This is a genomic window from Paracoccus pantotrophus, assembly GCF_008824185.1.
GTDB lineage: Bacteria > Pseudomonadota > Alphaproteobacteria > Rhodobacterales > Rhodobacteraceae > Paracoccus > Paracoccus pantotrophus.
The window spans coordinates 164,578-278,886 of record NZ_CP044425.1 but is presented as its reverse complement, the minus strand read 5'-3'; the positions used below and the strand labels follow the sequence as shown (position 1 = coordinate 278,886).

General features: G+C 68.7%; 98 protein-coding genes and 10 pseudogenes (1 of these 108 only partly in view). 52 read left to right on the top strand and 56 right to left on the bottom strand.

Annotated elements, in window-relative coordinates; genetic code table 11:
- Positions 1-1,460, bottom strand: partial view of an N-methyl-L-proline N-demethylase HpbA gene (gene hpbA, locus ESD82_RS09230; protein ID WP_024844569.1) — the 5' portion only. It extends 577 nt beyond the left edge of the window; only the first 1,460 of its 2,037 coding nucleotides appear in the window; its start codon is at positions 1,458-1,460; its stop codon lies off the left edge, out of view.
- 148 nt (positions 1,461-1,608) lie between these two features.
- Between hpbA and ESD82_RS09225 the strand changes: the two genes are divergently transcribed.
- The 6 genes from ESD82_RS09225 (at position 1,609) to ESD82_RS09200 (ending at position 7,602) form a co-directional block, all read left to right on the top strand.
- The gene (locus ESD82_RS09225; RefSeq protein WP_024844568.1) at positions 1,609-2,250 is read left to right on the top strand and encodes a TetR/AcrR family transcriptional regulator; all 642 of its coding nucleotides are present in this window, start codon (positions 1,609-1,611) and stop codon (positions 2,248-2,250) included.
- A gap of 103 nt (positions 2,251-2,353) precedes the next feature.
- Positions 2,354-3,352, top strand: coding sequence for an ABC transporter substrate-binding protein (locus ESD82_RS09220; protein ID WP_024846223.1), 999 nt, complete (start codon positions 2,354-2,356; stop codon positions 3,350-3,352).
- A gap of 66 nt (positions 3,353-3,418) precedes the next feature.
- Positions 3,419-4,306 carry an ABC transporter permease gene (locus ESD82_RS09215; RefSeq protein ID WP_024844635.1) on the top strand — a complete coding sequence of 296 codons (888 nt, stop codon included), beginning with the start codon at positions 3,419-3,421 and terminating at the stop codon, positions 4,304-4,306.
- Positions 4,299-5,342 carry a quaternary amine ABC transporter ATP-binding protein gene (locus tag ESD82_RS09210; protein ID WP_024844634.1) on the top strand — a complete coding sequence of 348 codons (1,044 nt, stop codon included), beginning with the start codon at positions 4,299-4,301 and terminating at the stop codon, positions 5,340-5,342. Before ESD82_RS09215 ends, ESD82_RS09210 begins: the two co-directional genes overlap by 8 nt.
- Entirely contained in the window at positions 5,339-6,127 is a 789-nt protein-coding gene (locus ESD82_RS09205) for a pyrroline-5-carboxylate reductase family protein (protein ID WP_147429287.1), read from the top strand. Before ESD82_RS09210 ends, ESD82_RS09205 begins: the two co-directional genes overlap by 4 nt.
- Positions 6,124-7,602 (top strand): FAD-dependent oxidoreductase, encoded by a 1,479-nt coding sequence (locus tag ESD82_RS09200; RefSeq protein ID WP_147429288.1) that lies wholly within the window; start codon positions 6,124-6,126, stop codon positions 7,600-7,602. The genes ESD82_RS09205 and ESD82_RS09200 overlap by 4 nt, the downstream gene beginning before the upstream one ends.
- A gap of 6 nt (positions 7,603-7,608) precedes the next feature.
- Here the strand turns inward: ESD82_RS09200 and ESD82_RS09195 are convergent, their stop codons facing one another.
- A complete protein-coding gene (locus ESD82_RS09195; protein ID WP_147429289.1) occupies positions 7,609-8,484 on the bottom strand; it encodes a LysR substrate-binding domain-containing protein in 876 nt (291 codons plus the stop codon).
- Between the two features lie 128 nt (positions 8,485-8,612).
- Here ESD82_RS09195 and ESD82_RS09190 point away from each other — a divergent pair, with 128 nt between their 5' ends.
- The 4 genes from ESD82_RS09190 to fdhA all read left to right on the top strand — a co-directional run bounded on the left by ESD82_RS09190 (position 8,613) and on the right by fdhA (position 13,310).
- Positions 8,613-9,851 carry an aromatic ring-hydroxylating oxygenase subunit alpha gene (locus ESD82_RS09190; RefSeq protein ID WP_147429290.1) on the top strand — a complete coding sequence of 413 codons (1,239 nt, stop codon included), beginning with the start codon at positions 8,613-8,615 and terminating at the stop codon, positions 9,849-9,851.
- Between the two features lie 2 nt (positions 9,852-9,853).
- On the top strand, positions 9,854-10,921 hold the full coding sequence (locus ESD82_RS09185) for a hybrid-cluster NAD(P)-dependent oxidoreductase (protein WP_147429431.1): 1,068 nt from the start codon (positions 9,854-9,856) through the stop codon (positions 10,919-10,921).
- 63 nt (positions 10,922-10,984) lie between these two features.
- A complete protein-coding gene (gene hpbD, locus ESD82_RS09180; RefSeq protein ID WP_147429291.1) occupies positions 10,985-12,094 on the top strand; it encodes a 4-hydroxyproline betaine 2-epimerase in 1,110 nt (369 codons plus the stop codon).
- Between the two features lie 31 nt (positions 12,095-12,125).
- The gene (gene fdhA / locus ESD82_RS09175) at positions 12,126-13,310 is read left to right on the top strand and encodes a formaldehyde dehydrogenase, glutathione-independent (protein ID WP_147429292.1); all 1,185 of its coding nucleotides are present in this window, start codon (positions 12,126-12,128) and stop codon (positions 13,308-13,310) included.
- Between the two features lie 146 nt (positions 13,311-13,456).
- On the opposite strand, the gene ESD82_RS09170 is transcribed toward fdhA, so the two are convergent.
- Positions 13,457-14,407, bottom strand: coding sequence for an ornithine cyclodeaminase family protein (locus ESD82_RS09170; protein WP_024844626.1), 951 nt, complete (start codon positions 14,405-14,407; stop codon positions 13,457-13,459).
- A 17-nt stretch (positions 14,408-14,424) separates the two neighbouring features.
- Positions 14,425-15,453, bottom strand: a complete 1,029-nt coding sequence (locus tag ESD82_RS09165) for a trans-3-hydroxy-L-proline dehydratase (RefSeq protein ID WP_147429293.1) — start codon at positions 15,451-15,453, stop codon at positions 14,425-14,427.
- Between the two features lie 209 nt (positions 15,454-15,662).
- Here ESD82_RS09165 and ESD82_RS09160 point away from each other — a divergent pair, with 209 nt between their 5' ends.
- The 4 genes and pseudogenes from ESD82_RS09160 to ESD82_RS09145 form a co-directional block, all read left to right on the top strand.
- The gene (locus ESD82_RS09160) at positions 15,663-16,343 is read left to right on the top strand and encodes a GntR family transcriptional regulator (protein ID WP_147429294.1); all 681 of its coding nucleotides are present in this window, start codon (positions 15,663-15,665) and stop codon (positions 16,341-16,343) included.
- Positions 16,344-16,473: 130 nt separating this feature from the next.
- Positions 16,474-18,504, top strand: a complete 2,031-nt coding sequence (locus ESD82_RS09155) for a hydantoinase/oxoprolinase family protein (RefSeq protein ID WP_147429295.1) — start codon at positions 16,474-16,476, stop codon at positions 18,502-18,504.
- 14 nt (positions 18,505-18,518) lie between these two features.
- On the top strand, positions 18,519-19,232 hold the full coding sequence (locus ESD82_RS09150) for a hydantoinase B/oxoprolinase family protein (RefSeq protein WP_147429296.1): 714 nt from the start codon (positions 18,519-18,521) through the stop codon (positions 19,230-19,232).
- A pseudogene (locus ESD82_RS09145) lies at positions 19,175-19,315 on the top strand (aldehyde dehydrogenase family protein); the annotation flags it as partial. The gene ESD82_RS09150 and the pseudogene ESD82_RS09145, both read left to right, overlap by 58 nt.
- Before the next feature lie 134 nt (positions 19,316-19,449).
- Here ESD82_RS09145 and ESD82_RS09140 read toward each other — a convergent pair.
- From ESD82_RS09140 to ESD82_RS09120, 5 genes and pseudogenes are all read right to left on the bottom strand, one after another.
- A complete protein-coding gene (locus ESD82_RS09140; protein ID WP_147429297.1) occupies positions 19,450-19,722 on the bottom strand; it encodes a hypothetical protein in 273 nt (90 codons plus the stop codon).
- A gap of 32 nt (positions 19,723-19,754) precedes the next feature.
- Entirely contained in the window at positions 19,755-20,213 is a 459-nt protein-coding gene (locus tag ESD82_RS09135; protein WP_147429298.1) for a hypothetical protein, read from the bottom strand.
- Between the two features lie 38 nt (positions 20,214-20,251).
- Positions 20,252-20,545: an ABC transporter substrate-binding protein gene (locus ESD82_RS21770; protein ID WP_167521741.1), complete on the bottom strand. Its 294-nt coding sequence runs from the start codon at positions 20,543-20,545 to the stop codon at positions 20,252-20,254.
- 629 nt (positions 20,546-21,174) lie between these two features.
- Positions 21,175-22,090: pseudogene (locus ESD82_RS22165) on the bottom strand (polysaccharide deacetylase family protein); the annotation flags it as partial.
- A 46-nt stretch (positions 22,091-22,136) separates the two neighbouring features.
- A pseudogene (locus ESD82_RS09120) lies at positions 22,137-23,009 on the bottom strand (nitrilase-related carbon-nitrogen hydrolase).
- A 217-nt stretch (positions 23,010-23,226) separates the two neighbouring features.
- Between ESD82_RS09120 and ESD82_RS09115 the strand changes: the two are divergent.
- On the top strand, positions 23,227-23,631 hold the full coding sequence (locus ESD82_RS09115) for a GFA family protein (RefSeq protein WP_024844614.1): 405 nt from the start codon (positions 23,227-23,229) through the stop codon (positions 23,629-23,631).
- Between the two features lie 337 nt (positions 23,632-23,968).
- On the opposite strand, the gene lhpI is transcribed toward ESD82_RS09115, so the two are convergent.
- From lhpI to ESD82_RS09050, 13 genes and pseudogenes are all read right to left on the bottom strand, one after another.
- Positions 23,969-25,660: a cis-3-hydroxy-L-proline dehydratase gene (gene lhpI, locus ESD82_RS09110; protein WP_211331226.1), complete on the bottom strand. Its 1,692-nt coding sequence runs from the start codon at positions 25,658-25,660 to the stop codon at positions 23,969-23,971.
- A gap of 26 nt (positions 25,661-25,686) precedes the next feature.
- Complete coding sequence (locus ESD82_RS09105; protein ID WP_147429299.1) at positions 25,687-26,727, bottom strand: proline racemase family protein; 1,041 nt, start codon at positions 26,725-26,727, stop codon at positions 25,687-25,689.
- Between the two features lie 16 nt (positions 26,728-26,743).
- Positions 26,744-27,742, bottom strand: a complete 999-nt coding sequence (locus ESD82_RS09100) for an Ldh family oxidoreductase (RefSeq protein WP_244314525.1) — start codon at positions 27,740-27,742, stop codon at positions 26,744-26,746.
- 116 nt (positions 27,743-27,858) lie between these two features.
- On the bottom strand, positions 27,859-28,842 hold the full coding sequence (locus ESD82_RS09095) for a TRAP transporter substrate-binding protein (protein WP_167521751.1): 984 nt from the start codon (positions 28,840-28,842) through the stop codon (positions 27,859-27,861).
- A 29-nt stretch (positions 28,843-28,871) separates the two neighbouring features.
- The gene (locus ESD82_RS09090; protein ID WP_024844609.1) at positions 28,872-30,137 is read right to left on the bottom strand and encodes a TRAP transporter large permease; all 1,266 of its coding nucleotides are present in this window, start codon (positions 30,135-30,137) and stop codon (positions 28,872-28,874) included.
- Positions 30,137-30,754 carry a TRAP transporter small permease gene (locus ESD82_RS09085; RefSeq protein WP_147429302.1) on the bottom strand — a complete coding sequence of 206 codons (618 nt, stop codon included), beginning with the start codon at positions 30,752-30,754 and terminating at the stop codon, positions 30,137-30,139. Before ESD82_RS09085 ends, ESD82_RS09090 begins: the two co-directional genes overlap by 1 nt.
- Before the next feature lie 173 nt (positions 30,755-30,927).
- Positions 30,928-31,932 (bottom strand): 4-hydroxyproline epimerase, encoded by a 1,005-nt coding sequence (locus ESD82_RS09080; RefSeq protein ID WP_028710530.1) that lies wholly within the window; start codon positions 31,930-31,932, stop codon positions 30,928-30,930.
- Between the two features lie 7 nt (positions 31,933-31,939).
- Positions 31,940-33,159, bottom strand: a pseudogene (locus ESD82_RS09075) (NAD(P)/FAD-dependent oxidoreductase).
- A complete protein-coding gene (locus ESD82_RS09070) occupies positions 33,156-33,881 on the bottom strand; it encodes an amino acid ABC transporter ATP-binding protein (protein ID WP_147429304.1) in 726 nt (241 codons plus the stop codon). The pseudogene ESD82_RS09075 and the gene ESD82_RS09070 overlap by 4 nt, the downstream one beginning before the upstream one ends.
- Positions 33,874-34,527, bottom strand: coding sequence for an amino acid ABC transporter permease (locus ESD82_RS09065; RefSeq protein ID WP_024844604.1), 654 nt, complete (start codon positions 34,525-34,527; stop codon positions 33,874-33,876). The genes ESD82_RS09070 and ESD82_RS09065 overlap by 8 nt, the downstream gene beginning before the upstream one ends.
- 10 nt (positions 34,528-34,537) lie before the next feature.
- On the bottom strand, positions 34,538-35,203 hold the full coding sequence (locus tag ESD82_RS09060) for an amino acid ABC transporter permease (RefSeq protein WP_024844603.1): 666 nt from the start codon (positions 35,201-35,203) through the stop codon (positions 34,538-34,540).
- A 69-nt stretch (positions 35,204-35,272) separates the two neighbouring features.
- Positions 35,273-36,082 carry an ABC transporter substrate-binding protein gene (locus ESD82_RS09055; protein ID WP_024844602.1) on the bottom strand — a complete coding sequence of 270 codons (810 nt, stop codon included), beginning with the start codon at positions 36,080-36,082 and terminating at the stop codon, positions 35,273-35,275.
- 184 nt (positions 36,083-36,266) lie between these two features.
- Positions 36,267-37,781, bottom strand: a complete 1,515-nt coding sequence (locus ESD82_RS09050) for an aldehyde dehydrogenase (NADP(+)) (protein WP_147429305.1) — start codon at positions 37,779-37,781, stop codon at positions 36,267-36,269.
- A 133-nt stretch (positions 37,782-37,914) separates the two neighbouring features.
- Here ESD82_RS09050 and ESD82_RS09045 point away from each other — a divergent pair, with 133 nt between their 5' ends.
- Positions 37,915-38,946 (top strand): Ldh family oxidoreductase, encoded by a 1,032-nt coding sequence (locus tag ESD82_RS09045; RefSeq protein WP_147429306.1) that lies wholly within the window; start codon positions 37,915-37,917, stop codon positions 38,944-38,946.
- A 51-nt stretch (positions 38,947-38,997) separates the two neighbouring features.
- On the opposite strand, the gene ESD82_RS09040 is transcribed toward ESD82_RS09045, so the two are convergent.
- From ESD82_RS09040 to iolG, 13 genes are all read right to left on the bottom strand, one after another.
- Entirely contained in the window at positions 38,998-39,960 is a 963-nt protein-coding gene (locus ESD82_RS09040; RefSeq protein WP_024844599.1) for a dihydrodipicolinate synthase family protein, read from the bottom strand.
- A 102-nt stretch (positions 39,961-40,062) separates the two neighbouring features.
- Entirely contained in the window at positions 40,063-40,761 is a 699-nt protein-coding gene (locus ESD82_RS09035; protein ID WP_028710535.1) for a GntR family transcriptional regulator, read from the bottom strand.
- A gap of 533 nt (positions 40,762-41,294) precedes the next feature.
- Entirely contained in the window at positions 41,295-42,092 is a 798-nt protein-coding gene (iolB, locus tag ESD82_RS09030; RefSeq protein WP_028710536.1) for a 5-deoxy-glucuronate isomerase, read from the bottom strand.
- Entirely contained in the window at positions 42,089-42,274 is a 186-nt protein-coding gene (locus ESD82_RS09025) for a hypothetical protein (RefSeq protein WP_024844597.1), read from the bottom strand. Before ESD82_RS09025 ends, iolB begins: the two co-directional genes overlap by 4 nt.
- A 4-nt stretch (positions 42,275-42,278) precedes the next feature.
- Positions 42,279-43,181 carry a myo-inosose-2 dehydratase gene (gene iolE, locus ESD82_RS09020; protein WP_147429307.1) on the bottom strand — a complete coding sequence of 301 codons (903 nt, stop codon included), beginning with the start codon at positions 43,179-43,181 and terminating at the stop codon, positions 42,279-42,281.
- Between the two features lie 9 nt (positions 43,182-43,190).
- Positions 43,191-45,026: a 3D-(3,5/4)-trihydroxycyclohexane-1,2-dione acylhydrolase (decyclizing) gene (gene iolD, locus ESD82_RS09015; protein WP_147429308.1), complete on the bottom strand. Its 1,836-nt coding sequence runs from the start codon at positions 45,024-45,026 to the stop codon at positions 43,191-43,193.
- Between the two features lie 106 nt (positions 45,027-45,132).
- Complete coding sequence (locus ESD82_RS09010; RefSeq protein ID WP_147429309.1) at positions 45,133-47,049, bottom strand: bifunctional 5-dehydro-2-deoxygluconokinase/5-dehydro-2-deoxyphosphogluconate aldolase; 1,917 nt, start codon at positions 47,047-47,049, stop codon at positions 45,133-45,135.
- A complete protein-coding gene (locus ESD82_RS09005; RefSeq protein WP_147429310.1) occupies positions 47,036-48,163 on the bottom strand; it encodes a Gfo/Idh/MocA family protein in 1,128 nt (375 codons plus the stop codon). Before ESD82_RS09005 ends, ESD82_RS09010 begins: the two co-directional genes overlap by 14 nt.
- Entirely contained in the window at positions 48,163-48,942 is a 780-nt protein-coding gene (locus ESD82_RS09000) for an ATP-binding cassette domain-containing protein (protein ID WP_147429311.1), read from the bottom strand. The genes ESD82_RS09005 and ESD82_RS09000 overlap by 1 nt, the downstream gene beginning before the upstream one ends.
- A gap of 1 nt (position 48,943) precedes the next feature.
- Positions 48,944-50,050, bottom strand: a complete 1,107-nt coding sequence (locus ESD82_RS08995) for an ABC transporter permease (protein WP_147429312.1) — start codon at positions 50,048-50,050, stop codon at positions 48,944-48,946.
- A gap of 76 nt (positions 50,051-50,126) precedes the next feature.
- Positions 50,127-51,053 (bottom strand): sugar ABC transporter substrate-binding protein, encoded by a 927-nt coding sequence (locus tag ESD82_RS08990; RefSeq protein WP_024844590.1) that lies wholly within the window; start codon positions 51,051-51,053, stop codon positions 50,127-50,129.
- 74 nt (positions 51,054-51,127) lie between these two features.
- Positions 51,128-51,946, bottom strand: a complete 819-nt coding sequence (locus ESD82_RS08985; RefSeq protein WP_147429313.1) for a sugar phosphate isomerase/epimerase family protein — start codon at positions 51,944-51,946, stop codon at positions 51,128-51,130.
- Position 51,947: 1 nt separating this feature from the next.
- The gene (gene iolG, locus ESD82_RS08980; RefSeq protein ID WP_147429314.1) at positions 51,948-52,955 is read right to left on the bottom strand and encodes an inositol 2-dehydrogenase; all 1,008 of its coding nucleotides are present in this window, start codon (positions 52,953-52,955) and stop codon (positions 51,948-51,950) included.
- A 138-nt stretch (positions 52,956-53,093) separates the two neighbouring features.
- On the opposite strand from iolG, the gene ESD82_RS08975 reads away from it, so the two are divergent.
- The gene (locus ESD82_RS08975; RefSeq protein ID WP_081750505.1) at positions 53,094-54,113 is read left to right on the top strand and encodes a LacI family DNA-binding transcriptional regulator; all 1,020 of its coding nucleotides are present in this window, start codon (positions 53,094-53,096) and stop codon (positions 54,111-54,113) included.
- Positions 54,114-54,353: 240 nt separating this feature from the next.
- On the opposite strand, the gene ESD82_RS08970 is transcribed toward ESD82_RS08975, so the two are convergent.
- The 10 genes and pseudogenes from ESD82_RS08970 to ESD82_RS08925 form a co-directional block, all read right to left on the bottom strand.
- A complete protein-coding gene (locus ESD82_RS08970; RefSeq protein ID WP_147429315.1) occupies positions 54,354-54,686 on the bottom strand; it encodes a hypothetical protein in 333 nt (110 codons plus the stop codon).
- Positions 54,687-55,169: 483 nt separating this feature from the next.
- Entirely contained in the window at positions 55,170-55,691 is a 522-nt protein-coding gene (locus ESD82_RS08965; protein ID WP_147277962.1) for a hypothetical protein, read from the bottom strand.
- A 191-nt stretch (positions 55,692-55,882) separates the two neighbouring features.
- The gene (locus ESD82_RS08960) at positions 55,883-56,317 is read right to left on the bottom strand and encodes a class I SAM-dependent methyltransferase (RefSeq protein WP_147429316.1); all 435 of its coding nucleotides are present in this window, start codon (positions 56,315-56,317) and stop codon (positions 55,883-55,885) included.
- Between the two features lie 5 nt (positions 56,318-56,322).
- Positions 56,323-56,730, bottom strand: coding sequence for a VOC family protein (locus tag ESD82_RS08955; protein ID WP_147429317.1), 408 nt, complete (start codon positions 56,728-56,730; stop codon positions 56,323-56,325).
- A gap of 15 nt (positions 56,731-56,745) precedes the next feature.
- Positions 56,746-57,615, bottom strand: coding sequence for an aminoglycoside 3-N-acetyltransferase (gene aac(3) / locus ESD82_RS08950; RefSeq protein ID WP_147429318.1), 870 nt, complete (start codon positions 57,613-57,615; stop codon positions 56,746-56,748).
- Positions 57,616-57,619: 4 nt separating this feature from the next.
- Positions 57,620-58,027, bottom strand: a complete 408-nt coding sequence (locus ESD82_RS08945) for a cupin domain-containing protein (RefSeq protein WP_147429319.1) — start codon at positions 58,025-58,027, stop codon at positions 57,620-57,622.
- Between the two features lie 98 nt (positions 58,028-58,125).
- Positions 58,126-58,233, bottom strand: a pseudogene (locus ESD82_RS22160) (glutamine cyclotransferase); the annotation flags it as partial.
- Positions 58,234-58,256: 23 nt separating this feature from the next.
- Positions 58,257-58,745: a VOC family protein gene (locus ESD82_RS08935; RefSeq protein WP_147429320.1), complete on the bottom strand. Its 489-nt coding sequence runs from the start codon at positions 58,743-58,745 to the stop codon at positions 58,257-58,259.
- Positions 58,746-58,842: 97 nt separating this feature from the next.
- On the bottom strand, positions 58,843-59,286 hold the full coding sequence (locus ESD82_RS08930) for an SRPBCC family protein (RefSeq protein WP_024844579.1): 444 nt from the start codon (positions 59,284-59,286) through the stop codon (positions 58,843-58,845).
- A gap of 10 nt (positions 59,287-59,296) precedes the next feature.
- Positions 59,297-59,923 carry a TetR/AcrR family transcriptional regulator gene (locus tag ESD82_RS08925; protein ID WP_147429321.1) on the bottom strand — a complete coding sequence of 209 codons (627 nt, stop codon included), beginning with the start codon at positions 59,921-59,923 and terminating at the stop codon, positions 59,297-59,299.
- 826 nt (positions 59,924-60,749) lie between these two features.
- On the opposite strand from ESD82_RS08925, the gene ESD82_RS08920 reads away from it, so the two are divergent.
- The gene (locus tag ESD82_RS08920) at positions 60,750-62,405 is read left to right on the top strand and encodes an acyl-CoA synthetase (protein WP_147429322.1); all 1,656 of its coding nucleotides are present in this window, start codon (positions 60,750-60,752) and stop codon (positions 62,403-62,405) included.
- A 412-nt stretch (positions 62,406-62,817) separates the two neighbouring features.
- On the opposite strand, the gene ESD82_RS08915 is transcribed toward ESD82_RS08920, so the two are convergent.
- Genes ESD82_RS08915 through ESD82_RS08905 form a run of 3 tightly spaced genes read right to left on the bottom strand, consistent with a single transcriptional unit; the run spans position 62,818 to position 65,801 of the window.
- Positions 62,818-63,834, bottom strand: coding sequence for an Ldh family oxidoreductase (locus tag ESD82_RS08915; protein WP_143091240.1), 1,017 nt, complete (start codon positions 63,832-63,834; stop codon positions 62,818-62,820).
- 12 nt (positions 63,835-63,846) lie between these two features.
- On the bottom strand, positions 63,847-64,878 hold the full coding sequence (locus ESD82_RS08910) for a proline racemase family protein (RefSeq protein ID WP_147429323.1): 1,032 nt from the start codon (positions 64,876-64,878) through the stop codon (positions 63,847-63,849).
- A gap of 56 nt (positions 64,879-64,934) precedes the next feature.
- Positions 64,935-65,801, bottom strand: a complete 867-nt coding sequence (locus ESD82_RS08905; RefSeq protein ID WP_407672812.1) for an extracellular solute-binding protein — start codon at positions 65,799-65,801, stop codon at positions 64,935-64,937.
- Here ESD82_RS08905 and ESD82_RS22595 point away from each other — a divergent pair.
- From ESD82_RS22595 to ESD82_RS08760, 29 genes and pseudogenes are all read left to right on the top strand, one after another.
- Positions 65,733-66,332, top strand: coding sequence for an ABC transporter permease subunit (locus ESD82_RS22595; protein WP_407672811.1), 600 nt, complete (start codon positions 65,733-65,735; stop codon positions 66,330-66,332). The genes ESD82_RS08905 and ESD82_RS22595 overlap by 69 nt on opposite strands.
- Before the next feature lie 24 nt (positions 66,333-66,356).
- Positions 66,357-67,235 carry a 4-hydroxy-tetrahydrodipicolinate synthase gene (gene dapA / locus ESD82_RS08895; RefSeq protein WP_147429324.1) on the top strand — a complete coding sequence of 293 codons (879 nt, stop codon included), beginning with the start codon at positions 66,357-66,359 and terminating at the stop codon, positions 67,233-67,235.
- Between the two features lie 59 nt (positions 67,236-67,294).
- A complete protein-coding gene (locus ESD82_RS08890; RefSeq protein ID WP_147429325.1) occupies positions 67,295-68,527 on the top strand; it encodes an NAD(P)/FAD-dependent oxidoreductase in 1,233 nt (410 codons plus the stop codon).
- Between the two features lie 13 nt (positions 68,528-68,540).
- Positions 68,541-69,239, top strand: a complete 699-nt coding sequence (locus tag ESD82_RS08885) for an SDR family oxidoreductase (RefSeq protein WP_147429326.1) — start codon at positions 68,541-68,543, stop codon at positions 69,237-69,239.
- Between the two features lie 8 nt (positions 69,240-69,247).
- Positions 69,248-70,717: an aldehyde dehydrogenase family protein gene (locus ESD82_RS08880; RefSeq protein WP_147429327.1), complete on the top strand. Its 1,470-nt coding sequence runs from the start codon at positions 69,248-69,250 to the stop codon at positions 70,715-70,717.
- Positions 70,714-71,745 carry a proline racemase family protein gene (locus tag ESD82_RS08875; RefSeq protein ID WP_147429328.1) on the top strand — a complete coding sequence of 344 codons (1,032 nt, stop codon included), beginning with the start codon at positions 70,714-70,716 and terminating at the stop codon, positions 71,743-71,745. Before ESD82_RS08880 ends, ESD82_RS08875 begins: the two co-directional genes overlap by 4 nt.
- Positions 71,742-72,494 carry an SDR family NAD(P)-dependent oxidoreductase gene (locus tag ESD82_RS08870; RefSeq protein ID WP_147429329.1) on the top strand — a complete coding sequence of 251 codons (753 nt, stop codon included), beginning with the start codon at positions 71,742-71,744 and terminating at the stop codon, positions 72,492-72,494. The genes ESD82_RS08875 and ESD82_RS08870 overlap by 4 nt, the downstream gene beginning before the upstream one ends.
- A gap of 4 nt (positions 72,495-72,498) precedes the next feature.
- Entirely contained in the window at positions 72,499-73,251 is a 753-nt protein-coding gene (locus ESD82_RS08865; protein WP_074990465.1) for an SDR family NAD(P)-dependent oxidoreductase, read from the top strand.
- A gap of 651 nt (positions 73,252-73,902) precedes the next feature.
- Complete coding sequence (locus tag ESD82_RS08860) at positions 73,903-75,810, top strand: phage tail sheath family protein (RefSeq protein ID WP_147429330.1); 1,908 nt, start codon at positions 73,903-73,905, stop codon at positions 75,808-75,810.
- Positions 75,811-75,839: 29 nt separating this feature from the next.
- Positions 75,840-76,340, top strand: a complete 501-nt coding sequence (locus ESD82_RS08855) for a phage tail protein (RefSeq protein ID WP_074990468.1) — start codon at positions 75,840-75,842, stop codon at positions 76,338-76,340.
- A 53-nt stretch (positions 76,341-76,393) separates the two neighbouring features.
- A complete protein-coding gene (locus ESD82_RS08850) occupies positions 76,394-77,110 on the top strand; it encodes a hypothetical protein (RefSeq protein WP_143091241.1) in 717 nt (238 codons plus the stop codon).
- Positions 77,111-77,943: 833 nt separating this feature from the next.
- Complete coding sequence (locus ESD82_RS08845) at positions 77,944-78,165, top strand: hypothetical protein (protein WP_123130451.1); 222 nt, start codon at positions 77,944-77,946, stop codon at positions 78,163-78,165.
- A 1-nt stretch (position 78,166) separates the two neighbouring features.
- Entirely contained in the window at positions 78,167-79,324 is a 1,158-nt protein-coding gene (locus tag ESD82_RS08840) for a Pvc16 family protein (protein ID WP_074990474.1), read from the top strand.
- Entirely contained in the window at positions 79,321-81,222 is a 1,902-nt protein-coding gene (locus ESD82_RS08835) for an ATP-binding protein (RefSeq protein WP_147429331.1), read from the top strand. The genes ESD82_RS08840 and ESD82_RS08835 overlap by 4 nt, the downstream gene beginning before the upstream one ends.
- Complete coding sequence (locus ESD82_RS08830; protein WP_147429332.1) at positions 81,219-81,491, top strand: hypothetical protein; 273 nt, start codon at positions 81,219-81,221, stop codon at positions 81,489-81,491. Before ESD82_RS08835 ends, ESD82_RS08830 begins: the two co-directional genes overlap by 4 nt.
- Positions 81,488-82,168, top strand: coding sequence for a hypothetical protein (locus ESD82_RS08825; RefSeq protein ID WP_147429333.1), 681 nt, complete (start codon positions 81,488-81,490; stop codon positions 82,166-82,168). The genes ESD82_RS08830 and ESD82_RS08825 overlap by 4 nt, the downstream gene beginning before the upstream one ends.
- Positions 82,169-82,180: 12 nt before the next feature.
- Positions 82,181-82,459 carry a hypothetical protein gene (locus ESD82_RS08820; RefSeq protein WP_074990482.1) on the top strand — a complete coding sequence of 93 codons (279 nt, stop codon included), beginning with the start codon at positions 82,181-82,183 and terminating at the stop codon, positions 82,457-82,459.
- 7 nt (positions 82,460-82,466) lie between these two features.
- Entirely contained in the window at positions 82,467-83,612 is a 1,146-nt protein-coding gene (locus tag ESD82_RS08815; protein WP_147429334.1) for a hypothetical protein, read from the top strand.
- Positions 83,609-84,352, top strand: coding sequence for a phage baseplate assembly protein V (locus ESD82_RS08810; RefSeq protein WP_211331229.1), 744 nt, complete (start codon positions 83,609-83,611; stop codon positions 84,350-84,352). The genes ESD82_RS08815 and ESD82_RS08810 overlap by 4 nt, the downstream gene beginning before the upstream one ends.
- 3 nt (positions 84,353-84,355) lie before the next feature.
- Positions 84,356-84,832 carry a hypothetical protein gene (locus ESD82_RS08805; RefSeq protein ID WP_147429335.1) on the top strand — a complete coding sequence of 159 codons (477 nt, stop codon included), beginning with the start codon at positions 84,356-84,358 and terminating at the stop codon, positions 84,830-84,832.
- A 13-nt stretch (positions 84,833-84,845) separates the two neighbouring features.
- On the top strand, positions 84,846-85,244 hold the full coding sequence (locus ESD82_RS08800) for a GPW/gp25 family protein (protein ID WP_147429336.1): 399 nt from the start codon (positions 84,846-84,848) through the stop codon (positions 85,242-85,244).
- The gene (locus ESD82_RS08795) at positions 85,241-87,673 is read left to right on the top strand and encodes a baseplate J/gp47 family protein (protein ID WP_147429337.1); all 2,433 of its coding nucleotides are present in this window, start codon (positions 85,241-85,243) and stop codon (positions 87,671-87,673) included. Before ESD82_RS08800 ends, ESD82_RS08795 begins: the two co-directional genes overlap by 4 nt.
- 4 nt (positions 87,674-87,677) lie before the next feature.
- Positions 87,678-90,218 carry a baseplate J/gp47 family protein gene (locus ESD82_RS08790; RefSeq protein WP_147429338.1) on the top strand — a complete coding sequence of 847 codons (2,541 nt, stop codon included), beginning with the start codon at positions 87,678-87,680 and terminating at the stop codon, positions 90,216-90,218.
- A complete protein-coding gene (locus ESD82_RS08785) occupies positions 90,215-93,478 on the top strand; it encodes a phage tail protein (RefSeq protein WP_167521740.1) in 3,264 nt (1,087 codons plus the stop codon). Before ESD82_RS08790 ends, ESD82_RS08785 begins: the two co-directional genes overlap by 4 nt.
- A gap of 41 nt (positions 93,479-93,519) precedes the next feature.
- Positions 93,520-96,840: a hypothetical protein gene (locus ESD82_RS08780; RefSeq protein ID WP_147429340.1), complete on the top strand. Its 3,321-nt coding sequence runs from the start codon at positions 93,520-93,522 to the stop codon at positions 96,838-96,840.
- A gap of 184 nt (positions 96,841-97,024) precedes the next feature.
- On the top strand, positions 97,025-101,434 hold the full coding sequence (locus ESD82_RS08775; RefSeq protein WP_147429341.1) for an eCIS core domain-containing protein: 4,410 nt from the start codon (positions 97,025-97,027) through the stop codon (positions 101,432-101,434).
- Positions 101,431-102,039 (top strand): hypothetical protein, encoded by a 609-nt coding sequence (locus tag ESD82_RS08770; RefSeq protein WP_147429342.1) that lies wholly within the window; start codon positions 101,431-101,433, stop codon positions 102,037-102,039. The genes ESD82_RS08775 and ESD82_RS08770 overlap by 4 nt, the downstream gene beginning before the upstream one ends.
- A 232-nt stretch (positions 102,040-102,271) precedes the next feature.
- Positions 102,272-103,018: pseudogene (map, locus tag ESD82_RS08765) on the top strand (type I methionyl aminopeptidase); the annotation flags it as partial.
- A 656-nt stretch (positions 103,019-103,674) separates the two neighbouring features.
- A protein-coding gene (locus tag ESD82_RS08760) for an IS5-like element ISPso2 family transposase (protein ID WP_147427659.1) occupies positions 103,675-104,432 on the top strand; the annotation gives its coding sequence in 2 pieces (ribosomal slippage) (positions 103,675-103,999 and positions 103,999-104,432; 759 coding nt in all).
- 9 nt (positions 104,433-104,441) lie between these two features.
- On the opposite strand, the gene ESD82_RS08755 is transcribed toward ESD82_RS08760, so the two are convergent.
- From ESD82_RS08755 to ESD82_RS08740, 4 genes and pseudogenes are all read right to left on the bottom strand, one after another.
- Entirely contained in the window at positions 104,442-104,690 is a 249-nt protein-coding gene (locus tag ESD82_RS08755; protein ID WP_147429343.1) for a helix-turn-helix domain-containing protein, read from the bottom strand.
- 449 nt (positions 104,691-105,139) lie between these two features.
- Positions 105,140-105,514, bottom strand: a complete 375-nt coding sequence (locus ESD82_RS08750) for a hypothetical protein (RefSeq protein ID WP_147429344.1) — start codon at positions 105,512-105,514, stop codon at positions 105,140-105,142.
- A gap of 490 nt (positions 105,515-106,004) precedes the next feature.
- Positions 106,005-106,406: pseudogene (locus ESD82_RS08745) on the bottom strand (single-stranded DNA-binding protein).
- 711 nt (positions 106,407-107,117) lie between these two features.
- Positions 107,118-107,351 (bottom strand): annotated as a pseudogene (locus ESD82_RS08740) (hypothetical protein); the annotation flags it as partial.
- A gap of 48 nt (positions 107,352-107,399) precedes the next feature.
- Here ESD82_RS08740 and ESD82_RS08735 point away from each other — a divergent pair.
- Together ESD82_RS08735 and ESD82_RS08730 are read left to right on the top strand one after the other, a co-directional pair.
- Positions 107,400-107,684: a transposase gene (locus tag ESD82_RS08735; protein ID WP_249038345.1), complete on the top strand. Its 285-nt coding sequence runs from the start codon at positions 107,400-107,402 to the stop codon at positions 107,682-107,684.
- 143 nt (positions 107,685-107,827) lie between these two features.
- Positions 107,828-108,301 (top strand): annotated as a pseudogene (locus ESD82_RS08730) (hypothetical protein).
- A 600-nt stretch (positions 108,302-108,901) separates the two neighbouring features.
- Here the strand turns inward: ESD82_RS08730 and ESD82_RS08725 are convergent.
- Positions 108,902-110,070: pseudogene (locus ESD82_RS08725) on the bottom strand (solute carrier family 23 protein).
- Between ESD82_RS08725 and ESD82_RS22155 the strand changes: the two are divergent.
- From ESD82_RS22155 to ESD82_RS08715, 3 genes are all read left to right on the top strand, one after another.
- Positions 109,997-110,173 carry a hypothetical protein gene (locus ESD82_RS22155; protein ID WP_244314527.1) on the top strand — a complete coding sequence of 59 codons (177 nt, stop codon included), beginning with the start codon at positions 109,997-109,999 and terminating at the stop codon, positions 110,171-110,173. The pseudogene ESD82_RS08725 and the gene ESD82_RS22155 overlap by 74 nt on opposite strands.
- Positions 110,174-110,562: 389 nt before the next feature.
- Complete coding sequence (locus ESD82_RS08720; RefSeq protein ID WP_123130377.1) at positions 110,563-111,912, top strand: NAD(P)/FAD-dependent oxidoreductase; 1,350 nt, start codon at positions 110,563-110,565, stop codon at positions 111,910-111,912.
- Positions 111,913-111,925: 13 nt separating this feature from the next.
- Positions 111,926-112,288, top strand: a complete 363-nt coding sequence (locus ESD82_RS08715; protein ID WP_024845944.1) for a DUF5368 domain-containing protein — start codon at positions 111,926-111,928, stop codon at positions 112,286-112,288.
- 55 nt (positions 112,289-112,343) lie between these two features.
- On the opposite strand, the gene ESD82_RS08710 is transcribed toward ESD82_RS08715, so the two are convergent.
- The 3 genes from ESD82_RS08710 to ESD82_RS08700 form a co-directional block, all read right to left on the bottom strand.
- Positions 112,344-112,946 (bottom strand): LysE family translocator, encoded by a 603-nt coding sequence (locus tag ESD82_RS08710; RefSeq protein WP_074991081.1) that lies wholly within the window; start codon positions 112,944-112,946, stop codon positions 112,344-112,346.
- Positions 112,947-112,948: 2 nt separating this feature from the next.
- A complete protein-coding gene (locus tag ESD82_RS08705) occupies positions 112,949-113,350 on the bottom strand; it encodes a DUF2000 domain-containing protein (protein WP_024845946.1) in 402 nt (133 codons plus the stop codon).
- Positions 113,351-113,415: 65 nt separating this feature from the next.
- Entirely contained in the window at positions 113,416-114,222 is an 807-nt protein-coding gene (locus ESD82_RS08700) for an AraC family transcriptional regulator (RefSeq protein ID WP_074991079.1), read from the bottom strand.
- Between the last annotated feature and the right edge of the window lie 87 nt (positions 114,223-114,309).

Sequence of the window (114,309 nt, the reverse complement as noted above, 5' to 3'; positions counted from 1 at the left end):
TCCAGCACCTCGACATGCGGCAGCCCGCCGGTGGCGACGATCACCTCGTCGGGCTCGGTGGCCAGCACCTCGGCCGCATCGGCGAAGGTGTTGAAGCGGAACTTCACGCCATGCTTCTCGCATTGCGCCATGCGCCAGGCGATGATCGAGATCATCTCGCGGCGGCGCTCGTCCAGCGCGGTCAGGCGGATCTGGCCGCCGGGCTGGTCGGCGGCCTCGAAGACGGTGACGGCATGGCCGCGCTCGGCCGCGACGCGGGCGGCCTCCATGCCGGCGGGACCGGCGCCGACCACGGTGATGCGCTTCTTCGCCGGGGCGGGCGGGATGGTGTGCGGCATGGTCTGCTCGCGCCCGGTGGCGGCATTGTGCAGGCAGAAGGCCATGCCGCCCTGGTAGATGCGGTCGAGACAGTAATTGGCGCCGACGCAGGGGCGGATGTCGTCCTCGCGGCCTAGGGTCACCTTGCGGACCAGATGCGGGTCGGCCATATGCGCCCGCGTCATGCCGACCATGTCGAGAAGCCCCGCGGCGATGGCGTGGCGGGCGGTCGGCACGTCGGGGATCTTGGCGGCGTGGAAGGTCGGGAAGCCGGTGGCCTTGCGGATCTGCCCGGCGAAGTCCAGATGCGGGGCGTTGCGCATGCCCTGCACCGGGATCACGTCGGTCAGCCCGGCATCGGTGTCGATATGGCCCTTGACCACGTTCAGGAAGTCGACCAGCCCGCTGTCCTTGAGCTTTTGCGAGATCGCCAGCCCGTCCTCGGCGGTCAGCCCGCCCGGCAGGTCCTCGTCGCCGGTATAGCGCACGCCCAGGATGAAATCCTCGCCGCAGCGTGCGCGGATGCCGCGCAGCACGTCGAAGGTGAAGCGCAGCCGGTTGTCGAGGCTGCCGCCATAGGGGCCATCGAGGTCGTTGGTCAGCGGCGACCAGAACTGGTCCATCAGATGGCCGTAGGCCTGTATCTCAAGCCCGTCGAGCCCCGCGGCCTTCATGCGCTCGGCCGCATCGACATAGTCGCCGATGATGCGCTCGATGTCCCAGTCCTCCATCTTCTTCGGGAACGAGCGATGCGCCGCCTCGCGCTCAAAGCTGGGCGAGACGACGGGCAGCCAGTCGGCCTTGTCCCAGCGGGTGCGCCGGCCCAGATGGGTGAGCTGGATCATCACCGCGCAGCCGTGGTCGTGGCATTCGTCGGTCAGCTTCTTCATCCAGCCGACCACCTCGTCCTTCCAGGCCAGGATATTGTTGAACACCGGCGGGCTGTCGCGCGAGACCGAGGCCGAGCCGGCGGTCATGGTCAGCGCCACCCCGGCCTTGGCGCGCTCGACATGATAGGCGCGGTAGCGGTCCTTGGGCATGCCGTCCTCGGGATAGGCCGGCTCGTGGCTGGTGATCATGATGCGGTTGCGCAGCACCAGGTGCTTCAGCTGATAGGGCTGCAGAAGGGGATCGTTCGACATCGGCTCTGCCTGTGCGGGGTGGGGAGTCGCCGTTCAGGATCGGGGTAATGTTCATATGTGTCAATTAAAAAATCAATCATGCACACAACGGGATCATGACAGGACATTTTTTCTTGCGGCGAATCGAATACCGGGCTACTGCAAGGGCATGAGAAATCGTGCAGCAACCGCTGAAACCGGATGGCGTGGGTCGCGTGAGGGCTGGCTGGAGGCCGGCTACCAGGCGCTGATCGACGGCGGCATCGACGCGGTGAAGATCCAGCCCCTGGCCCGGCATCTGAACCTGTCGCGCACCAGCTTCTACTGGTTCTTCGAGGATCGCGAGGCGCTGCTGACCGCGCTGATCGACGGCTGGGAGGAGCGGACGACCGATCCCCTGGTCAAGGCGGCGCAAGAATATGCCGAGAGCCGGGCGGAGGCGATGCTGAACGTGCTGGCCTGCTTTCTGTCGGGGGTCTTCGACAGCAAGCTGGAATTCGCGGTGCGCAGCTGGGCCTTGCAGGACGACACGGTGGCCGTGCGCGTCGCGGCTGCGGACGAGACGCGGCTTTCGGCGCTGCGCGAGATGCTGGTGCGCTGGGGGCATGGCGAGCAGGAGGCCGACGTGCGGGCGCGCACCATCTATCTGACGCAGATCGGCTATATCTCGATGCGGGTGCAGGAGGAGCTGGAAACCCGGCTCGCGCGCATCCCGACCTATGTCGAGATCTATACCGGGCAGAGCGCCGAGCCGCGCGAGATCGCCCGCTTCAACGCCCGGGTGAAAACCGCCGCCAAGCCGCCACCGTAACAGCGCCCCGGCAGCGATATGGAGAGGCTGCTCTCCTTCCAGCCCCCCGGATAGTGCGACGATCCGGGCAACGAGAGCTTATGTCACGACAGGGAAAAAGACCATGAGACGACCCTATTTCCTCGGCACAGCAGCCCTGCCCTTCCTGGTGCTGGCCGGCACCGCCTCGGCCGATTGCGGCAGCCTGACCATTGCCAGCATGAACTGGCAAAGCGCCGAGGTCCTGGCCAGCCTCGATCAGTTCATCCTGAACGAAGGCTATGGCTGCGACGCCGAGATCACCATTGCCGATACCGTCCCGGCCATCACCTCGCTGGTCGAAAAGGGAAAACCCGAAGTGGTTCCCGAAGGCTGGGTCGGGCTGATGCCGGAACTGTTCGAGACCGGGCTTGCCGAGGGCAAGATCGTTTCGGTCGGCAGGGCGCTGTCGGATGGCGGTGTCCAGGGCTGGTTCATCCCCAAATATATCCAGGACGAACATCCCGAGATCCGGACCGCCGCGGATGTCCTTGCCCATCCCGAACTTTTCCCCGCGCCGGAAGAGCCGGGCAAGGGCGCCATCTACACGGGGCCTGCGGGCTGGGGCGGCAATATCGTCACCACGCAGCTTGCCAAGGCCTTCGGCGCCGAGGACAAGGGGTTCGTGCTTGTCGATCCCGGTTCGGCGGCGGGCCATGACGGCGCGGTTGCGCGGGCTTACGAGCGCAGGCAGGGCTGGGTCGGCTATTACTGGGCACCCACGGCTTTGCTCGGCAAATACGAGATGGTGCAGATCGACTTCGGCGCCCCCCTGGACATGGAGGAGTGGAAACGCTGCACGTCGGTCGCCGATTGTCCCGATCCGAAACCCAATTCCTGGCCTGTGGACGAGGTTCTCACGCTGGTGGCCAGGGAGTTCTCGGAAACGACCGACCCAGCCGTCATGGACTACCTGTCGAAGCGCAGCTGGAGCAACGATACCGTCAACGCGCTGATGGCCTGGATGACCGACAATCAGGCCACCGGCGAGGCGGGCGCCCAGGAATTCCTGCGCAATAACGAAGAAACATGGACGCAATGGGTGAGCCCGGATGCGGCCGAGAAGATCAGAGCCGCGCTCTAGGCAAAAGAAAGGGCGCGGCGTCGAAGCCGCGCCCCCCTTCCCCAGCAACAGGCGGACAACATCCTCATGACCTGGCTCACCACATTTCCCCAATTGAAAAGCACCTGGCTGCGCGATCTCCAGCGGCTGATTGACGACGGTTTCCGCAGCTTCACGCGCAGCTACGGCGACCTGATCGAAGGCTTCTTCAGCCCGCTGCAGAGCCTGCTGATCTGGTTCGAACGGCTGCTTCTGGGCACGCCCTGGCCGGTGATCCTGCTGGTCGTGGCCGGCCTGGCCTGGGGCGCCAGCCGCAGCCTGCGCGTGGTGATCGGCTCGGTCGCCACCCTGGTGCTGATCGGCCTCTTCGGCATGTGGGACGACACCATGAAGACCATCTCCATGGTGCTGGCCGCCACGCTTTTGTCGATCGCCGTCGGCCTGCCGCTGGGCATCCTGATGGCGCGCTCGCAGCGGGTGCAGCGGATCATCAGCCCGATCCTCGACATCATGCAGACCATGCCCAGCTTCGTCTACCTGATCCCGGTGGTGATGCTGCTGGGCATCGGCCGGGTGCCGGGGCTGATCGCGGTGGTGATCTATGCCATCCCGCCGATGATCCGGCTGACCAACCTGGGCATCCGCCAGGTCGATCCCGAGGTGCTGGAGGCGGCCGACGCCTTCGGCTCCTCGGCCTGGCAGAAGCTGGTCAAGGCGCAGCTGCCGCTGGCGCTGCCCACCATCATGGCCGGCATCAACCAGACCATCATGATGGCGCTGGCCATGGTGGTGATCGCCTCGATGATCGGGGTGCAGGGGCTGGGCCAGCCGGTGCTGCGCGCCATCAACAACCAGTATTTCACCATGGGCCTGTTCAACGGCTTCGCCATCGTCGGCATCGCCATCCTGTTCGACCGTATCAGCCAGGCCTGGGGCAAGCGGCTGCAGAAACACCATGAGGCCAGCCATGACTGATCCCATCGGCATCGAGATCAAGAACCTCTACAAGATCTTCGGCGCGGACCCCCAGGCCCATGTCGCGGCGGTGCGCGCCGGCATGACCAAGGCCGAGCTGCAGGCCCGCCACGGCCATGTGCTGGGGCTCAGCGACATCAACATCTCCATCGCGCCGGGCAGCATCCAGGTGATCATGGGCCTGTCGGGTTCCGGCAAGTCGACGCTGATCCGCCACATCAACCGGCTGATCGAGCCCACCGCCGGCGAGATCGTGATCGAGGGCCGCAACGTCGTCGGGATGTCCCGCGACGAGCTGCGCGCCTTCCGCCGCCACAAGACCGCGATGGTGTTCCAGAAATTCGGCCTGCTGCCGCATCGCACGGTGCTGGACAATGCCGCCTACGGGCTGGAGGTGCAGGGCATGGCGGAGGCCGAGCGCTATCGCACCGCCATGCGCTGGATCGAGCGGGTGGGCCTTGCCGGCTTCGAGAAGAGCTACCCGAGCCAGCTTTCGGGCGGCATGCAGCAGCGCGTGGGCCTGGCCCGCGCCCTGGCCAATGACGCGCCGATCCTCTTGATGGACGAGGCCTATTCGGCGCTGGACCCGCTGATCCGCTATGACATGCAGACGGTGCTGCTGGATTTGCAGCAGGAGGTGAAGAAGACCATCGTCTTCATCACCCACGACCTCGACGAGGCCTTGCGCATCGGCGACCGCATCGCGCTTTTGCGCGACGGCTCGGTGATCCAGCAGGGCACGGCGCAGGACATCGTGCTGCGCCCGGCCGACGATTACGTGGCCAATTTCGTCCAGCATGTCGACCGCGGCAAGGTGCTGAAGGTCGGCGCGGTGATGCTGGCCCAGCACGGTTTCGACGCCCTGCCCGAGGCCGCCATCGCCCCCGAGGCCAGCATCGCCGAGGCCCTCCAGCACATGGCCGCAAGCCGCCTGCAGGCCCTGCGCGTCCAGACCGCCGACGGAAGCACCATCGGCATCATACCCTTCCAGGAAGCCATCAACGCATATACCGGAAGTGCGGGGGCAGGCGCATGAGGATCGGTATCATCGGCGCCACCGGCTGGCTGGGCTCGGCGCTTGGCGCGGGGCTTTTGTCGCGCGGCATCGTCCAGCCGGGCGATCTGGCGCTCTTGAACCGCAGCGGGCCACGCCCCGATTATCACGGCCATGCCGATGTGGTCTGGGCGCGGGACGTGGCGGATCTCGTGGCGCAGAGCGACGTGATCGTGGTCTCGGTGCGGCCCGAGGACTGGCCGGAGCTGGCGCTGCGGGCCGAGGGGCGGCTGATCCTGTCCCTCATGGCCGGGGTGAATGCCCGCGAACTGGCCCGCTGCGGCGGCCGGATCGTGCGGGTCATGCCGAATGCCGCCGCCGAGATCGGCGCCTCCTATTCGCCCTTCTGGTCCGCCGAAGGGGTGACGGATACCGACCGTGACACTGTGCGGCACCTGCTCTCGGCCATCGGCACCACAGACGAGTTGTCGAGCGAGGCCGAAATCGACCTGATGACCGCCCTGCCCGGCTCGGGCGCCGCCTATCCGGCGCTGATGGCGGTGGCGATGGCCGGGTTCATGCGGGCGCAGGGCGTCGCGGACGCCATCGCCTGGCGCGCGGCCGAGGCGGCGGTGGTCGGCGGCGCGCGGCTGCTGGAGAGGCGGATCACCGAGGCCCCTGCCCTGGTCGCCGCCTATCGCGACTATCGCGGCACCACCGCCGCCGGCCTCGAGGCCGCCGAGGCGGCAGGCTTCAGCCGCGCCGTCGTCGCGGCGCTGGAGGCGGCGACCGAGAAGGCGCGGCGCATGGCGGAGGGTCCGGCGTGACCCGCCCTGCCCTTACCAGCCTCGACCAGACCGAATACGACGTGATCGTCATCGGCGCCGGCGCGGTCGGCTGCGCCAGCGCCCGGCAACTGGCGGGGCGCGGCTTTCGCACGCTGCTGGTCGACCGCGGCGATATCGGCGCCGGCACCTCGTCGCGCTCCAGCCGCATGCTCTATTCCGGGCTCGGCTATCTCGCCGCGCGCTATCCGCTGTGGCAGATGCCCTTTCGGCCCGCCGACATGATCCGGCGGCTGCTCTACACCCGCGACGTGATGCGCTGCCGGGCCGAACTGGTGCGCGACATGCCCGGGCACCTGACCAAGCACCGCTTCCATTATCCGTTCCGCCAGGGCGATCGCTATCCGCCATGGCTGGTCGATCTGGGCTTTCGGCTGGTCGAGGCGCTGGACGGATGGCAGGTGCCCTTGTCCTATCGCCGCCTCCCGCCTGCGAAAGCCGCCGGCGAAAGCGCCATGGCCGCGGCCCTGGGTGGCCCGCTGCGCGGCGTGGGCGTGTTCGAGGAATACATGTATGCCTGGCCCGAGCGCATCTGCGTCGATACCGCGCTGGATGCCGAGCGGCGCGGCGCCACTCTCCGCACCTATGCCGAGGTGACGGCCATCGCGCGCGAGGGCGAGGCTTGGCTGGTCACGCTGGACGAGCGCGCCCCCGATATGCAGGGCCGGGCGCAGATCCGCGCCCGCATCGTGGTGAACGCCGCCGGTCCCTGGATCGACCGGGTGCCGGGCGGCGGCTCGGGCAAGCGGCGGGTGATCGGCGTCAAGGGCGTCAATGTCATGCTGCGCCTGCCCGAGGCATTCCGCGGCCAGGGCCTGGAAGCCTTTTCCCGCAAGGGCGAGCCCTATTACGTCTTTCCCTGGCGCGATTTTCACTTCATCGGCCCGACCGAGACCGAGGTCACCGCCGATCCCGACGACATCCGCGTCGAGGACGCCGAGATCGACTATATCCTGGCCGAGGCCAACCACCTGTTCCCCGACCTGCAACTGACGCGCGCGGATGTGCTGCATTGCTGGTGCGGGGTGCGGCCGACCTCGACCCGCGACGGCCGGGTGACCAGCCTGCCGGTCGAGGTGGCCGAGGATCCCGCGATGCCCGGCCTGCTGGCGGTCACCGGCTCGACCATCATGCTGCATCGCCATGCAGCGCGGAAGGTGGCGCGCAGCGTCGAAAGACGCCTGGGAAGGCGGGGACCGGAGCCCGCCGGCGTCATTCCGGCGCCCGAAACCAAGGACCAAGGCATCGGCCAGATGGCGGCCTGCGAACATGTCGTGCGCCTTGCCGACCTGATCCGCCGCCGCCTGCCGGACGGGCTGGAGCCCGACCTGGGCCGGGGCCGGGCCGAGGCGCTGTCGCGCATCGCCGCTGCCAGCCTCGGCTGGTCCGAGGCCCGCCGGCAGGACGAGTTGCGCCATTTCGAGGAAGATACGGCACGGGTCTATCGCCAGCTCTGACGCGATTCAGCCCTCGGCCAGCCAATCCGCGAACAGCCGGGCTTTCGCCGAGGCGCGGGGGTGGATCGTCAGGTAGAAGCCGGCCGGAGAAGGGATGCTTTCCGGCACCAGCTGGACCAGCCGGCCCTGTTCCAGCAGGTTTCCAAGCAGCCCGTCCCAGCCCAGCACCGCGCCGACATCGTCCTCGGCCGCCTGCAGGGCGATCATGTGGTTGTTCACATGCAGGCTGCGCCCCCTTGGCACGGAAAGGCCCAGGGCGGCGAACCATTCCGTCCAGCCGGTCCAGTCGTTCTCCTCGCTGCGCATGTGGATCAGCGGGGCAGACATCAGGTCGGCGGCGCTGCGAATGCCGTGTTCTTGGCGAAAGCGCTCGGTTCCCAGGGCAAGGATCCGGTCATGGAACAGTGGCCGCCATTCCTCGCCGGTGTCCTGGGGAATGGCATAGCGGATGCTCAGGTCGTGCCGGCCGCCCGAGCCCGGCACGTCACTGATGATCTGCGAAACGGTGATGCCCGGATGATCCTTCCAGAACGCGCCGATCTTGGGGGTCAGCCACAGCGCGCTGACCGCGGTCGTGGCGCGGATGGTGACATCGACCGCCTCGGGGCTTGCGCGCAACTGCGTGACGCAATCCGAGATGGTCTCGAAGCCGCGCTGCAGGGCGACCAGCAGGAAGGCGCCCTTCTCGGTCAGTTCCACCCCGCGATGCCGGCGGATGAACAGCGCACAGCCCAGATCCTGCTCCAGCGCCTTGATCTGGTGGCTGATCGCGGCGGGGGTGACGTTAGTCTCCCTTGCGGCTTCCTTGAAGCTCATCTTGCGGGCCGCGGCCTCGAAACACATCAGGGCGGTGATCGAGGCAAGGTCGTAGGGTCTGCGCAACCAACTCGCTCCCGGTGGCTTTCAGGTTAGATCAGCTAAGCCAAGGTGAATTTTTATGCCGTTGTCAAGATGCCGCATGCAGCCGATTGTCGCAGGCAGGATTCACCCTCATCCCATGGAAGCCGAACATGTCCGCCACCAACACGAATCTGCATGACCTGCTTGCCCGCCGTGTGCCCGGACACGCGCTGGAACAGCCCTTCTATACCTCGCCCGAGATCTATCAGCAGGATCTGGAGCATATCTTCTACCGCGAATGGCTCTATGCCATCCCGGCCTGCCAGCTGGTCAAGCCCGGCAGCTACGCGACGCTGCGGATCGGCGCCTACAACATCGTCATCGTCAAGGGCCGCGACGGGGAAATCCGCGCCTTCCACAACTCCTGCCGGCATCGCGGCTCGATCGTCTGCAAGGCGCGCGAGGGCCAGGTGGCCAAGCTGGTCTGTCCCTATCACCAATGGACCTATGACCTGGACGGCAAGCTGATCTGGGCCAACAGCATGGGGCCCGACTTCGACCCGACGCAGCACGGGCTGCGCGGGGTGGCGCTGCGCAACCTCAAGGGGCTGATCTATATCTGCCTGTCGGACAACCCCCCGGATTTCGAGGATTTCGCCCGCCAGGCCGAGCCTTATCTGGCAGTCCATGACCTTCAGGACGCCAAGGTCGCCTACAGCTCCTCGATCATCGAGAAGGGCAACTGGAAGCTCGTCTGGGAAAACAACCGCGAATGCTATCATTGCAGCGGCAACCACCCGGCGCTGTGCCGGTCCTTCCCGCTGGACCCCGAGGTGGCGGGCGTGTCGGCCGACGGCTCGATCTCGGCCCGGTTGCAGGCGCATTTCGACGCCTGCGCCTCGGTGGGCGCCCCGGCGCAGTTCCTGCTGGGCGGCGACGGCCAGTTCCGGCTGGCGCGGATGCCGCTGCAGGAAACCGCCGTCAGCTACACGATGGACGGCAAGGCGGCGGTGGCGCGGCAGCTGGGTCGCGTGGCCAAGTCTGACGCCGGCTCGCTGCTGGTGTTCCACTATCCCTCGACCTGGAACCACTTCCTGCCCGACCATTCGCTGACCTTCCGCGTCACCCCGATCAGCCCGACCGAGACCGAGGTGACGACGACCTGGCTGGTGCACAAGGACGCGGTCGAGGGCGTGGATTACGACCTCAAGCGCTTGACCGAGGTCTGGATCGCCACCAATGACGAGGATCGCGAGATCGTCGAGACCAACCAGGAAGGTATCTTCTCGCCTGCCTATGTTCCCGGCCCCTATTCGCCCGACTGGGAAAGCGGCGTGATCCAGTTCATCGACTGGTATGCCGCATGGATGGAACGTAGCCTCGCCCCCAGCCGCATGGCGGCCGAGTGACCATGAACGCGCCGACGAAACCGACGCTGGCCTTCTGGACCGACGCCGAAGAGCTGGAATGCGTATCGTTCCTGCGCGAGGCGCCGGATGTGATGACCTTCTGCTTTCGCAGCCCATCCGGCGCGCTGTTCAGCTTCGAGCCGGGGCAGTTCCTGACCCTGGAGCTGCCCCTGCCCAGGGGGCCGCTGCATCGCACCTACACGATCTCGTCCTCGCCCTCGCGGCCGACCTCGCTGACGGTGACGGTCAAGGCGCAGAAGGCGTCCATCGGCACGCGCTGGATGTTCGACCACCTGCGGCCCGGCATGCGGATCAAGGCCAGGGGACCGGCGGGCAAGTTCTCGATGATGCAGGATCCGGCCGAGAAATACCTGTTCATCTCGGCCGGCTCGGGCATCACGCCGATGATGTCGATGACCACCTTCCTTTACGATTCCGGGCGCGACCCCGACATCGTCTTCGTCAACTGCGCCCGCCGCCCCTCCGAGATCATCTTCCGCGAGGGGCTGGAATACATGGCGACGCGCGTCGCCGGCATCGACCTGAAATGGATCGTCGAGGAACCCGACCCCTATCGGCCCTGGACTGGCTATCGCGGCATGTTCAACCAGCTGATGCTGGGCCTGATCGCGCCAGACTACCTGGAGCGCGACGTCTATTGCTGCGGCCCCGAGCCCTTCATGCAGGCGGTGCGCGATATCCTGCACGGGCTGGGCTACGACATGGCCCGCTATCACCAGGAAAGCTTCGGCGGCCCGCCGGCCGAGGCCGAGACGGTGCCCGAGGACGTGGTGCCGCAGGAGGATGCGCTGGCCGAGGTCCGCTTTTCCGCCTCGGGCAAGACCGCGCGGGCGGCCGAGACCGAGACCATCCTGGCCACGGCGCGGGCGGCGGGCATCCCCATCCCCTCGGGCTGCGGCATGGGCATCTGCGGCACCTGCCAGGTGCTCAAGCTCTCGGGCCAGGTCCACATGGTCCACAATGGCGGCATCACCGACGAGGATGTCGAGGCGGGCTATATCCTGGCCTGCTGCTCGCGGCCCATCGGCGATGTCACCATCGACCTGTGACGCTTTCAGGGGGCCGCCGGTCCCCGGAAACGCATCGCTCAAGCAATATGACAGGGACAGGCCATGAAGATTGCCGAAATACACGTCTATGCCCATGAGCTGCCGGTCGAGGACGGGCCCTATGCCATCGCCAGCTCGACGGTCTGGTCCTTGCAGACCACGCTGGTCAAGATCGTCGCCGACAGCGGCTTGGCGGGCTGGGGCGAAACCTGCCCGGTCGGCCCGACCTATGCGCCCAGCCATGCGCTTGGCGCCCGCGCGGCGCTGGCCGAGATGGCGCCGGGCCTGATCGGCGCGGACCCGTTGCAGCCGCTGGTCCTGCGCCGCCGGATGGACGGGCTGCTTTGCGGGCACAATTACGCCAAGGCGGCCATCGACATCGCCGCCCATGACCTGATGGGCAAGCATTACGGGGTGCGGGTGGCGGACCTCTTGGGCGGCGTCGCGGCCGAGCGCGTGCCCTCCTATTACGCCACCGGCATCGGCCAGCCGGACGAGATTGCCCGCATCGCCGCCGAAAAGGTCGCCGAGGGCTTCCCGCGCCTGCAGATCAAGATCGGCGGCCGGCCGGTAGAGATCGACATCGAGACCGTCCGCAAGGTCTGGGAGCGCATCCGCGGCACCGGCACGCGGCTGGCGGTGGACGGCAACCGCAGCCTGCCGGCCCGCGACGCGCTGCGACTAAGCCGCGAATGCCCCGAGATCCCCTTCGTGCTGGAACAGCCCTGCAACACGCTGGAGGAGATCGCCGCCATCCGCGGCCGCGTCCGGCACGGCATCTACCTGGACGAAAGCGGCGAGGATCTGTCCACCGTGATCCGCGCCGCCGGCCAGGGGCTCTGCGAGGGGTTCGGCATGAAGCTGACCCGAATCGGCGGCTTGCACCCCATGGCGGCGTTCCGCGACATCTGCGAGGCCCGCGCCCTGCCCCATAGCTGCGACGACGCCTGGGGCGGCGACATCATCGCCGCCGCCTGCACCCATATCGGCGCCACCGTCCAGCCGCGGCTGAACGAGGGCGTCTGGGTCGCCCAGCCCTATATCGCGCAACCCTATGACGAGGAGAACGGCATCCGCATCACGGGCGGCCATATCGGCCTGCCCAAGGGTCCGGGCCTCGGCGTCATTCCCGAAGAAAGCCTGTTCAGCCCGCCGGTTGCGTCGTTTTCCTGAAGCGGTTTCACTTGAAGGAGGAGCAAGTCCGATGAGCAGCAACAGAGGCGTGGTCTATATCGGCCCCGGCAAGGTCGAGGTGCAGGACATCGCCGACCCGAAGCTTCAGGCGCCGGACGAGCGCAAGATCGCGCATGGCGTGATCCTGAAGGTCGTCTCGACCAATATCTGCGGCTCGGACCAGCACATGGTGCGCGGCCGCACCACCGCCGAGCCCGGCCTGATCCTGGGCCATGAGATCACCGGCGAGGTGATCGAGAAGGGTGCCGATGTCGAGATGCTGGAGATCGGCGACATCGTCTCGGTGCCCTTCAACGTCGCCTGCGGCCGCTGCCGCTGCTGCCGCGAGGGCGATACCGGGGTCTGCCTGACGGTGAATCCGGCACGCGCCGGCGGTGCCTATGGCTATGTGGACATGGGCGGCTGGATCGGCGGGCAGGCGCGCTATGTCATGGTGCCCTATGCCGATTTCAACCTGCTGAAATTCCCCGACCGCGACCGGGCCATGGCGAAGATCCGCGACCTGACCATGCTGTCCGACATCCTGCCCACCGGCTTTCACGGCGCCTGGAAGGCGGGCGTGGGCGTCGGCTCGGTGGTCTATGTCGCGGGCGCCGGTCCCGTGGGTCTTGCCGCGGCGGCCTCGGCCCGCATCCTCGGCGCCGCGGTGGTGATGATCGGCGACTTCAACAAGGAGCGGCTGGAGCACGCCCGCAAGGTCGGCTTCGAGCCGGTGGACCTGTCGAAATCCGACCGGCTGGGCGACATGATCGCCGAGATCACCGGCACGCCCGAGGTCGATTCGGCCATCGACGCCGTGGGTTTCGAGGCGCGCGGCCATTCCGGCGGCGAGCAGCCGGCCATCGTGCTGAACCAGATGATGCAGATCACCCGCGCTGCCGGCCAGATCGGCATTCCCGGGCTATACGTGACCGAGGATCCGGGCGCGGTCGATGACGCCGCCAGGCATGGCAGCCTGTCGATGCGCTTCGGCCTGGGCTGGGCCAAGGCGCAGAGCTTCCATACCGGCCAGACCCCGGTGCTGAAATACAACCGCCAGCTGATGCAGGCCATCCTGCACGACCGTTTGCCCATCGCCGATATCGTCAATGCCACGGTCATCCCGCTGGATCAGGCGGTGCAGGGCTATGAAAGCTTCGACCAGGGCGCGGCGAAGAAATTCGTCCTCGATCCGCATGGCATGCTGGCGGCCTGAGCCGGCAGGTCCGCAACGCGGGAAGGCCGGCCAAGGATCTTGTCCGGCCTTTCGTTTCGATAAAGCCGAAACCTCATGGCCTGCCGGCTGATGGGGAGCGGATGGACCGCTCACCAGCGGGGAATGGCTGCTTCCCGGCCCGGCTCTCAGCCCGCCATGACCCGGGCGATCCAGGACGCGATCATCAGGTCCAGATGCGCACCGCCGCCGTTCTTGAACAGGGTGATCTCGTCATTCGCCTGCCGCCGGCGGGCGTCGGGGCGCACGAGATCGTAGAGATCGCCCAGCACGCTGTCTTCCGTGATCGCGCCCGAGGCGATGGGCAACATTAACTCGCCGATATGGCCGAGCGTGGTCTCGCGGCTGTCCACGAACAGCGCGGCCTTGCCCATCAGCGCATCGTCGGCCTCGCGCATGTCGGCCTTGAAGGCGCCGATCAGGTCGACATGGGTGCCGGGCCGCACCCAGTCGCCCAGGATCACCGGCTGCCGCGCCATGGTGGCCGAGGAGACGATGTCGGCCAGCCCGACCGCGTCCTGCAGATCCTCGACCGCCACCAGTTCGGCTTTGACGCCCGACATGCCGGCGACCAGTTCCCGCGCCTGTTCCGGGCGGCGCGACCAGACCGAGACCCGTTCGATTCCCGGCAGGACCGCGGTATAGGCCTTGACCAGGCTGGTCGCGACGGTCCCCGCGCCGACGATCAGCAGGTGCCGGCTGTCCGGGCGCGCCAGCAGGCTGGCGCCCAGCACGGAATCGGCGGCGGTCTTGATCTCGGTCACCAGCGGGCTGTCGACGATGGCTTGCAGCGAGCCGGTTTCGCCGTCAAAGACCAGCATCGCGCCCTGCACCGTCGGCAGGCCGCGCGCCGCGTTGCCGTCGAAGACGGTGAAGGTCTTGGCGCCGTAGCCCAGCCCCTCGATCCAGGCCGAGCGGCTCATCATCGTGCCGGTGGGCGGTCCCAGGAACACGTCGCGGATCTGGGCCCGGGGCAGCGCATGGCCCTGGCGCAGGGCCTCGACGGCGTCCGACCAGTCCAGCCGGCCGATCGCGGCCTCATAGGACAGGAATTGCGGAGCAGAGCCGTTGCTCGTCATGGATAAGCGATCCCCCCTTACAGATCCGCCGGCCAGGTATCCGACAGGCGATAGCCGCCCTGGAACGGGTCGGCCGGATCGACCATCAACTGTTTCGTCCCGATGATCCAGGCCCGGCCCGAGATGATCGGGCGGATGGCCGGTTTCCCGTTCAGGTCGACCTCATCGGCAATCGAACAATGGAACTCGGTGTCGAGGATCGAGCGGCCGACGAAGCGGTCCCCGAGTTTCATCTGTCCGCGCGCATGCAGCACCGCCATCCGTGCCGAGCAGCCCGTCCCGGTCGGAGAGCGGTCGATCTTGCCCGGACGGATCGCGACGGCATTCCTGCCGTAAAGCACCCCGTCCTTCTTGCTCAGGGGATCGGTGAACTGGCAGAACGAGATATGGTTCCAGTCGTTTGCCGGGTGGCGGAAGCCCAGCTGTTCGTTGGCGGCGCGGGTGATCCGCACCCCCATCTGGGCCAGGTCGCGCGCCTGATCGGGGGCGATGCGCATCCCGACCGAGGCCGCATCGACCAGCACGAAACTGTCGCCGCCATAGGCGGTGTCCACGGTGATCGTGCCCAGCCCCTCGACCTCGATCTGCGCATCCAGCCGGTCGGCGAAAGAGGGCACGTTGCGAACCCGGATGCGCTCGGCCTTGCCGCCCCGGCATTCGGCCTCGACCTCGATCAGGCCCCCCGGCGGCTCCAGCACCATGCGCGTCACCGGCTCCTGCATGGGAATGATGCCGGTATCGAGCAGCACCGTCGCCACGCAGATCGAGTTCGAGCCGGACATCGGCGGCGTATCTGCCGGCTCCATGATGATCCAGCCCATCTGGGCGCGCGGATCCTTGGGCGGCACCAGCAGGTTGACATGGCGGAACACGCCGCCGCGCGGCTCGTTCAGGACGAGGTTGCGCAGGGTCTCGTCTTCGGCGATCCAGCGCGACTGGTCCCAGACCGTCTCGCCCGGCGGCGGGGCGACGCCGCCGACGATGACATCGCCGACCTCGCCTTCGGCATGGCAGGACACGACATGCACGACCTTGGATGTGCGCATTTTTCCTCGCTCGGGTGTGGAAGCAGAGTAATCATATTCCGTATACGATATTATGATCACCCTGCCCGACCCATCTGGACCTGTCAAGCGGCATCGGCGGTGCCCGCAGGTCGACCGGCCTGCATCTCTGCAACCGGGAAACTGCCGTTCCTTGCGATAGGATATCGGCTACCATATCTTGCAAGCAGTTCAAGCGTGGAGCGAGCGGGATGCCATTCAAGGAAGCAGAGGTTCCCAACCTGGGGAAGGCCCCGACCGCCTCGGACATCATCCTGAAATTCATCCGCGATTCCATCGCCGACGGATCGCTGGACGAGGGTGAGCCGATCCGCCAGGACGATGTCGCGCGGATGTTCAACGTCAGCAAGATCCCGGTCCGCGAGGCGCTGAAACGGCTGGAGGCCGAGGGGCTGGTCGAGTTCCAGCGCAACAAGGGCGCCATCGTCACCTCGGTCTCCGAACCCGAGATCGCCCAGATCTTCGAGACCCGTGCCATCCTGGAATCGGCCGCCATCAAGCTGTCGGTGCCGCATATGACGCCGGAAACCTTTGTCGAGGCCGAGGCCCTTTGCGACGCCTTCGCCCGCGAAACCGATGTTGCGCAATGGTCGGCGCTGAACTGGCAGTTCCACAGCCGCCTGTATCTGGATGCGCAGCGGCCTTTCCTGGTCAGCACCATCCGCTCGGTCAATGATCGGCTGGAACGTTACCTGCGCATCCAGCTTGCCCTCTCGCATGGCCAGGGCACCGCGGATCGCGAACATCGCCAGATCCTCGCCGCCTGCCGCGCGGGCGATGCGGAAAAGGCGGGCAAGCTCGTCTACGATCATATCATGGCTGCCTGCTCATCCCTGCTGCACCATCTGCCGGCCAGCACGGGCAAGGGTTGAGGTCGCGCTGACCGGTATCCTGCGAAAGCACGAAACCCCTGCTGCGATTCCTGTTTTCGTATGATTGCCGAAAAGCCCCCGATGAGGAGATCCTCAGGCGAGCCTAAAACAGCACGCAAGGGAGGACGCCATGTGGAGGGTCGGAATCGACGTCGGCGGGACGTTTACGGACCTGTTTGCCTGGGAGGAGAAAACCGGCAGGCAGGTGACCGCAAAAGTCCTGACGACAAAGCAGGATCGCTCGATCGCCGTTCTGGAATCGATCGAAAAGGCCGGGATCGAGATTTCCGACATCTCGTATCTCATGCACGGCACGACCACGGCAACCAATGCCCTGATCGAGCGCAGCTACCCCGACGCCGCCTTCATCACCACCGAAGGCTTTCGCGACACCATCGAGATCGGCCGGCAGCACCGCCAGCATCTCTATGACCCCTATCAGACGAAGCCCAAGCCGATCATCAAGCGCCGCTATCGCTATACCGTGCCCGAGCGGACCAATGTCCGCGGCGAGACCGAGCGTCCGCTGGACGTCGCCGCCGCGCGCGCGGTGGCCGAGAGGATCAAGGCGGCGGGCATCCCCTCGGTCGCCATCGGCTTCATCAACTCCTATGCCAGCGGCCGGCACGAAGAGCAGATGCGCGACATCCTGCGCGAGACCTGCCCGGACATCCACATCGTGCTGTCCTCGGAAACCCGGCCGATCTTTCGCGAGCATGGCCGCTTCGTCACCACTGCCGTCCGCGCTGCCTGCATGCCGGTGATGGTGAAATACATGGACGACCTGGAGAACCGGCTGGCGCGCCACGGCTTTGCCGGCAAGCTCTTGATCCTGAAAAGCAGCGGCGGCGTCATGTCGGCCGAGGCGGCGCGCCAGCACCCCGAGGACATGCTGGAATCCGGCCCCGCCGGCGGCGTCGCCTATGCCGGCTACCTGACCGAGCAGAGCGGCTTCGATCGTATCCTGCACACCGATGTCGGCGGCACCAGCTTCGACGTGTCCATCGTCGAGCATGGCAAGGGGCTGATCACCCGCGACCACGAACTGGAATGGGAGGTGCCGATCGTCGTGCCGATGCTGGACATCCACAGCGTCGGCTCGGGCGGCGGCTCGATCGGCTGGGTCGATGCCGGCGGCTCGCTGCGCGTCGGGCCGAAAAGCGCGGGTTCCGAACCCGGCCCGGTCTGCTATGGCCGCGGCGGCACCCAGCCTACCATCACCGACGCCAACCTGCTCTTGGGCCGGCTGGACCCGACGCTGAACGGCAAGATCGACCTTGACGTCGATGCCGCCCGCAAGGCGATGGACAAGCTCGCCGCCGAGATCGGCCTGTCCCCGCTGGCCACCGCCGAGGGCATGATCCGCATCGGCTGCGAATACATGGCGCAGGCGGTCAAGAAGGTGCTGGTCGCCCGCGGCCGCGATCCGCGCGATTTCGTCTACGCGAGCTTCGGCGGCGCGGGTGCGCTGGCGGCCTGCTTCGTCGCCAGATCGATGAACATTCCCAAGGTCATCGTGCCGCCCCACGCGGGCGTCGCCTCGGCCTTCGGCGCGACGGTCATGGACTTGCGCCAGGACATCGAGCAGTTCTATTACGCGCCGGTCAAGGAGGCCGACCTGGACCGCGTGAACGCGATCCTGGACGACCTGGAGACCCGCGCCCGCAAGGAGCTGATCCAGCAGGGCTTTGCCGATGCGGCCGGGATCGAGATCATCCGCAGCGCGCAGATGCGCTATGTCGGCCAGTCCTACGAGGTCGACACGCCGCTGCCGAACGGCGTGCTGACCGCCGGCCACCTGCCCGGCATCGAGGAAGCGTTCCACGGCGTCCACCTGCAGGAATTCGGCGTCAGCTCGGACGATTTCGCCCCGGCCTTCGTCTCGTTCAGCGTCACCGCCATCGGCCGGATGGACGATCCGCCCCCGGTCGAGCTGTATTATTCCGAGGACGACAGGGCGGCCGTCAAGGGCCAGCGCGACGTCTATTTCGACGGCGAATGGACCCGGTGCGACGTCTATGAAGGCGAGGCGCTGACCACCCATCACCGGATCGAAGGCCCGGCGATCATCGAATACGATCACGCCTGCACCGTCCTGCCGCCCCAGACGCATGCCCATGTCAACGCCATGGGCGCGCTGGTCATCGACATCGAAATCTGAGGGAGGGGAAAGACATGAGCCAACACAGCGATATCGACATCGACCCGATCACCTTCGAGGTCATGCGCAGCATCTTCGAATTCGCCTCGGACCGGATGGCCACGGTGCTTCAGCGGTCGTCCTTCTCGCCGATCCTGGCGGATATGCTGGATTTCTCGAACGCGATCTATGACGCGGACCTGCAGCTGCTCAGCCAGGCGGCCAACTGCCCGGTCCACCTGGCCGCGATGAAGTTCTCGGCCGAGGAGGCGGTGAAGGGCGTCGGCCCGCAGAACGTGCATGAAGGCGACGTGCTGGTGCTGAACGACCCCTATCGGGGCGGCACCCATATCAACGACATCACCTTCACCAAGCCGATCTTCTACAAGGGCCAGCTGATCGGCTATGGCGTCAGCCGCGGCCACTGGATGGATCTGGGCGGCGGCGGCGCCGGCGGCCAGGCGTTTTCCACCCATATCGCCGCCGAGGGCCTGCGCCTGCCGCCGCTGAAGATCTATTCCGGCGGCAAGCTGAACGAGGATCTTCTGGCGATCATCCTGAACAACTCGCGCACGCCGCATTTCATCAAGGGCGACGTGCAGGCGCATCTGGGCGCGCTGCTGGCGGCCGAGCAGGAGTTGCAGCGCGCCTGCGACCGCTACGGCGTCGATACCGTCCGCGCCGCGATGTCATGGTCGGGATCAACTCGGGCGCCATCTCCAACGAGGTCGCGCCTTTCGGCGGCGTGAAGGCCTCGGGGCTGGGCCGCGAGGGATCGAAATACGGGCTGGAGGAATATCTGGAGATCAAATACCTCAGCCTCGCCTTGTAGGATCGGGATGGTCCTTTACCATCGCAGAACCGCAAGCCATAGCTACCTGCCGGACCAGGGCGGCGCGGTCAGGCTGGCCGAGGCATAGGGTGCGGGGGCAAGGACCACATCGCGCCCTTGCTGCAATTGGTGAATCAGATGGGCCTGGCTGATCGACAGATCCAGCGTGTCGTCCGGATAGGCCAGCCGAGCTGGCCCTCGTTGCCGAAATAACGGGAACCGTTGACGCCGCGGTTGATCGAGGTCCGCAGATCCGCGATCATCTTGTCGAAGGCGCGGGGATGGCCGGCGCGCTGCCAGGATCCCAGCAACAGGCCGACCCGGTCATAGGCCAGCCCGGCCTGCGAATTTCCCGGATGGCTGCCGTTGCGGGCAAAATACCTCTGCCGGAAGGTGGCTCCGATCATGTCGGTCTAAAGGCCGCTGGTGGTGGCCCAGATCACCCCCTTGCCCAGCCGGCCAAGTTCCTGGCGATAGCAGGGCGCCGAGGGCTGTAGATCAGATAGACCAGCGCCCTGACCGGATTGTCCCGGGACGCCCGCTGGAAGGGGATCGCGTCCTCGACGAAGAACGAGGCCGGCCTCACCACCCCCGGTTCCAGCTGGTGCAGGCCGGTGACGACCCGCTGCCAGCAATCCGGCTCGGCCGTGTCGACCGGCATCGGCTGAAGCTGCCAGCCCTGCCGGTCCAGCCCCTCGGCCAGCGCCGCCATGCCCATATCCATGGCCTTCGCTTTCGGCACTACCACCGCCAACCGCCGCGCCAGCGCCGTCTGCGGACCCAGCCCGGCCATGAAGCACACCAGGCCCTGGGCATAGTTGATGTCGCTGGCACAGGACTGGAAGATATTGCCCAGCCGCAGCCGGCTGTCGCGCACCCGCTCGACCGCGTGGTTCATCGTGGCGGCATGCAGATAGGACAGGCGTGCCTCGCCGATCAGGTCGTGGACCTGCGGCGAATAGCAGGCATATCCGGCCGTGATCGCCTCGACTCCTCCTCGATCAGCGCGCGATAGGCGGCAAGCGCAGCGATGTCATCGCGGTTGTGGAACGGCTTCGGCACAAGCCGCAGCTCGCGGCCGTGGATGCCGCCCCGAGCGTTGGCCTCGGCCACCGCAAGCGCGGCCCCGTTCACCATCTCGGTCGCGTCCGAAGCGCCGCGCCCCGCAGCAGGATAAGGCAGGCCGACATGGATCGGGCGCAGCCTGGGTGGCCGCCGGGACCGGGTCATCGGCCGAAGCGGAGGCCCGGTGCCTGCGTCAAGCCGGAGCAAGGCAAGCGCCTGCCCGTCCGCACCCCCGGGGCACGGGCAGGCGCAAAAGCCCCCGCTCAAGCGCGATCCCGGCCAGCAGGCTGCGGCTCCGGACCCGCAGCTTGGCCGAAAGATGCTCGACAGGCTTGGCGACGGTGCGGGGGGCGGACGGCAAGGCGGGCACCGATGTTGTCGTTGGAACAGCCCGCCGCCACGAGGGTCAGGACATCGAGTTCCCGCGCCGTCATTCCTCCGGGCGGCTCGATCCGTTCCAGATGCAGGCCGGCGGCGGCCGGATGGAGGGTTGCCGGGGCCGGCCGCAGCCGGGCAAGATACCAGCCGCCCCCGTTGATATGGATGAAATCGGCCAGTTCCAGACCGCTGCCGAGGAAGGATCGCGCCGGCGAGACGACCTGCGGCAGCCCGGCGACGAACAGAAGGCGCTGCTGGTCCTCGAGTTCCTCCAGCCCGTCCTTCGTGACGAGGCATGACCAGCAACCCGCATGCTCGCCCTCCCATATCCCCTCATGCGGACATTGGGATGATAGAGGACGTCCGCGCCCGGAGCAGATGAAACTTGCGCCCGGACCGGCCGGGCGCAGGTCTCCTGATGCGGGCCAGCCGTAATCGGCCGGCATCGGCTCGACGCTGCGCGCATCCGGCAGGGCCATCTTTTCGCGGTCGTCGTCGACCCAGGGGCGGGCGATCTCGTCGCAGGTCGCGAACCAGACGCCCGCATGGCGCTTGATATGCTCGATCAGGCGCTCCAGCATGATCATGTGATGGGCCTGGCCGATGATCTGCGGATGCAGGGCCATGGCATAGACGCCGTTTTCCTGATGGGCATAGGCGTAGTCTAAGATGTCCTTCCTGCGGTGCAGCACCGCATCGGTATCCGACATGCCTTCCTGGTTGCCGGTATAGGCCAGGGCCGGGAAGTCATCGAGATACCAGCTGACCGGGATCTCCAGCACCCTGCTGGCCGGGCCGGCGACATTGCCCTGCTCCCGGCGCACCTGCCCGCGCCGCGGGCGATAGGGCACCAGATCGCGCGCCATCAGGCTGGCTGTCATAGAGAAACCCCGCCTCCTCGATCAGGTCCAGCGTGTTCTCGCTGTAATCCCAATAGGGCGAGCGGCAGCCGGTCGGGCGGGTGCCGAAATGCTTCTGGTAGGTGGCGAAGGCCAGGTCGATCAGCCGCCGCTCGGTATCGCGCCCGATCGGCGTCGGGTTCTCGTGATGATAGCCGTGACGGGCGATCTCGTGCCCGGCATCGAAGACCTTCCTGTTGATCGCAGGGAAGGTGTCGACGGTATGGCCGGGGGTGAAGAAGGTCATCCGGATGTCATGCTTGCGAAACAGGGCAAGCAGGCGCGGCGTGCCGACCTCGGCGCCGAATTCGCCGCGCGACATGAATGACGGCGACGGCCGGTTGAAGCCGCCGAGCCAAAGCGACTGCGCGTCGAAATCCACGCCCAGGTTCACGGCGATCTTCCTGCCTTCGGGCAGTTTCAGATGTCCCATTCACTCGTCCATGCTGGGACGAAATTGCGGTTCTGGTCCACGGCTTTCACAGATGCGGCGGCCCGCTGCGGTAAAGCCCGGCCTGGCGGCGGCGATCCCTGAAGGTGGTGGCCGCGCCGCGTTCGCGGTTCTCATGGCGCAGGTCGAGGTTCACCGTGCCGGTGACAGTCATCTCGACATTGGTCCGGGCCTCGGCGATGATCCCGGCCGGGATGTCGCAGGCCATGTCGCAGGGCCCGAGGACCGAGCTGCGCGCCCACCCGTCCGGCAGCGGCGTGCCGGGCTGGCCACCGAGGCAGCAATGGACCAGATAGACCTGGTTCTCGATACAGCGGGCCTGCGCAGTGGCGCACGCGCCAGAAGCCCTGCTCGGTGAAGGCCGCCGAGGGCGTCAGGATCAGCTCGCCCCCCTGCTCGGCCAGCGCGGCCGCGCATTCCGGGATCTCGGTCTCGCAGCAGACATTGAAGCCGACCTTGGCGAAGGGCAGCCGGAAGGCCTCCATCCTGTCCCCTTCCGAGGTGGACCAGGCCGCCTCGGCCGGGAAGATATGGGTCTTGGCGTGCATGAAATGCTCGCCATCCAGGCCGAACAGATGGGCGATGTTCTCATACCGGTCCGGCGAGACCTCCTCGAGATTCGAGCCGGCGTCGATGAACAGGCCACGCCGCTTCGCCTCCGACCTGAAGAGGTCGCGACAGGCTTGCGTATGCTCGGCGATCTTCACCAACTCGGCGATGGGGCGCTCGCGCCAATTCGGCAGGGTGGTGAACAGTTCGATGGTGAAAAGCTGGGGGAAAATGGCGATGTCCGAGCCATCGGCCTGGTTGAGAAGCGCATGCACGCGCGTCGCCATATCCTCGAAGCTGCCGATTTCGCGCGCCAGATACTGGCCGCCGATATGGTTACCTCACGCGGCATGATCTCCCTCCCGATGTGGCGCCGTGATGGGAAGAAACTCGCCCGGCCGGGCGTTCAGGGCGATACGCGATTTTTGCGTATTGCCCCTTGGATCCATGGGCCGATGCGCCGCGATCAAAGCCCGGCCCGAACGCCGCCTTGGCGGGCCGGGGTTTCCATTGCGTGACGCACGCCGCATGATGATCGCCGGAGCAAAGACAAGCGCGCGGGTACAGGAATGAATGTCGAGGGAAGCTGCCATTGCGGCCATGTCACCTACCATGCAGAGATCGACCCCGAGCGGGTGTCGATCTGCCATTGCACCGATTGCCAGCAGCTGACCGGCAGCGCCTTTCGCGTGACCGCAATGGTTCCCCGCGCGGCGTTCCGTCTGACCGGCGCCGCGCCGCGCCGCTATGTCAAGGTCGCGGACAACGGCAAACGAAGGCTGCAATTCTTTTGCCCGGAATGCGGCTCTCCGATCTACACCACCGGTGAGGGCGCCGCGGCGGATGAGATCGGCATCCGCGTCGGCACCGTGAACCAGCGCGACCAGCTAAGGCCGACATTGCAGATCTGGTGCGGTTCCGCGCTGCCCTGGCTGGGCCAGATCCCGGCTCTTCCCGGCCGCTCCGGCGACTGAGAGGCGCGGCGCCGCTGACCTTCCGGGCTCCGCGCGTCTGGAGGCCGTAAAGGTGCCGGATGGCCAGGGCCTGCGGTTTCCGAACCGCCCCTTACCCGTACGGACATCTTTATCCCAGAGATGTCGTAAGGGGTTTCGGCAAGTCCCGGCCGCATATGCGGGGAAAGAAATCTTATCTTCTGTTGCGTGGCATCGGCATGCCGGGCTTGGTGTGATGCGCCGGCAAGGCAGGTCGCCTGTGGATGCGGGCGGGACATTCCCGTTTCGGCGATCATTGCGATGAAGAAGCCGGCGAAGGCGATCAGGGTCGCGGCGGCCGATCCTTTGGGCAACGCCCCTATGGCCGATCCGGTTTCCGCATCCAGTCGGGCATGGTTCCGGGTGCCCTGCCCGTCAGCGCCGCCCGAACGCATTGCGCAAGGTTGCCGAACCTGACGGCACGCCCGGACAGCCCCGGCCCGTAATGGGCATATTTCCCGGAATTGGTCATCACGGTATGCGTCTGGACCGGAAAGACCGGCTCGGAGATCGAGCACCAGCACAGGTCGGGCAGCACCGTCACGCCGCTTGCCTCAAGCATGGCCAGCACCCCCTCGGCGCGGGCCAGCGCGAGCGTGTCGCGGCCGGTGGTCAGGATGGTGGGGATGACGACCTTGCCCCCCGCGAGCCCCCGCGCCAGGGCGCGGCATTCGTTCAGCGAGGCATGGGGACTGCCCAGGGCCACAAGGTCGACAACCTCGGGACCGTCGTTCAAAAGCCGCCAGCCATCCTCCAGATCGGCACGCGTGATCCGGCAATGATCGGCATCCTCGGCGATCAGCCCGGCCTCGGGCGTGACGGCCTCGACATGCAGCATCGCCGCCCCCGAGGTGGTGCCGAAGGCGGCGCAAAGGGCCTTCAACTCGTCCATTCCGGGCCTCGCCGGCGCAAGGCCGCGCAGCAGCGGAATGCGATCGGGCGACAGCCTGCCCGCAAGATAGCCCAGCAGCGGCCAAAACGCGTCGTCCGCACCGGCTGGCAGGTCCACATCGATGATGCGGCGCGCCGTGCGGTTCTTGTCCAGATAGACGCCGGACAAGGGCGCCCTGCCGGTGATCGCAATGCACAGATCCAGGAAATCCGGGTGTTTCGCCGTGCGTGCGCCAAGGATGCTGTTCGCATAGACGACCGCATTGGATTCCGCCCAGGCGATGGCCTCGCCCCGGCCCGGAGCACTGTCCAGAAGATAGGGCGAGCAGGTAAAGGTCGGCCGGCATCCCATCCTGACATAGGCATCGGCCAGCCGCTGCGCCGGATTGCCGAGGCTGGGGGGAACGCCTTGGCGGCGCCAGTTCTCGCGATCGACGGAAATCGCGTTCATGGTCGTCGGAACCGTCACCCTGGCGCCCATTTCGGCCATGCGCTCGGCAAAGGTCAGGTTCGCCGGGCTGGCATAGATGCAGCCGTCGATATGCGCCTGCGTGACATCGACCAGGCGCCGCGCCCCCTGCTGGGCCGCCATCGCGCAGATGATCCGCATGGCCTGGGCGGCGGCCGTCCCGTTCCCGCCATCGAGGATCGCGCGATCCTGCCCGGTCAGGTCCAGCGACGCCGTGCCGGGGGCCTGGACGGCGATCGACAGATTGCCGGCCGTGATCCGGTCCAGGCCGATCCGCGCCGAAGCCTGGCCGCTCAACGCCTCGAATGCCGAAGGCGACAGGCGCAGGACCGGCAGCGCCTTGCCGAACATCTCGGCCGCGATCAGGGCACCCAGGGTGACCACATCCTCGGGCTCGGAAAAGATCAGGGCCGCCGGGCCGCGACCCGACAGGACCAGATCCAGCAACACCCCCGATCCCGTGCAGGATCCCCGAGTCGAGGGCATCATCAGGACGCAACCGGCAATGCAGCGCCCCTGCAACGGGTGATGCACGTCGATGACCCTGCCGGTGGCCGGGTCCACCCCGCCCCAGAAGCTGAGCGGCTCGTCCGAAGACAGGATGGGCCCGTCTGCGATGCCTGGCAGGATGCTGGATGCGGTCATGGTCATTTGTCTGGTCTCCGGTCGGTTTGGCCCTATTGCGTCAGCGTCGGCGTGACGCCCCAGGTGTCGGATAGCATATAGCCGGACTGCCAGGGGTCTTCGGGATCGACGAAATAGCTGTGCTGCCCGGTGATCCAGGCGCGGCCGGTGATCTGCGGGGTGATCGTCGTCACGCCGCCGCGGTCGCCGAGTTCAAGGATCTTGCCGGTGAAGCGCGATCCGATGATCGATTCATGGATCAGCACCTCTCCAGCCCCCATCAGGCCGCGCGCCTGCAAGACCGCCATCCGCGCCGAGGTGCCCATGCCGGTGGGCGAGCGATCCGAGCGGCCCAGGGCCACGATGCAGGTATTGCGCGTCACCGCGCCGCTGCCCTGGAACGGCATGGCGAACTGGACGATAGATCCGCCGCGCACATTCGGGAAGTTGGGATGGGCCATGTCGAACTGCTGCCGCGCGGCCTTGCGGATCTTTTCGCCCAGGATGGCCGGATTGCGCGCCTCGTCGGGGCGGATCTGAAAGCCAAGCGCCTGGGCATCGACGATACCGAAGAACATGCCGCCATAGGCGATGTCGAGAGAGATCGCGCCATGCCCCTCGACCTCCAGCCCGCCGTCCCGGACGGCGGCAAGGGCCGGGGCGTTCCGAAAGGTGATCGACCGGCATTTGCCGTCGCGGCATTCCGCGGCGACCTCGATCACGCCTCCGGGCATGTCCAGCTTGAAGCGGGTAATCGGCTCTTTCATCGGCACCATGCCGGTTTCCAGCAGGATGGTGGCCACGCAGATCGTGTTCGAGCCCGACATGGGAACATATTCGGTCGGCTCCATGATGATCGCCCCGGCGGCGCAGCCCGGCGTGATCGGCGGCACGATCAGGTTCACATGCCGCCCGACCAAGCCGCGCGGCTCGCAGATCAGCAACTGGCGGATATGGTCGTGATCGCGTTCCATGGCGATCATCCGCTCCATCATCGTGGCCCCTTCCGGGGGAAGCACGCCGCCGATGATGACATCGCCGATTTCGCCTTCGGCATGGCGACCGACGACAGTGATGGAAAGGCGCGAGCGCATCTGGGTTGTCCTTTCTTCAGGCCGAGGGGCTGGACATGAGCGCCTTGATGCGGCGCAGAAGCCCGCTCGGCACGTCGACGCCGGAGGCATGGCTGCGCGCGCGGGCGGCATATCGCCGTTCCGACGGCAGCCGCAGGCCCGGCTGCGCCTTCGCATCCAGAAAGAACTCTTCAGCAGCGGCGGGCGCCGATCCATCCAGCGCGGCGGGATCGAAGACGATGAACAGCTCGCCCCCCGGCGGCGGGCCGTCATCCCGATGGCCAAGCGTGGCCACCTGCTTGCTGGTCAGTTCACCGATCAGGGGGCCTGCGATCAGCTCGACCATCATGGACAGCGCCGAACCCTTGTGCCCGCCAAAGGGAAGAAGCGCGCCGGAAAGGGCCTCGGCCGGGTCGTGCGTTGGTCGCCCATCGGCGTCGATGCCCCAGCCCGCGGGAATCGGCTCGCCCGCAAGGCGTTTCAGCTCGACCTCGCCGCGCGCCGCGGCGCTTGTCGCGAAATCGAAGATGAACGGGGCGCCGTCGGGTCGCGGCCAGCCGAAGCCGATGGGATTGGTGCCCATCAGCGGCGCGCTGCCGCCATGCGGCGCGACCGAGCATTGGCCAACGACGAAACACCAGGCCACCAGCCCGGCCTCGACCAGCGGCTCGATATCCGCCCATAGCGCCGAAAAATGGTGCGTCCGGGTCATCGCCATCGCGGCGATGCCGTTTTCGCGCGCCGCCGCAATCAGATGCGGGCGCGCAAGGTTCGCCGCGAACGGGGCAAAACCCCTGTCGCCGTCGACCTGCAGCAAGGCCGGCCTCACTTGCCGAACCCGTGGCTGCGCGGCCGGGTTCACGCGCCCCGCACGCAGGCCCGCGACATAGCCCTCGACCCGATACAGGCCATGCGACCGGCAGGCATCGGCCTCGGCCCGGGTGACGATGTCGGCAATGGCCTCGGCCTGGTCCCGCGATAAGCCGTTTGCCGCCAGCACCGACAGGACGAGGTCGAAGATCCCGTCAAGCGTCATCGTCACCTTGGCTTCCATCGCGCGCGTCCAGATCGAAAGAGGGGCGGATGATGCGCGCCGGGACGGCGCGCATCGTTGCAGGCCGGTCCGCCCGGTTCAGGCGGAAAAAGCGCCGGTCACAGCGTGGCGCCGATTTCGCGCAGTTGCTCGATCACCGGCGCTTTCGGCATCCAGATCTTGTCGAAGGCCGCGATGATCTCGGTCGTGTCCTCCTCGGGAATCTCGTGCATCGGCACCCCGGTCTGGCGGAGGTTCTCGATCAGCGCCGGTTCCTCGCCCGCCAGGCTGTCGATCTGCTCGTCCAGCACGGTCCTGACCGCCGCGGCGATCAGTTCGCGATCCGCCTCCGGCATGGCCGTCCAGACCCGGCCCGAGGCGACCGCGGCCGCCGGCATGAACACGGCGTTCATGCGCAGGATGGATTTCGCCACCTTGTCGAAGCGCTGATTCCACGAGAACTCGATATCGGCTTCCAGCCCGTCTACCTGGCCGTTCGACATGGCGTCAAAGACCTGCGGCGTCGGAATCGGCGTCGGCGCCGAGCCCAGCAGCTGGTAGAAATCGCGATAGACCGGCGTCGGGTTGATGCGCAGCTTCATGCCGTTCAGCCCGGCGATGCTGTCGATGGGCTTGACCGAGAACACCGTGCGCATGCCGGTGATGGCCCAGCCAAGGCCGATGGTGCCGGTCTGCCGGGGCAGCACGTCGAACAGCTTCAGCACCTCCGGGTGGCGGACCAGCCTGGCCACGGCATCGGTCGAGCGCACCAGGTAGGGCGCATTGATCGCCGCGATATGGTCGACGCGGGAACCCAGCTCGGCGGCCTGGATGATGCCCATGTCCAGCGCCCCCGATTGAAGCTGCTGCATCATCGCCGGCTCGTTGCCCAGCTGGCCGGAATGAAAGACGGTCATCGCCAGGCGGCCGTCGCTTTGCTGGGCCAGGCGCTCGGCCAGGCGCAGCGCCGCGTCGTTCCACGAATGGCCGACCGGGGTGATCAGGCCAAGGCGCAGCTCGGTCGATTGCGCGCGGGCCACCAGCGGGGCCGCGAAAGGCAGGGCCGCAGCCCCGGCGACAAGCTGGCGGCGGGAAATCTTGATCATTGCAACGCTCCTCTGTTGGTTGGGTTTTATCCGATGAAGATCAGCGAGATGGCCGGGAACACCGACAGGATCACCAGAAGGACGCAGGTGATCAGGAAGAAGGGCATGGTCACCATGAACATCCGTCCGGGATTGGCCCCCGTCGCGGCGGCGGCGACGAAGAAGCACAGGCCGACCGGCGGCGACAGCAGCCCCAGCACCAAGTTGATGACCACGACGACGCCGAAATGATGCGGGTCGATGCCATAGACTTCGGTGGCGATCGGCAGCAGGATCGGAACCGTCATGATCAGGCCGGGAATGCCGTCGATCACCGTGCCGATCACCAGCAGGATCACGTTGGCCAGCAGCATGAAGGTCACCGGATCCTTGGCCACGGTCTGGATCCAGCCGGCGACCTCTTGCGGGACGCGCCCGAACACCAGGATCCAGGACAGCACGCCCGCTGCCACCACCAGGAACAGCACGATGGCCGAGTAAAGCCCCGCGCGGGTCATGATCGCGGGCAGGTCCGAGAAGCGCAGCCGCTTCGTCCAGAAGCGGCCGATCAGCAGCGACATCACCGCGCCGACCGCACCGGCCTCGGTCGCGCTTGCAAGGCCCGAGAAGATCGAGCCGACGATGACGATGGGGATCGACAGCGACGGCACCGCCGCCCAGACCGTGGCGGCGCGCTGCCTGAATGTCTGCGGCGCGCTGCGCGGGAATTTCTGGTAATGGCCGATGATGGCGATCACCACGCAGAACAGCGCGGTCAGGATCAGCCCCGGCACCAGCCCCGCCATCAGCATGTCCGACACCGAGACCTGCGCCATGACGCTGTAGACCACGAACATGACCGAGGGCGGCATGATCGATCCCAGCATCCCGCCATAGGCGGTCAGCCCCGCGGAGAAGTCCTTGTCGTAGCCCTTTTTCTCCATCTCGGGGACCATGATCTGCGACATGATCGCCACCTGCGCCGTGGCGGAGCCAAGGATCGAGGCCACGAACATGTTCGCGATGGCGTTCACATAGGCCAGCCCGCCGCGCAGCGAACCGACGAAGGCCATCGCCATGTCGACGATCTTCTTGGTAATGCCGCCCGCGTTCATGATCTCTCCGATCAGCACGAACAGCGGGATGGCGATCAGGCCATAGCTGTCCACCGCATTGAACATCTGCAAGGGATAGCTTTGGAACAGCACCATGTTGCCGCTGGCCAGCACATAGACGATGGCCGCGACGCAGAGGCACAGGCCGATGGGCACGCCCACCAGCATCACGACCAGAAAGGCGGTTGAGGTCAGCATCAGTTCACCGCCTCCTCGGCGTTGATCATCATCGCGCGCTGGACCCTGGGGACCGCGCCCAGGTCTTCCAGCAGGTTCGCGATGCCGTGGACGGTCATCGACAGGGCAAAGATCGGCAGGATCAGATACAGGATCCAGGTCGCCCAGTTCAGGGTCTGCGTGCGCTCGGTATAGATGAAGTTGAAGCTTTGCCCGGCGAATTCGCGGGCGTCGAAACCCGCGCGCGCGATGCCCAGGGGCTCGAACCAGAGCCAGCACATCACGGCAAGGCCGATGCTGAACAGGACCACGACGATGGTTGCCGCCACCCTGGCCACCCGCGCCGCGCCGGGCGACAGCCGCTCGGTCAGCATCGTCACGGCGAAGTCGAGGCGCAGCCGCGTCATCGTCGAGGCGCCGATGAAGGTCAGCCAGACCATGCAATAGACCGCAAGCTCATCGATCCAGTAAAGCGGCATCCCCAGGTAGCGGGTGACCACGTTCAGCAGGATCGCACCGCTGAGCAGCGCCATCAGCGTCGCGACGGCATGGCGCTCGACGACCAAGAGGCCCTCGGAGACGCGGATGAACGGGGACCATCTGCTTGGCGGGACGGTGGGGCTTGGATGTCGTGGCATGGAGTACCTGTTGGGCGTAAGTGATCTTCGGGAAACGGCCCGCGACGGCCGATCCCATGCTTTCTCATGCGCCCCGGCCAGCGGTCAGGACGTCGGTCTTTCGTTTGCATCGCGCCGTGGCGCGTGGGCTTGATCGCGCCGTCGCGCGTCGGCTTCAGCGCGCCGTCGCGCGCTTACTTCACCACGAAGCCATGGGCGAAGGGGTCGCGTTCGGCATCGATGAAGATGGTGTTCAGCCCGGTCTGCCGCGCCCATCCGGCGATCGAGGGGATGATGGCGTCGCGGCCCGCCACGGTCGCGGCGGCTTCGACGCGGCCCTTGAAGATCGAGCCGATGATCGACTCGTGCCAGAACTCGTCGCCGACCCCCAGCTTGCCCTTGGCCGCAAGCTGCGCCATCCGGGCCGAGGTGCCGGTGCCGCAGGGGCTGCGGTCGATGGCCTTGTCGCCATAGAAGACGGCGTTGCGGGCATGGGCGCCGGGCTGGGTCGGCGCACCGGTCCACTGGATATGGCTCAGCCCGCTGATCTCGGGGTGCTCGGGATGGATGAACTCGTATTTCTGGTTCAGCGCCGCGCGCAACCTGGGCGACCAGCCGATCAGCTCGCCCGCCGTATGGTCGGCCATGTCGCGGAAATTCTTCTGCGGCTCGACGATGGCATAGAAGTTGCCGCCATAGGCCACGTCCACGACGATCTCACCCAGGCCCTCGACCTCGGCCGTCAGGCCCTCGGCGTAGAGGAAGCCGGGCACGTTGGTCAGCCGGACCTCCTCGACATGGCGGCCCTCCTGCCGGTATGCGATGTCCACCTTGCCCGCCGGGGTCTCGATGGACAGCCGGCCCGGCGTGCGCGGGACGATCAGCCCGTTCTCGATCCCCATGGTGATCGTGCCGATGGTGCCGTGGCCGCACATGGGCAGGCAGCCCGAGGTCTCGATATACAGCACCGCCACGTCGCAATCCCCGCGCGTCGGCGGATAGAGGATCGCGCCCGACATCATGTCGTGACCGCGCGGCTCGAACATCAGGCCGGTGCGGATCCAGTCGAACTCGCGCAGGAAATGCGCGCGCTTTTCCAGCATGGTCGCGCCTTCCAGCCGCGGCGCGCCGCCCGCGACCAGGCGCACCGGGTTGCCGCAGGTATGGCCGTCGATGCAGGGAAAGATGTATTGGGTCATGATCGCCTCAGAAACGCGCGGGAGAGAACGGTGCCAGATCGATGCCGGGATCCTCGCCGGCCAGCAGGTCGGCCACGATCCGCGCCGTGCCCGTTGATTGCGTCAGGCCCAGATGGCCGTGCCCGAAGGCGCAGATGACGTTCGGATGGCCGGGCAAGGGGCCGATGGCGGGCAGGCTGTCGGGCAATGACGGGCGGAAGCCCATCCATTGCTGCCCGCCCGTGGTCCTGAGCCCCGGCAGGAAGGCCCTGGCCTTTTTCAGCATCGCCTCGGACCGCTTGTAGTTCGGGGGCAGGTCTAGCCCGCCCAGCTCGACCGCGCCGCCGACGCGGATGCCCGAGGACAGTTTCGTGATGACGAAGCCATGCCCCCGAAGGTGACCTGGCAGCGCAGGTCGAAGGCATCCGCCGGCAGCGTGGTGTTATAGCCGCGCTCGGTCTCCAGCGGGATGCGGACACCCAGCGTCCGGGCCAGCCGATGCGAGAACGCCCCCGCCGCCAAAACGACCCGGCCGGCCAGCTTGCCCGAGGCGGTCAGCACCCCGTCATCGGCCAGCCCGGTCGCCTCGGCGATGACGATCTCGCCGCCGCCAGCGCGGAAACGCTCGGCCAGCGCCAGCGTGTAGTCGCGCGGATCGGCGATGGAATACCAGCCGGGCGTGAAGGTGCCATGGGTGAAGCGCGGCGCAAGGCCGGGCTGGACACCGGCCATCTCATCCGCCGTCATGTGCCGGAAGGCGATGCCATGCTCTTCTCGCGCGCGCCAGCCGGGCAGCGAGGCGTCGAACTCGGCCTGCGATTCATAGACCTGGAGGTTTCCCTCCTTGCGCAGCATCGGCAGGGTTCCGGTCGCGGCCAGGAAAGGTTCCAGCTCGGCCCTGGACAGGTCCATCAGCTCCGTCTGCGCGGTGGTCGAGGCGCGCACCCGTGCAGGTGAACAGGCCCGCCAGAAGCGCAGCATCCAGGGCGCGATCCGCAGCGCATAGGAAGGCGGCACGGTCAGCGGCCCCAGCGGGTCCAGCAGCCATTTCGGCGCCTGCCGCATGATGCGGGGCGAGGCCAGCGGCAGGATGTCGGTGAAGGCGAAGGCCCCGGCATTGCCGGCCGAGGCGCCCGCCGCCGGCCCTTCGCGGTCGATCACCTGCACCGCCAGGCCCCGCGCCTGCGCCGCCAGCGCGACGGACAGGCCGACGACGCCCGCGCCGATGACGACGACCTTGCCGGTCATTGCCGGGTGCTCGACAGGAACTTGCGCGTCTCGGGATGCTGCGGGTCGCCGAAGATCTGCTGCGGCGGGCCGATCTCGGCCATGACGCCCTGATGGAAGAAGGCCACCCGGTCCGACACGTCGCGGGCAAAGGCCATCTCATGCGTGACCAGGATCATCGTCATGCCTTCCTGGGCCAGCATCTTCAGCGTGTCCAGAACCTCGCCCACCAGTTGCGGGTCCAGCGCCGAGGTCACCTCGTCGAACAGCATGTATTCCGGCGACATCGCCAGCGCGCGGGCGATCGCCATGCGCTGCTGCTGGCCGCCCGACAACCGGCCCGGATAGGTCTTCAGCTTGTCGCCCAGCCCGACATGGGTCAGTTGCCGGACGGCGATCTCCTCGGCCTGTGTGCGGGACATGCCCAGCACCTTGCGCGGTGCCAGGGTGACGTTCTCCAGCACGGTCAGGTGCGGAAAAGCGTTCCACTGCTGGAACACGATCCCGACCTTGCGGCGCAGCTTGTTGAGATCGGTGGATTTCGCGTGGACCTCGGTCCCGTCGATCAGGATGCGGCCGGAATCGATTGGCTCCAGCCCGTTGATGCAGGTCAGAAGCGTCGACTTGCCCGAGCCCGAGCCGCCGATGATCGTGACCACCTCGCCCTTGCTGACCGTCAGGTCGATGCCTTTCAGAACCTCCAGCTGGCCAAAGGATTTGCGGACATGTTCGATCTCAATCATTGGACCACCGTTTCTCCAGATAGCCGCCGAACCGGGCCAGCGGGAACGAGATGACAAAGTAGAAGGCGCCGCAGATCATCAACAGCAGCAGCGGTTCCTGAAGCCGCGTGATCAGGATCTGGGTCGAGCGCAGAAGCTCGGTCACCTGGACGACATAGACCAGCGCCGAGTCCTTCATGACGCCAAGCGCCAGCCCGATCCAGGACGGCAGCGCGACCCGCGTGGCCAAGGGCAGGACGATCTCGCGCATGTCCTGGCCCCAGCTCATGCCGAGCGAGCGCGCCGCGCGCCGCGTCGTCACCGGCACTGCCTCGATGCCGCCCCTGACGATCTCGGCGCAATAGGCGGCCGTATACATCGACAGCACGATGCAGGCGACGGTAAAGCCCGACATGTTCAGCCGCAGGATCGTGCCCAGAAAGGCATTGGCCAGCACAAGCTGGATCAAGAGCGGGATGGAGCGGAAGATGTCCAGGACGAAGATCAGCGGCGCGGCCCAGATCGCGCCCAGCTGATAGCGGATGACGCCGAAGACGATGCCCAGGATGGTGCCGGCGATCACCGAGATGATCGTGACCACGATGGTCATGCCGGCGCCCTTGGCCAGAAAGACGAAATCGGCGGTCGTCAGTGCGGTGTCGAACATCGGACGGCCCTCAATACCGGAACAGCCGGGCGGCGATCAGCCGCGCGCCAAGGGTGACGATCTTGGTGATGACATAGAAGATCACCGCGGCCAGGGCGAACAGTTCGAACGTGCGGAAGGTCAGCGCGTTCAGATCCTGGGTGACGCCGTAAAGGTCGGTATTCATCCCCACGGTGACGCCCAGCGAGGTCATCAGGATCGCCCAGACCATCTGGTTCGTCATCGGCAGGAACGAGATGCGCAGCATCTGCGGCAGCACGACATGACGGAACGCCCCCACCGCCCCCAGGCCCAACGACCGGGCGGCGCGGGTCTGCGTATCGGGTATGGCCTTCAGCGCGCCGCGGAAATTCTCGGTCAGGTAGCCGGCATTGTTGAAGGTGATGCCGAGCAGGATCGACAGGAACGGGCTCAGATGCAGGCCGAAGCTGCCCAGCCCGAAATGCGCCATGTAGATCTGGAACAGCGCCGGGGTGTTGCGCGCGATCTCGACCCAGGTCTTGGCGACGGCGGACAGGATGCGGATGCCCGACAGGCGGAACATGGTCAGGATGATCGCCAGCAGGATGCCCAGCACCATCGACAGGATCGCCACCTGCATGGTGACAAGGGCGCCATCCAGCATCTGCGGAAGCCGCGCCATCGCCTGCTTCCATTGGAAGGTATAGTTGAACATGGCCGTCTCCGCCGGTGCCGGAACGCAACGGGGCGGTGCGGCGACCGCGCCACCCCGAGGACTGTGGTGTCAGCGATAGACGCCCTGAATGGACAGATCGGCCGGTTCCCCCTCGCCGATCCATTTCTCGTAGAGTTCGGCATAGCGGCCGGTGCGGACCTGCTGGTTGATGAACAGGTTCAGATAGTTGATCAGCCCGTATTCCTCGCGCAGCGTGAACAGCGAGACATAGTCCGGCACCATGGGCGCCTTGTCGACGATCTTGATGCCGGGGAAGTTGCCCGAATTCACATTGGCATTGGCGACCTCGACGGTCGAGACGGTGGCGTCGAGCTGCCCCTGGCTCAGCGCCAGGAACACGTCCGCCTGGGTCTGGTAGGGGCGGAAGGTGCCTTCGCCCCATTCCTTCACCTTGCCTTCCAGCCAGATCGCCTCGTAGGTGCCGGCGGTCGCGCCGACCGTCTTGCCCTTCATGTCCTCCCAGCTGGCCATCTCGACATTGTTGTTGGCGACCACGGCGTTCTCGAAGGCGTAATAGGGGATCGACATGCCGACCGTCTTGGCGCGTTCCAGCGTGTCCGAGGTCGAGGCGACGCCGACATCGACCCGGCCCGACATCAGCGCCGGAATCCGCTCGGGAAAGGGCGTTTCGACGATCTCGGCCTTCACGCCAAGCGCGGCGGCCAGGTCGTTGCAATAATCGACGTCGAAGCCGATCGGGGTGTTGCTTTCGTCGCGCATCCCCATGGGCGGGAAATCCAGCACGACCGCGCAGCGCAGGGTACCCGAGGCGATGATGTCATCCAGCTTGTCCGCATGGGCGGGGACGACAAAGGCGGCAGCCGCCGCGAGGCCGAGCGCAAGCGTCGAAAGTTTCATCATATTTCTCCCTTGTTGGTCGTGCCGGCCTTTCCGGCCGATTCCATATTCCTGATATTCGACTCGACATCGCAGCCAAGCAAACAAAAAATACAACTTGTATGCGAACGAGGTTTTCTGCGGCGGAGTTGGACACCAGGAATAAATCATGTCGCGCTCCACAGTCGTGGCAGCACAGGATGGCTCATTGCAGCTCCTCGGGCAGCAGCCCTTTTGGGAAGTTCTGGTAGCTGACGGGGCGCAGGAAGCGGCGGATGGCCATGGTGCCGACCGAGGTGGCGCCGAAATTGGTGCTGGCCGGATAGGGGCCGCCGTGGACCATGGCGTCGCAAACCTCGACGCCGGTCGGGAAGCCGTTGACCAGCACCCGCCCCGCCTTGCGCTCCAGCACCGGCAAAAGCCCGCGCGCCGCCGGCAGGTCGGCCTCGTCCATGTGAAGCGTCGCGGTCAGCTGCCCCTCGAAGCCGCGCGCCAGGCGCCGCATCTCCTCCAGGTCGCGCACCCGCACCACCAGGCCGAGCGGGCCGAACACCTCCTCGCCAAGCGCGTGGTCCTGCAGCCAGGCCGCGCCCGTGGTCTCGTAGAGGTTCGGGCTGGCCTCGCGGCCCCGGCTTTCGGTGGAAAGCAGCGGCGTCACCGCATTGCGCGCCTCGAAGCGCGCCTGGCCGTCGCGATAGGCGCGGGCGATGCCCTCGGTCAGCATCACCTGCGGGCCGACCTGTTCCAAGGCGGTCCTGGCGGCCGCGGCGAAGCGGTCGGCATCCGCCCCGTCCAGGACCACCGCGATGCCGGGATTGGTGCAGAACTGCCCGGCCCCCATGGTCAAGGATCCCGCCCAGCCGCTGCCGATCTGTTCGGCGCGCGCGGCCAGCGCGGCGGGCAGCAGGAACATCGGGTTCACGGATCCCAGCTCGCCGAAGAACGGGATCGGCTCGGGGCGCGCGGCGCAGAGGTCGAACAGCGCCCGGCCCCCGGCGAGGGAGCCGGTGAAGCCGACCGCCTTGATCAGCGGATGCCGGACCAGCGCCTCGCCCACCTTGCGGTCGCCGCCCTGCACCAGGCTGAAGACGCCCGGATGCGTGCCGGTCCTTGCGATGGCGGCATGGATGGCCTCGGCGACGATCTCGCCGGTGCCGGGATGGGCGCTGTGGCCCTTGACCACCACCGGGCAGCCGGCCGCGAGCGCGGCGGCGGTGTCGCCGCCCGCCGTGGAAAAGGCCAGCGGGAAGTTCGAGGCGCCGAAGACCGCGACCGGGCCGATGGGCCGCTGCACCATGCGGATGTCGGGCCGCGGCAGCGGCTGGCGGTCGGGCAGCGCCGGGTCGTGGCGGCGGTCGAGGTAATCGCCCTTGCGGATATGCGCGGCAAAGAGCCGCAGCTGGCCCACGGTGCGGCCGCGCTCGCCCTCAAGCCGCGCCTCGGGCAGGCCGGTTTCCTGGCAGCCGATCTCGGTGATCGCCTCGGCGCGGGCCTCGATCTCGTCGGCGATGGCCTCCAGCAGCGCCGCCCGTTCCTCGCGCGGGGCCTGGCCGAAGGACCAGAAGGCATCCTCGGCCGCCTCGCAGGCCCGGTTCACCAGTGTGACCGTGCCGGCCGAAAACGCATGCGAGGGGCCATGCGCCGGGGCGCTGGCGAAACGCTGCTCGCCGGCGACCCAGTCGCCACCGATCAGGTGCTTGCCGTGGGGGGTGAAGACCATCGCCGATCCTTCCTTTCAAAATCACCGGCAGGGGCCCGGTCCCGGATGGGCCTCAACCGCCTTTGAATTTTTGTATATTACATGTATGCAAGAAGTCAATCGCGGATGAACCGCCGTGCCAGAGAGGAAAATCATGGAACAGACACTGACCTTCGAGGCCCTGCGGGAGCGCATCGAAAGGATTTTCCGGCAGGCCGGGATGAACACGGTCCAGGCTGCCTCGCTTTCGCGCGTGATCGCGGCCGGAGAGCGGGACGGGTGCAAGTCGCATGGCATCTATCGGATCGAAGGCGTCCTGCGCACGCTGAAGGCCGGCAAGGTCCAAGGCACGGCCAAGCCGGAACTCGATCCGGGCAGCGACGGGGCCGTCGTGCGGGTCAACGCGCAGGGTGGCTTCTCCAACCCCGCCTTCGAGCTTGGCCTGCCCGTCCTGGCGGATCGTGCGAAGCAATTGGGACTGGCGGCGCTGGTGATCAATGACTGTACCCATTTCGCCGCCCTGTGGCCCGAGATCGAGGCGGTCGCGGATCACGGCCTTGCCGCGATGGTGATGTGCCCCAGCTATGCGACCGTGGCGCCGGCCGGCGGCACGCGGCCCCTGCTGGGCACCAATCCCTTCGCCTTCGGCTGGCCGCGGCAGGGGCGCGAGCCCTATGTCTTCGACTTCGCGACCTCGGTCGCGGCCCGGGGCGAGATCGAACTGCACCGGCGCGCCGGCAAGCCCTTGCCCGAGGGCTGGGCGATGGACGCATCGGGCCAGCCCACCACCGATCCCGAGGCGGCGCTGGCCGGCGCCATGCTGCCCTTTGGCGGGCACAAGGGATCGGCCATCGGCACGATGATCGAACTGCTCGCGGGCGTCATGATCGGCGATCTGACCAGCCCCGAGGTTCTGGATTTCCTGGGCACCACGACGCTTGCACCCTTTCACGGAGAGCTGATCCTGGCCCTGTCGCCCGAGAAATTCGCGGCCGGCCGCGAAGGCGATCCGTTCGCGCGGGCCGAGCTGCTGTTCGCGGCGATCCAGGGCCAGGGCGCCCGCCTGCCCTCGCAACGCCGGTTCGCCGCGCGGCAAAAGGCGCTGGCAGAGGGGATCGCCCTGACCGGGGCAGAGGTCGCGCAGCTTGACCGCCTGCTCGAACTGGGCCTAGACGCGGTCGCCTGAGGCGAAAGGAAAAGGCCCTTCCGCTACCGGAAGGGCCTCGGGCCGCGGCGGTCAGGCGGCGTATTTCTGCACCGCGCCCGGCTGCTTGCTCCATTCCGCATACCAGGTCTTGAACTGGTCGAACTGCTTTTCGGCCCAGACCCGCTGGCTGGGGGTCAGCTCGTCGGTTTCATTGAAGTGCAGGCGGTATTCCGCCTCGCCCTGCAGGACCATCATGTGCTTGTAATACAGCACCAGGTCGGTCCCCTCGTCCCAGGAGGACAGCACCTCCAGCGCCTCGCCCAGTTCCTGCGCGCGCTGCCGCGCGTCCACATCACCGGCGGCCGCCGCCTTCGACAGCGCGACGAAATGCAGGATTTCCTTGGGGATGACATTGCCGATGCCGGTGATCGTGCCGGTGGCGCCGCATTTGACGTAGCCGTGATAGACGCCGGTATCGACCCCGGCCATCAGGATCACGCTTTCATCGGCGCTGGTGATGTGCTCGGCGGCATAGCTCATCGCCTTGGCGCCGCCGAATTCCTTGAAGCCGACAAGGTTCGGATGCTCGGCACGCAGCGCGAAGAACAGGTCCGCCTTGGTCTCGAACCCGTAATAGGGGCTGTTGTAGATCACCGCGGGCAGGTCGGGCGCAGCCGCCAGGATCGCCTTGAAATGGTGGCGCTGCGCCGTGGCCGAGGCACCACGCGACAGCACCCGGGGAATGACCATCAGCCCTGCCGCGCCGACCTTCTGCGCATGGGCGGCATGGGCCACGGCCAGGGCCGAGTTCACCGCCCCCGTTCCCACGATCACCGGCAGCCCGGCCTTGACCAGCCGTTCCACCCCCTCCATCCGCTGCGCATCGGTCAGAAGCGGCCAGTCGCCCATCGAGCCACAATAGACCACCGCCGACATTCCCGCCGCGATCAGTTCCTGCCCCTTGCGCACCAGGGCGTCGTAATCGGGCCGGCGGTCGGCGGTGCAGGGTGTCATCAGGGCGGGAATGACGCCGGTGAAGATCTGGGTGTTCATCGATGATGGCTCCTTCTGTCGCGCAGGGGCGGGATGGCTGATTCTCTCAACCACCATTTTAGTCTTTGCATTTTATTTGTCGACAAAGAATCGACGTGGCGCCTACAGCGGCAAGGATTGTCGCTGGTCGCGGGCCAGGAACTGCTGGATCTGGCGGACGATCTGGTCCGCATGCGCCTTTGCCAGCCGGTCGCACAGCTCGACATCCCGTGCCGCGATCGCCGCGATCATCGCTTCGTGCTCATCGACATATTCGCGCGGCAGGCGGTCGTTGAACGACTGGTAATACAGTCGCAAAAGCCGGCGCCCTTCGTCCAGGAGGCGCAGGAACAGGCCGGTGTAATAGGGATTGCGGCCGGCCTCGGCGATGGCCGCATGCAGGTCGCGATTGGAGGCGATCATCGCCAGCGCGTCCTGCGCCTCGACCGCGGCGGTGAACCTGGCCTGATGCTCGCGGATGATTTCCAGATCGGCGGGCTGGTGATGGCTTGCCGCCAACCTGGTGGTCACGCGATACATCAGCGTCAGGGCGTCGAAGAACGTGTGCATGTTGAGAAAGTCGATATTGGCGACCATGGTCGAGCGGTTCGGCAGCGTCTCGACCAGCCCCTCGCCCGCCAGCCGCACCAGGGCCTCGCGGATCGGCGTCCGGGACATGCCGAAGCGTTCGGCCAGCTGCACTTCGTCGATGGGGCTGCCCGGCGGCAGGACCAGATCCAGGATTTCGTCGCGCAGCGAGTCATAGACCAGCTTGACGCCCGATCCGCGCCTGCGCTCGGGAAAGGTCTCTGTCTCGGCCATGGCGCAACTCCTGAAAATGCCGTCAAGCAACGTCGACAACTTGAATACTTAGAGTTTGCTGGCCGTTCAATCCTCCTGCGAGCTTTGCCCATGAGCACAGGAGCCTCCGTATGAGCGCGGGATTGCTTTGCCAGAAGGCGTACTTGGCAGGGCGCTGCCACAGGATATTCGATCTGGAAAAGATCTGCCGAACCGGTCAGCCGGCTACCTATGCTCGACCAGGATCGGGTGCGGCCCTCATTTGGCGGAGCCTACAGCGCCTCGATTTCATCACTGCAGAGAGCTTGGCGGGCTTCTGCCCTCGTCGTGCAGAGCGTGCGGGCCGGAGCAGCTGATTCGCATCTCTTCGTCAGCAGGCTCCTGCTGGAGGGTCAGGAGGACGCCATTTCATCCCGTCTTTGCACCACTTGCCCTCCTTTGACGCACCGTCGTCCTTGGCGGCAATCTTGTCCGTGCCGTTGTACCGGGCCAAAGCCGGCGCATTGGCATGTCATTTCAGAATATGCCCCGACGCCCGCCGCTTCCCGGCGAGATTATCTCGGCATCATGTGCTCGACCTCTGGCGCGGGGAGGAATCGCCAGGCCCGGCGCGGCCCGGCCATGACGTTGAGGTAGTAGAGCTCGAAACCGTGGGGGGCGCCGCAGGGGTGGTGGCCGCGGGGGACCAGCACCACATCGCCATCCTTCACCGCCATTGTCTCGTCCAGCGACCCGTCATCGGTATAGACCCGCTGCACCGCCCAGCCATCCCTAGGGTTCAGGCGGTGGTAATAGGTCTCCTCCAGATAGGTGATGCGGGGGAAATCGTCCTCGTCATGGCGGTGGCTGGGATAGCTCGACCAATGCCCGGCAGGGGTGAAGACCTCGGTGACCAGCAGCGAGTCGCAGAAATCCTCGGCCTCCATGGCGATGTTGTTGATGAAGCGGGTGTTGCTGCCCTCGCCGCGCTGGGTCAGCGCGATGCCCTCGGGGCCGATGCGCCGCGCCGCGTGCCCGCCCCGGCCGGGGGCCGAGCAGACCGCGATGGTGCAATCGGTCTCGGTCACCGCCTCCCAGCCTTCACCGTTCGGGACATAGAGGCAATGCGGCGGCGTCTTCTCGAAGACATCCATGCGCTCGCCCAGCACGCCCCAGTCCTGCCCGGCGGCCCGGATCCTGGCCTTGCCCTCGACCATGACCAGGACGACCTCGCGATCCCCGGTCGCCTCGGCGGCAGTTTCCCCGGCCCGCAGCCGGTAGAGCGAGAAGCCGACATAGCGCCAGCCGGCGGATTGCGGGGTGATCTCATGCACCTTGCCATGGGTGCCGAAGGGGCGGCGGAGCAGGCTCATCGGTCCTCCTTGCGGTTCAGGAAAAGCATCACGAAAAGATAGGCCCCCGCCGCGCCGAACAGGATCGCCCAGAAGGCCGAGCCGCTGGCGGCCTCGAACCCCGCCCAGGCGAGCGGCAGCAGGACGCAGAGGACACGGACCCGGAGCGGGCGAAAGAACGGGTGGCGGGGATCGACCAGCACGGGATCAGCCCCTGTCGAGGCCCGCGGCGCGCGCCGCCGCCTTCAGCGACTTCAGGCCGAGGGACTGGTATTCCAGCGGGTTATATCGGCCAGGATCCTGCTCGGCCTCGATCACCAGCCAGCCGTCATAGCCGGCCTCGGCCAGGATCTTCAGCAGCGGCTGGAAGTCGATGGCGCCCTCGGGATCGCCGGGCACGGTAAAGGCCCCGGCCAGCACGCCCTGCAGGAAGCTCATGTCCCGGGCGCGCACCTCCTCGGTCACGGCGCGGCGGATGTTCTTGGCGTGGAAATGCGCCACCCGGCCGACATGCTTTCTCAGCACCGTCTCGGGATCGCCGCCGCCGAAGGTGCAATGCCCGGCATCGAACAGCAGATGCGTCGCCGGCCCGGTCGCGGCCATGAAGGCGTCGATCTCCTCGGGGCTCTCGACCACGGTGCCCATGTGGTGGTGATAGGCCAGGGTGATGCCCTGCCCGGCCAGATAAGCCGCGAATGCCTCCATCCTGCGGCCGAACTCGGCCATTTCCGCGGGCGTCAGGCGCGGCCGGGCATTGACCGGCATGTCGGGCCGGCCATGCACGGTGTTCGAACATTCGCAGGCGATGCAGACCTTGCAGCCATTGGCCCTGAGCTTGGCCAGATGCTCCTGCACCGCCGCGATCTCCGCCTCGACCGAGCGGGTCAGCAGCGCGGTCGAATACCAGCCCGAGACGAATTTCAGCCCGTAGCGGCCCAGGAGCTCCTTGAGCGCCTGCGGGTCCGAGGGCCAGCGATGGCCGTTCTCGATGCCGTCGAAGCCGATGACCTCGCCCGCCTCGTGCAGGATCTGCTCGGTCGGGATGTGGGCGCCGATCGACGGGTCGTCGTCATTGGCCCAGGCGATGGGATTGGTTCCATAGCGGATCATGGCTGTTCCTCAGTCGAAGATGCGTTGCTTTGCCGCGTTGGCGTCGTAGCGCGCGCGGGCCTGTTCAAGCCGCGCGGGCCCGCCGGCCTGGGGCACCGCGACGTCCCACCAGTGCCCGCCCACATCCAGCCCCGGCACCGCATCGGTGTCGATCACGATCACCGTCGGGATGTCGCGGGCGCGCGCCGCGACGATCCTGGCCTCCAGCTCGGCGATGCCGGCGGCCTTTTCGGCATGGGCGCCCATCGAGGCGGCATGGGCCACGAAGTCGATCTCGGGCTGCGCCGCGACATTGCTGTCCTTGTACATGTTGTTGAACTCGGCCCCGCCGCATTCGATCTGCAACCGGTTGATGCAGCCATAGCCGCGATTGTCGGTCAGAACCACGGTGAAGGGCACGCGGCGCATCACCGCCGTCGCCAGCTCGCTGTTGGCCATCATGTAGCTGCCGTCGCCGACGAAGCAGATCACCTCGCGATCCGGCGCGGCCAGCTTGATGCCCATGGCGCCCGCGACCTCGTAGCCCATGCAGGAATAGCCGTATTCCATGTGATAGCCGCCCGGCGCCGCCTGCCACAGAACCTGGAGCGCGCCGGGCATGGTGCCGGCCGCGCACATCGCCACGGTATTGGCGCGCGCCACCCGCTGCACCGCGCCGATCACCTGCGCATCGGTCGGCAGGGCATTGCCCTCCGCCGGCGCGGCGGTCACGCGGGCCACCGCCTCATGCCAATCCCGCCGCGCGGCAGGATCGTGCCAGTCGAAGCGCCTGTCGCCCAGTGCCGCGCCGATCCGCTGCAACGCCACCCCGGCATCGCCGACCAGCGGCGTGGCGCCATGCTTCTGCGCGTCGTAACCGGCCAGGTTGATCGACAAAAGCCGCCGCCCCGGCTCGGCGAAGACCGTCCAGGAGCCGGTGGTGAAATCCTGGAACCGCGTGCCGAGCCCGATCACCAGGTCGGCCCGCGCGGCCAGCTCGTTCGCGCAGGCCGATCCGGTCACGCCGGGCGAGCCGAAGTTCAGCTCATGCTCCCAGGACAGCGCCGACTTGCCGGCCTGGGTTTCCACCACCGGGATGCCGTGGCGGGTCGCGAAATCCGCCAGCTCCGCCTCGGCGCCGGAATAAAGCACCCCGCCGCCCGCGACGATCACCGGCCGCTTCGCGGCGGCGATCATGCGCACCGCCTCGGCCAGTTCGGCCGGGTCGGGCTCGGGCCGGCGGATGCGCCAGATCTTCGGCTCGAAGAAGCGTTCCGGGTAATCGAAGGCCTCGGCCTGCACGTCCTGGCAGAAGGCCAGCGTGACCGGGCCGCAATTCGCCGGGTCGGTCATCACCCGCAGCGCCCGGGGCAAGGCGGTCAGCAGCTGCTCGGGGCGCTGGATGCGGTCGAAATAGCGGCTGACCGGGCGGAAGCAGTCATTGGCGCTGACCGTGCCGTCGTCGAAATCCTCGATCTGCTGCAGCACCGGGTCGGGACGGCGGTTGGCAAAGACATCGCCCGGAATGAACAGCACCGGCAGGCGGTTGACATGCGCCAGCGCCGCCGCCGTGACCATGTTCGTCGCCCCCGGCCCGATCGAGGAGGTCACCGCCATGGCCCGCCTGCGCCGCATGGTCTTGGCATAGGCGATGGCGGCATGGGCCATGGTCTGCTCGTTCTGGCCGCGCCAGGTCGGGAAGGCGGCGCCGATGCCGTGCAGCGCCTCGCCGATGCCGGCGACATTGCCATGGCCGAAGATCGCCCAGCAACCCTCGATGAACCGTTCGCCCTCCTCGGTCATCTGCACGGAAAGCCAGCGCATCATCGCCTGCGCCGCCGTCAGCCGGATCGTGTTGCCGCTCATCCCCTATCCTCCCGGACCAAGGCCGGTCCTTTTCCGTTTTCCAAATACCCTCGGGTGAATTGGCCGCAGGCCAAGAGGGGCGAAGCCCCGGCGCATGAAAGCCCGCTCATGCCGCCTGCCGCCCGGCGGCGCGCGCCTCGTCCCAGATCGCGCACAGGTTTTGATAACGCGCCGCCATCTCCTGCACCGCCTCCTCGTCGCCGATGCGGCCCGCCAGCCAGTCCCGCGCCACCGCACCGAAGATCGTCCGGCCCACGGCAAAGCCCCGCACCAGCGGGAACCCGGCCGCGACCTTGAAGCTGGCGGCCAGTTCCGCCTCGGGCGCCTCCAGCCCCAGCACCACGATGCCGCGGGTGTGGCGGTCGTGTTCCTCGATGGCGTCGATGGCATTCTGCCAGGCGGCCGCGGTCGTCATCGGTTCCAGCTTCCACCAGTCGGGCCGGATCCCGGCGCCATAGAACCGCCGGATCAGCGCCGCGGCGGTCCCGTCATCCACCGGCCCGACCTTCGAGGGGATGATCTCCAGCAGGAATTCCAGCCCGTTGCGGCGCGCGGCCGTGAACAGGCGCTTGACGGTTGCCTCCTGGGCGGCGCGCGTTTCCGCGTCGTCCTCGGGATGGCAGAAGCACAGCACCTTGACCACGTCCTGGCGCGCCCATTCGGCCAGCCCGCCGCAATCCGGGCCCAGTTCCGGTTCCAGCTCCAGCGGCCGCGAGCCAGGGTCTTCGCAGGGCCGCCCGATCCACAGCCCGGTCCCCGAGGCCGCATGCAGCGCCCGCCGCCCGATGCGGTCGTCGCAGAGGATGCCGTAGCCGGGCCGGCCATCCTGCACCCGCAAGGCCGCGCGCAGGCAAAGCTGCTTGAAGGCGCCGCCCTTCTCAAGGCTGTAGCACGCCATCTCCTCGAGCTGGGCGCGGTGGTCGAAGGCAAAGACCCGCAGCGTGGACCAGTCCCCGGCGCCCGGACCCGTGCGGGTCGTGGCCCAGTGCATCTGTTCCAGTTCCGCGTCGTTGCGCAGGTCCGGCCGCAGCACGCCGCGCCCCAGGAAGAACTCCAGTTCCGCCAGCGACGGATAGGCCGGGGTGCAGCCATGGCGCGAGACCGCAAACGCCCCGCAGGCATTGGCATATTCCAGCGCGCGCGGCCAGCCCTCGCCGTCCAGCCAGCCCTTCAGCAACCCGGAAAAGAACCCGTCGCCCGCCCCCAGCACGTTGAAGACCTCGATCGGGAAGCCGGGGCCGGTCTGGCCGCTGTCCCAGCCGTCGATCGCGCCCTCGAAGGCCACCGCGCCGGCCGCGCCGCGCTTGCAGACCAGCGTGGCATCGCTGACCGCCCGCACCGCGCGCAGCGCCGCGATGGTGTCGGTCGTGCCGCCGGCGATGTGGAATTCCTCCTCGGTGCCGACGATCAGGTCGAAAAGATGCAGCGTCGATTGCAGCTTGGCGGTCACCGCGGCGCTTGCGACAAAGCGGCTTTCGCCCGCGCCATGCCCGGCCAGGCCCCAGAGGTTCGGGCGATAATCGATGTCCAGCGCCGTCTTCGCGCCATGCTTCCTCGCCAGGTCCAGCGCCTTCAGCACCGCCGCCTCGGTGCGCGGATGGCTCAGATGCGTCCCGGTGGCCAGCACCGAGCGCGCCTCGGCGATGAAGCCCTCGTCGATATCCGCCACGCTCAGCGCCATGTCGGCGCAGTTCTCGCGATAGAAGATCAGCGGGAAGCTGTCCTCGTCGCGGATGCCCAGGAGCACCAGCGCCGTCAGCCGCTCGGGATCGGTGGCGACGCCGCGCACATCGACGCCCTCGCGGGCCAGCTGCTCGCGGATGAAGCGGCCCATATGCTCGTCCCCGACCTTCGTGATCACCGCAGACCGCAGCCCCAGCCGCGCAACCCCGCAGGCGATATTCGTCGGAGACCCGCCCACATACTTCGCAAACGACCCCATGTCCTCCAACCGACCCCCGACCTGCTGGCCGTAAAGATCAACCGACGAACGGCCGAGCGTGATAACGTCAAGCGTCTTCATGGATATCCTCCTGCACGCGCACCGGCCTGCCCTGCGAGACGGCCATGGCATGAATGATGCGCTCGATCTGCAACCCTGCGGCGAAATCCGGCCCCGGATTGGGCGCACCGCCGATGGCGGCGACCAGGTCGCGGCATTCCACGACCTTCTGTTCGTTGAAGCCGAAATTATGGCCCGGTGCCGGGCAGAAGGCGGCGAAATCGGGCTGGCCCGGGCCGGTCAGGTGGCGGGTGAAGCCCGGCTCGTCCGCGCGATGGACCCACAGCTCGTTCATGCTCTCCTGGTCGAAGACCAGCGTGCCACCGCTGCCATGAACTTCCCATTGCAACCGGCACTTGCGGCCCCGCGCCACGCGCGAGGTCGCAAACGACCCCTGTGCGCCCGAGGCAAAGCGGATCAGCGCCAGCGCGCTGTCCTCGTTTTCCACCGCGCGCGGGCCCTCGGGCGAAGGCCGCGTGGGCACCGCGATCTGGGTGATGGCCGTGACCTCGGCCACCGGGCCCATCAGCGCGACCATCTGGCTGACCAGATGGCAGCCCAGGTCGCCAAGCGCGCCAAGGCCGCCGCCCTCATGGGTCATCCGCCAGGACCAGGGCAGGTCGGGATCGGCGGAATAATCCTCGTCATAGACGCCGCGGAAGACCAGCGGCCGACCGATGGCGCCATCGGCGATCATCGCCCGCGCGGCCTGAAAGGCCGGGCTGCGCAGGTAGTTGTAGCCCAGCATCGTCACCTGGCCGGGATGGGCGGCGGCCAGGTCGGCCATCGCCTGCGCGTCATCCAGGGTCAGCGCCATCGGCTTTTCCAGCCAGACATGCTTGCCGGCGCGCAGGGCGGCCTCGGCCATCGGGCGATGCAGCCCGTTCGGCGTGGTGATCGAGACCACGTCCACCGCCGGATCCGCCAGCGCCACCTGCCAATCGGCGCTGGCGCGGGTGAAACCGAACTGCGCGGCCATCGCCTGCGCCCTGTCTTCGGGCGTGTCACACAGGATCTCCAGCCGGGGATGGGCGCCGCCGAAGACCGTGGCGACATTGCGCCATGCCATCGCGTGGCACTTGCCCATGAAGCCGGTGCCGATCAGCGCCACGCCAATGCTCTGCCCGGCCGGCATCAGATCGTCCCCCCGAGGCTGCTTTCCAGCTGCGCCAGTTCCTGCCCCCCGGCCATCAGATCCTGCAATTCGGTGGCGTCGATCTCGCCCTTCTTCGCGGTTCCCAGCGTCTGGCCGCGATTGAGCACCGTGAAGCGGTCGCCCACCGCCAGCGCGTGGCGGACGTTGTGGCTGATGAAGACCACGCCGACGCCCTGGCTGCGGACCCGCGCGATGGTGGCCAGCACGTTCGAGGTCTGGCGCACGCCAAGCGCGCTGGTCGGCTCGTCCAGGATCAGCACCTTGGCGCCGAAATGGACCGCGCGGGCGATGGCGACGGTCTGGCGCTCGCCGCCCGACAGGGTGCCCACGGCCTGGTCGGGGGCGCGCAGGTTGATGCCCATGCGGCGCATCTCTTCCATGGTGATGCGGTTGGCGGCCTCCAGGTCCAGGCGCTTGAACGGGCCGCGTCCCTTGGTGGGCTCCCGCCCCATGAAGAAGTTGCGCGTCACGCTCATCAGCGGGATCATGGCCAGGTCCTGGAACACCGTGGCGATCCCGGCCTCCATCGCGTCGCGGGGGCTGTCGAAGGACATCGGTTTGCCCTCGAAGGTGATCGTGCCCTCGGTCGGCTTGTGGACGCCCGACATGGTCTTGATGAAGGTCGACTTGCCCGCGCCGTTGTCGCCCAGAAGGCAGTGGCATTCGCCCGGCCGCACGTCGAAGGTCACGCCGTTCAGGGCGATGACATTGCCGAAATGCTTCTTGATGTTTTCCATGTGGATGATGGGTTCGGACATCTCAGCGTTCCCCCGTCACGCGCTTGCGGATGGCGTTGTTGAACACCACGGCCAGGAGCAGCATCCCGCCCAGGAAGACCTGGAACCAGTCCTGGTCGAAGCCGGTATAGGTCAGCCCGATCGTGACCATGCCGAAGATGATCGCGCCGAAGAAGGCGCCGATGGCGGAACCGTAGCCGCCGGTCAGCAGGCAGCCGCCGATCACCGCGGTGATGATCGCCTCGAATTCCTTCATGAAGCCGCGCCGCGCATCGGTCGAGCCCGAGTCGATCACGGTGATGATCGCCACCAGCGCCGCCGCGCAGGCGGTCAGCATGAAGAGCGAGATCTTGACGCGGCGGACCGGCACGCCGGAATTCTGCGCCGCGTTCCGGTCGCCGCCGGTGGCGAAGATCCAGTTGCCGGCGGGCGTGCGCAGCAGCACCCAGGTGGCGACCAGCGCGAAGGCGATGAACCACAGGATCTCGACCGGGACGCCCGGCACCGTCGGCGCGCCCGAGCGCAGCTTGCCGATCCAGCCCATCTCGGCCATCCAGCGAAACAGCCCGCCGAAGGCGTCGCCCGAGAAGACTGGCGCCAGCCAGTCGCCCGACACCGCCTCGCGCACGCCGCGCAGCTGGGTCGAGCCGCCGGTGAACATCTTCAGCCCGACCAGCGAGGCGCCGCGCAAAATGAACAGGAAGGCCAGCGTTACGATGAAGCTGGGCAGGCCGGTGCGGATCACGATGGCGCCGTTCAGCGCCCCCATCGCGGCAGAAAAGCCCATGGTCAGCGGAATCGCGAAGATCAGCGGCAGGCCCATGTTGACCACCAGCACGCCGAAGATCATCCCGGCAAAAGCCACCATCGAGCCGATGGACAGGTCGAACTCGCCGCCGATCATCAGCATGGCGGCAGCGATGCCCAGGATGCCCAGCTGCGCGGCGGGCGTCAGGAAGTTCATGATGCCGGGCAGCGTGAACATGGCCGGGCTTGCGGTGATCAGAAAGAAGATGGTGACCAGCACCACGCCGCCCATCGCGCCCAGTTCGGGACGCTTCATCAGTCTGGTCGCAAGAGATTCAGCCTTGATCCGCTCGTCCGCGGATGGGGTTCTGTCCGAGGCCATGGGTTTTCCCCTCCCCTTCATCGGTTCCGGATGGGGCGGGCACGCGGCAAGGCGCGCCCGCCGGATGCGTGACGGATCAGCGGATGCCCTGCGCCGACAGGTCGATCACCTGCGCCGCCGCGTCCTCGCCCACCAGGTTCGGTCCCGATGGCACGTCGCCCGCCGGGATCAGGCCATAGCTGGCATGCAGCGCCAGGAACGAAACCGGCAGGTAGCCCTGCAGGAACTGCTGCTGGTCGATGGCGAAGGCGGCCTTGCCGTCGGCCACGGCCTGCAGGAAGCCCGCCGACAGGTCGAAGCTGGCGACGCGCACGTCCTCCAGCATCCCCAGCGCCTCGACCGCGGCCACCGAGGGCTCGCCCACCATGCTGGCGCCCAGGGCCAGGACGGTGTCCACCTCGGGATCGGCCTCCAGCGCGGCGCGGACCTTGGACTGCACCTCGGCCGGGTCCATCTGCGTCGGGATCACCGAGACCGGATTGCCGAAGCCTTCCGCGAAACCCTCGCAACGCTGGTCCAGCGAGACGTTGCCGACCTCGTGGTTGACGCAGATGCCCTTCGTGCCGCCCAGCTCGGCCAGCTTCTCGCCCGCCGCCTTGCCGGCGTCGTATTCCGACTGCCCGACATGCAAGAGCACGCCCAGGTCATGGGCCACGTCGCCGCCCGAGTTCATCGAGATCACCGGGATGCCCGCATCCACCGCGCGCTGGATCGACGGCCCCAAGGCATCCGCATCGGGGATCGACACGACCAGCCCGTCGGGCTGCTGGTTCACGGCGGCGTCGATCAGCTGGCTCATCTGGACCATGTCGAAGGTCTCGGGCGCGCGGAAATCGACGTTGGCGCCGGTATCCTCGCCGGCCTTGGCGGCGCCGTTCTTGACCACCGACCAGAACGGGTCGTTGGCCTGGCCATGCGCCACGACGACGATGTTCTGCGCCAGGGCGCCCCCCGCCAGCAACAGCGAAACGGCGGTCGCGGCGGCACCAGTTGCGTATTTCATCTTGTCCTCCCAGTTTTTACAGATCTTGACCGGCTGACCCCTCCGCCAGCCAGCATCCGGCGCAGCTGCCGGATTCAGCTTCCAAGGGCACGCAGCGCCCGGACCGAGCGCAACAGCATGTCCTCCAGAATATCGCGATACCCCTCGCCCTTGTCCGTGCTGAACGGATCGGGGCCGGGGGCGGCGGGCTCGATGATGACCGGGCCGTCATAGCCGATATCATCCAGCGCGCGGATCTGTGCGGCGATGTCGGCATGGCCGTCGCCGATGGCGCCGCGGTTGGAATCCGCGACGTGATAGAGGCCGATGCTGGCGCCTCCCGACCGCAGGGCGGCGGCCGGGCAGGCCTCCTCGATATTCATGTGATAGGCGTCGGGCAGCAGCGACAGGTTGGCCGCGCCGACCCGGTCCAGCAGCGCCAGCCCCTCGGCGACGGTGCGGACCTGATGGCTTTCATAGCGGTTCAGGATCTCGAAGACGACCGGCAGCCCGGCCGCCGCGGCCATGGCGCAGATGCGGCGGGTGCTGTCGGCCAGCAGCGCGTCTTCCCGGGCCTGGGTCGAGACCGGGCGGATCCGCCCCACCAGCCCGTGAACCGAGATGCGCGGCGCGCCATGCCCCAGCTGCCCGGCCCAGCCGACCAGCCTTTCGTAATAGGCCAGTGCCTGTTCGCGGATCGCGGCATCGGGATGCGAGATATCCGCATCGCCCGGCGTGATCGAAAAGATGGTCAGCCCCCGGTCGGCGAAGATGCGCCCGGCCCGGACCGGGTCGATCCCGCCGACATCGCCGTGCAGTTCGACCCCGTCCAGCCCGGCGCGGCTGACCCGCAGGGCGATGGCGGCCAGATCCTCGCCGCCGAAGATCCAGGTGCAGCAACCGGTCCGGCGCATCTCAGGCCCCCAGCATCGCCGGCGTCACCGCCGCCGTCTCGCCGGTCCGGGCCGAACGGGTCGCGGCCTCGGCGCAGGCCAGCGCGGCCACGCCCTCGCGCAGCGTCACCGGCATGTCGGCGCCGGATTTCAGCGCCTCGACGAAGGCGGTCCATTCGTCCTCATAGGCGCGCATGTAGCGTTCCAGGAAGAAATGCACCGGCTTGGCCGAGACGGCGCCTTCGGCGGTGATCTTCTCGACGGTGTTTTCCAGAACGTTCTTTGCCGCCAGCAGGCCCCCGGCCCCCAGCAACTCGATCCGCTGGTCATAGCCATAGCCGGCGCGGCGCGAATTCTTGATGACGGCGATGCGGCCATCCTCCCAAAGCATCGTCACCACGGCGGTATCGACATCGCCCGCCGCGCCGATCTCGGGATCGACCATCGCGCTGCCAGTGGCCGTGATGCGCGCCGGCGGGCCGCCGAAGATCCAGCAGGCCATGTCGAAATCGTGGATCATCATGTCGCGGAACAGCCCGCCCGAGACCTTTACATATTCGAGCGGGGGCGGCGCCGGGTCGAACGAGGTGATCGACAGCAACTCGCCCTTGCCGATCTCTCCGCCGTCAAAGGCGGCCTTCAGCGCGGCGAAGTTCGGATCGAAGCGGCGGTTGAAGCCGATCATCACTGGGCGCCCGGCGTCGTCGGCGGCCTTCAGCGTGGCCAGCGCGCGCTCCAGCGACAGGTCGACCGGCTTTTCGCACAGGACCGCCTTGCCCGCCGCCACCGCCCGCTGGATCAGGTCGGAATGGGTGTCGGTCGAGGTGGCGATCAGCACCGCGTCGATGCCCGTGTCGCCCAGGATCTCATCGACCGTTTTCGCCTCGGCACCGATCCGCGCCGCCAGCGCCTGCGCCGCCTCGGCATGGGCATCCGCCACGGCCACCAGCCGCGAATCCGCATTCGCCGTCATGGATTTCGCATGGACCTGGCCGATCCGGCCAGCCCCCAGCAGGGCAACCCTGAGCATCCTGCACTCCTCCCTCGAATCAGTCGCAGCATCGTCTGTTAGCGCCAGACTGCTTTCGTTTGCTCGCGCGTGCAAGAAAAATATGCACGCGCGAGCAAACTGCTTCCCACCATGGCGGGGCTGGGATAACCTGCGCCCATGCCCATGCCACCCGATCAGGCCGATATCGACGAGACCGTGACCGCCGACGACGTGGCCGCCGCCGCCGGCGTGTCGCGCTGGACCGTGGCGCGCGCCTTCAAGAAGGACGCCTCGATTTCCCGCAAGAGCCGCGAGAAGGTCATGGCCGCGGCCGAGGCGCTGGGTTACGCGCCCGACCTGCTGGCGGCCTCGCTGGCCTCGGACCGCTCGAACCTGGTGGCGATCATCACCAACGACTTTTCCAACCCGCACAAGCTGGTGCTGCTGGAGCGCCTGACCCGGATCCTGTGGTCGAACGGCTGGGCGACGCTGCTGGTCCATATGTCCGACAGCGAGGATGCCTCGGCCGCGCTGCTGGCGGCCAGCCAGCGCCGGGTGGATGCGGCGGTGGTGATCGGCACGCGCTTCGACGACCGGGTGCTGGACACGGCGCTTGGCGCGCGGCGGCTGAAGAAGCTGGTGATCTTCGCCCGCTACAGCCAGAACCCGAACACGCTGACCATCGCCTGCGACGACAGCGTGGCGATGCGCACCATTGCCGCGGAACTGCATGCCAAGGGCTATCGCCGGCCGCTGTTCGTGGCCGGGCCGGACACGCAATCGGCCAAGCTGCATCGCAAGAACAGCTTCGACGCCTGCTGGCGCGAGATGACCGGCGATGGCGTGCCGGTGATCCATGTCGGCGAATACGATTTCAGCGCCGCGTTCGAGGGTGTTCTTGCCGCCATGCGGGGATACGCCTTGGACCGGCGGCCGGACGTGCTGGTCTGCGAAAACGACATCATCGCCATCGGGGCGATGGATGCCCTGCGCTCGCGGCTGGGGCTGCGGGTGCCGCAGGATGTGGGGGTGACGGGCTTTGATGACATTCCGCTGGCGGCCTCGCCCACCTACCAGCTGACCACCTATCGCCAGCCGGTCACCCAGATGACCGAAAAGCTGCTGGAGGTGCTGGAGGGCAAGCGGACCGAAGACGTGCTGCTGCCCGGCAGCTTCATTCCGCGCAGCAGTGCCTGACCATCTCCCGGATGCCTGTCGTTGCCGCCCCCTGCCCGTCGCGCATCGACAGCCGGGGATGCTGCATTTGCGGCCAAGGCGGCCGAAAGGTGCCAGGCGCAACGCGCCGACGGGCATCCGCCGCCCCCTGCCCTATCGCCCGGCTTCCAACCAACCGCCCCCTTCCAGATCGAACGCATGACCGTATCGAAGGCGCTTGGCAGTGATCCGGGTGCAGCTTGTCCAGCGGCTGCTTGACGGTCAGGAGCAGCAGGCTGCCGTGGCGATGGCGGTGCAGCGCGGCCACCACTTCGGCAAGGGGCCGGTCGTCGAAGACCAGTTCGCCCGAACGCCAGGCATGGGCGAGGTGCATGTCGCGCGGCACGGGGGCCGGTATGGCACGGGGGCCGGTATGGCATGGGGCCGGGCATCGACGCCCACGCCCTCGGCCAGCACGACCGGCGCGGCGGGGCCGGCGACCGGCTCGACCCGCGCGCTGTGCTCGGCGACCCACACTTCGACATCGCCGGCTTGCAGATCGGCCGAGGATTGCGTGCCCAGGGCGGCGATGCGGATGCTGCCCGCCTCGACCACGAAAGGGCGGCCTTGCCGCCCTGCGGCGGGGGCAGAAACGCCTTGCTGAATGCCCCCGATGAGGCCGGGGGCCGGCGCGGTCAGAGGATCGCCCAGCTTTTCAGGACGCCAGGCATCCTGCATGGGCCGATGATCGGCATGCGCCCCTGCCGAGCGGATGTTCGCGGACCCTCGCCGCCATGGCCGGGATCACGCGCACCCGCCACCCAGCCCGTCCGGGGCGATGCGCAGCAGCGAATCCGGCGCCCCTTCGCGATAGTCGGGATATTTCTTGTCATGCGGGGCCTTCACCGTCGGGAACGGGGTCCGGCCGTCCTTGCCGGCCTCGGGCTGCTCGGATGCGTCGGCAGCGGCATGCGCGGCTTCACCGCATGGTCCCGCGCGTCGATCACCGCCCGCCCGTCAGGAGAATGACATGCGGTCCCGGTTTCGGCAGATATCGCCTGCAACGCAGACCAGCCGGCGATGTGCCACGATCTTGGCCTATGTCTTCAGCTTCTCCACCGGGGCGTTTTCCCGCCCGGCGCCGGTTTTGCGCCGCTTGTCCAGCATTTCCTGATGCTCGATGATCCGACTCACCGTCTGGTGGCAGGCCGCGTCGGAGGTCCACAGGGGCCGCGCCGCCCGTTCCTCCAGCTTGACCATCGCCACGGACGGCGCAGAAACCTTGCACATGCCGATATGGCCGATCGGCCGGTTCTCAAGCAGGAACATCTCGAGCCAGGCGCCGTTATATGCGTTCTCGAAACCGATCACGGATCGGTCGGGGTCCAAGGCATAGACCGCGATCAGGCCATCCTGCCCCGCCGGGCCTGTCGTCGCGGGGATCAGCGCCTTCGCGATCTCATAGCGCCCCAGCAGCCAGCGCATGACCAGATCCGGCTCATCGCGCAGGGCCGCGGGCAGATCCTCGGCCCTGCCCGAGCGGAACGCGGCAAGCAACGCGGTATCGAGGCAGCGCCACTGGCCGGTCGCCTCGCAATGGAATGTCAGCAGAAAACGCATCGTCAGCATGCCCTTTGTTCTGTTTTCGCTGCCGGCGGGTCGCAAACGCAGGTAGGCATGGCGGGCGGCGCATGCAAGGGGGGGCTGTGACGCAGCGACAACCTGCCCGAGCTGCGGGGCCGGCGATCCGGTCGCGCATTGAAACGCGGAGCGGTTTCCGGATCACCCGGTATCTTGCACAAGCCGAACCGTCACCGTGTTCCCAGCCTGACCTCCTTGAGCGGATGGCCGGCGTCGATGAACAGCCGTCCCGCCGGCTTCAACGCGATCCGCAACCGTTCAAGGGCGCGGCACTCGATCTCCGGGTGGCGCCCGTCCAGCGCCCCGACACGCATCGCAAAGGCGATGTCGAAGGGCTCTTCACCCGGCGGCAATGCGAAATCCTCGATCGCCGCTTGCAGGAACCGCAGGCGGCCGGTGGCGATTTCCGCCTTCGATCCGGCCACCGCGCTTTCGATCGCCTTGGCCGAGCGGTCGATGGCCAGGACGAAGCCGTTCCCGACGCGGCGGGAAACCGCGCGGGCCGCCACGCCCGGACCGCAGCCGATCTCCAGCACCCTCTGGCCCGGCGCCAGCGGCAAGGCGTCGATGAAGGCTGCGATCCGGTGCGAAATCCGCTGGACCATGATGCTCAGCCCTTGTCGGTCACCTTCGGCCACCAGGTGCCGAAGCACCACAGATTGCCCTCGGGATCGCGGCAGATGAATTCGCGGCTGCCATAGTCGCGGTCGGTCAGCCCTTCCTCGATCGCTGCGCCGGCGGCCTGGGCGCGGGCGAACATCGCGTCGGCATCGTCCACGGCGATATAGAGCGACTTGCCGCCCTGCCCCGACGGCTGGCCCACCATCTCGCCATAGGCGTCCTCCCTGTCGTCGCCGCACATGATCATCGACGAGCCGAAGGCCAGTTCGGCATGGGCGACCTTGTCGCCATCCATGTATTTCGCGTGGGTGGTGAAGCCGAAGGCCCTTTCCAGCCATTCGATCATCGCCGCCGCGTCGCGGAAGCGGAAGGTCGGGTAGATGCGCGGAGCTTCCATCAGGCGTTCCTCCTGTCAGATTGGGTCGTCTTGCCCGGTCCGAATGTCTCGGCCGTCTCGGCGTGACCGCGGATGCGGCGCCGATCCGAACTGCCGCTCGAGCCAGCCGACGCCGAAGGCGACGATATCCTGCGCGTCGAACAGATGGCAGCGCGCGGCGCCGACCATGCCCTCGCGGTGCCGGCCCGTCGCGACATAGGCGCGGGCGATGGTCTCGACCGCATCCGGCCGGCCCTCGACCGCAAAGCAATCGAGGATGCCGTTCGAGTCGAAATCCGTGGCCGCTTCCCAGATCGTCCGGCCATCCGGGCCGCGAACCGGCATCTCGTAGCTCACGCGGCGCTTGCCGGGGATGTCGGCGACGGCCTCGGCATAATGCAGCACGGTCACCGCATCGAGCGGCGCCCCCAGCAGCAGGGTCTTGCCGCCAAGGCGGACGAAGCGTTCCAGCGGCGAGCCCTCGCCCAGGGCCTGGCCCAGCCGGTGCGGTTCAACCAGGGCGCCGGCCAGCGGGCCGACCGCGACCATCGAGGCATCCGGGTGAGCGCTGCGCCGGGCACCGGGCAGTTCTGCCAGAAACCGGTTCAGCAGGCCGAAGCCGCGATATGTCCCGGCAGTCCGGGGATCGAAGGCGGGCCAATCGCGGCGCAGATCCTCGTCCATCCGGGCGCCGTTCAGCGTCTCCTCATAGGGCGAGCGGTCCCAGGAGGCATATCCCATCACCGTGCCGCCCGGCCCCATGGCATCCAGCAGCGCCTGGGCAACCCCGGCCGCGCCACCCTCGACCGGGCCGAGCGCCTTCAGCGAGGCGTGGACCATCACCAGGTCGCCCGGCCGCAGGCCAAGCCGCCGAAGATCCGCCGTGATCGAGGCCTTGCCGCGCATCGGCCTAGGGATTGTCCCTGAACCAGTCGGCGATGGCGGGCATGTCGCGCTCGAACCCGCCGGGGATGAAGACGTTCAGCAGACCGACACGCTCGGCGGTGCGGTTCCTGAAGTCATGTGCCACGCCGGCGGGGATGCGCAGGAAGGTCCCTTGCGGCGCGTCCAGCCAGTCCTCCCCGGCCAGGAAGCTGACCGTGCCGGCGATGACGTAGAAGATCTCGTCATTGCCCTCATGCGCATGCGCGCCCGGGCCGTCGGCGCCGGGCTCCAGCCACCATTCCGAGACGCTGTAGCGCGCAGCCGTCTCGCCCTCGTCGGCCTTGAACACCGCCGTCATCCGGCCGAGTTCATAGCGCCGCCCCTTGTCGGGCGGCAGATGCAGGATGCCCTTGCCGGTGTGATCGTCGCTCATCGCTGCCTCCCGGGGTCCGATGGAAAGGACCCCGACAGCATAGCCTGCCGAGGCCCCGCTGTCAGGTTCCTAGCGAGGAGCCCCAATGCCCGGAGGCCCTAAGTCGCGTCCTGATCCGCCTTGCGCAGAACCACCCTCAGCGTGCCGCTGCTGCCGCCGCCGCAGAAGAACCGCGCGCCGCCATCGGACCCCGGACCCGAGACCCCGGCGGCTCTTATCCCCTGCCCCGTCACGCCGTCCCGGCAGAGGCAGCCGCCTCGATCCGGGCGATGTCGATTTTCCGCATCGTCATCATCGCCTCCATCGCGCGCTTGGCCTTGGCGCGGTCGGGGTCGGCCATCAGTTCCATCAGCCGCCTCGGGGTGATCTGCCAGGAATGGCCCCAGCGGTCCTTGCACCAGCCGCAATCGCTTTCCTTGCCGCCGTTTCCGACGATCGCGTTCCAGTAGCGATCGGTTTCTCCTTGGTCTTCGGTCAGCACCATGAAGCTGACCGCCTCGTTCGGCGTGAAAGCCGGGCCGCCGTTGAGGCCGATGAACCTGCGATTGAGGACGGTGAATTCGACGGTCAGCTCGTTGCCCGCCTGGCCGCCGGGATAATCGGACGGGGCAGCGATCACCTGGTCGACATGGCTGTCGGGAAAGGTGGCGGCATAGAATGCGGCCGCCTTTCCGGCCTCGCCATGGTCGAACCACAGGCATGTGACAAGATCGGTCATCTCTGGTCTCCTTTGGTCTGGGGCTTCGCACAGGGTGAACGGGGTCTTCCCTTGCTCGGTTTCCGTTTGCCGCTCTGCCGGCAGCGATCCGCCGCCGCTACTGGTTGATTTCGGGCTGAACCAGGCTCGCAAGCTTGCGCAGGCTTTGCTGCCAGCCCAGGTAGCAGGCCTCGGCCGGGATCAGGTCCGGCACGCCGGCCTGCTCGACGGTCATCTCGGTGCCCACCGACACGGGCTTCAGCGTGACGGTGACCCGCATCTCGCCCGGCAGGTTCGCGTCGTCGAACCTGTCCGTGTAGACCAGCCGCTCGCCGGGAACGAGTTCGACATATTCGCCGCCGAAGGAATGGCTGTCCCCGGTGGTGAAGTTCCGAAAGGACATCCTGTGCTTGCCGCCGACCCTGGCGTCCAGTTCATGGACGGTGCAGAGAAAGCCGAAGGGCGGAAGCCAGCTGGCAATGGCATCCGGTTCGATGAAAGCCCGGTAGATCTTTTCGGGCTTCGCCGCGATGACGCGATGCAGGGTGATGGTGCTGGGCATGTCGGTCTCCTTACCGGTTGGGGTTTTCGCCACCCGCGCCAAACAGCAGCGTCAGGTAGCGGGTCAGGTGGTCCATGCTGTCGGCGGCGACCTGCGGCCCGCCTCTTGCCTTGGCGAGGATGAAGGCGCCCTGCAGCACGGCCTGGATGTGAAGGGCGAGCGATTCTGGCGTCCAGTCGGCCGATAGGGACCGGTCGCGCATCGCCGCCGCGATATCCGCCTCCAGTGTCCGGGCATGGCTGCTGATGCTGCGGTCGCAGGCCTCGCGGATGGCCGGAGCCGTCTCATAGACCTCTTGCAGCATGGTGCCGACGAGGCAGGTGAAATCGGGCACGCCGCCCTGCAGCAAGGTCTTGCGGAAGGCGACATAGCCGATCACGCGGTCAAGCGGATCGGCTTGATCGTGATAGGGCGCCGCGGCGAACAGGGCGCTTGTCACCTCGGACCAATGCTCGGCGGCGGCGACGCCCAGTTCGTCCTTGTTCTTGAAATGATGGAAGAAGGCGCCCTTGGTGACACCGGCGGTGGCGCATAGCTCGTCGACCGTGGTGGCGCAGTAGCCCTTGGCGCGGATCATCGACAGGGCGGCATCGAGCAGCTTGGAACGGGCGCTGGGTTTCGCGATTCGGGCGGGCATGTCACTCTCCTTGGAATCAAGGATACCGACTGGTTGGTATGTAATCAAGGGCGAAGTGGCGCGGCAATGAGGTTGCTCGCTGGCCCCTCGGATCGCGGGCCGGCCGCTGCCGCGACCAATCCCCGATCGCCGGCGCGGGTATGGGGAATGCCCATGCCGTCCAGTTCCGCGGCGCTCGGCCTCGATCTGTTGGCCTCGTGCAGCGACGGTTCGGGATTGGCGTGACCCATGTGCCCGGATGGCTGGCATGCCATCCCGACCGGCCCCGGCCTCTTGCAGGATATACGGCCTGCATCTCTCGCTTTCGCGCGATCCCCGCTGCCGTGCATGGCCATTCGGCATGGTGCGGATCGCCTATCGGCAGGCCCGATCCGGGAACGGCGCGAAAAGCCGTGCCATCCGGCAAGCCTGGCCGCCAGCAGGCCATGGCGATGCGGCGACCCCGGCGTGCCTGATGGTCGAGCCGCTTCCCGGCATGCCGCGTCGCCAGCGCGCCCTGGGCGTCAGGATCTCCACGGTTCTGCTTGCCCAGGCTGGCCGGCCCCCGCATCGATGGCATAGGCGGCACCGCGCGTCGCCGGCGACGGCAAGGCGTTCTGGATCGACCCCGAAGCCCCGTCGCAAGCCTCGCTTTACCGGGGGCGGGATTTATGCGTTCTATTGCGCCTCGGGCCGGCGCTCGCTGCTGGCGGCAGGGGCGCGGGAGACGGGGCCGAAAGCGCGGCCCCCGTGCGGCGGCTTCGGGGAGGGGCGCAGGGCCGGCCGGCGACCAGACGACACGCCGGGTGCCAGGCACCGGGCCAGGCTACGAATTGGGGGGAGAAGCATGACCAAATACGACGAGGGGCTGGAACGGACGGCAGCCAACCACCAGCCGATGACGCCCATCTCTTACCTGCGGCGGGCGGCGCGGACCTTTCCCGATCATCCGGCGCTGATCCATGGCCGCCAGCGCCACGGCTATGCCCGGCTCTGGGCCGATTGCTGCCGGCTGGCCTCGGCGCTGCTGGGCCGGGGGATCGGCCGGGGGGATACCGTCTCGGTCCTGCTGTCGAACACGCCGCCGATGATCCACGCCCATTTCGGCGTGCCGATGGCCGGGGGCGCGGTGCTGCATTCGATCAACACCCGCTCCGATCCGGCGACCGTCGCCTTCCAGCTGGACCATGCGGAAAGCCGCGTGCTGATCGTCGACCGCGAGTTTTCCGCGCTGGCCGCCGAGGCGCTGGCGCTGGCCAGGGTGCGGCCGCTGGTGATCGACTTCGATGACGCCGAATATCCCGACGATGCCCCCCATCCCAAGGGCGAACCCATCGGCCGCCTCGACTATGAGCAGCTTCTGGCCGAGGGCGACCCGGATTTCCCGGGCGCCCTGCCCGGCGACGAATGGGACGCGATCTCGCTGAACTATACCTCGGGGACGACCGGCAATCCCAAGGGCGTCGTCTATCACCATCGCGGCGCGGCGCTGATGGCGTTGAACAATATCATCCATGCCGGGATGGGCCGGCATCCGGTCTATCTGTGGACGCTGCCGATGTTTCACTGCAACGGCTGGTGCTTTCCCTGGACGGTGCCGGTCCAGGCGGGCACGCAGGTCTGCCTGCGCTGGGTCCGGGCGGGCGCGATCTTCGACGCCATCGCCGATCACGGCGTCACGCATCTGTGCGGGGCGCCCATCGTCATGTCCACCCTGCTGAACGCGCCGGCCGACCAGAAGCGCAGCTTTCCGCAGCAGGTGATGTTCAACACCGCCGCCGCCCCGCCGCCCGAGACGGTGCTGCAAGCCATGGCGCAGGCCGGCTTCGGCGTCACCCATCTTTACGGCCTGACCGAGACCTATGGCCCGGCCGTGGTGAACGAATGGAACCCCGGTTGGAACGGGCTGCCGCCCGCCGAGCAGGCGGCGCGCAAGGCCCGGCAGGGCGTGCGCTACCTGTCGCTGGACGAACTGGCGGTGATGGACCCGGAAACCATGCAGCCCGTGGCTGCCGACGGCCGGACGCTGGGCGAGGTGATGTTTCGCGGCAATGTGGTGATGAAGGGCTATCTGAAGAACCCGGACGCGACCGCGGCGGCCTTTGCCGGCGGCTGGTTCCATTCCGGCGACCTGGCGGTGATGCATCCCGACGGCTATATCCAGCTCAAGGACCGCTCCAAGGACATCATCATCTCGGGCGGCGAGAACATCTCCTCGATCGAGATCGAGGAGCAGCTTTACCGCCATCCCGCCGTGGCGCTTTGCGCTGTCGTCGCCATGCCCAGCGAGAAATGGGGCGAGACCCCCTGCGCCTTCGTGGAACTGCGCAAGGGCGGCGAGGAGACCGAGGCCGGGCTGATCGCACATTGCCGGGCGGGCCTTGCGGGCTACAAATGCCCGTCGCGGGTGGTGTTCGGTCCGCTGCCCAAGACCTCGACCGGCAAGGTCCAGAAATTCGCGCTGCGCGCGCGGGCGGTCGAACTGGCGCGCGAAACCGCCTGAAAGGCGGGCAGCGGGCTCTGCTGCTTCTCGCGCCGCATCGGCCTTGCCCGGTCCGGTCGATAACCGCGCGGTCCCGGATGCGGCCGGCGACGTTTTCGGCGGCTGCTCCGGCAAGGATGCGATGCGTCAAGGCGTCCGGCGAGCGCATCGCAGCGCGCGACCCGGACCGCCGCGATCCGGCGCCGTATCGCATCGCGTGCATCGGCTCCATGGGCTCGGCTGCGCGAGGATCGCGCGGCGCAGGGCATCGGCGGGGAAAGGGGCGTGATCGCTCCGCCGCAGGATTGCCGCCCGCCATGCCCGATTGCATGTCACAGCAAGATCGAACCTGGGACGAGGATGACCATGAGCGGCCACCATTGCAGGCTGCACCGGAAAGCCGCATCGGCGCCATCCGGCCGGTTTCCCGGCTTCAGATGAACAATGCCCGGATCGCCGGGGTGATCGGCACGCCTTGCGCAGCCGCCTTGGCGCGGCGCTGGTAGCGGTGGTCTCCGGGCAGTCGCGCCATTCCCATGTCACGCAGCATCTGCACCAGCCCGGCAACGCGCCCGCCGAACCGGTCATTGCCGCCGCGCTGCGGGTCCAGCACGATCAGCAACTGCCCGGTGCGCGGAATCTCGGCCCCCGGCGCCGAGGACATGTCCACCTCATGCGAGAAGGGCCCGCCGGTCAGGGCCGAGGCGAGCAGTTCGACCATCAGGGACAACAGGGCGCCCTTGTGGCCCCCGAACGGCAGGATGCCGCCCTCGTCCAGGATTTCCGCGGGGTCTTCCGTATCCCTTCCCTGCCGACCGATCCCGGTGCCAAGGGGAACGCGCCGCCCTTCGTCCCGCGCGATGCGCAGGTCGCCCTGCGACATGGACGAGGTGGCGAAATCCATCGCGATGGGCATGCCGCCCTCGACCGGCGTGGCGAAGGCAATCGGATTGGTGCCGAAAACCGGCCGGGCAACGCCCCTCGGCATGACGGCCGGCCCTCCGGTCACCATGGTCAGCGCAACCAGCCCGGCATCGGCCCAGGGCTCGACATCGGGCCAGAGCGCGCTGAAATGATGCGAATTGCGCAGCGCGACGATCGCGGCGCCGCTTTCGCCGATCATGGCCCGGATGTCCTCGCACGCGGCCTCAAGGGCCGGCTGGGCGAAGCCGTTCATGGCGTCGATGCGCAGATAGGATGCGCCGACACGAGCGATCTGCGGCTGCGCATGACCGTCCACCCAGCCGCTGCGCAAGGTCGAAAGGTAGCCGGGGATGCGAAACACGCCATGGCTGAAGGTGCCGTCGCGCTCGCACGCCGCGCAGTTCCGGGCAAGGATCGCCGCCACCTCTTCCGAGGCGCCCGCCTCCTCCAGCAGGCTCCGCAGGCGCAGGACCAGCAGGTCGAACGGGACATGCGTGGCATTCGGGTCAAGGGCAAAGGTCATCATGTCATCTCTCGGTCAACCGTCGAACCAGGTGTCGGCAAGCGTAAAGCCCTGGGGATAGGGATCCGTCGGGTCGAGCCCCATCTGGTAAAGGCCGGTGATCCAGGCCTGCCCGGCGATGGCGGGGATCACCGCATCGTATTGCGCAAGCCGGGTCAGCCCGTCGATCTGGCAGGTGAAGCGGCTGCCGGTGATCGATTCGTGGATGAAGGTCTCGCCCGGCTTGATCTCGCCGCGGGCATGCATCAGCGCCAGGCGCGCCGAAGAGCCGGTGCCGCATGGCGAGCGGTCGCAGCGTCCGGGCGAGACGACGACCGTATTGCGCGCCACCAGCCGGCCGTTTTCGCGGCGCAGCGGCCCCATGAACTCGGTATTGGTGATGCCCGGCATGTCGGGGTTTCCGGGATAGGCGACCGGCAATTGCTCGACCGCTGCCGCCTTCAGGCGCTGGCCCAGGTCGCAAAGGTCGCGCGCCTCGTGCGGTTCGATGGCAAAGCCCAGGTCGGCCGCCTCGACCATGGCATAGGTCATGCCGCCATAGGCGACATCCATGCGGACCGAGCCCAGGCCGGCGACCTCGACCATGGCGTCCCGGTGATAGCAAAAGGCGGGCTGGTTGACCAAGCGGACGCTCAGCACCTTGCCGTCCCGGCACTCGCAGCGGAGCCGGATCAGCCCCGCGGGCGCCTCGAGCACCAGTTCGGTCACCGGCTCGACCATGGGCAGAATGCCAGTTTCCAGCAGGACGGTCGCCACGCAGATCGTGTTCGAGCCGGACATGGCCGGATATTCCGTCGTCTCGAGGATGACATATCCCATCGCCGCTTCCGGGTGGTTGGAGGGCAGGATGATGTTGGCATTGTGCCAGACCGCACCGCGCGGCTCGAACAGCACCAGCTTGCGGATCTCGTCCAGGTTGCTTTCAAGCCAGAGCTTCTTGTCGAACATGGTCTGGCCGGGAACCTGCCCGACCCCTCCGGTGATCACCCGGCCGATCTCGCCCTCGCAATGGCTATCGACAACGTTCAGGGTCCGCTTCCAGCGCATGGCTTGGCTCCATCAGTAAGGGCCGCCTCCCCCGGCGGGGAAGGCGGCATTGGGGGTTATTGCCCGGCTTTCACATATTCCTGCCAGCGGGCCAGGAAATCGTCGCGATTGGCGGCTGCCTCGGCCTCGTCGGTCGGGAAAAGCTTCAGGCTGTCCAGCGCCGGCAGGTCGACATGTTCGGACACGTCGATATCCGCGCGGCTCGGGCGGCGGAAGGTGTTTTCCAGCAGGGCGACCTGCATGTCCCTCGACAGCATCACGTCGAACGCACGACGGGCGGCCTCCGGCGCCGGGCCGCCCTTGATCAGGGCCTGGAACTCGGGGGATGTGAAGGTTCCCTCCTCCGGATAAAGCAGCGCAATCTCGGCCTGGCCGCCGGCGACAAAGGCGTAGGCATTCGATTCATAGGTGAAGCCGGCAGCGAATTCGCCCTGCCCCACGCCCCGCAACACCGCGGAAGCCGAGCTGTTTACCACGACATTCGCGGCCAGTTGTTTCAGCGCCTCGGTTCCCATGAGCTTTTCGAAGCCCCAAAGGATCGTGAAGGCCGTCGAACTGTTGTTCGGATCGGCAATCGCGACCTTGCCCTTCCAGGCCGGATCCAGGAAATCCTGCCATTTCGTCGGCGCGGGCAGTTCTCCAAGCTGGTCCGTGTTCACCATCCCCACGACGACATGCAGGTTGGTGGCGGTCCAGGGGCTTTCCGGCCGCTTGAGATCGTCCTGGATTGCCTCGGCCTCGGGCGAGGCATAGGGTTCGAAATATTCCCGGAACCCCGCCAGCGTGTTCTCGCTTGAGTTCCAGAACAAGTCGCCCTGCGGTGCGCTTGCCTCGGCCTCGACCCGGCGCAGCAACTGGCCGCTGCCGCCGGTGATCGTGCTGAGCGACAGTTCGGGCGCCTTTTCGGAAAAGACCTCCGTCACGGCCTCGACCGCCTGCGCGTTGTTCGGGGTATAGATGACGACCTTGCCGCCATCTTGGGCCAAAGCCGGCAGAGGCAGGATTGCCAAGGCACAGGCCATCATGAATCCGCGTCTTTTCATGGTTGTTCCTTCCTGTTGCAAGTTATGTTTGCGGTCCTGCCCGGTTGGGCGATCACCTCCGAGACCTTCCGCGCCTCGCTGCGTTCGGTGGGCCGCGAGCAGATGGATGCCTGCGTGGCGCTTGGCCTGCCGCGTGCGGCGCAGATCGTGAACGTGATCCTGCCCCAGGCGGTGCTGCGGGCCGTGCCGACGCTCTTGTCCAACGCCGTCTCGCTGTTCAAGGAAAGCGCGCTGGTCTCGGCCGTGGGCATGGCCGACCTGATGTTCATCGGCCAGAACATCTCGAACAACACGGCCCGCCCGGTCGAGGTGCTGACCGTGGTTGCCGCGATCTACTTCGTCATCGCCTTCCCCCTGACGCGGGCCGTCACCGTCGTCGAGCAGAAGCTGCTTCGCAAATTCTCTGCATAATTATCTGAAACGAAAGGAAACACCATGAAACTGCAAGGTGTCATGCCCGCCCTTGTCACGCCCTTCGATGCCGCCGGCAAGATCGACTTCGCCGCTTTCGAGAAGCTGCTGACCAACCTGCGCGAAGCCGGCGTCTCGGGCTGGGTGCCCTGCGGCTCTTCGGGCGAATACAACTTCATGTCCGACGAGGAACGCGACAGCGTGCTGAAATTCGTCAAGGACTTCGCCAAGCCGGGCGAGATCCTAATCGCCGGCACCAACGCCCCCTCGACCGCCGGCGTCATCGCCAACACCCTGCGCGCCAAGGAAATGGGCTATGATGCCGTGCTGCTGGCGACGCCCTTCTACACCAAGCCGACGCAGGCCGAGCTGATCAAGCATTTCCAGACGGTGCTGGAAGCCACCGACATGCCCATCGTGCTTTACAGCTACCCGGACAAGGACGGCATCGAGCTGGGCTGGGAGGTGCTGGACGCGCTGGCCGACGATCCGCGCATCATCGGCATCAAGGAAAGCTCGGGCTCGCTGCAGCGCGCCATCGGCATCGCCACCCGCTACAAGGGCCGCATCCAGCTGGTCTCGGGCTCGGACGACATCGCGCTGGACTTCATGTTCTGGGGTGCGGACGCCTGGATCTGCGGGCCGGCGAACTGCATGGCCAAGGCGGTCTGCGACCTGGACCGCACCTATCGCTCGGGCGACCTCGACAAGGCGCGCGCGCAGATGGCGACGCTTTATACCGCGATGAACATCCTGGAATCGGGCAAGTTCGTGCAGAAGCTGAAATACGGCTGCGAGATCCAGGGCATGCCGGTCGGCGAATGCCGCGCCCCCCTCGGGCCGCTGACGGATGAGGAAAAGGCCGATTTCCGCGCCGCCATGGAGCCGATCCTGAACTGGTAAGCCAACCCGGCCGGGCGGCGAACACCGCCCGGCCCACGATCAACGGGAGGAGGACAAGCATGGCCACGGTCATCGTCGGCGCGGGCATCATCGGGACAAGCCTTGCCTATGAGCTGCAAAAGCGCGGCCGGCAGGTCATCCTGCTGGACAAGGGCGAGGTCGGGCGCGGCGCCTCCTATGGCAACATGGCCTCGATCGCGGTGACGGAATTCATGCCCGCCTCGCGCCCCTCGGTCTGGAAACAGATCCCCGGCTGGATGCTGGACCCCGAAGGCCCGGTGCGCGTCAGCCCCGCTTACATGCCGAAGCTGATCCCTTGGTTCATGCGCTTCATCGCCGCCTCGCGCCCCTCGAAGCTGCGCCAGCTGGAGGCGCAGGGCGCGGCGCTGTGCTCGCGCGTCTATGACGACCTGCTGCCGCTGCTGCGCGAAACGGGCCTTGAGGGCGAGCTGACCGAGGAAGGCTGCCTGTCGCTTTACAGCGACGAGGCCGAGTTCCGCGCCGACCGCGAGCATATCGAGATCCTCGAACGCTTCGGCTTTCCGCACCGGCGGCTGACCGGCGCCGAGGCGCGCGAACTCGAGCCGGAACTGTCGGACAGCATCGGCATCGCCGTGCTGTTCCCGCAGAACCGCAGCCTGCGCGACCCCTATCGGCTGGTCGTCGCCCTTGCCGACCGCTTCGCCGCGCTTGGCGGCCGCATCGAGCGCGGCGAGGTCGCGGGCTTCGACCGCAGCGACCGCATCACCGCCGTGCGGCTGACGGACGGCCGCACCATTCCTGCCGATGAGGTGGTGATCTGCGCCGGCGCCCATAGCGCGCGGCTCTCGAAACTGCTGGGCGAGCCGATGCCGCTGGAAACCGAGCGCGGCTATCACACCCAGATCATGGCGCCCGGCATCTCGATGCGGCATTCGATCATCTGGCCCGCCCGCGCCTTCATGGTCACGCCCACCGCGGGCGGCATCCGCGTCGGCGGCACGGTCGAGATGGCGGGGCTGGACGCGCCGCCCGACTATCGGCGCAGCAAGATCACCGTGAAGCGCGCGCGCGAGGCGCTGCCGAACCTGCGTTGCGAGGATTTCACCGAATGGATGGGCCACCGGCCGGCCTTCCCCGACACCGTGCCGGTCATGTCGGCCTCGGCCAGGGTGCCGGGCGTGTTCTACGCCACCGGCCACGGCCATCTGGGCGTGACCTATGCCGCGACCAATGCCAGGCTGATGGGCGACCTGATCACCGGGGCGCCCCCGCCCATCGACATGCGCCCCTATCGTATCGACCGTTTCTGAGAAAGGAGATCCCATGACCCAAAAGGTTTGTCTGATCACCGGCGGCGGCCGCGGCATGGGTGCCGCCGTCGCGCGCGAGATGCATGGACGCGGCTACCGCCTGGCGCTGATGTCGCCCTCGGAAAGCTGCGAGGCGCTGGCGGCGGAACTGGGCGGCGTGGCCCGGCGCGGGGTCGCGCAAAGCGCCGAGGACCTGGAGGGCATCGTCGATCTGGCGATGTCCAGCTATGGCCGCATCGACGCGGTGCTGAACCATACCGGCCATCCGCCGAAAGGCGATCTGCTTGAGATCACGGATGAAAACTGGGATCTGGCGAACGACATGATCGTGAAATCGGTCGTCCGCATGGCGCGGCTGGTGACGCCGATCATGCAGGCGCAGGGCGGCGGCTCGATCGTCAACATCACCACCTATGCGGCCTTCGAGCCCTCGCTGTGGTTCCCGGCCTCCTGCGTCTATCGCGCGGGGGTGTCGTCCTTCACCAAGCTTTACGCCGACCGCTACGGGCCGCAAAACATCCGCATGAACTGCCTGCTTCCCGGCTTCACCGACAGCCTGGACGTTGAGAAATTCGGCGACCTGACGGCGCTGAAACGCATCGGCAAGGTCGAGGAACAGGCCAAGGCCGCCGCTTTCCTGCTGACCGACGATTCAAGCTACATCACCGGCCAAAGCCTTCGGGTCGATGGCGGTCTGACCCGGCATATGTGAGGAACAAGATGCAGACCAAGCTCTATATCAATGGCGAATGGGTGGCCCCGGTCGAGGGCGGCACGCTGCCGGTGATCGACCCGGCGACCGAAGAGGTGTTCCACCACATCCCCGCCGCCACCGCCCCCGATGCCGAAATCGCCGTCGCCGCCGCCCGCGAGGCCTTCGACAACGGTCCCTGGCCGCGCCTGACCGGCGCCGAGCGCGCCAAATACCTGCGCGCCATCGCCCAGGGCATCCGCGACCGGCTGCCGGAACTGGCGCATATCGAGACCCGCGACAACGGCAAGCCGCTGCCCGAATCCGAATGGGATCTGAGCGACGCGGCCGGCTGCTTCGACTTCTACGCCGACCTGGCCGAAGAACTGGACGGCGAGGTCGAGGAGGTGAAGCTGGCCGATGACCGCTTCGCCTCGAAGGCAGTGCGCGAGCCGCTGGGCGTCGCGGTCGCCATCGTGCCCTGGAACTATCCGCTGCTGATGGCCTCGTGGAAGGTCGCCCCGGCGCTGGCGGCAGGCTGCACCATGATCCTGAAGCCGGCCGAGACCACCTCGCTGACCGCGCTGGAACTGGGCGCCATCGCCGAGGCGGCCGGCCTGCCCAAGGGCGTGCTGAACATCCTGTCGGGCAAGGGCTCGGTCGTGGGCCAGGCGCTGGTCGAGCATCCGCAGGTCGACAAGGTGGCCTTCACCGGCTCGGGTCCGGTCGGGTCGCGGATCATGGCCACGGGCGCCAAGGACGTGAAGCGCATCAGCCTGGAACTGGGCGGCAAGTCGCCCTTCGTGGTCTTCGCCGACAGCGATATCGAGAAGGCGGTCGAATGGATCATGTTCGGCATCTTCTGGAACCAGGGACAGGTCTGCTCGGCCACCTCGCGCGTGCTGGTCGAGGCGCCGCTTTACCCGCGCCTGCTGGAGCGGCTGGTCGAGGAAGCCGGAAAGATCCGCATCGGCAACGGGCTGGACGAGGGCACCCTGCTTGGCCCGCTGGTCAACAAAAGCCAGTATGAAGACGTGCTGCGCCATATCGACCGCGCCGTCGAACAGGGCGCGACCGTCGCCTGCGGCGGCCGACACAACGGCTTCGACAAGGGTTTCTGGGTGGCGCCGACCGTGCTGACCGACACGGCGCTGGACAGCGACGCCTGGGTCGAGGAGATCTTCGGCCCCGTGGTCTGCATCCGTCCCTTCGACACCGAGGACGAGGCGATCCGGCTGGCCAACGATTCGCGCTTCGGCCTGGCCGCAGCGGTGATGTCCGCCGACGAGGCGCGCTGCGAGCGGGTGGCCCGCGCCTTCCGCGCCGGCATCGTCTGGATCAACTGCAGCCAGCCCACCTTCACCGAGGCGCCTTGGGGCGGCTACAAGCAATCCGGCATCGGCCGCGAACTGGGCCGCTGGGGTCTGGATAACTACCTGGAAACCAAGCAGATCACCAGCTTCGTCAGCGAAGAGCCCTGGGGATGGTATCTGAAATGAATTTCGAGAAATCCCTCGACATCCTGCTGGTGCATTGCCAGGGCGAAAGCGGTAATGTGCTGGTCGGCGGCGCGCCCGAGATTCCGGGCGCCACCATCCTTGACAAGATGAACCATCTCAACGAGGTCGACCCCTCGCTGCGGCTGTTCCTGACGCGCGAGCCGCGGGCGCAAGTGGTCCATACCACCAACCTGCTGCTGGAACCGACCCGGCCCGATGCCGATGCCGCCTTCATCGTGCTGCAACCGGATCGCGCCCACCCCATGTCGGGTTCGAACTGCATCTGCGTGGTGACAGCACTGCTGGAAACCGGCCGGGTCAAGATGGTCGAGCCGGAAACCGTGGTGCGGCTGGACACGGCCGCCGGGCTGATCGTGGCGCGCGCGCAATGCAAGAACGGCCGCTGCCTGTCGGTCAGCCTCGACAACGTGCCGGCCTTCGTCCAGCAGCTTGACGTTCCGGTCTCGACCCCGGAATGGGGCACGATCCAGGCCGACATCGCCTTTGGCGGCGTCTTCTACGCCCAGATCGACGTGGACCAGGTCGGCCTGCGCATCGTCCCCGAGGCCGCCCGCGCCCTGGCCGAGGCCGGGACCGAGATCAAGGCGCTCTTGGCCGAGCAGGTCGCGGTCCAGCACCCCGAGATCGCCAGCCTGAACGAGATCGCCTATGTGATGTTCCGCGACTATCAGCCGGACGGCTCGGTCGTGACCTGCACCACGCTGAAGCCGGGCCGGGTCGACCGCTCGCCCTGCGGCACCGGATCGTCGGCCAACCTGGCGGTGCTGCATGCGCGCGGGCTGGCGAAGACCGGCGACAAGCGGCTGTCGCACAGCATCATCGGCGGCACCTTCACCGCCGAGATCCTGGGCGAGACCACCGTCGGCAACCGGCCCGCCGTCCTGCCCCGCATCACCGGACAGGGCTATGTCTTCGGCCGCCAGCAATTGCGGCTGGATCCGCAGGATCCCTTTGCACAGGGCTTTGCCATGTCGGACACCTGGGGCCCGCAGGTGGCCGAGCTGTGACGCTGTCCGGACAATCCATCCTGGTCACCGGCGCCACCGGCGCCATCGGCCGGGCGATCTGCCATGCGCTGGTCGCCGAGGGGGCGCGCGTCGTCATCCATTACGGCCGCAATCGCGATGCGGCCGAGGCGCTGCTGGCCGCGCTGGACGGTCGGGGCTGGTGCCTTTCGGCCGACCTGTCCGACCCGGCCGCGCCGCAGGCGCTGTGGGATCGGGCCGTGGCAGCGGCCGGCCGGCTGACCGGGCTGGTCAACAATGCCGGCATCCGCTCCGAAGTCGCGGTGGACGCGCCGATGGGCGAATGGCAGCGGGTCTGGGCGCAGGAGATGCGGGTGAATTTCCTGTCGGCCGTGGACCTGTCGAAGCTGGCGATCCTGCATTTCCGGCAAAATGGCGGCGGGCGCATCGTCAACATGGCCAGCCGCGCCGGACAGCGCGGCTATGCCTCGAATGCCATGGCCTATGGCGCCTCCAAGGCCGCGCTGATCAACCTGACCAAATCCATCGCGCAAAGCCACGGCCACGAAGGCGTGACCGCGGTCGCTCTGGCGCCCGGCTGGGTGCGCACCGAGATGGCCGAGGCCTATATCGCCCAGCATGGCGAGGCGGCGGCGCTGGCCGGCATCCCCATCGCCCGCATGGCCGCGCCCGAGGAAATCGGCGAAATCACCGCCTTTGCCTTCCGTCCCTCGCAAGCCTCGCTGAATGGCGCGGTGCTGGATGTGAACGGCGGCAGCTACCTGAGGTAACGCCATGCGTTTCAATGATAAAACCGTCATCGTCACCGGCGCCGCAGGCGGCATCGGCGGGGCGATCAGCGCCCGCTTCGCCGCTGAGGGCGCGCAGGTCGTCGTCACCGACGTGAACGCCGAAGGCGCCGAGGCGACCGTGGCCGCAATCCTGGCGCAAGGCGGCAAGGCCCGCGCGCTGGCCAGCGACATCGCGCAGCCCGAAGGCTGTCGGGCGATCGTCGAGAACGTCATCGCCACCGAGGGCGCCATCGACGTGCTATGCAACAATGCCGGCATCAACCGGCGCGGCAACCTGCTGGCGCTGACGCCCGAGGACTGGCGGCTGTCCTTTGCCATCAATGTCGATGCGATGTTCCACCTGTGCCAGGCTGCATTGCCGCACATGATCGCGGCGGGCGGCGGCGCCATCGTCAACACCGCCTCGCAATGGGGGCTTTACCCGGCACCGAACCATATCGCCTACAACGTGACCAAGGCGGCGGTGGCGAGCTTTACCCAGAACCTGGCCCGCGACTATGCGCCCCAGAAGATCCGCGTGAACGCCGTCTGTCCGGGCGAGATCCACACGCCGATGCTGGAGGCGGGGGTCAAGCGCGCGGGCCGCACCATCGCCGACCTGGACAGGCTGGTGCCCTTCGGCCGCATCGGCAAGCCCGAGGAAGTGGCGGCGCTGGTTGCCTTCCTGGCCTCGGACGAGGCCGCCTTCATGTGCGGATCGCTGGTCGAGATCACCGGCGCGCAGGCCGTCGCCTGAAGGCAGGCCGGCCGCAGAGGTACCGGCCAAGGCAAGGGCCGAACGCGCCCGGACCGCCCGGATACGGGGCCGGCGGCCTTCGCGCCGAACCCGCAGCGGTGACGGAAGCCCGAGGAGGATTTCGGGATTTCCGCCCCGGCGGCGGAAACCCGAATGCACCCGCGGGGCCTGACGCGGACCGGCCTCGATGCACCCGCGATGCACCCGCAGCGGCCCTCGCGGCAAAGGCAACGCCATGCCGAGGCCTGTCCCGCCGGCGATCATCGCCCTTGCCGCCTGTCTTGCCATGCCCGCCCTGCCGGACCCATGCCGACCCACGCCGGGGCTTGACAGAATCGGGCCTTGAGCTATCGTAATCGTGATAATGGGCGGTGAATGACACCCTCCGCCATTCTGGGGCCTCACCCCGAAAACGACAGGATATGAAGTGCTTCGGCCGCTCCGGTTATCGGAGGCCCGGGCCGATCACGCTTCCGGCAAGCGCCGGCCGGAAGAACCGCTTTTCAGGCGCCCGGCTCCTGGGTCGGAAAGCAAGGCCGGACAATCGAATGTCTCTGGGTCGGGAACGGCGCGGACAGGCGGAGAGGCAGTCTCCGCTTCTGAATATTCTGTCCCCGGACCGCTGCCGACAAGCAGCGAGGATCATGCATCATGACTACGCCTCTCACGCCGGGGGTCTATGTTCGCGAGGCGCCCGGCGGCGCGCGCGCGATCGAGGCCGCGCCGACCGCCGTCACCATCCTTGTCGGCGAAACCGAGCGCGGCCCGACCGGCCCGACGCCGGTTTCGTCGGAAATCCAGTTCCAGCGCATCTTCGGCGGCTATTTCCGCAACGAAGGCGACAGCGGGACGGCGCGGCTGTTGCTGCCCTATGCGATCAAGGGATTTTTCGAGAATGGCGGCCCGCGCGCCTATGTCCTGCGCCTTGCCGCCGGCGTCGGCAACACGCCCGCCACCGTGGCCAGCCTGCCCGTCGATGCCGAACGCGCGATCACCGTCAGCGACGCGGGCGGGGCGGCGGCGCGGATCATCCAGGCCCGCGCCCCCGCTGCCAACGAGCAGATCCAGGTCGTCATCGCCAATGCGACCGACGGGGATGCGGCGCATTTCAATCTGACGGTCCGCGTCTCGACCAACAATGGCACGAGCTTCGCGAACCGCGCCACCAATCCGACGCTGACCAACCTCACGACCGTCGACGGCGATCCCGACAATGTCATCACGCGGCTGGCGGCGGATCCCGACATCCGCTGGTCGGGCCCGGCGATCCGGCCCGTCAACATGCCCGCCGGCCCCGCGGGCATCCTGCTGGGCGCGGGCGGCACGACCGCCGGCTCGACCCTGCGGGCGCGGGGCGCCGGGGCCTGGGGCAACGCGCTGCGCGTGGCCATCGCCGACAGCACCGATGCCGACACCGCCCGCTTCAACCTCGTCGTCTTCTACCGCCCCGTCGGAGAGGCGAACTTTGCCGAGGTCGAGCGGTTCGAGGGCCTGTCCCCCGACCCGGCGGACGAGAAATACATGCTGGACCAGCTTGCCCGCTCGGCCTACCTGGCCTGGGCCGATGTCGAGCCGCCCGTCGCTTTCCGCCCGCGCAACCAGGGGACGCTGACCGGCACCACGCCAGGCACGGCGCTGGCCGGGGGCACCGGCGGCAATGCCACCTTCCCCGCGGCCGGCTACGGCGCGGCGCTGAGCGCGCTGGACGGGATCGACGATGCGGCGCTGATCGTCTGCGCCTCGGACGGGCTGCTGAGCGCAACGACCAACGCGCAGCATGCCGGCTTTGTCAATGCCGTGCTGGCCTATGTCGAGGCGCGCCCGCAGCGCGACCTGTTCCTGGTCGCGGATGCGCCGCGCTCGACCGCGGCCGAGGATCCCGTCGGCAATGCGGTGGACCAGGCGCGCAACGGTATCACCGGCTCGGATTTCCGGGCGCTCTACTGGCCGCGCATCGTGGTGCCCGATCCCGCGGGGCTTGGCCGCGATCCGGTCCGCGCGATCCCCGCGGCGGGCCATATCGCGGGACTCTACGGGCGCACCGACGGCCGGCGCGGCGTCTGGAAGGTGGCGGCGGGGCTGGAGGCGGCGCTGGCGGGCACGGTGGGCCTGGATTTCCAGGTGCTGGACCGCGACCAGGACCGCATGAACCCGCACGGGCTCAATGCACTGCGCACGGTGCCGGGCGCGGGCCGCGTGGTCTGGGGCGCGCGCACCGGGCGACCGACGACGGAATGGCGCTATATCAACGTCCGGCGCACCGCGATGTTCCTGCGCAAGTCGATCTTCAACGGCATCCAATGGGCCGTGTTCGAGGGCAATGACGAACGCCTCTGGGCTGCGCTGCGCGCCAGCATCGGCGCCTTCATGGAAGCGCAGTTCCGCAACGGCGCCTTTGCCGGGGCGACGAGCCGCGAGGCCTATTTCGTCAAATGCGACAGCGATACCACCACGCCGGACGACCAGGCGGCGGGGATCGTCAATGTCCAGGTCGGCTTCGCGCCGCTGCGTCCGGCCGAATTCGTCATCGTAACACTCAGCCAGATGACCCGCCGCTAGGCGCGGGCTGATCGGAAAGGAGGCAGCCCATGCCGATGTTCAACGTGAACGCCCATCGCATCGACCCCTACAAGAACTTCCGCTTCCGGGTGACATGGGACGGGCGGGTCGTCGCCGCGCTGTCCAAGATGTCGGCGGTCAAGAAGACGACCGAGGCGATCGAATGGCGCGTGGCCGCCGATGCCGGGATCGTGCGCAAGATGCCCGGACGCACCAAGTTCGAGCCGGTGACCTTCGAATCCGGCCTGACCCATGACCGGCAGTTCCTGGAATGGGCCAACCAGGTCAACAACCCCCAGGGCGAAGCGGCCAACAGCCTGGTGAACTATCGCAAATCCGTCCGGGTCGAGGTGCTGAACATGCAGGGCGTCCCGGTCATGGCCTTCAACCTGATGCGGGCCTGGGCCAGCGAATTCCAGGCCTTGCCGGAAATGGACGCCAATGCCAACGCGGTCGCGATCCAGACGCTGAAGGTCGAATACGAGAATTTCGTCCTCGACGAGGCCGTGACCGAGCCCGCCGAAACCTGACCGCCCTCGGGCAGCCGGGCCACCCGAACCGACCGCCGGGAAAGGAGCAAGCCGTGCGCGCTTTGACGGGACAGGATGAGATCGCCTTCCACGCCCCCACGGGCGGGCCCCACGGGCGGCTGGCCGCGCTGGCCGCCGCGGTCGAGGGCCGCGGGATCGAGGCGCTGTCGGCCCTGACCCTGCCCGAATGGGAAAAGGCGCTGCTGGCCCTGCGCCGCGCCCTGATCGGGCCGCGCATCGAATCCGAAACCGATTGCACCGGCTGCGGCGCCGGCAACGCGCTGGCCTTTTCTACCGACGACCTGCCGCGCGAGCCCGCGGCACCCCTGCCGCTGGACGGCGTGCCGCTGCGGCCCCTGCGGCTTGGCAACCTCATCTCACTGGAAAGGCGGGGGCTTCACGGAGAGGCGGCGCTGGTCGCGCTGCTTTCCGCGGCGGCGGGTTTGGAGCCCGCCCAGGCCGAGGCGCGCCTGGCCGATCCCGACCGCGAAACCGTCGTTGCCGCGCTGGAAAGCGCGGTGGCCGGGCTGGGGCTGGAGATCGGCACCGCCTGCACGGATTGCGGCGCGGCGCTGGTCCTGCCGCTGGATGTCGCCGAATTCCTCGACTCCGAGTTACGCAGCCGCGCGGCAACGCTGCTGGACGAGATCCACCTGATCGCGATGAGCTATCACTGGTCCGAGGCCGAGATCCTCGCCCTGCCAGTCTCGCGCCGGCAGGACTATCTGCGCCGCATCCTTGCCGCGCGGGCGCTGACGGAGGAACCGTGATGCGTGCGCCCAGGCTGACATCGCTGGTCGGTCCCGTCGCCGGAACAAGCGATCCCCAGCCCCGGCTGCGCCCCGCCACCGGGCCGCAACTGGCACCCGAGCCCGCGGCGATCCCCCCAGTCGAACAGGCCGCGCCCCTGCCCCCGGTGCCGGCCCCCTTGGCGACGCGCGCGCCCGCGCCACCGCCACCCGCGCCCCGGCCGACACCGCAACCCAAGCCTGCCGCAGCGCGGCCCAGGGCGGCAAAGGGAAACACGGCATCGCCGCCCGGCCGCAAGCCGGAACCGAAAGGGGGCGCGGCATCGGCAAGGCCGCCCCTGGCCACCGCCCGGGCCGAGCCGGCGCCGCAACCGCGTCCGCACCGACCCGCAGCCAGGTCCGAGGCCGTGCTGCCCAAGGCCCGGCCACCCGAGCCGGCGCCGCCCGCGCCCCGGCTCCGCCGCGGCAACCCACCGACCGCCCTCACCTCGCGGGTGGCGCTGAAGGGCTTTCGCCACTCTGCCCCGCCAAGCCCGCAGCCGCCGCGACACCCCGCCTCGGCCCCCGCCTCCATCCCGGCCCCCGCCCCGGCGAAAGCGCCGAGCCTGCCCGCCGACCCCGAGCGCCTTGCCGCGACGGCCGAACGGCTGCGGTTGCGCGCGCCTGGTGCGCCCGAACCGGCACGGCCCTCGCCCCTGCCCCTGGCGCGGAAACCCGCCCCGAAGCCTGCCGCGCCGCAGCCCGTATCCGGCGCCGCGCCGCGCGCCGCCAGGGCCGCCGCGGCCAAGCCCGCGGACCCCCCCGCACAGCCCCGGCCGAAACCCGCGGCGCCGGCGGCCGAAAAACCGCGCGCGATGCCTGCCGGCCCCGCGCTGCGTCCCGCCCGCCAGCCCGAAACGCCGCTTCCCGCCGCGCCGCCCAAGGCGGGGCCGCAGGTCCGCATCCGCATCGGCGCGCTGACCGTCGTCACGCGCAACCCCGGCGAACGGCCTGCGGCGGCGCGCAAGACGCTGCTTGCCAAGCCGGCCCGGCGCGCGCCGCGCGGCCATTCCATCCCTCGCCCGGGCGGAGGCTGAGATGGCACGCTTCGTCAACCTGCACGATGCCGGCCGCGCCCTGGCCGCCCATCTGAAGGCCGGGATCGCCCCGCTGCTGGCCGATATTGCCGCAGGCCCGCCGATCGAGAACGCCGCCGCACAGGGCGAGGCGATCCGGGTATCGCTGCTGTGGGTGACGCCGCAGCCCACGCATCGCAACGACGAATGGTTCATCGGCGACGACGGCCAGCGCCGCCCGCCGCCGCTGTCGCTTTCGGCCTTCTTCGTCATCACCGCCTATGGCACCTCGCCCGCCGGCGAGCCGGTGCAGGCGATCAACCGGCTGGGCCAGGCGCTGCAGGCCATCGAGACCGATCCCGTCATCGAATTGCCGATCCCCGCCTCGGCCGATATCGACCCGGTGCAGGGCGAGGGACGGATGACGGCGACGCTGGTCCCGGTCGCCGCGGACCTGATGGAAAAGATATTCACGCCCCTGCAGATGCGCCACCGGCCCTGGGCGCTGGTCGAGCTGGGGCCGGTGCAGCTGGAACGGCTGACCCTGCCGCTGCCCGCCCCCGATATCGTCGCGCCGGGCGGCGTGCGGCTGGCCGGGCCGCGGCCGATCACCCGGCCCGCGATCATCGGCGCCCTGCCCGACCCGCTTGGCGCGGGCCGCCGCCTGCGCATCGAGACGGCCGAGGCGGCGAATGCGACCGAGCTGCGCCTGGGCCCGCACAGCTTCGCCCTGGCCGACCCGCCGCTCGGCCCCGGCCAGATCGCCCGGCCCGACACCCTGGGCCGCATCTTCGTCACCTGCCCGCCGGGGGCCGATCCGGGCGCGCTGGACATCGTACTGGTCTCGCCCGAGGGCGGCTCGGAACGGCACCCCCTGTCCGTCACCGCCGGCCGGCCCGCGCTGGATGCCCCCGCGGCGCCGCTGGCGCCCGGCGCGGACCTGGTGCTGACCGGCAGCGACCTTGCCGGGGCCGCGCAGGTGTTTTTGTGGCCCGCGCGCGGCATCCTGTCGCCGCTCGAGGTGATCGAGCTTGCGCCCACGTCAGCGACGCCCGCGCAGGTGGTGGTGGCCCGCGCCGCGCTAGACGCGGCGGGGCTGCGCGCCATTCCCATGCTGGCGGCGCTGCGCATGGGCCCGAACCGCTTCACCCCCGCCGTGCCCATCGAGGTGGCGCCATGACCGCGATGGGGATCGGCGCGGCAGGCGGCAGGCCCGCCGACTGGATGCGCGAGGCGGCGCTGCTGGCCGTCGCCCATCACCTCGGCGACGCCGAAACGGGATACGACCCGCGCGCGGGCTGGCCCGAGCATGCCGAGGACTGGCGGCCGCTGGCCCGGCGCGCCGCCGAACTGCCGCTGTCGGTGGCGGGCTGGATCGAGGCCGCCGCCCTCGCGGCGGAACGCTTCCCCGACGCCGCCGCCGCCTTTTCCATCCTGGCCGACAATGCCGGCCTGCACCTGCCGACCCCCGCGGTCTTTGCCCGGATCGCGGTGGCCGGGCTGGGCCTTGGCCATGACGCGGCGCTGGCCGCCGCGCTGGTCGCGCCCCAGGACAACCCCCGCCTGGAACTGGCCCAGCCGCCGGGCGCATGCCTGCCCTCGGCACAATGGGGCCTGCGCCTGACGCCCGAAGGGCTGGCCCGCAGCTTCCGCGGCCAGCCCCGCATGCAGGGCGATTTCATCCCGGCCAGCCACCGCCCGGTCATGCTGCGCCCCGCCCGCGCCGCGGCCCGCATCCTGGCCGCCGACGGAACCCTGTGGCTGCGCAGCCCGTCGCGACGCATGACGCTGCAACTGGCCGCGGACCTTGCCGCGCTCATGCCGGCGCGTGGCTTCGACCTGGTCGCGCTTCGCCCCGGCGAGCCGTTGCCCCTGCCCGACGACGACGCCCCGCCGCTGGTCGTCGACCTGTTCGCGCTGGAGACGCCGCCGCGCATTCCCGCGCGGCAGGGCTCGGGCGCGCTGGTGCTGCTGGCCCCCGACCGGTTCGACGCCGGGCGGCTGCGCGCGGTCGATGCGCCGCCCTTTACCCCGGCCGAGGCGCGCGCGGCATGGGATGCCGCCGGCATCGACGCGGCCATCGCCGATGCGCTCGCGCCGCGCTTCCAGTTGACGCTGGCCGAGCTTCTTGCCGCGCGGCACGAGGCGGAAATCCTAGGCAGCCTGGCCGACGATGCGCCGGGCGACCGGCCCGATGCCGCACGTTTCGCCGCCGCGATCCGCGCGGCGGGCGCGCGGCGCATGGGCCCCTTCGTCACCAATGTCCGGTCCGAGGTGACGCTGGACGACCTTGTCGCCGGCAGGGAAATCCGCAGCCGCCTGGCCGATGCCATCGCCTGGCGCGAGGCGCAACGGCGGGTCTGGACCGACATGGGCGTGCCCGTGGATGCGGGGGAATCCCAAGGGCTGGCGCTGCTGTTTTCCGGCCCGCCGGGCGGCGGCAAGACCTTTGCCGCGCGCTGCCTTGCCAATGCGCTTGGCCTGAACCTCTATCGCACCGACTTGTCGCAGGTCGTCTCGAAATACATCGGCGAGACGGAAAAGAACCTCTCGCGCATCTTCGACGATGCCGAGGCGGGCCACGGCATCCTGTTCTTCGACGAGGCGGACGCCGTCTTCGGCAAGCGCTCAGAGGTCAAGGACGCCCATGACCGCTATGCCAATATCGAGGTCGGCTTCCTGCTGCAAAGGCTGGAGACCTTTGCCGGCATCGTCGTGCTGGCGACGAACCTGCGCGCCAACCTGGACCCCGCCTTCACCCGGCGGATGCAGTTCGTCATCGACTTTCCCATGCCGCAAAAGGCCGAGCGCGAACAGCTGTGGCGCCGCAACCTGCCGCGGCCCGGCTGGTGCGAGGACGGGCTGGACATCGCCATGCTGGCCGAACGGTTCCGCTTTGCCGGCGGCAATATCCGCAACGCCGCCGTCGCCGCGGCCCATCTGGCCGCCGCCGAGAACGCCCCGCTGGCCCCGCGCCACCTTGCCCGCGCCGTCATCCGCGAGCTGGAGAAGTCCGGGCTGCCGAGGGGGGCCGACGATCTTGGCCCCCTGGCCCGCTGGCTGGAGGAGGCGCAATGAACACCGCGGCTGACCTGGTCATCGACATCGGCGAAATCAGCGTCGAAAGCGCCTCGCCCGAGGATGCCGCCCGCCTGCGCGCCGTGATCGAGCGTGCCCTGGCCGAGGCCGCGCGCAGCCTCGCCGGGCTGACGGCGGGCACCGGGGCCCTGGGCGACCTGCGGCTGGACCTGGGCGGGGTCCGCGACCTGCTGGCCCCCGGTGCCGAGGCCGCGCTGGCGCGCAGGCTGGAAATCGCGATCCGCGCCGCATGGGAGGCCGCAAGATGAGCGACGTGATCAATTTCACCCAGGGCGCCTTCGCCGTCTACGATCCCGACGACACCGCCGTCATGTCCAGCTTCATCCCCTTCCGCTTCAACCCTGAATCGCTGACCCGCCAGTTGCAGCTGGAACAGGCGCAGGGGGCCGAGGGCGGGGCCGAACCCGGCGCCCAGGGTGCGGGCGGCAGCAGCGGCGAACAGGGGGCCGACGCCTCGTCCGGCACGCTCAAGGAAAGCTTTTCGGTGGTGCTGCGCTTCGACCTGGCCGACCGGGTCGAGGCGCATTCCTCGCTGCCGGTGGAATTCGGCGTGCTGCCGGAAATCTCGGCGCTGGAGGAACTGCTCTATCCCGTCGAAAGCGAGACCGAGGCGCCCTCGGACGGCAGCGAGCCGGTGCGCGCCCGCGGCCGCCGCCCGATCGTGCTGTTCATCTGGGGCGAAAGGCGCGTCGTGCCGGTCAAGATCACCGGCATGGCGATCGCCGAGACCTTCTTCAACGGCAAGCTCTATCCCGTCCGCGCCGAGATCGAGGTCGGGCTGGAGGTGCTGGGCGAGGTCGAGGCCCGCGACAACACCCGCGTCCAGTCCTCGCTGAACTTCACCGCCGCGAACCGCCGCAAGATGGCGCGGCTCTATCTGGACACGACCGCCGACCAGGGCACCAGCATCAACCTGCCGCAATAGGGGAAACCAGCGATGGCCGTCGACAAGAACAGCCGTTACGCGAAATCCGGCCGGGTGGCCTGGATGCGGGCAGACGGCTCGCGGGTCGAGCTGATCGGCCCGACCCCGCGCCCCGCCCGCGCCGCGATCTTTGCCGCCATGGCCACCGACACCGACCGGCTGGATACGCTGGCCACCCGCTATTACCGCGATCCGCTGAAGCTGTGGCGCATCGCCGATGCCTCGGCTGCGCTCGATCCTTTCGACGCGGTGGTACCGGGCATGCCGGTGCAGATCCCCCCGGACAAGTGAGGACGCCATGGCCACGCCGCGCTTTTCCATCGAGATCGACGGAACCCGGCTTCCGGGGGCGCTGCTTGGCCGGATCGGCGCGCTGGAACTGACCGAGGCGGACAATGCGCCCGCGCGCCTGGCGCTGCGGATCGGGCTGCGGCAGGGGGCGGACGGCACCTATGACGTGCTGGACGACGGCCCCTTGGAGCCGGGCGCCGAGATCCGCCTGACCCTGGCCGCGCCGGGCGGGACCGACCAGGTGATGTTTTCCGGCTATCTCTCGCATCTGCGCCCGCATTTCGAGGAACCCGAGGCCAATTCCTGGCTGGAGGTGCTGGCCGCCGACGCCGCCATGCTGATGGCCGCGGAGGAGCGGGTGGCAAGCTATCGCGATGCCGGCGATTCCGATGCCGCGCGCGAGATCGCCGGCCGCTACGGCTTGCAGTTCGAGGCACAGGACACCGATGCCAAGCTGGCCGCCGACGACATGCTGCTGATCCAGCGCGCCGACGACTGGTCGTTCCTGCGCCACCTGGCGGCGCGCAACGGCTTCGTCACCTATCTGGAGCCCGATCCCGTCTCGGGCCAGCCGACCTGCCATTTCCATCCGCGCGACCTGGCCGGCCAGCCGCAGGCCGACCTGACCATCCTGCGCGAGAATGCCAACCTGGACTGGATCGACTTCGCCGCCAGCCTCGAGCGCCCGGAAAGGCGCCTGGCCCATGGCATCGACGCGGTGGCCAAGCGCATGGTCAGGGCCGACGGCGATGCCCAGGACGAGCTGTTGGGGCAGGCGCTGTTCGCCGCCGAGGCCGCCCAGGGGCTGGCCCGCGCCGGCGCCACCGGCTCGGTCCGCTTCCTGCGCGGCGCGCTGCCCCGCGATGCGGCGATGGGCGCCCATGCCCGCGGGCGCGGGGTGCGGGATCACCTGGCGATCGAGGCGCGGGGCCAGCTTGACCCCGCGCGCTATCGCGGCCTGCTGCGGGCGCATCGCACCGCGCTGATCAAGGGCGTCGGCGACCGGCTCAGCGGCACCTGGTATATCCGCGAGGTCACGACCGAGATGGTCGAGGGCGCGCTGGTGCAGCGTTTCTCGGCGCTGTCCAACGCCCTGGGCCGGCGCGGCGGCGAGAGCTTCGGGCAATCGGCGGAAGAGGAGCCCCCGGCATGAGCGGCAACGGACCAAGGACGGATTTCGGACGGATGCTGGCGGCAGAAGGGTTGTCCTCCGACTTGCTGCGCGCGCTGGCCGCGCTGGTGGGCGAGGCCGGGCGGCCCGCCTTCTACGGCAAATACGCCGGCATCGTCACCGACCGCGACGACCCCAGGAAGATCGCCCGCATCCGCGCCCGCGTCCCCGAAGTCCTGGGCGAGGACCAGGAAACGGGCTGGGCACTGCCCTGCCTGCCCTGGGGCGGCGGCCACAACCGCGGCTTCTTCGCCCTGCCCGAGGTCGGCGACACCGTCTGGATCGAATTCGAGGCCGGCGACCCGATGCGCCCGATCTGGGCCGGCACCTTCTGGGGCGCGCCCGAAAGCAGCGGCGGGCAGGACGACCTGGGAACCGAGACCGGCACCGAGGCGCCCGAGGGGCCCGACGGCCCCGCCGCCCCCGGCCTGGTCATCCTGCGCACCAGGGCTGGCCATGTCATCAGCCTGGACGACGACGGCGAGGTCGTCGTCATCGCCGAAGCCTCGGGCGCCGAGCTGCGCATCTCGGGGCAGGGAGAGATCACCATCACCGCCGACACGATCAAGCTGGGGGCCAATGCCTCGGAATCGCTGATCCTCGGCGACGCCTTCATGCAGCTTTTCAACAGCCACACCCATCCGACCGGCGTCGGCCCCTCGGGGCCACCGGCCCAGCCGATGGGCTCCAGCCATCTCAGCCAGGTTTCGAAGACGGAATAGACCATGCCGCTTGTCCCCGCCGCCCTTTCGCAATCGCTTCAGTCGCAATGGTTGCCGCGCGACGAGAACGGCGATTTCAAGGACGACGCCGCGGCCTCGGCGCAGGCCCTGGCGGGTGCGATCGCCGACTGGTTCGGCATGGCGATGGCGGCGGGCATTCCCTGCGCGACGGCGGCGGCGCGCAAGGGCCAGTTGCAGGCGCAACTGGTCCCCGTGCTGCAATCGGGCGCGGCGGCGGGGGCGGGCCAGGGGATCGCGCTGGCCTTCATGGCCTATGTCGCCGGCCAGTCCTTCGGCCCCGGCGTGGCCGCGCCGCCCGTCACGACCCCGGCCGCGGGGGCGGCGATCACGGCGGCCCTGTCCGACACCGGCGCCGCGCAATCCTCGCGCGCCGACCAGATCGCGGCGGCGCTGCATGCCCAGGCCCTGTCCGCGATCGTGACCTTTCCGCCGCCCATGCCCCCCGCGCCCGTCACCTGAAAGGAGAGACAGGATGGCCGCCCGACATATCGCCGATCCCTTCGCCCTTGGCCCGCCGCTGGTGCGCGCCGGCACCCGGCTGCGCCGCGAGGGGCTGGCCGAGACCCAGGATGCGCATGTCCATGTCCGCGACCGCATCATGGCGGTGCTGTTCACCCGCCCGGCCGAGCGCGTCATGCGCCCGCGCTTCGGCGCCGGGCTGGATGCGCAGGTGTTCCAGAACATCTCTCCGCTGGCGCTTTCGGCCATCGAATACCGCATCCGCGAAAGCCTCGACGCGGTTTTCGCCGGCGAGGTCACGCTGGAGGATCTGACCGTCGAGGATGGCGGCGACGAGGGGACGGTGCTGGTCTCGATCGACTACGCCCTGCGCGCCGACCGCAGGCCCCACCGCCTGGAGGTGGTGCTATGAGCGAGGCGGGCGCCTTCGGACTGCAATGGGGCGAGGCCGAGATCGGGCCCGGCTGGCAGGGGATCGCGGCGCTGAGCTTTTCCGAACCGCCGCCGCCGGGCTTTGCCGTGGCCCTGTCGGTGCGGCTCGCCAAGCCCGCTGCGGGCCTCGCGCCCCAGGACATCGCCGTCACCGCGCCGGGCGGCCAGCCGCTGGAGGCCGAGGTGATGCCGGTCGCCGATGGCGACGTCGAGATCACCATCCGCTTCGCCCAGCAGGGACCGCGCGGCCAGACCCGCGTGCGGCTGCTCTCGGGCGGGGACGACCCGCTCGATCCGTTCTTCGCCGAGGCGGGCTTCGATTTCTTCGTCGCCTGCCCGGCGGGCGATTGCCGCGAACCCGCCGCGCCGCCCCCGCCGCCGGGGGTGCAGCCCGCCATCGACCTTGCGACCAAGGACTTCACCGGCTTCCTTGCGGTGATGCAGAGCTGGGCCGCCGCCACCGATCCGAACTGGGCCGGCACCAACCCCGCCTCGACCGAGGCGATGCTGGTCGAACTGCTGGCCCATCATGCCGAGATGCTGTCGCTGCACCAGGACCGCGTCGCGCAAGAGGCCTTCGTCGACACCGCGCGCGAGCGGCTTTCGCTCAGCCGCCATGCCGCCGCGCTCGGCCTGGCGCTGGACGAGGGCGGCTCGGCCCTTGCCGTGGTCGCCGTGGACCTGCCGCCCGGCCGGGCGGGTTTCCTGCCTGCGGGCACCCGCTTCGTGCGCGAAGAGGGCATGGGCCGGATCACCGCCACCTTCACCAGCCAGGCCCCCGCCATGCTGGACGCCGCCTGGAACGCCGGGCTGCAGCGCGATGCCGACCGGGGCCTGCTGCGGCTGGCGGCATGGCCCGGCGCGCCCGATGCGATCCTGCCCGCCGGCGCACGCGAATTGCTGCTGTGGGGCGGGGGCGCGCGTCTGCTGCCGGGCCAGCGCATCGCGCTGGTCCAGGGCCGTGCCGCCCATGTCACCCGGATCGCCGCCCTCTCCGAGATCAGCCAGCCGGGCTGGGCCGCCGATCCCTCGGACCCCGCCCACACGCTGCCGCGCGAACTGACGCGGCTGGAACTGGCCGAGCCGCTGCCCCTGCCCTTCCGGCCCTGGTCGGACCCCGAGGGCGCGCCACTGCTGATCACCGCGAACCTGGTCGAGGCGATTCACGGCGACCCCGCCAGCGCCGCGAACGAGGAAGGCGCGGCAATGGGCCTGGGCGCCGGCCGGCAGGACATCGTCACCGCAACCGACCTGCTGACCGGAGCGGTCACGATCCGCGCGCTCAGGACGCCGCAGCCGCAGGTGCTGACGGACGGGGACGGCCGCCCCTCGGTCCGGCTGCATGTCGGGGCCGAGGCATGGGACTGGCAGCCGACGCTGATGAACTCGGCCGGCTTCGACCGCCATTTCACCACCGAGACGGAAGAGGACGGCGCGGTCTGGCTGATGTTCGGCGACGGCAATCGCGGCCGGGCGCTGCCCCTGCCGCCGGGGTCGGGGCCGCGGGCGCTGGCGAACCAGCCCGCGCATCAGCGCATAAGGCTGGACTGGCGGCAGGGCGATGCCGAGGCTGGAAACCTGGGCGCCTTCGCCCTGACCGGGACGCGCCCGCCGGGCGGCGGCGATGCCGGTGCGGCGGCGGATTTCGCGGCGCTGGCGCCGGTCGCCGCAACGAACCTGCTGCCGGCGACGGGCGGTCGGGCACGGGTCTCGACCGCCGTCGCCCGCGACCTGATCCCGGAATCGATCCGCAACCCCGCCCGCGCCCGCTGCGTCACCGCCGAGGATTACGCCCGCGCGGCCGAGGATATCCCCGGCGTTGCCCGCGCCGCCGCGAAACCGCTGGGCGGGGTGTTCAACACCATCATGGTCCTTTGCGCCCCCGACCAGGGCGACCGGCTGGACGCCGCGACGGCGGCCGCGGTGCAGGCCCATCTCGACGCCCTGCGCATGGCGGGGCGCGAGCATGTGCTGGGCGCCCCGGATTATGTCGCGCTGGACCTGCATCTTGTCGTCTGCCCGCGGGCGGGCGCCGGCGCCGCCGCGATCCGCCGCGCCCTGCGCGAGGCGCTGGCGCCGGGCAGCGCGGCGCGACCGGGCTTCTTCCACCCCGCGCGCCGGGGCTTCGGCGATTCCATCCTGCTGTCCGAACTGCTGGCCGCCGCCGCCCGCGTGCCCGGCGTGGGCGCGGTCAAGGCCGCGACCTTCCGCCCGCTGCGCCGCGCCGGCGCGCCCGCCGTCTCGGCGGTGATCGAACTGGGCCCGACCGAGATCGCGCAATTCTCCGGCGACGAGGCACGGCCCGAGCGCGGCCGGCTGACCGTCACCGTCATGGGCACCGACACGCCGCCGCCCGGCCAGGGCTTCGTCGTGGCCGGACCCGCCCCCGAACCCGCAAGCACGGGGTAAAGCCATGTCGCGCCCGCCGATCCATCGTCCCAGCCCCTCACCCCGCGGCACCGACCGCTATTTCGGGCCCGATTTCAACGAACTGGTCGCGCTGGCCGAAACCCTTGCCCGCGACGGCCACGGCATCGAGATCCCGGCCAAGGGGCGCGGCCTTGCCCGCACGCTGATCGAACTGCCCGCGCTGGTCGCCCATATCCTGGGCGAGCATCAGGGGCTTTATGCACGCGAGGCCAGCCTCGGCTCGGCCCGGCTGGCCGAGAACCTGACCCGCCATGCCCGCAAGCTGGCCTACAGCCCCGGCCCCGGCGCGGCGGCGACCGGGCTTGCGGCCTTTACCGTCAAGCCCGGCCTGTCGGGCAGCCTGCCGCAGGGCTTCGCCTTGCAGACCTCGCCCCTGGGCGAGGCCAGGGCGCAGACCTTCGAGACGCTGGCCGAGGCACAGGTCGACGCGCAATGGAACGCCATCCGCCCCGCCGAGGCCGAGATCCCGGACCCCGTCCAGGCCATGGACGGGCAGCTGACGCTGCTCCTGGAAAGGCGCCACGGGCTAAGCAAGGACGAGATCGTGCTGCTGGAAGGGGCGCGGGGTACCGGCGTCTTTCGCGTCGCCGACGCGATGGAGGGCAGCAGGCCGCCGCAGATCGCGCTGCGGCACATCGGCGGCCATCCCTTTGCCGAGCCCGGCACCGGCGCGGATTGGCAGGCCGGCTATCGCCTCCTGGCCCGGCCCCGCCATGATGCGCGCCTGTTCGGCTGGAACGCTCCGGCGGCGCTCTGGCCGGCCGAGGCGCTGGCCGCGGCCAAGCCCTATGTCGGCCCGTCGACCACGCAGCCCACCGGGACGACCGCCTTCGGCTACGCCGCGCCCGCCGCGCCGGGCGATGCGCTGCTGCTTGCGGAAACGCTGAAACAGGCACCCGCGCCCGGCGACAGGGCCGTCCTGCTTTTCCCCGACCGGGCCGAGGTCTATTGGCTGGAAACCCTGGCCGAGACGGCCGTGACCTTCCTGCGCGGCGAGGTGATCGAACAGCCCAAGGTCACGAGTTCGACCGATGCGGCGGGCGCGACCGCAGTATCGGTCACCACCGAAAAGACCGTCGCCGAAACCGCGCTTTCGGGCCGGGCGACGACACTGGGGCTGGCGATGCTCTCGCCCGGCCGGCCGCCGCGATCATGGACGGATTTTCCCCTGGACGCCCATGTCCTGACCGGCTGGGCCGAGATGCCGGGGCTTCTGCCCGCCATCCCGAACCCGGCGCCGCTTCAGCCCGAATTCGCGGTCGCGGCGGACCTCTCCGCCATGCGCCCCGGCCGCCCGGCGATCCTGCGCCGCATCTCGACCGGCGAGGCGCGCGAAGCCAGCTTCGCCGCGATCAAGCCGCCGCCCGCCGCCGGCGGGGGCTGGACCCTGCAGATCGAGGTGCCGGGCGGTTTCCCCGCGGATTGGCCGATGGGCGATGTCGAGGTACTGGGCAATGTCGTCCGCGTCAGCCACGGCGAGGCAAAACAGGACATCCTGGGCGGTTCGGACGGGGTGACGCCGCATCAGGAATTTGCGCTGAAGAACGCCCCCGTCACCCGCCTGCCCGGCGCGCTCGGCAGCCGCATGGCGCTGGAGGTGCGCGTGGACGGCGTGCTGTGGGATCTGGTCCCGGACTTTCATGATGCCGGCCCCGACGACCGGGTCCATCTGGCCCAGACCGACGCGGCGGGCGAGGTCCGCATCCGCTTCGGCGGCGAGGGGCGGGGCGCGATCCCGCCCTCGGGACGGCGCAATGTCACCGCCGCCTATCGCACCGGGCTGGGAGCGGCGGGCAATACCGGCGCCGGGCGGCTCAGCCGCATCCGCAAAGCCTCGCCCTTGATCGGGGCGGTGACGAACCCCCTGCCCATCGCCGGCGGCGCCGATCCCGCCGGCGCCGAGGACATCGCCCGGCAGGCGGTGCGCCCGGTCCGGGTCTTCGACCGCGCCGTCTCGATCGAGGATCACGCCGACCTGGCGCTGCTTTTCCCCGGCATCAGCCGCGCCTCGGCCCGCTGGCGCGACGGCGTGGGGATCGAGCTTGTCGCCGCCGATGCCGAGGGCAACGGCCCCGCCGATCTTGCCGGGTTCACCGCCTTCCTGGATGCGCGCCGCGATACCGGGCAGGCGCTGGTCGTCGCCGCCCCGCAGGCGGTGGACATCGCGCTGGCCCTGCGGATCGAACGCGACCGCGCCTGGCTGGCCGAGGCCGCACGGCACGAGGCCGAGGCGCTGCTGCTGGGCGGGGGCGACCTGCCGGGGCTGTTCAGCTTTGCCGGGCGCGAACTCTCGGCGCCGCAATCGCTGTCGGGCCTTTACGCGCGGCTGCTGGAGCGGCCCGGCATCGCCGCGGTGCTGGCGACGCGCTACCGGCTGGCCCAGCCCGCGGCGGGCACGGCCGAGGTCGCCGACATCATCCACGCCAGCACCCGGCAATGGCTGCGGCTGAAGCCCTCGGCGCTGGAGATCCAGGTGCTGGAACCGGGCGCATTGGGCCGCCTGCAACAGGGGGGCGCGCCATGAGCTATCCCTATGACCGCGACCACCTGAACCGCACGCGCGACCTGCTCTATGCGCTGATCCCCGAATATTACAAGCGCCGCGACCGGGCCGCCGCGCTGGCCGAGCCGCCCGAGCCCGCCGAGCTTCTGGCCATGGTCGAGGCGCTTGCCGCCCCCCTGGCCGCCCTGCGCCAATCGGTCGAGGAACTCCATGCCGACCTGTTCATCGAAAGCGCGGGCGAAGAGATGCTGCCCGTGCTGGCCGCCTCGATCGGGCTGGATCTGGTCTTTCGCGATCCAGACGCGAACCGCCGCAACCTGGGCGCGGCGATGGGCTGGCGGCGGCGCAAGGGCACGCCCGCGATGCTCGAGGAAATGGCGCGGGTGCTGTGCGACCGCCAGGTGGCGCTGCGCGAGGGCTGGAAGGCGGTGATGCTGACACAGGATCTGAACCTGCTGCGCCGCGAACGGGTGATGGCCGACCTGCGCCCGGCCTCGGTCGCCGACCGCGCGTCGGGGCCCTTGGCGGGGTTGATGCGGCTGTTCGACCCACGCCCCATCGGTCCCGATTCGGGCCATGTCCATCCGCGCCACCTGGTCCATTGGGCCTTTCCGACGCAGCTTCACCCCCTGCGCCGGGCAGCCTGCCACGAACTGCCCGCCGGCGCGGGGGACCGCCGCTTCGCCTTCGACCCGGACAACGCCTGGCGGCCGCTGCGCGTGCGCGCCTCGGGTTTCGACGACCGCCCCGGCACCGACCGCGTGCCCGACGGGCTGTTTGCCGAGGAACCCGGCGCCTGGTTCGGGCGCGAGGGGCGCTTCGCCGTGCGGTTGACCGGGGTTCCCGCCGCCGCGGTCCGCCCCGGCGCACCCGTCCCGCGCAATGCCAGGCGCGACCCGGCCGACAATATCCTGGGCCGCAGCCCCGCCGTGCTGGGCCTGATCGACGCCGACACCCGGCGCTATTCCGGCCCGGTCGAGATCGCGCTGGTCTCGGCCCCGCTTGCCGGCAACCTGCCCGACCTGGCGCTGGCGGAACTGCGCGGGCAGATCACCGTCGGCCCGGCGGGCCAGGCGGGAACCGCAGCGGGCGCCGGCGATGTCCCTGACAGCCATGCCATGCTGCTGCGCCTGCGCCCCGAGGCCCCCGCCGCCAGCCGCATGATCGGCGCGACGGTGATCGAGGTCGCGGGCAGCGCGCCCTCGGCCGGCCGCGCCGCGGCGGTGGCCGAGCTGGCGCTGGCCGGCTATCGGCGCGGCGCACTGTATCTGCGCATCCCCGAACAGCGGATCAGCGGCGAACGGCTCTACTGGATCGGCGCCGACGGCGCGCTGCACGACCCCCTGCCGCTGGCGGCGGGCGCGCTGCCCGGCCGGGCGCTGGCCTCGGCCCCCGTCGGACCGGCCTGGCCCGAGGCCGAGGGCACCGCCGAGCGCGCACCCTTCGCCCCGGCGCTGGCCGCGCCGGCCGCCGCGCCGGCCGTGCTGCATGGCGGGACCGTGCTGCGCGCGAACGGCCTGTTGCCGGCGACCCCCGCCACCCGCTGCGCGCTGGTTTTCGCGCTGTCCTTTTTCGCCGGCCAGCGCCGCTTCGCCCCGATGCTGCGGCTGGACTGGACCGGCCCCGACCCGCGCAGCGCCAGTTGGTCGGCGGTGGGTGCGGACGGCGTGCCGCTGGCCGCCGCGGCCCTGCCGGCGCGCTTCGGCGAACTGGGCGGGATCCTGGCCGCGGGGCCCTCGGACCTTGCCCTGTCGCTGCGCTTCGAATCCAGCCTGAACGGCGCGATCATGACCCCGGCCGAGATCGCCTTCACCGCCTATGACGGCAGCGCGGTGCTGATCCACCTGCCCGAACTCATCGCCTCGGACACGGCCGAGACGGCGCCGGACGGCAGCGCCTTCTGGCCGCGCGGCCCGTTGCTGGCCCGGCACAGCGTGGCGGTCCAGGCGGGCGCGGACGGCTCGACCTGGCTTGCGGGCACGACGACGCCGATGCGGCGCAGCCTGGGCGATGCCGCGCCTCTGCCCGGCCCGGTGGCGATCCGGCGGCGCGAGGCGGGCTGGCGCCGGCTGTGCCCGTGGCAAAGCGAATCCGGCCCCGACGTGCTGGAACCGACCCGGCCGGGCCGGCTGGACATCGACCCGCGCTTTGGCCTGTTCGCGATGAACGCAGACGACGGCATCGTGCCGCATCCGCCCGCGGCCGGCATCGCCGCGCCGGATCCGGTCACGGTCGACCTGCAAGAGGGCGCGACCATGCCCATGGGCGCCTTGCCCCTGGACCACCGCCGCTGGCTGGGCCTGCGCCCGGCGCCGACGCGGCTGGTCTCGGCATCGGGGCACCTTGGCAGCGGCGCCGCGCCCGACCTGCTGGGCCTGCCGCTGCACCGCACGGTCGCGGCGGCGCTGGCGGCGGCGGGCGCCGGCCAGCCCGAAGAGATCATCGAGATCGTCGATTCCGGCTTCTACCCGGCCGAGGCGCTGGCCTGGCCCGCCGGCCCCGCCCGGCTGGAACTGCGCGCCGCGCCCTTCGAGCGGCCGGTGATCCAGGTCGCCTCCTCGGTGCCCGGCGCGGCCAGCTATGACAGCCTTGCGCTTGGCGGCATCGCCCTGACCCGGACGGGCGCGGGCGGCATGACGCTGGAACTGCCCCCGGCGCAGCAGGTCTTCCTGGGCTTCCTGGGCGTGCTGCGCGCCGACCTTACCTTGCGGCTGCGGCTGTTCGAGGCCGCGGGGGTCGAGCGTGCGACGATCCGGCGCTGCATCCTCGGCCCGCTGCTGGTCGATGAGCCGGGCGAGATCGACATCGCCGATTCTATCGTCGCGGCGGCCGAGGACATCCAGCCGGCGCTGACCGCGCCGCTGGCACGGCTGGCCAGCGAACGCACCACCCTGCTGGGCCGGGTCGAGGTGGGCCAGGCCCAGCTTTCCGACACCATCGCCGCCGGGCTGCTGCTGGCGCATGAACGCTTTCGCGGCTGCCTGCGCTATTCGTTGGTCGGCCCCGGCAGCCAGACCCCGCGCCGCCATCGCGTGCTGGAAACCGACCCCGTGACCGGCCAGCCGATCCGCCCGCCCTTCGCAAGCCGGGAACGCCGCGACCCGGCCTTCCTGCGGCTGGATGCGCAGGGCGACGGGCGGGTGCTGGCCGGCGCTTCGGACGGGGGCGAGATCGGCGCCTTCAACGCCGCAAGGCTGGGCGAACTTTACGCGGGGCTGGAGCGGCGGCTGGCCGAGCATACGCCGGCCGGGCTCGGGACAGGAATCGTGGCGCGGGCCTGACAGGGGGCCCGGCCAGACGGGAACGACAGGGAGGACAGGCCATGGAAGGGGATTTTTCGCGCGGACACCGGCCTGACGCCAAGCGGGGACGCAGCTATCGGCGCGTGCTGCCGCGGCAGGGCGCGCCGATCCTCGACAGCGACCTGCATGCGCTGATGGACGCCGGAGACCGCATCGACCGGCAGGGGCTGGCGCATGTCGCCTGCGCAAGCGGCTCGACCGACCTGGGGTTCTTCGTCACGCCGGGGCGGCTTCTGGCGATGTTCGATCCGGTGCTGGGGCAACAGCCCCAGGCGGCGGGCGGTGCCAGCGCAGTGCGGGACTTCTCGCGCAAGTACCTGGACCGGCTGCCGGGGCTTCAGCTTGGCGGCGGGGCGGGAACCGTCACCGTTCCGCTGCGCAGCCCCTTGGCCGCGCCGACGCCCTGCCGGGTCTGGATGCGCGCCGACCAACCGGCGACGGTGACGGTCGCGGGCAGCGTCCTCAACGTCCCGGCGACCGGCAGCTATGCCCCCTTTGCCGTCACGCTGAACGGCGCGCAGGCCGTCTTTGCCCCCGGCGCGCAGCCCTGCTGGGTCGCGCTGATCGAAACGGAGGCCCCCTCGGGCGCCTCGGCGGTGCTGCATTGGTGCGCGGGCGGCTTCCAGATCGGCGGGTTGCTGGCCGATGCCCGCGAGGCCGCCTGGCCCGACCTGACCGGACCCGCGGCGGACCAGTTGCGCGCCGCCTCGGCCGGGGCGCCGGGGTCGCGGGTCGCGGCCTATCTGGAACTGTCCGAGCGCGTCGTCACCGCCGTCGAGGATCCCGGCCTGCGCGAACAGGCGCTTGGTGCCGGGCGCGAGACGACCAGCCGGTCCGAGGTGGTGGCGCAGGTCAAGCTGGCCCCCGTCGCCGGCCTGACCGAGCCCGCGGCCATCGCCGCCGCCTTCGACAGCGTCGCCCTGCCCACAGGCAGCGTCGCCTTTGGCACCAGCGCGGGCACCGCCGCCGCCGATCCCTGCGACCTGCCGGTGCCGGGCGGCTACAGCGGCACCGAGAACCGGCTGTATCGGCTGGTCGTGCACGAGGTCACGACCGGCGCCGGCGCGGTCACGCGGTTCAAGTGGTCGCGCGACAATGCGGCGGGGCTGTGGCCCTGTGCCCTGATGCCCGACCAGCCGCCGGGCGCGGCCGTCACCCATGTCCGCGTCGGCGCGAACGATCCCTTGCGCACGGGCGACCTGGTCGAGCTGACCTCGGAGGCGGTCGAGCGCGGCGACGCCGCCCCCGGCGCGGTGAATGCCGCGGGCTTCCTGCGACCGCGCCGGATGCAGGGGATGCTGTTCCGGCTGGACGGCGGCGATGTCGTCGCCGGCTCGCTGCGCGAGTTCCGGCTGCTCGATCCGCTGACCGAAACCCCGGCGCCGCCCTTCGACCCCGCGCCCCTGGGGACCGAGGGGCTCAAGCTGCGGCTGTGGTCTGGCCTGCTGGAACGGCCCGGCACCGGCGCAGCCACGCTGACGCTGGAACACGGGCTGATCGCCGAGGTCGATGGCGCCTTCGAGCCCGGCGACTGGTGGCAGGCCGAGGCCCGCGCGCTGGCGCCCCAGGCCAACGGCCCCGCCGTCACCACCGCCCACGGCCCCGAGCGGCAATTCGCGCCGCTGGCGCTGCTGGAGCGCGGCGCGGCGGCGACGCCGATGATCCTGCACGCATGGCTGGATTTGCGCAGCCGCAAGCTGTGCCGGCAAGAGGCCGATTTCACCGGCTACGACGGCGCCCGCGTCGGCACCGAGGCCGATACCGTGCAAGAGGCGCTGGACGAACTGTTCCTGCGCCTGTCGGACGGCTGCGGTGAAATCGCGGTGCCGCCCGGGGCCTCGGTCCAGGCGGTGATCGACACGATCCCTGCCGACGGCAATGCCCGCATCTGCCTGAATGCCGGGGTGCGCGACCTGGCCGCGACCATCGTCGTCGCCGACAAGGGCGACCTGATCGTCGGCGGCATCGGGCCGGGCACGATCCTGCGCGGCGACCTGCGGCGCATCATCCGCTTCGAGCGTTGCCGCTCGGTCGACCTGCGCGACTTCGCGGCCGAGGCCCTGGCGGCGGGCGACGGCGCGGTGATCGACTTCGTCGATTGCGGCGAGGTGCGGCTGGACCAGGTCCGCGTCACCGCCGCCGGCCTTGCCGCACCCGGCCCCGCGGCCATCCGGCAGGTGTCGGGCGCGGACCGCCCGACCCGCCGCTTCGCCATGCGCCGCTGCACGCTGAGCCTGGGGATGTTCGACAGCGGCGTCACCGCCGCCGACCCCGGCCATGCCGAGATCGAGGACAACGTCATCGCCATCCGCCCCGATCCCCTGAACCTTGCCGCCGAACTCGCTGCCGGCGGCGAGACCCTGCGCGCGGTCGGAGAGGTGCTGCTGGACCGCATCACCCTGCATGACGGCGACGGCGGCTTCGACTTCGTCGGCGGGCCGGTCTTCGCCTTTGCCCCGCCGCCGGGTCCGCCCGTGGTGGCACGGCACGGCATCGCCATGGCGAACGGCATGTGGGGCCGCGACACGCTGAGCTTCTCCACCCATGCCACGCTGGGCAGCGAGCTGTGGGAGCGGATCGCGGAAACCAACCAGCCCCCCGGCGGCGCCAGCCACCCGCCCGAGATCATGGACGATTTCCTGCGCGACTTTCGCCGCGACCTGGCGCGCGCGGTCTTCGGCCTGGGCTCTTCGGCGACCATCCCGGCCGGGATGGGGCCGCTGTTCCAGCCCCTGCGTGACGGGCTGAGCGCCACGAACGGCGTGGCGCACGGGCGCACCGGCATCACCGTCGCCGCCTCGCGCGGGCCGGCCCGCGGCAAGGCGCTGGTCCGCCCGGTCGCCGCACTGCTGGCGCTGCCGGGCCAGAGCGCGCGTATCCGCGGCAACCAGGTTTCGGGCTTTGCCCAGGGGGTCCGCATCGCCGGCTCGTCGGGCCGGTCGCGGTCCAATTTCATCTTCCTGCGCTCGGTCGAGGTGCAGGACAACCGCATCGACCTGCGCCTGCCCTGGCAAGCCCGCCAGCGCGGCGGCATCTGGATCGGCAGCACCCTGTCGGCGCGGATCAACGGCAACCAGGCCATCGACGCCGGCTATGTGCCGCTGGCGGATGGCGAGCAGCCGATCGGGCTGGATTGCGACGGCATCCGCTTGTGGGGCTGGTTCGGGCCGCTGGTCGAGGTCAGGGGCAATTTCTGCCACGGTCCCTCGGTCGGGATCCGCTGGGTCAGCCTTGGCAATGACGAGCCGAGCTGGGGCCGCCCCGACGTCTTCATCGGCGCCTTCGCCGACAACGCCTATTCGGGGATGGGCAGTCCCAGCCTGCCCGCGACCCTGCCCTGAAACGGAGAATTGCTTTGGTGCGGACCCGCGGAAATGCTAGGCTGAAGGGGATCTCGAACCGGGACATCGCGTTCGAGTCGACTGGTCGGCGGATGCCGAAGGGTTCAAGTCCCTGGAAGTGGATCGTGCTGCGGCCTGGTCCACTTCCTTTTTCCGGCGCGCCCCGCAAGGCGGGAGGCCCAGGATGAAGGCCAGGACCGGCCCCGTTTCGACCCGTTCGGCCGACGCTTCGCGCAGCCCGGCGGCCCCTGCCCCGGCCCCCGTCTCGGTTTCGGCCCCCGTCTCGACCTCGGCCAGCCGTGACAGCGCCCCGCAGCCGCTGAACCTGCTGCAGCGCAGCCTCGTCGGCGGCGCGGCGCTGCCTGCCAGCCTGCGGGCCCGGATGGAAACGGGTTTCGGCACCTCGTTTTCCGACGTGCGCATCCATACCGGCGGGGCGGCGGCGATGGCGACCGGACGGGCGCGGGCCGAGGCGCTGACCTCGGGCAGCGACATCGCCTTTGCGCCGGGCCGCTATCGGCCGGGCTCGGCGGCGGGCGATCGCCTGATCGCGCATGAGCTGGCCCATGTCGTGCAGCAGCGCCGTTCCGGCGGCGGCGGCGCGGTGCAGGCGAAATCGCTGGTCTCGAATCCCGGAGACGCGGCCGAAACCGCCGCCGACGCGGCCGCCGCGACGGTGCTGGCCGGCGGCCGCGCGCAGGTCGGCGCGGCGGGGCAGTCGCTGCGCGGCCGGATCATGCGCCGCGCCCTGGCGGGGGCCGCGCCCTTTGCCGCCTCGCCCGCGCTGTCGCAGGCCCCGGCCCGGCCGGGCGCGGTCGCGCCGGGGGCGGGGCCGGTGCTGACGCCGATGATGACCTCGCAGGTCTCGGCCGCGGGCGGGCGGGTTTCGGGCCTGACCAGGTCCGGCGGCCGGCCGGGGGCGACCGCGCCCGCCAGCAAGGCCCCCGACGATTCGCAGACCGCGCGCGGCGAGAACGCGGCCGAGGCGAAGCCCGCGCCCTCGGTCGCCATCGCCGGCGCCCCCGCCGGGGCGGCCGAGGCCGCGCCGGACCGCGCCCCGCAGAGGAAAAAGGACAAGGAGGGCCCGGATCGCCGCAGGACAAGGGATGAGAAGGGCAAGGCCGCGGCTGCCAAGGACAAGGGCGGCGCCCGCGCCAAAGGCGGGGGCGGAGGTGGCGGGGGCGCGGCGAAGCGTTTCGGCCAGAACCTCGGCGACCGCGGCGAGGCGGCGGCAGAAGCGGCGCGCGAGCGGCTTTCCGAACGCGCCGACGCCCTGCAGGTGAACGAGGGCGCACATGCCCGGATCGGCGCCGCGCGGGCCGCGGCCGAGCCCGCGCCGAATGCGGCCGAGGCCGATGGCCAAAGCCAGCAGGCAGGCAGCCTTGCCCAGGCCGAGATCCCCGCCCCCGATGCGGCGGCGGCGCAGCAAAGGGCGGGGGCGGCGCTGGCCTCGGCCGCGCCCTCGACCATCGAAGAGCTGGACAATTTCGCCGGGCCGGGCGGGGCGGGCACGCGCCAGCAGATCAGCCGGCAGGTCGCCGCCGAGGCCGGCCAGCAGGCGGCGCCGGTCCAGTCCTCGATGTCGGCGGTGCGCAACCCGCCTGCGGGCGCCGCCCCGCCCCCGGCCGTGCCCCAGCCCGCGCCCGTCGCCGCCCCGGCCACGGCGGCGCCGAACCTGACCGGGGCGGCACCCCCCGCGGTGCCCGAGGAATCGCTGGACGCCAGCGAGTTCCGCGAAGCCGCCGACGAGGCGCTGGCCGAGCACGACGTGGACGACGCGACCCTGGCCAAGGCCGAGGAAGGCCCGCTGCGCGCCATCGGTGACGACAAGGACGAGCTGAACGAAAACGTGGCCGGCGCCGCGACCGAGGCCCGCGCGACCGAGACCGCCGCCACGCAAGAGGCCGCGGCGGGGCTGGCCGCGACCGAGGCAGAAAGCGTCGGCGGGATGGAGGCCGGGCGAGACGCGGCACAAGAGGCGGTCAGCGGCGAACAGACCGGCACCCGCTCGGGCGAGGAAGGCGGCGCGCGCAGCCTGGCCGAACAGATCAACGCCACCTATGCCACCGCCGAGGGGCAGGTGAACGAAAAGCTGGGCTCGCTGGAAAGCGAAGCGGTGCAGAGTTTTCGCGACCGCCAGGGCCAGCGGCTGGAGGCCTTTGCCTCGGGCGTCCGGGCCGATCTGGAGGCCTTCAAGGCGCGGCGCTATGCCGGCGCCAAGGGGCTTTACAACCGCGCGCGGGACTGGCTGCTGTCGATCAACAGCCTGCCCGAGGTCAAGGCGCTCTACGAGAGCCACCGCAACCAGTATATCGCCGATATCGACGCGCTGCTGAACGAGATCCGCGGCAGCATCCAGCGCACCATCGACGAATGCAAGGCCATCCTGGCCGAGGCGAAGGCCGCCATCGACCGGCTGGTCGAGGCCAACAAGGGCAACCTGGACGCCGAGGCGCAGGCGGCGCTGACCCGGACGCAGGCGCAGTTCCAGGCGATGGAGGCCCGCATCGAGGCGACCCAGCGCGCCGCCCTTGCCGCGCTGGACCGCGAGCGCGAGCGCGCCATCCGCGAGATGGACGCGAAGCTGGCCGAGATCCAGGCCGAGAACGCGGGCCTGGTCGACCGTATCGCCGCGGCGATCAAGGCGCTGGCCGATGCGCTTGGCGAATTCATGGCGCTGATGGCGCGGGTGACGCGGATGGGGATCGGCGCGTTCCTGTCGGCGGCCGGGTCGCAGGCGCAGGAAGGCGTCAAGAACCACCTGTGGGATTCGCTGAAGGAAGCCTTCAAGGAATGGTTCTTCAACAAGGTTCCCGGCCTGCAACTGCTGATGAACCTGCCGCCGAACTGGGTCGAGATGCTGACCGTGCTGGCGACCAGCATGATCGGCCTGATCACCGAAAGCCTGCCCCTGCTGATGCCTGCCATGGCGGTCGCGGCGATGACCTGGCTGGCGACCCAGCTTGCGCTGAAGCTGATCCCCGGCGCGGGCGCAATCATGGCGGTGATCGACGCGATCCGCGCGGCCTGGTCGCTGGTGCAGTCGCTGTTCTCTGCCGCCCGCGCCTTTCTGGAATTCGTCATGCAGGTGGCGGCGCCCGGCAATGGCGCGGCGGCCTTCGCGCGCGCCCTGGCGCATGGCATCGTGGCGGCGGTGGACATGGTGCTGACCTTCCTCGGCGTCGACGCGCTGATCCGCCGCCTGCTGGGGGCCATCGCGCGGCCCTTCGGCCGCATCGTCGCCCGCATCCAGCAGCGTTTCCGGCAATTCATGGAGCGCCGGCGGCGGCGCAGCGGCGACCGGCGCGCGGGCGGGCGCGGGCGGCGGCGCGACGACGGGGACGACCGCGGCGGCAGCGCGGATGCCCGCCGCCGCGCCCGCGACCAGGCCCGCCGCGACCGCCGCGCCGCAGACCGCCGCCGGCGCGAACGGGATCGCGGCCGCGACCGCCGGCGCGAGCGTTCCGAAAGCGATGCCGACCGCCGGCGCCGCCGCCGCCAGGAGGAGGAGCGCCGCCAGCGCGAACGGCTGGACCGGGCGGTGCGGGCGATCCAGCCCCAGGTCCAGCAGCTGGCGCGGCGCGGCGTCTCGCGCCTGGGCCTTGGCGCGCGGCTGACCTTTTGGCGGCTGCGCTATCGCCTGACCTCGCTGGAGCGGCAGGGCGATTCCATCGTCGCCCGGATCAACCCCTCCTCGCCGGCGGGGCGCATCGCGCAGCTCAGCCCGGCCCGCATCGGCCGGGCGCTGGAGCCGATCCTGATCGAGGCCGAACGGCTGTTCGAGCAGGAGCGGGCCTCGAACCCCGCCGTTCGCACCCAATCGGCCGAGCTTGAGCGGCAGATGCGCGAGGGCCGCCAGGTCACGGTGGGCGCGGGCCTGAACGAAGCCGATGTCGTCTTTGCCGGACGCCGGTTCCTGTCCGCGCCGGGCCAGTTGCCCCTGCCGCTCGGCCGCGCAAGGTTCGGCAGGTTCTCGGGGCCGTTCCACACCTCGATCAGCATGCCCGGCAGCCGGCCTGCCTATATCCGCGACGTGCGGCGCTCCTCGATGCTGTTCCAGGCGAATGCACCCGCCTATGAGGGATTCCGGGCCGAACATCTCGACAGCCCGGATCCGGACCAGTTGCGCAACGTGGTGGAACCCATTCGCGCGCCGGGCCAGCTTGCGGCGCGCGCCACCGGCCGCTCGCTGGAGGAACGCGGCATGATCAACCCGCGGCTTGAGGCCGCGCGCGGCGAATATGCGCCGATGGCGCCACGCGGCGCCTCGGTCGCCGCCGACCAGGACTTTCGCGGCCGTCAGGACAGCGGCAGCTTCACCCGCGGCCAGATCGCGGAGGCCCGCCAGGCCCGCCACCGGCGCACCGGCAACATCTTCAAGCTTCTGGACCGGGTGCTTCGGCAGCAGACCGGCGCCATGACGGTGCTGGGCGAGGACCAGGCCCTGCGCGATCTTGCCCAGGCGTTCCGTTCATGGGCATTATCGAATGTCAGCCGCGCGGGCCGCCGTGCCTCGACCCCGGCCGAGCAGGCGGCCGCGGCGCAGCAGCTCATCGTCGGCATGGTCGCATTCCTGAGGAGCCGTTACCCATGACCCGCAGCCAGAACGACGACGACCTGCTTGCCTTCGGCAGATATGTCGCGCTGGAGGACGACCTCGGCAAGGTCAGGCAAGGGGCGTTCGAGGCGATCCGGCTGCTGAAGGCGGAAACGCCGCTGGACCTTTTCACGGTGCCGGACATGGCGGGGGATTCCGCGGGCGCGATCCGCTGGATGGAGTCCCATGACCCCGACCTCCTGGTGACGCTCACGCTCGACCGGACCAACCGCATCGCCCATGTCGATGCCCAGGCCAGCGACCCCGAGGCCGCCGCCGCGATCCTGCAAGCCTTCGACGCCACCGCGGCCTATGGGACGCTGGACCAGCATCTTGCCCTGCTGGCCCATGACGACAGCGAGCGGCAACTGGTCCGGGTGGCCCTGGCGGCCGTGGGGCAGGACTATGACCAGCGGGTCGCCGATGCCTTTGTCCGGGCCTTCGCCTCGCCGCTGGCCGGGCACAGGAAGGCCGCGACCTATGCGGTTCGCGTGCTGGGATGGCCGGTGCTGGCCGAGGCGCTGGCCAAGGCGGAACCGGTGGAGCCGGATGCGGAATTGCGCGGCCTGATGCGCGCCGTCCTCGATCACACCGCGCCGTGAGGGCACTCCGTCCCCGGCGAGCCGCAAAGCCTCTTTGGCCGGAACCTGCAAGGGCCCGCGCGGCTGGCCGCAGCGAAAACCGCCATCCCGCATTCCGAGTAGGTATTCCCCTGGACCTCCCGGAAGCATCCGGCGAGGTTCGGCGGCGCCCGGCAAGATCGGCGATACGGGGGATGCGGGCGCTTTCCTGCCTGCCTTGGCCAGTCCATCCGCGCCGCGGGGGAACCACCGCATGCCGATCACCAACCAGGGCGAACTCGACGGGCTGAGGGATACCGGCCGGATCGTCGCCAACACCATGCAGGCCATGGCGAAGGCGCTGGAGCCTGGCATGACCACCGGCAAGCTGGACAGGATCGGCCGCACGCTGCTGGAGCGCGAGGGCGCCGTCCCGGCACCACAGGCCACCTATGACTTTCCCGCCGCGACCTGCATCAGCGTGAACGAGGGAAATCGCCCATGGCATTCCCGGCGACCGGGTGATCGCAGCGGGAGACCGGGTCAATATCGACGTCTCGGCCTCGAAGAACGGCTATTTCGCCGATACCGGAGCGACATATGGCGTTGCGCCCGTTCGGCCCGCCCTGGCCCGGCTGTGCCGCGACGGCCGGCGCGCCATGCAGATCGGCATCGCCCAGGTCGGCAGCGGCCGGCCGCTTGCCGGCATCGGCAGGGCCATCGGCCGCTTTGCCGCGGGGCGCGGCTACACGCTGATCCGCAATCTCGCCAGCCATGGCGTCGGGCGGTCGCTGCACGAATATCCCGAGGACATCCCGACCTGGCCCAGCCGAACCGAGAAGCGCCGCATCGACAGGGGCCGGTGCTGACCGTCGAGCCGTTCCTCTAGGCCGTCGGCCTCTGGGCAACCGAGGGGGATGACGGCTGGACGCTCTACAGCCAACCCCCTGCCCCGGTGGTGCAATATGAGCATACGGTCGTCGCCACGGATCGCGGGGCGATCGTCGTTACCCTGCCCGGCTGGCCATCCCGACCCCTTCTCCGTATGAACCGACAGGACTGCGGCAGCGGAAACGTGATGAAATCAGCCCCGTTTTACCCCATGGCAATGCTGCGGCTCTGCGGCACAGGAGGCCGCCAGAGCCACGGAAGCCACGGAGAGTGCCGTGAAGGCGGGGAGGAGCCTCAACCCCATCGGGACGCGCAAGCGAGAAGGCCACGGAGAGCGCGCAGGAGGCCCGCCACAGGGCCGAGGCGCTATCTCGGCAACGACCCACCAAGGCCCCCAGAGGACGGCACAGCGGCGCAAGGAGGCCCCATCGCCAGAGCCGAAGCGAGGGCCGGAAGCGCCCCACGAAGGCGGAGAAAGCGCCCGCGCCACCGCCTTACCGGGGGTCGTCAGGGCCAAGCATGTAAAGCCGCTTTTGGCGGCTCGATCCCCTATCTTGCCAATCCATGGAGGCGCTGCGGCAGGGGATCGGGAAGAGCGGCGGGCAGATTAGGGTTTGCGTCTCATGAGGCGCTCAACAATCAACGCCACCCCCATCCCCGCCCCTGAAACCACAATTCCCATCACAAGGTCGGACAAACCGAATGCGTCCAGCCAATACCTAGGGTCAGGATGCATTGATTTCTGTTGCGCTGCGTGATTCACGCCTCCGAAAACGGAGCGGTGACATGAGCGATCTCTTCTGGCTGACCGACGCGCAGATGGCGCGCCTGGCTCCCTTCTTTCCCAGGTCGCACGGGAAGCCCCGGGTTGATGACAGACGGGTGCTGAGCGGGATTATTTTCATCAATCGCAATGGCTTGCGTTGGCGCGATGCGCCCGCCTCGTATGGCCCACATAAGACGCTCTACAGCCGGTGGAAGCGTTGGAGCGAAAAGGGCATCTTCGCGCGGATGATGGCCGGGCTGGCGGCGGAACACGGCGAGAAAACGACCGTGATGATCGACGCAACATACCTCAAGGCCCATCGAACGGCGACCAGCATGGCCGCCAAAAAGGGGGGCGTGGTCGCCTGATCGGTCGAACCAAAGGCGGTATGAACACCAAGCTGCACGCCATCTGCGACAGTCAGGGGCGACCGATCGACCTGTTCGTCACCGCTGGACAGGTCAGCGATTATATCGGCGCTCGGGCCCTGCTGAGTGGTCTGCCAAACGTCAAATGGCTACTCGGGGATCGTGGCTATGACGCTGACTGGTTCAGAGAAGCGTTGCAGGACAAGGGGATACGTGCCTGCATCCCAGGCCGGAAGAAACGCAAGACGCCGATCAAATACGATAAGCGGAGATACAAGCGGCGTAACCGCATCGAGATCATGTTCGGCAGGCTCAAGGACTGGAGGCGCGTCGCGACCCGCTATGACCGATGCCCCAAGGTGTTCCTCTCAGCCATCGCCCTCGCGGCTCTCGTCATCTATTGGTTATGAATCCTGACCCTACGGTGGGGTATCGCTCCTGTCGTGCAGGAGCAACACGCCTTCGCCCTTGTCCGTGGACAGGAAAACGATCCCGGCCGCTTCGAGAGCGCGGCGCACCTGATCGCGTGTCGACTCGAACACCTCAAGTCCGCTTTGGGATTCGAGGCGTTTGAGCGCGGTCAATGCGACCTGGGCCTTGTCAGCGAGCGTCTCCTGTGTCCACCCCAGCAACGCGCGTGCGGCCCGTGATTGGCGAGAGGTGATCATACATGATCACCTCTCATTCACTGCTGCACTCGTTCCAGAACTACGACTATAATAGTCGCTTTCAAACTGAAATCCACCCGAAATCCGCTTGGAACAACCTTCTCTCACAAGATGTTACGGCGAGAAGGTTTCAACTGATTCGGTCGCCGGGATTGGCGACATAAGCAGTTGCGCGCCGAAGCGGCCGTGGTCAGGGAGAGGAGGATGGGTTTGGGAAGGAGGGCGAGGGAACCGTCGCCTCCTTCCCATGGGAGGGTTCAAGGGAGGGGCTTCAGCCCTTCCCTTGGGGAGGATGTTTGAAGGAGGGGGCTTGCCCCTTCCTTCATGGGAGAGTGTTGAGAGGGGGCTAGCCCCCTTTCAACAGCCCTGCCGGCCGGTCGATCCGGCCGGCAGGGCTCCTGACGACGAAGCAAAGACGAGAGGCGGCTTTGCCGCCTCTCGTCGCAGGCTCAGTCGGTATCCGGTCCCCAGAGCGGATTGCTCACCGGGTCCTCGATGCCTCCCCAGTCGGGTTCCAGGCCCCGGATCACCGCCGCAATCTCGTGTCCGCCGATGTGCGTGCGGCCTTGCGCGATGAGGATGCTCACCGCGGTCGCGTCGGCCTCGATGGCCCGGATCGCGTCCTCCATGTCGTCATGGGGACCGAGGTTCTCGATGGGGATCACATCGCCGTCTTCGTCGTAGCCACCATGCAGATACATCGGCGCCTCGGCCAGTTCCTCCGCCGCCAACTCGGCTTCGCGGATAAGCCCGAAGGCATGTTTCCGCTCGCGCCAGTAAGCCGCGCTGCCGCCGTCGATGCTGATGTGCTTGTGATTATTCATGTCATGCTCCTTTCTCTCGCTGACGAGAGGATCGGACACCGTAGCCGCGAGGGGTCAGGGATCGCGAAGCGACCGCCAGCGGCGGCGAGCGGGGGAGCCGATTTTCTGGCGACGCCCCATGGGCGGCGGCTGAAAATTGGGGGGGACCGCGATGTCCTTGACGCCGGAGTGGCTGGTGTATGATCCGAAGTCAGTGAGAGAAGAGCCCGCGGCCCCGACCAGGGGCCGCGTCAATATTCGGCGCCGCCGACAGGGGGAGGTTTGGAGGGGGTTTCCCCTCCATGGGTGGGGGAGTTTGAGGGGGCGGGGCTCTGCCCTGCCCCTTCATGGGGTGAGTTTGAGAGGGGCGGCCTGCCCCCCTTTCATAAGCCCTGCCGAGCGGTCGATCCGCTCGACATGTCTTTATGGACGGGGGAAAGGTGGCGGGCGCGTTCCGGTGTGAACATGGGGAAAACCCGGCGGCTTGCGCCGCCGGGTTCCGGGCCCCCGCTCAGAACGGGATGTCTTCGTCGTCGATGAACTTGCCGTCGTCGTTCTCGGTCTGCTTGGCCCGGCTCAGGAAATCGACCGTCTCGGCGATGATCTCGGTGCCGTAGCGGTCAACCCCTGCGGCGTCGGTCCATTTCGTGTAGTGGATACGGCCGCGAACCAGAACCTTCATGCCCTTGTCGCAATGCTGCTGGACCGTCTTGCCGAGGCCGTTGAAGCAGGTGATGCGGTGCTATTCCGTGTCCTGGACCCGATAGCCGTTCTCGTCGCGGACGACGCGGCCTTCCGAGTAGCGGGGGCGCGAGGTGGCCAGGGTGAAGTGGGTGATGCCGGTGCCGCCCTGGGTGGTGCGGGTTTCGGGGGCCTGACCGATGTTGCCGGCGAGGATGACGATGTTCTGCATGTGTTATCTCCGTTGCTCCTCGGAGGGACCATCCCTCCGACGAGACCCGGCCAAGGCCGTCGGGAGACTCCCGCAACTGCCGACCTTTCGGCAGCTTGCCCCTAAGGCCCCAGGTGGGGCGGGCAGCCGCGCTTGCGCGGCAACACGGCTGGGAGCCTCGGGGGTTGCTGGTGGAAACCGAACGGACTTAGGGGATCAGTCAGTCGGAGGGATTGGTGCTTTCGAGAGCGGATCGGAGATGCACCGCATGGTCCATCGTCATCGCCGGCAGCAGCGGCCCGGCAGGCCCCCGAAACCGGCACCACCCGGCACAGCACCTGCTACCCCCCTTTCCCGGCTACCTTCGCGCTTCCCGCAGGAAGGCAACGTCGTCCGCGATGAGAACGAGGCAGCTATCGGGTTTCCGGGCGCGGCAGGGCATCGCATCACCTGCTTCGACAGCCGCAGGCCCGGTCCGTCAGCATTGCGAGAAGGGCATGAAGGTGTTCGTGGCTGCATCCCGCGCACGGAGTGGACCGACGCCGCCGGGGCTGACCGCCATGGCAGCGGAACTCATGCCGACGACAGATTCCCAAGCCGGGCGAAGCAGCCGAGAGCGATTGGGCAAGGGCATCGCTGGCGTGATGGCCCGATAGCTGTCCGGAAGGCTCGTAACCCGGCGGCGCAAACCGCCAGGTTTTCGCCTTGGAAGCGGGAGAACGGCCCGCCGGTTCAGCGCGAGAATACGGACTCGCCGAGGGCGTTCAGATTGACGATAGCCGAGACGCCGATGACAAGGCCGCCGATCCCGCCGAGCAGATTGAGCACAACAGTCGAGTCGATGGCGTTCTTCGTGATGCCATAGACAAGCGCATATCCCGCGATGACGGCGGGCACCGCGAAGAGTGCGAGCGCGATCAGCCGCAGGACCGGGTTCTTCGCGAAGCCGAGAACGACGGTCACGAGGTAAGCGTCCGGCCTGACCGCCCTGCCGCGTGGTGAAAGAGGCGGATAGTGTCCACCATTGATAGTGGACACTATGGTGATGGCGTGGCGCGTCGGACGAAGCGACTTTGGACGGATGAGGAGAAGCGTTCGATCTGTTTCCAGACGGCGGCGCCGGGCGTTTCCGTGGCTCAGGTGGCGCGGCGCTACGCGGTGAACGCGAACCTGATCTTCAAGTGGCTGCGCGATCCCCGTTATGCGCCGGACCCCACCTCGGTTGCGCGCCCAGCAGAGGAGGCGCGGTTTCTGCCCGTAGAGCCAGCGCGCCGCGATAGACCGCTTTCATCGGAATAGAGGTCTGCCGCCCGCCATTCTGCCGCAGCAGCACCACGCCGATCCGGCGCATGATGGAGGCCGCATTGCCTCGGGTCATGACCCATGAATCTGCTTGAACGGGGGCATGTGCATGATTCGAACTCCCGGCTTTGGGAGGGATGATGAGCGAGCTTTCCTGGCTGACGGATGCGCCGATAGGGCGACCGAGGCCGTTCTTTCCGAAGTCCCGAGGCAAGCCTCGGGCCGATGACCGGCGCGTGCTGAGCGGGATAATCTTCGTTCAGCGCAAGGGGTTGCTGTGGAGTGAGGCCCCGAACGCCGTTGTTCGGGTGAGCGGGCCGAACGCCCTGCGGCCTATGGCCCGCCGAAGACGCTCTACAAGCGTTGGAAGCGGTGGGGCCGGATGGTTTCGCAATGCCCTGATCGAAAGAGGCATTGCGCCATGCATCCCCTCCCGCATCGGCCGCAAAGGTCCGATCCCGCGCGACGCCAGCCGCTATCGCCTGCGCCGCCGGATCGAAAACATGCTCGCACATCTCAAGGGCTGGCGTCGGATCGCAACCCGCTACGATCGCCGCCCCATCCTGTTTCTCTCGGCCTGCGCCCTCGCCGCGACCGTCATTTATGGGTTGTGAGGCCTGGCCGCAAGATCCACGCGAGGTCGGCCCGGCGCTTCGCCATCTCGGGCAGCAAGGCTTGGGTCGGCGCGGTCTGGCCGGCAGATGTCGGCGCATGTGGCAACGCCTTGGCCAGCATCCGAGCCATGATCCCGGCACCGGCGCAAGCGTCCAAGATGAACACGGCGGCCGCGGGCTTGCGGATGGCACGGACCGGGGCCGGCCTGCCGTCTCGAGCAGCCGCCCAGCCTGAAGCGACATCCCCAAATGGCTGGCCGCGCGTCATTTCAGCTTGATTTCAGCTTGGTGACACCAGGCTGCGGTCGGTCCCGAATCCCGGCGTGATCGGCTGGATCGGTGCCCAGGCGACCGAGGCGCTGCATATCTCGGCCACCACCGCCGCCTATCGTCTTTCCCATCAAGACAGCCAGTCCCGATATCGGACCGCCCTTCGGAGGTTTCCCGACGGGGCGGCGATCCCGCCGCATCCTCGGGGGTTTCCCCGAGGATGCGCTCGCGGCCCTTGGCCTGGGCGGCGGCACATGGCCAAGCAACCGCTTCACTGGCCCGGCGCGCCGCATGCACGGGCCACAAGCGGCGCGGACCCGCCGCAGGGTGTCACGCCCGCCGACCGATGCCCAGCAGCTGATACAGCACCAGCGCCGCAAAGGTCGAAGTGCCGATGCCGCCCAGCGAGAAATTGCCGATGTTCACGGTGAAATCCCCGGCCCCCAGGATCAGCGCCACCCCCACGGTGAACAGGTTGCGCGGGTCCGAGAAATCGACCTTGTTGTCCACCCAGATCCGCGCCATGGCCGAGGCGATCAGGCCAAAGACCGACACCGCCAGCCCCGCCAGCACCGGGGCCGGGATGGTTTGCAGCACGGCGCCGAACTTGGGCGACAGGCCCAGGAAGATCGCGATCGCCGCCGCCATCGGAAAGATCAGGGTGGAGTAGACGCGGGTCATGGCCATGACGCCGATATTCTCGGCATAGGTGGTGACGCCGGTGCCGCCGCCCGCGCCGGCCAGCATGGTGGCCAGCCCGTCGCCCAGGAACCCCCGGCCGATATAGCGGTCCATGCTCTGCCCGGTTATCGCGCCCAGGGCCTTGATATGGCCCAGGTTCTCGGCCACCAGCACGATGGCGACCGGGGCGATCAGGCTGACCGCCGACCATTCGAATCGCGGCGCGGTGAAGTTCGGTACCCCGAACCAAGGCGCGGCCGCCACGGCGGCGAAGTCGATCCCCGGCACCAGGCCCAACCCGTTGCCAAGCGCCAGCACCAACCCATAGCCGAACAGCAGCGCGATCAGCACCGCGATGCGCCGCGTCGCCTGCCGACCATAGACCGAGACCATGGCCATGCACAGCACGGTGGCCAGCGCGATGCTCAGATGCGCATGGCTGCCGGCAAGCTGCTTGACCGCCACCGGCGCCAGGTTCAGCCCGATGGACATGCCGATGGCGCCCGTCACCGCCGGCGGCATCAGCTTTTCCACCCAGCCTGCGCCGATGGCCATCACCACCAGCCCGATCAGCGCATAGACGAGGCCGGCGGCGATGATGCCGCCAAGCGCCACGGCGATATTGGGGTTCGGCCCGCCGCCGGCAAAGCCGGTAGCCGCCATGATGACCGCGATGAAGGCAAAGGACGAGCCCAGATAGCTGGGCACCCGCCCCCGGTCACGGCAAAGAACAGCAGCGTGCCGATGCCGGAAAAGAACACCGCGACATTGGGATCGAAGCCCATGATCAGCGGCGCCAGGATGGTCGAGCCGGACATCGCCAGCAAATGCTGCAAGCTCATCGGCACCGCCTGGGTCAGCGGCAGCTTTTCATCGGGAAGCACCGTGGCCCCCGCAGCGGGGCGCCAGTCAGGAAAATAGCCCATCACGTCTCTCGGATTCGGTTCGATGGACCGGCTTTTGGGCAGGTTTGCGGAAAAAGGCCAGTGGCAACCGCAGAATGGCGCAAGCGGCCCCCTCGATGCGGAACCGCCTGCCTGGCTTGCCCCGCGCTGCGACCAAGTGCCGCGTAAGTAAAATACGGCCTATTGGGCATGTTGATACATTCATAATATCGAATATGAATGGGCTCAACATCCGATTCGGGTAACTGGAAGCGCCGCCCCGACCGTCTTAATCCACCTGTCGAACGCCTGCGTGCTGCGACTGGGCTCACGGTCGTTGCAGGCTCGGTCGGGTGTCAGCGCATGTGGCCGCGGCACCGGAAACCACATTCCCGGACCGGCCGCAGAAAGTCAGGAGGAGGCCGAATGACAGGACGAAACGATTTCAGACCCTCTCGCAGAGGGGTGTTGGGCTTTGCGCTTGCCGGCGCGGTGACGGCGGGCCTGGGTGTCCGCGCCGCCCAGGCCGCCAGGGTCGCGACCAAGGCCAGGATCATCATCATCGGCGCCGGGGCCGGCGGCACCGCCCTGGCCAACCGGCTGGTGCAGCGGCTGGACGGGGCGCAGATCACCCTGATCGACCCCAGGGCGCAGCATCTCTACCAGCCCGGCCTGTCGCTGGTCGCGGCCGGGCTGAAGCCGGCCGATTACGTGGTGTCCAAGACGACCGACTGGCTGCCCTCGGGCGTGACGCTGATCGCCGAGGCCGCGGCGGCCATCGACCCGGTGGCCAAGACCGTCTCGACGGAAAAGGGACAAAAGCTCGATTACGACTTCCTGATCGTGGCGCCGGGCTTGGTGCTGGACCACGGCGCGATCCAGGGCTTTTCGCTGGACATGGTGGGCAAGGACGGGATCGGCGCGCTTTACGCCGGGCCGGACTATGCGGCCAAGACCTGGCAGGCGGCATCGAAATTCACCGAGGAAGGCGGCGTCGGCCTGTTCACCCGCCCCGCGACCGAGATGAAATGCGCCGGCGCGCCGCTGAAGCACACCTTCCTGCTGGACGACATCGCCAGCCGCGGCGGCGCCAAAGGCAAGTACGAGATGCATTACACCTGCCCGCAGACGGCGCTGTTCTCGGTGCCGATCGTCGCGGAAAAGGTGCGCATGCTGTTTGGCGAGCGGGGCGTGGCCACCTATTACGGCCATACGCTGAAATCCATCGACCCCGGCCGCAAGACGGCGCAGTTCGAAACCGCGGCCCCCGACCCGGCGACGGGCGAGATGGTCAAGTCCACCACCGAAATGCCCTATGACTACCTGCATGTCATCCCGCCGCAGCGCGCGCCCGAGGTAATCCGGCAGTCGGGCCTGTCCTGGGCGGACAAATGGACCGACCAGGGCTGGGTCGAATGCGACATGAAGACCCTGCGCCATCTGCGCTACCCGGAAATCTTCGCGCTTGGCGACGTGGCGGGCGTGCCCAAGGGCAAGACCGCGGCCTCGGTGAAATGGCAGGTTCCGGTGATCGAGGACCACCTGATCGCCAGCCTGCAAGGGCGCGAGGGGACCGAGGTCTATGACGGCTATACCTCCTGCCCGCTCATCACCCGCGTCGGCCGCGCGATGCTGGTCGAGTTCGATTATCACAACAACCTGGTTCCCTCTTTCCCCGGCGTCATCGCGCCGCTGGAAGAGCTGTGGATCAGCTGGTTGATGAAGGAGGTGGCGCTGAAGGCCACCTATAACGCCATGCTGCGCGGCCGGGCCTGACAGGGGAAGCATCATGAAAGAACTGACATTCGGCACGGTGATCGCGGTCTTCGAGGAAATCTTCGGCCGCGGCCTGTTCTGGACCATGGTCGCGCTCGCCGTGCTGGTCACGCTGGCCTATTTTTACGTGCTGATTCGAGACCGGGCGATGTCGATGCGCAAATTCCTCTGGGCGCAGCTTTCCATGCCTTTCGGCGCGGTGCTGGCGGTGATCTTCGTCCAGCAGATGACGCATTCCGGCCTGCGCGACATCGGCGGACCGGTCGACGTGATCGTGCTTCTGGGCGTGGCGGTGCTGGGCGCGGTGGGCAGCGCCATCCTGATCTATACCATCCAGTCGCTGCTGCGGCCTTCGCGGTCTGGGCAGAATTCCTGATCCGGGACGCAAGTGCGGGGCGATCGCGCTTCGGGATCGCCCTGCGCCTGGCTTGTCAGCTGAAGGCCCGCGCCAGCATCCAGGCCACGGATAGCGCCAGGACCAGGGCCATGCCGCGGTTGAACGCCCGCAGCCGGCCCTGTCCGACCCTTGCCCCGCCCCAGGCCCATGCGGCAAGCGAAAGCCAGCAGATCGCGCCGAAAAGCGCCGCGAACGCCGCCAGCCCCGTCGCCGGATCGGCCAGCGGCATCACGAAGGTCGAGAGCGAGGACAAGACCGCCAGCCAGGCCTTGGGGTTCAGCCCCTGCACCAGGACGCCGGACCAGAAGCCGGGCGCGGCCGTCGCTGCCGGACCGCTCCACTCGACCCGGCCGTCGCCGCGCAGCAGCCGCCAGGCCAGCCACAGCAGATAGGCCGCGCCGGCCAGCGTCATGGGCCGGGACAGCGCCAGGATCCAGCCGGTTCCCGCCAGCAGCCCGGCACCAAAACCCAGCAGCAGCATCAGGAAGCCCGCGGTCGCCCCGCTGACGAAACCCAGTGCCCGGCGCGGACCGAACCGCGCGCCAATCATGGCGCCGATGATATTGACCGGCCCCGGCGTGGCCGAGGCCGCCAGGGCGAAACCGGCTATCGCCAGCAGGGCCTGCGGCTCGGCCATGGTCAGCGCAGTAGCGGCAGCCGGCCGCAGATCCGGTCCACCGCCTTGCGCGCGCCTGCCAGCAGGATGGCCTGCGGCGCGTGATCCGCCAGCGGCGCGGCGGCGATGCGGGCGGCATAGTCGGAATAGTCCCGCGCCTCGAAGGCGGCGCGCATATAGGCCAGCCGCAGCGGCAAGGTTTCGGCCTGGGCGAAAAGGCCGGGCAGCTCCGGCAACGGCGCGCCTAGCACCGGCAGGGGAACGGTGGTGATGCCCGGCAAGGCGATGCCGTCGCTCGTGGCGGTGGCCGCGCCCAGCAGGTCGGGACGCAGCCGGCCCAGGCTCATGCCCAGGACGGCGGCGAAATTGGCTTTGAGCCCCAACGGCAGGTCTGCGGCCAGGATGATGACGGGTTTCAATGGCATGGCGGTTCCTTTCCCGGTCTCCGTGCCATGGATCGAGCGGGCAAGGATTGGACGAAATCGACCTGCTAATGCCGCAGCAGCGCGCCGGGGGTGACGCCCAGGTGACGGCGGAATTGCCGGATCAGATGCGCCTGGTCGCAAAACCCCGCCGCGACCGCGGCCTCGGCGGCGGGCACGCCCTCCAGCAGCAGCCGGCGGGCATGGCCGATGCGGGCCTGCAGGACATGGGCATGCGGCGTCAGCCCGGTGGCCCGCCGCATGCTGCGGATCAGATAGGACGGGTTCAGCCCCACCCCGGCGGCCAGTTCGGCAAGGGTCAGCGCCTCGCCCGCCGCGACCCCGGCGGCGATCCGCGCCCGCACCGCCCGGATCGCCGCGGGCTCATCCCCTGCCGGGCGCAATTCGGCCCGGCCGTATTGGCCGAAGGCCAGCGCCAGGGCCCTATGCGCGGCCTCCTCCGCCGCAAGGCGCCAGTCGGGGCCGGGCGGGGCATTCAGGCAATGGGCCAGATGCGCCAGGGCCCGGCCCAGCCGCGACCCGCGGTCGCGCGGGGCAATGGTGGCAAAGCCGCGCAAATGCCGCAGGCCCAGCACGGCGCGGACCGCCGCCTCGGAGGCGTAAAGCATGGTATAGCGCACCCGGTCGGCGGCGGCATGCCCGGTATGCGGTTCCTCGGGGTTCATCAGCGACAGGGTGCCGGCCGGCAGCACCATGGTCTCGCCCCGGCAGACATAGCCGCCCGCGCCTTCGGCGATGGCGCCGATGGCAAAGCCCTCATGCGCATGGCGGCCGAAGGTCTGGTGGCTGAAGGCGGCCTCGAACAGTTCGATGCCGTGATGCCAGCCAAGGTGGTGATAACGGTTTGCTTGCATGGCGTCTGTCGGGACAGGGAACGCGGTCGGACCCCCGCCGGGGAATAGGGCAACCATCCCGGCAAGGCCAGCCGCCGGCGCGGTGAC

Coding starts and splice junctions, on each gene's coding strand:
- ESD82_RS09150 (WP_147429296.1), top strand. CDS start 18,519: ATGAGCCAACACAGCGATATCGACATCGACCCGATCACCTTCGAGGTC.
- ESD82_RS08915 (WP_143091240.1), bottom strand. CDS start 63,834: ATGATGACCTTTGCCCTTGACCCGAATGCCACGCATGTCCCGTTCGAC.
- ESD82_RS09010 (WP_147429309.1), bottom strand. CDS start 47,049: ATGAAGACGCTTGACGTTATCACGCTCGGCCGTTCGTCGGTTGATCTT.
- ESD82_RS09115 (WP_024844614.1), top strand. CDS start 23,227: ATGAATGTCGAGGGAAGCTGCCATTGCGGCCATGTCACCTACCATGCA.
- ESD82_RS09085 (WP_147429302.1), bottom strand. CDS start 30,754: ATGCCACGACATCCAAGCCCCACCGTCCCGCCAAGCAGATGGTCCCCG.
- ESD82_RS08815 (WP_147429334.1), top strand. CDS start 82,467: ATGGCCACGCCGCGCTTTTCCATCGAGATCGACGGAACCCGGCTTCCG.
- dapA (WP_147429324.1), top strand. CDS start 66,357: ATGAAACTGCAAGGTGTCATGCCCGCCCTTGTCACGCCCTTCGATGCC.
- ESD82_RS08960 (WP_147429316.1), bottom strand. CDS start 56,317: ATGGTCCAGCGGATTTCGCACCGGATCGCAGCCTTCATCGACGCCTTG.
- ESD82_RS09090 (WP_024844609.1), bottom strand. CDS start 30,137: ATGCTGACCTCAACCGCCTTTCTGGTCGTGATGCTGGTGGGCGTGCCC.
- ESD82_RS08910 (WP_147429323.1), bottom strand. CDS start 64,878: ATGCGCTGGAAGCGGACCCTGAACGTTGTCGATAGCCATTGCGAGGGC.
- ESD82_RS09225 (WP_024844568.1), top strand. CDS start 1,609: ATGAGAAATCGTGCAGCAACCGCTGAAACCGGATGGCGTGGGTCGCGT.
- ESD82_RS09000 (WP_147429311.1), bottom strand. CDS start 48,942: ATGTCCGAACCCATCATCCACATGGAAAACATCAAGAAGCATTTCGGC.
- ESD82_RS09160 (WP_147429294.1), top strand. CDS start 15,663: ATGCCATTCAAGGAAGCAGAGGTTCCCAACCTGGGGAAGGCCCCGACC.
- ESD82_RS08775 (WP_147429341.1), top strand. CDS start 97,025: ATGAAGGCCAGGACCGGCCCCGTTTCGACCCGTTCGGCCGACGCTTCG.
- ESD82_RS09190 (WP_147429290.1), top strand. CDS start 8,613: ATGTCCGCCACCAACACGAATCTGCATGACCTGCTTGCCCGCCGTGTG.
- ESD82_RS09185 (WP_147429431.1), top strand. CDS start 9,854: ATGAACGCGCCGACGAAACCGACGCTGGCCTTCTGGACCGACGCCGAA.
- ESD82_RS09035 (WP_028710535.1), bottom strand. CDS start 40,761: ATGGCCGAGACAGAGACCTTTCCCGAGCGCAGGCGCGGATCGGGCGTC.
- ESD82_RS09155 (WP_147429295.1), top strand. CDS start 16,474: ATGTGGAGGGTCGGAATCGACGTCGGCGGGACGTTTACGGACCTGTTT.
- ESD82_RS08880 (WP_147429327.1), top strand. CDS start 69,248: ATGCAGACCAAGCTCTATATCAATGGCGAATGGGTGGCCCCGGTCGAG.
- ESD82_RS08805 (WP_147429335.1), top strand. CDS start 84,356: ATGCCGCTTGTCCCCGCCGCCCTTTCGCAATCGCTTCAGTCGCAATGG.
- ESD82_RS08770 (WP_147429342.1), top strand. CDS start 101,431: ATGACCCGCAGCCAGAACGACGACGACCTGCTTGCCTTCGGCAGATAT.
- ESD82_RS09220 (WP_024846223.1), top strand. CDS start 2,354: ATGAGACGACCCTATTTCCTCGGCACAGCAGCCCTGCCCTTCCTGGTG.
- ESD82_RS08840 (WP_074990474.1), top strand. CDS start 78,167: ATGGCACGCTTCGTCAACCTGCACGATGCCGGCCGCGCCCTGGCCGCC.
- ESD82_RS09045 (WP_147429306.1), top strand. CDS start 37,915: ATGGAACAGACACTGACCTTCGAGGCCCTGCGGGAGCGCATCGAAAGG.
- ESD82_RS09140 (WP_147429297.1), bottom strand. CDS start 19,722: ATGATCGGAGCCACCTTCCGGCAGAGGTATTTTGCCCGCAACGGCAGC.
- ESD82_RS09100 (WP_244314525.1), bottom strand. CDS start 27,742: ATGACGCTTGACGGGATCTTCGACCTCGTCCTGTCGGTGCTGGCGGCA.
- iolE (WP_147429307.1), bottom strand. CDS start 43,181: ATGATCCGCTATGGAACCAATCCCATCGCCTGGGCCAATGACGACGAC.
- ESD82_RS09165 (WP_147429293.1), bottom strand. CDS start 15,453: ATGCGCACATCCAAGGTCGTGCATGTCGTGTCCTGCCATGCCGAAGGC.
- ESD82_RS08860 (WP_147429330.1), top strand. CDS start 73,903: ATGACTACGCCTCTCACGCCGGGGGTCTATGTTCGCGAGGCGCCCGGC.
- ESD82_RS09070 (WP_147429304.1), bottom strand. CDS start 33,881: ATGATTGAGATCGAACATGTCCGCAAATCCTTTGGCCAGCTGGAGGTT.
- ESD82_RS08875 (WP_147429328.1), top strand. CDS start 70,714: ATGAATTTCGAGAAATCCCTCGACATCCTGCTGGTGCATTGCCAGGGC.
- ESD82_RS21770 (WP_167521741.1), bottom strand. CDS start 20,545: ATGACCCGGTCCCGGCGGCCACCCAGGCTGCGCCCGATCCATGTCGGC.
- ESD82_RS08790 (WP_147429338.1), top strand. CDS start 87,678: ATGTCGCGCCCGCCGATCCATCGTCCCAGCCCCTCACCCCGCGGCACC.
- ESD82_RS09065 (WP_024844604.1), bottom strand. CDS start 34,527: ATGTTCGACACCGCACTGACGACCGCCGATTTCGTCTTTCTGGCCAAG.
- ESD82_RS08810 (WP_211331229.1), top strand. CDS start 83,609: ATGAGCGGCAACGGACCAAGGACGGATTTCGGACGGATGCTGGCGGCA.
- iolD (WP_147429308.1), bottom strand. CDS start 45,026: ATGAGCGGCAACACGATCCGGCTGACGGCGGCGCAGGCGATGATGCGC.
- ESD82_RS09215 (WP_024844635.1), top strand. CDS start 3,419: ATGACCTGGCTCACCACATTTCCCCAATTGAAAAGCACCTGGCTGCGC.
- ESD82_RS09060 (WP_024844603.1), bottom strand. CDS start 35,203: ATGTTCAACTATACCTTCCAATGGAAGCAGGCGATGGCGCGGCTTCCG.
- ESD82_RS08780 (WP_147429340.1), top strand. CDS start 93,520: ATGGAAGGGGATTTTTCGCGCGGACACCGGCCTGACGCCAAGCGGGGA.
- ESD82_RS08845 (WP_123130451.1), top strand. CDS start 77,944: ATGCCTGCCGGCCCCGCGCTGCGTCCCGCCCGCCAGCCCGAAACGCCG.
- ESD82_RS08800 (WP_147429336.1), top strand. CDS start 84,846: ATGGCCGCCCGACATATCGCCGATCCCTTCGCCCTTGGCCCGCCGCTG.
- ESD82_RS08925 (WP_147429321.1), bottom strand. CDS start 59,923: ATGCCCGCCCGAATCGCGAAACCCAGCGCCCGTTCCAAGCTGCTCGAT.
- hpbD (WP_147429291.1), top strand. CDS start 10,985: ATGAAGATTGCCGAAATACACGTCTATGCCCATGAGCTGCCGGTCGAG.
- ESD82_RS09040 (WP_024844599.1), bottom strand. CDS start 39,960: ATGAACACCCAGATCTTCACCGGCGTCATTCCCGCCCTGATGACACCC.
- ESD82_RS08975 (WP_081750505.1), top strand. CDS start 53,094: ATGCCCATGCCACCCGATCAGGCCGATATCGACGAGACCGTGACCGCC.
- ESD82_RS09205 (WP_147429287.1), top strand. CDS start 5,339: ATGAGGATCGGTATCATCGGCGCCACCGGCTGGCTGGGCTCGGCGCTT.
- ESD82_RS22155 (WP_244314527.1), top strand. CDS start 109,997: ATGCCGGAAAAGAACACCGCGACATTGGGATCGAAGCCCATGATCAGC.
- ESD82_RS09050 (WP_147429305.1), bottom strand. CDS start 37,781: ATGGTCTTCACCCCCCACGGCAAGCACCTGATCGGTGGCGACTGGGTC.
- ESD82_RS08955 (WP_147429317.1), bottom strand. CDS start 56,730: ATGGAAGCTCCGCGCATCTACCCGACCTTCCGCTTCCGCGACGCGGCG.
- ESD82_RS08930 (WP_024844579.1), bottom strand. CDS start 59,286: ATGCCCAGCACCATCACCCTGCATCGCGTCATCGCGGCGAAGCCCGAA.
- ESD82_RS08865 (WP_074990465.1), top strand. CDS start 72,499: ATGCGTTTCAATGATAAAACCGTCATCGTCACCGGCGCCGCAGGCGGC.
- ESD82_RS08710 (WP_074991081.1), bottom strand. CDS start 112,946: ATGGCCGAGCCGCAGGCCCTGCTGGCGATAGCCGGTTTCGCCCTGGCG.
- ESD82_RS08700 (WP_074991079.1), bottom strand. CDS start 114,222: ATGCAAGCAAACCGTTATCACCACCTTGGCTGGCATCACGGCATCGAA.
- iolB (WP_028710536.1), bottom strand. CDS start 42,092: ATGAGCCTGCTCCGCCGCCCCTTCGGCACCCATGGCAAGGTGCATGAG.
- ESD82_RS08715 (WP_024845944.1), top strand. CDS start 111,926: ATGAAAGAACTGACATTCGGCACGGTGATCGCGGTCTTCGAGGAAATC.
- ESD82_RS09170 (WP_024844626.1), bottom strand. CDS start 14,407: ATGACGAGCAACGGCTCTGCTCCGCAATTCCTGTCCTATGAGGCCGCG.
- ESD82_RS08830 (WP_147429332.1), top strand. CDS start 81,219: ATGAACACCGCGGCTGACCTGGTCATCGACATCGGCGAAATCAGCGTC.
- ESD82_RS09055 (WP_024844602.1), bottom strand. CDS start 36,082: ATGAAACTTTCGACGCTTGCGCTCGGCCTCGCGGCGGCTGCCGCCTTT.
- ESD82_RS08995 (WP_147429312.1), bottom strand. CDS start 50,050: ATGGCCTCGGACAGAACCCCATCCGCGGACGAGCGGATCAAGGCTGAA.
- ESD82_RS08920 (WP_147429322.1), top strand. CDS start 60,750: ATGACCAAATACGACGAGGGGCTGGAACGGACGGCAGCCAACCACCAG.
- ESD82_RS08795 (WP_147429337.1), top strand. CDS start 85,241: ATGAGCGAGGCGGGCGCCTTCGGACTGCAATGGGGCGAGGCCGAGATC.
- ESD82_RS08705 (WP_024845946.1), bottom strand. CDS start 113,350: ATGCCATTGAAACCCGTCATCATCCTGGCCGCAGACCTGCCGTTGGGG.
- ESD82_RS08755 (WP_147429343.1), bottom strand. CDS start 104,690: ATGATCACCTCTCGCCAATCACGGGCCGCACGCGCGTTGCTGGGGTGG.
- ESD82_RS08985 (WP_147429313.1), bottom strand. CDS start 51,946: ATGCGCCGGACCGGTTGCTGCACCTGGATCTTCGGCGGCGAGGATCTG.
- ESD82_RS08750 (WP_147429344.1), bottom strand. CDS start 105,514: ATGAATAATCACAAGCACATCAGCATCGACGGCGGCAGCGCGGCTTAC.
- ESD82_RS09135 (WP_147429298.1), bottom strand. CDS start 20,213: ATGAACCACGCGGTCGAGCGGGTGCGCGACAGCCGGCTGCGGCTGGGC.
- fdhA (WP_147429292.1), top strand. CDS start 12,126: ATGAGCAGCAACAGAGGCGTGGTCTATATCGGCCCCGGCAAGGTCGAG.
- ESD82_RS08935 (WP_147429320.1), bottom strand. CDS start 58,745: ATGACCGATCTTGTCACATGCCTGTGGTTCGACCATGGCGAGGCCGGA.
- ESD82_RS08825 (WP_147429333.1), top strand. CDS start 81,488: ATGAGCGACGTGATCAATTTCACCCAGGGCGCCTTCGCCGTCTACGAT.
- ESD82_RS08990 (WP_024844590.1), bottom strand. CDS start 51,053: ATGAAATACGCAACTGGTGCCGCCGCGACCGCCGTTTCGCTGTTGCTG.
- ESD82_RS08720 (WP_123130377.1), top strand. CDS start 110,563: ATGACAGGACGAAACGATTTCAGACCCTCTCGCAGAGGGGTGTTGGGC.
- ESD82_RS08855 (WP_074990468.1), top strand. CDS start 75,840: ATGCCGATGTTCAACGTGAACGCCCATCGCATCGACCCCTACAAGAAC.
- ESD82_RS08965 (WP_147277962.1), bottom strand. CDS start 55,691: ATGCGTTTTCTGCTGACATTCCATTGCGAGGCGACCGGCCAGTGGCGC.
- ESD82_RS08885 (WP_147429326.1), top strand. CDS start 68,541: ATGACCCAAAAGGTTTGTCTGATCACCGGCGGCGGCCGCGGCATGGGT.
- ESD82_RS08890 (WP_147429325.1), top strand. CDS start 67,295: ATGGCCACGGTCATCGTCGGCGCGGGCATCATCGGGACAAGCCTTGCC.
- ESD82_RS09080 (WP_028710530.1), bottom strand. CDS start 31,932: ATGACCCAATACATCTTTCCCTGCATCGACGGCCATACCTGCGGCAAC.
- iolG (WP_147429314.1), bottom strand. CDS start 52,955: ATGCTCAGGGTTGCCCTGCTGGGGGCTGGCCGGATCGGCCAGGTCCAT.
- ESD82_RS09210 (WP_024844634.1), top strand. CDS start 4,299: ATGACTGATCCCATCGGCATCGAGATCAAGAACCTCTACAAGATCTTC.
- lhpI (WP_211331226.1), bottom strand. CDS start 25,660: ATGACCATGACCGCATCCAGCATCCTGCCAGGCATCGCAGACGGGCCC.
- ESD82_RS08945 (WP_147429319.1), bottom strand. CDS start 58,027: ATGAGCGACGATCACACCGGCAAGGGCATCCTGCATCTGCCGCCCGAC.
- ESD82_RS09105 (WP_147429299.1), bottom strand. CDS start 26,727: ATGCGCTCGCGCCTTTCCATCACTGTCGTCGGTCGCCATGCCGAAGGC.
- ESD82_RS09005 (WP_147429310.1), bottom strand. CDS start 48,163: ATGCCGGCCGGGCAGAGCATTGGCGTGGCGCTGATCGGCACCGGCTTC.
- ESD82_RS08835 (WP_147429331.1), top strand. CDS start 79,321: ATGACCGCGATGGGGATCGGCGCGGCAGGCGGCAGGCCCGCCGACTGG.
- ESD82_RS08820 (WP_074990482.1), top strand. CDS start 82,181: ATGGCCGTCGACAAGAACAGCCGTTACGCGAAATCCGGCCGGGTGGCC.
- ESD82_RS08785 (WP_167521740.1), top strand. CDS start 90,215: ATGAGCTATCCCTATGACCGCGACCACCTGAACCGCACGCGCGACCTG.